The sequence below is a fragment of the Dietzia cercidiphylli genome, assembly GCF_039531545.1.
Taxonomy (GTDB): Bacteria; Actinomycetota; Actinomycetes; order Mycobacteriales; family Mycobacteriaceae; genus Dietzia; species Dietzia natronolimnaea.
In genome coordinates, this window is record NZ_BAAAQG010000021.1 from 1 (window position 1) to 112,732 (window position 112,732).

Sequence of the window (112,732 nt, forward strand, 5' to 3'; positions counted from 1 at the left end):
ATATTCGCGCAAACAGCCGGTGGCCCCCAGAGGCAATAGCCCTGGCCCCCAGTGAGACGAATATTCAGGCCTGGGGCAAATATCTCGCGGACCCCGTCGGGGCCGGGAAGAAGTACGGGTACTCGCAGTACTGCGCCCTGTTCGGCGAGCACACACGGGTCAAGGACGTCGTGGCCACGCTGCATCACGAACCCGGTCGGACGATGCTGGTCGACTGGGCCGGCGACACCCTCGAGGTCCTCGACGCGGTCACCGGTGAGGTCACCAAGTTGTACCTGTTCGTGGCGGTGCTGCCGTACTCCGGTGCGGTGTTCTGTCGCGGTTTTACGGATATGAAGTCCCCGTCCTGGATCGACGCCCACGTCGCGGCGTTCGACTTTTTCGGCGGGGCGCCCCAGATGGTGGTGCCCGACAACCCGACCACCGCCACCCACCGACAGGCCAAGGGCGAAGCGGCCAGGGCAGTCAACGCCCGCTACCAGCAGCTGGCCGACCACTACGGCACCGCGATCGTGCCCGCTCGCGTGCGCAAACCCCGCGACAAGGCAGCCGTAGAGTCCGCGGTGGACGTGGTCAACAAGCGCGTCATCGGCTACCTCGCCGAGGAGGTCTGGACCACCGTCGAGGCCCTGAACGCCGCCATCGACGACCGTGTCGCGGAGATCAACACCGTCATCCGTCGGGCTGACGGCACGACCCGGTGGGAGCGGTTCGAATCCGACGAGGCGCCGCTGCTGGGCGTCCTGCCCGACGACGGGTTCGCCACGGTGGAGTGGAAGCAGCTCAAAGTCGGGCGGAACTATCACATCTCCTGCGATTCGCAGTACTACTCGGTGCCGTACACCTTCGCCGGTCAACTGCTGCGGGTCCGCCTGACCGCACAATCTGTGACGATCTTCGATGGCGACCAGGTCGTCTGCGTGCACCCCCGGCGCCATGGTCGTAAGGGCCAGTACTCCACGGTGCTCGCGCACGCCCCGAGAGAGCATCAGGGCATCGATGGTCTGTGGTCGAGGCAGTGGTTCACCGACCGTGCCCGCGGGTTCGGTCCTGCCACCGAGAAGGTGATCGCCCAGATCCTGGACCGTCACGTGATCGAGGCCCAGGGCTACCTGGACTGCCAGAACATCCTCGAGACCCTGGGCAAGCGCAGTCGGCAGCGGCTCGAGGCTGCCTGCCAAGTGCTGCTCAACCAGAACGGCGCCGGGAGCTACAGCGTGCTCAAACGCGTCATGGCCACCATCGACTCCGACGGCAAGGCGCCCCGGCCCGTGGTGCCGGCGGCGGCCACACGAAAGCCCCCACCCCCGGCCGGAACCCGAGACGACGGCGCGATTCAAGTCCGCTCGGCCGATCACTACTCGCGCGGGCGCAGCGGGGAGGGCGTGTGATGTTCACCGAGATCGATCATCAGAAGTTCCGCAATCTGCGCATCACCCACGTAGCGACCCGGTTCGAGGAGCTCATCAGCGATGAGGCCAATGACGAGCTCACCCCGGAGCAGATCTTCCTCACCGCCGTCGACGACGCCCTGGACCAGCGCCAAGCCCACCGGATCGACAAGCTCATCCGCGCCGCCAAGTTCCCCATCCCGCAGGCCTCGATCGCCGAGATCAACTACCAGGACGGACGCGGGATCACCCCGGTGCGGATGAAACGCTACGCCGGACACCACTGGAGGCAAGACCCCACCAACCTGCTGATCCTCTCACCGACCGGCGGCGGAAAAACCTACCTGGCCTGCGCGATCGGCATCGCCGCCTGCCAGAACGGGCACACCGTCACCTACGCCCGCATGGACGAACTCGCCCGGCGGCTGGTCATCGCCCGCGGCGACGGGATCCGCCACCAGAAAATGCTCAATGACCTCTCGGACGTGGAGCTGCTGATCATCGACGACTTCCTCACCGTGGGCATCGATCCCGAGGCCGCCAACGATTTGTTCGCCGTCCTGGCCAACCGGGAGCACAGGTTGCCGACGATGATCGCTTCACAGTCCCGGCCGGCGTACTGGCTCGAAGCCCTGCCCGACCGGGTCGCCGCTGACTCCATCGTCAACCGGCTGGCCAACAACGCCCGCGAGATCAACCTCGGCGAAGTCGACATGCGCCGCCAACGCGACGACCAAGCCCGCGCGACTACCGGCTACTGGGAGTAACCGACACGGCCACGGTTCCGGCCCGCCTCACCCACGGGCCGGTACCGGGTCGCCAGAACCGCGGTACCGGATCACCGGACCAGGCGTACCAAGTACGCCTAGTTGCCATCCAAAGCGCCGAAGGAGCTCGAGGAGCACTTCGGTCGCCGCGGCAACGCCATCAACGACGGCGAGACCGTTGAGCTGACCCGCCCGATGGGGCAAGGCCGCGACCGGCGCGACCGCAGAGTGGTCTGGCATTACAAGTGGGAGCGTGCCCAGCGGGACCGTCGCACGCTCAACGCCCAGATCGACCGTGCCCAGCGGGTGGCCGACCGAGCCGAACCTTTGAAAAAACAACGGTTCGTCAAGGTAACCGGCCAAAACGTCACCTTGGACGAGGCCTCGATCGAGCGGGCCCGCCAGTCCGCGGGCTACAAGGGGTACGTCACCAATATCGACCCGACGATCATGGATGGGCAGGCGATCGTAGCTGCGTACCACGACCTGTGGAAGGTCGAGCAATCGTTTCGGATGGCCAAGTCCGACCTCAAGGCAAGACCGATTTTCCACCGGACCAGGGATTCCATCGAGGCGCACTTGACCGTGGTGTTCGCCGCCCTGGCGGTAGCCCGATACCTGCAGAACATCACCGGCGTATCGATCAAGAAGATCATCGGCACCCTCGAACCCCTGCGCACGATCGTGGTCGCCATAGGCGACCACGAGATGGTCGTCGAGCCGACCATCAACGAGGACGCCCGCGGCCTCATCGACGCCATCAACGCGGGTCACTAAAAGTTGTGGAACTCAGGTAAGAGGCGACTGCGGCGCGCGTGCTATCCCGGAAAGCTGAAAATCGCCTCTGAGCAGGGGTGCCCTGAACGGTGCTTCCAGGGCACCCCTGGTCAGCGGCCTGGCGCTATACCGGCGACGGCGGCACAGGCGGTAGACCGAATAGGCCTTCCGTCAGTCTGTGCAGCCGATATCCTGAGGCTATGACGAGCGCCGCCCCGACTCCCGAATCGCTCGCCTTGCGTGAGCTCATCGAGGCGCGTCGAGACGAGTTCCGAGCCCTCCTTGCCAAGTACGCTGCGACGAATCCGATGCTGTTCGGATCACTCGCCCGCGGTACTGCGAATGGCGGAAGCGACGTGGACATCCTGGTGGATATGGACCCGGCCGACGGCAACCTCCTCATGCGAGCCTCCGGCTTGTTGGAGGAGGTTCGTACGCTCTTCGGTCGCGAGGACATCGACATTTTCCCCGAGCAGTTGCTCAAGCGACCTATTGCGGACGTGGGCCTGAGGCAGGCGTCGGCGTTGTGACGCTGCGCGCCCGGCGGGAATCTACGACCTGAGGACGACCAACTGTTGCGTCGCCCGCGTCATCGCCACATAGCGGTCAACTGCACCGATGACGCCCGAACCGAACGTCTCCGGGTCGACCAGAACCACCAGGTCGAACTCGAGGCCCTTGGCCTGCGCGGGGGTCAGCGAGCGGACGCGGTCGGAACCGTTGAAGTCGGGGCCGGCAGCGCCGGTCGTGCAGATGATGCCGACCATGCCCTCGGAGTGGGTGGCGAGCCACTCGTCGACCACGCCGTGAAGATCCTCGACTTGGCCGTACCGGACGGGTGCCCCGCTGCGGCGGACCGACTCGGGCACGTTGGCGTCGGGCCGCACCGACCGGATCACCGGAGCGGCGGCCTCCATGATCTCGGCGGGCGTGCGGTAGTTGATGCTCAGATGCACGGACGTGATGCGGGCAGGGGAGAGGCCGATGCGCTCGAGTCGCTCGGGCCAGGACTCGTCGAAGTCGCGACGGGACTGCGCGCGGTCGCCAACCACCGTGAGGCTGCCCGACGGGCAGCGGCGCAGGATCATCGCCCACTCCGAGTCGGTGAGTTCCTGCGCTTCGTCGACGATGATGTGGCTGAACGGGCCCGCCAGGCGGGCCGGGCCGATGGCCGGTTCTTCGTCCGCCGGGGAATCGAGCAGTGCCTCCTGCAGATCGGCGTGGCGGAGCATGGGGGAGACCCCCTCGGGATCGTCATCGGCGGCGATGAGGTCGTCGCTCACCCGCTGGCGCCTTGCGAGTTCTGCGGATCGCTCGGCCCGGTGACGCTGCGTTCTGCGCTTCCGGTCGGCATCACCCAGCCGGTGGTGGGCCGCGTCCAGGAGCGGCAGGTCCGCGGTCGTCCATGAGTCGGCCGCGGGTCGCTGAAGGAGTTGCAGCTGCTCGGTGGTCAGCCACGGTGCGCACAGGCGCAGGTACGCCGGGACGGTCCACAGGTCCCCGACAAGATCGGTGGCGTTGATCATCGGCCATGCCCGGTACAGGGCACGGTGCAGGTCCGGGTGTGCTGCGAGCTCTGCGCGGAGGATGTCCGCCGGCACGCCACCGCCTGCACTGTTATGGAGGGCCCGGTCAACGAGGATCTCGGCGAGCGTTTCGCGGATCTGCGGGTGAGCTTCGTTGTGTGGTGTGCCGTCCTCCACGGAGGCGAATGCCTCGGCCCAGTCGGCCGGCGTCAGGCGCAGGTCCAGCCACTCGGTCTGCATCACCATCGACTGCTCGGGCGGCTGCTCGTAGAAGCGCACCGCGGCCTCGATCGTCTCGACCATGCGGAGCTCTGACTTCAGTCGGGCGACCTCGGGATCGGGTTCGTCGGGCAGTCCGCCGGGCGGTGCCGCGATCGTCCCGCCGAGCGCGGCGACGCCGAGATCGGCCACGGTCGCCGTCTGCACGCTGTGCTCACCGAGGGAGGGGAGTACATCCGCCACGTAGTCCAGATACGGCCGGTGCGGCCCGACGAGGAGCAGGTTGCCGCGCCGCAGCCCGGTACGCGACTGTTCGTGGAGCAGGTATGCCGCCCGGTGCAGGGCCACGACGGTCTTGCCGGTGCCGGGTCCGCCGTCCACGATGAGGGCTCCCCGGGAGTCCGCGCGGATGATGGCGTCCTGATCGGCCTGGATCGTGGTGAGCACATCCCGCATTCGGCCGGTTCGCGCCTCGGACAAGCTCGAGATGAACGCCGAGAGGTCGTCGGGGCTGACGTGAGCGAAGACCTCGTCGTCGTCGCCAAAGACCTCATCCCAGTAGTCCACGATGCGCCCGCCCGACCACCGGTACCGACGGCGATACGTCACGCCCCTCGGATCGGCGAGCGTCGCGGCGAAGAACGGCTCGGCGGCCGGGGTGCGCCAATCCACGAGGAGGGGAGTGCCGGCCGCATCGGTGAGGCCGATGCGGCCCACGTACACCGGCGCGGTCGCGGGTGCTGTGGGGCTGGAGTCGAATTGAGGGGCGCGGGAGGCGGCGGCGGTGGCGTAGTGGCCGATGCACATGTCCAGCCCGAAGCGGCGCAGCGTGGCGAGCTCGGCGACGAGGCGGCGGATGTCGGCGTCGCGCTCGATGGTCTGCGCGCCGCGGCCTGCGGGGTCGCGGCGGCGGGCGTCCAGACGGGCGGACAGGGAGGCGACCTTCTGGTCGAGGGCGTGGGAGACGGTGGCGAGGTGGCGTTCGTCGGCGGCGATGTGCGCCGGGTCAGCCTTGTGGGCGAGGTGATCGGGGAGGGCGAAGATGCCGGGTGCCTCGGGGGACATGGCGACAGTGTGCGCCCCCACCGGGGTCTTGCCGCAAGGCCCCCTACCAGCTATAACGTGAGAAGGGGAGGGGTTTCCGGCAGGAATCTAGTTGCCTGGAGGCTGCCAGATCGACGCTGCGCCTCGCAGTGGCTCGCCCCCACGCTTGTCGTCAATGACGCTCTCGACATCGACCGGCCGGATGGTCACGGTCTCAGGGTGGTCACTGGGTCTATACTCGTATAGCGGCGGAAGGGGTGTCATGACGGCCAAACAGCTGAACACCAAGTTGGACGACGAGACCATCGCCCGTCTGGACCATCTGGCTCGAATCACCGGCAGGTCCAAGTCGTTCTACGCGAGCGAGTTCATCCGCAGCGGACTCGACAAGATGGAGGACTGGTACTTGGCCCGGCACCGTCTGGAGGAATTCAGGCAGTCAGACGATTCCGCGATCCCGTTGGACCAGGTGGACTGGTCCTGAGGTGGCGTATCTGGTCGAGGTCACGCCGCACGTCCAGAAGGTCATCAGCAAGCTCGGTCGTCAGGACAAGACTGCGCAGCAGAGAATCAGGGCATTCCTCGAGGAGCGAATACATGGGTGCGAAGACCCCAGGTACCTCGGTAAGGCACTTCGTGGCGACCAACACCTCTGGCGGTACCGCGTGGGCGACTACCGGATCATTTGCTCGATCGAGGATCAACGGGTAACAGTCCTCGTCGTTGATGTTGCGCATCGGCGTGAGGTCTACCGATAAAGATCGACTGCCCGTGACCGTCCGGGGGCAGAGCTGAGACACTGGACTCGGCCCGGATCACGGGTCACTTGCTCTCGCGCGGTCATTCCTCATCCTCGGGTCGAGCGCGCGACCGTCTGAAGGATTCACGTGTCTTCTCTTGTGCCGCACTCGGACCGCCCGTGAACACCGTCAGCTGGCGGGAGAGCGGTGTCGACCGCACCGCCGGGTGGCGCTCCGAGAACGCCGCACCTGTCCCGACTGGAATCGTCGTGATCACCGACGACATCTCCGCAGACAAGGCTCTCCGAATCGCCCAGAGAGGCTCAAGCCTACTGTGGCGGGGGGACTTCCAGAACGCTCGGCAGCTCATGCGCGCCCTCGACCGGCGCCTCGAGAAGAGGGCGTCCCGGTCAACGCAGAGCTCCGAACCCGGGGAAGTCTTCCTCGCCAACCGGAAAGCGCGAGCGCAGCGGGCAACGATCCTGGGCAAGATCCTGATCCCCCTGCAGCCCGATTACTCGATCAGCCTGCGCCGAGCGCCCGACGCGCGCGAGGCCTGCGGGCACGCTTACGGGCAGCCGGTCGACCAACCCACCGACGAGTCGAGCGTGTCTATCGGCGAGGAGACTCTCGTGTCGCTGCCCGAGCTCCTCGGCGTGATCAGCGCCTACGAGTGGCACCGCAAGGGCATCGAGGTCAGCGCCCTGGGGGCTCGCATCCATCCCGCCCACGGCGTCTTCGCCCCCACCCGCGACGAGTACATCGACCTGGTCGCCGATGCCCCCTGGCCGCGGGGCATCGACCATCCCGTCGTGTGGGACATCGGCACCGGGACAGGGGTGCTCGCCGCGGTGCTGGCCCGGCGTGGCGCCCGGGAGGTGGTCGCGACCGACATCAGTTCCCGCGCCGTGCAGTGCGCCCGGGACAACGTGGATCGGCTGGGGTTGGCGGACCGCGTTGCGGTGGTGCAGGCCGACCTGTGGCCCTATGACGACGACGGCGAGGCGGGCGACTCCGGGCGGGCCGATGTGGTGGTGTGCAATCCGCCGTGGATACCCGGCCGCCCGACCTCGGCCCTGGAGCAGGGGATCTATGACCCGGACTCCGACGTGCTCCATCGCTTCCTCAGCGGGCTCGCCCATCACCTCACGCCGCAGGGCGAAGGATGGCTGATTCTGTCCGATCTCGCCGAACACCTGGGGCTGCGCACCCGCGAGGACCTGCTCGGACGTATCGACGCGGCCGGGCTGACCGTGGTCGGGACCAGCGAGACCACGCCACGCCATTCCCGCGCCGCAGACAGTGCAGACCCGCTGCACGCGGCTCGCTCGAAGGAGCGCACCATCCTGTGGCGGGTGGGAGCGAGGCTGAGGACCTAGCGGAGGCGGGGCACCTGTTCGAGGCTGAGCACTTGGCGGAGGCTGAGCACCTACCGGGGCCGGCGCCCGCCGAATGCCCAGACGAGGGCATGCACCGCGAGCAGCGGGGCGATGAGCACCACCGCGCCCCAGCCCGTGGTGGCGACGGGCATCCAGTCGTCCCAGGATGCGCGCATGGCGCCGAGGAAGTCCCCTCGCTCGAACTCGGCAGGTTCAGGCGAGTCGTGCCCGGCGTCGGCGTCCCGGGAGTCGGCGAAGAGCCCCGCCACGTCCGCACCGTCCGCCGAGACGTGAAAATCGGCGGGGCGAGGGGACTGCGAAGCGGAGTGCATGCCCGGGATTCGACGCCGGGGCCGCGGCGGATTGGGCGCGGTGCCGGGCGGCATGGGAAGGCCTCGTCGTCGTCGCACCAACTGCGGCCACCACCGCATTTCCGGCACGTAGGCTGAACGGCGCCCCGCACTTCACCCGAGGCCGAGGATGCGATCCCATGGACAGCGTGACGGACAGGACGGTTCCCTCCGCGTCCGGGAGAAACCCAACCGGCGACGACCGCGCACCCCTGCTCCCGCCCGGGCCCCCGTTGCCCAGGTCGATCCAGGGCGTGGGCTTCGGCCTCGCCCGGCGCAGAGTGCTCCAGCGCCTGCAGGCGAGATACGGCGACGCCGTCACCGTGCACCTGCCCATCTACGGGCGCGCGGTGATCATCTCCGACCCCGCCCTGGCCAGAGAGCTGTTCACCGCCCCGCAGCAGTCGCTGACCAACGTCGACCCCAATCTGGGCCGGGTCCTGGGGGAGCAGTCGATGTTCGCGCTCGAGGGCACCGACCACCGTCGGCGCCGCAAGCTGCTCACCCCGCCTCTGCACGGCAGGCGCATCACGGGCTACGAGGCGGTCGTGGAGGAGGAGACCCGGCGCGAACTCGACTCGTGGGTCGTGGGCCGGCCGTTCGCCTCCATGCCATCGATGACCCGCATCACGCTGGACATCATCATCCGGACGGTGTTCGGCGCCCGGGACGATGAGCTCGTCACGCTGCGCCGCGTCATCCCGCCCATGGTGGAGGCCGGCTCGGCGGCGGTCATCACCCCGGAACTGCCGGTGCGCGTGGGCGCTGTGGGGGTGGGGTCGTTGGGCCCGCGCGGTCGGTTCGCCCGCTACAAGAAGGTGTACGACGACGCGATCACCGCGCTCATCGCCCGGGGTCGCCGCGACGACCGACTCGACGAGCGCGACGACATCCTGGCGATGATGCTGCAGAGTACCTACGACGACGGCTCGTCCATGACGGACGAGGAGATCCGCGACGAGCTCACCGCACTGCTCGTGGCAGGACACGAGACCACCGCGACGACGCTCGCCTGGGCGCTGGAACGGCTCAGCCGGAACCCCGCGGTGCTGGCCGAGCTGGTCGCCGAGGTCGACGCCGGGGGGACCGACTACAGGCACGCGACGATCCTGGAGGTGCAGCGCAGCCGGCCGGTCATCGACCTCGCCGGACGCAACGTGCAGGCGCCGCACCTCGACCTGGGACCGTGGCGCATCCCGCGCGGGTACAACGTGATGGTCGCGATCTCGCTGCTGCACGACGACAGCGTGCACTTCACCGACCCCGAGCGCTTCGACCCGACCCGCTTCCTCGACACCACGCCACCGCCGGCGTGGCTGCCCTTCGGCGGCGGGACCCGGCGATGCATCGGCGCGGCGTTCGCGACGATGGAGATGGACGTCGTGCTGCGCACCCTGCTGAGCATGTATGAGATCGTCCCGACCACCGAGCGGGACGAGAAGTGGCACTCCCGCGGCGTCGCGTTCGCACCCCACAGAGGAGGGCGGATCACCGTCCGGCGTCGGTGACCCGGCGGCATCGTCGGTGACCCGGTGGCATCGCTGGCGGCATCGTCGGTCTCCCGGTGGCATCGCCGGCGGCCACCGCATCACGTCGGATTCACGCACGTGACGTGCACCGGGTGCGCGATGATGGGAGCGGCGATCCGACCAGGGATGACCACCAGTGATGACGAGGTGTGGACATGGCCACGAACACTGCATCGACTGCCACAACCCGGGCCGCGGACGGAGATGAAGGCCCCGGCGAGCCCACGCTTGCCGCACTGGCCTTCCAGGACAGTGGGTTCGACGGCCAGTTCCTCCGAGTGCTGGACACCATCCCGACGGGCGGAGCCGACGTCGGGGAGGCGTTCATCACCGCGCGCAGGATCCCCGACGGGGACAGGGACGCCTGGAACGCCGAGTGGAACGCGCTCGGGGAACGGATTCTCGCGGATGCGGAGAAGAGTCTCGCCGCCGGTCACCGGGTGAGCGCGCGTGAGGGGTTCCTCCGCGCGACCACGTACTTCCGTATCTCCGGGGTCTTCATGTACGCCCCTCCGATGGATCCCCGGTTCGTCGCGGCGAACGCGCGTCAGAGGGACGCTTTCCGCAGAGCGGTCGAGTTGATGGACCATCCCTTCCAGCAGGTCACGGTCCCGTACGAGGGGACCGAGCTCGACGGCTACGTCGCGACCCCACCCGGCCCGGGACCGTTCCCCACGCTGATCCTGGTCGGCGGATACGACGGCACAATGGAGGAGACGTACGTCGCCGGCGGTGTCGCGGCGTTGCGGCGCGGTTACGCCGTCCTCATGATGGACGGCCCGGGCCAGGGCGCGGCGCTGGTCGAGCGCGACCTGCACTTCCGACACGACTGGGAGGCGGTCGTCACCGCTCAGGTCGACTGGCTGGTCGCCCGTCCGGAGGTCGACGCCTCCCGGATTGCAGCGATGGGCCGCAGCTGGGGCGGCCACCTCGCGCCCCGCGCCGCCACAGCCGAGCACCGCCTCGCCGCCGTGATCGCCGACGCCCCGCAATACGCCCCGGGAGCCAGCGCCTCGCTGCTCCTCCCGGAGGAGTACCGCGCCGACCTGGACACGGGGGACGCCGATGAGCTGCTCAACTCGGTGGTCCGCGCCGGGATGGAGCAGTCACCGGGGCTGAACTTCTCCGTGGGGAGAGGGATGCTCACGCACGGATGCGCGACCCCGGTCGACTACCTGCGCGAACTGAGGTCGTTCACGCTGGACGGCCTCGCCGACCGCATCGACTGCCCCGTCCTGCTGACCACCGGCCAGAACGACCCGCGCATCGTCGACGCGCAGAGTCTCTTCGACGCCCTCACAGCGCCCAAGACGATGATCGAGTTCACCAACGCCGAAGGTGCCGGTGAACACGACGAAGCGGGGGCGGCAGCGCTGTTCAGCCAGCGCGCGTTCGACTGGCTCGACACGGTGCTCGGCCGGTAGGGCCGCCGGTCGAAATCACCGATCCCGTACCTCGAAGTGGCGATCGCCGCAGCAAACAGGGTTGCCGGCTACGCCCCTGCGTCTGAGACGGGGTTCCTCGCCTCGCCTCGCCTCTGGTGCAGGGCGCGGTCTGTAGTCCGAGAGTTGGCAACGCCTGATCGGTCTACCCAACGTGATCTCACACGGCTCACTTGCATCCTTCGTTCTGGGGCCTTCAGTTCCCACGGGCGGCCGGTAACCTGTAGCTATGACGAGCACCGCCCCGACTCCCGAATCGCTCGCAATGCGCGAGCTGATCGAGGCGCGTGATGACGAGTTCCGTGCGCTCCTGGCGAAGTACGCGGCTACTAGACCAAGGCTGTTCGGTTCGGTCGCGCGTGGCACCGCGCAGGCGGGAAGCGACATCGACATCCTGGTGGAAATGGACCCGTCTGACGGCAATCTCTTGATGCGCGCCTCCGGTCTGTTAGAGGAAGTCCGTGCGCTATTCGGCCGCGACGATATCGACGTCTTCCCGTCGCAACTACTTAAGCGAGCGATCTCAGAGTCGGCGCTCCGGGACAGCGTCGCGTTATGAGTCGCGAGTCCGATCAGCGGATCGACGACATCCTGCGGGCCATCAATCGATGCCAGCGGTACGTACGCAGACTGGACAACCATGACATCGACCTCGTCCTCATGGCCGAGGATGCAATCGAACGGAACTTGCAGATCATCGGTGAGGCTGCGAACCATCTCTCGGCCGGGATCACAGATGCACACCCAGAGATCGCCTGGCCGCAGATCCGAGGGTTCCGCAACATCCTCGTTCACCAGTATTTCGGTGTTGAGGCTGACATTGTGCGAGACGTCGTGAAGACACACCTACCGCCTCTTGCCGAAGCGCTGAGTCAACACCAGCGTGGTCCTGAATCGAACTCTGAGGTGTGACCGGACGCCTCTCGCGGGGTGCTGCCCGCACCGACCGCCCAGACAGTTGTGTCCGGCCGCCCTCCTAGACTGGCTGCACGACCCCTGCCGACCGCTGACCCGAGGAGACCGTGTGGACTACGCGGCGATCGACGCGCTGCGCGAACGACATCCCGCGTGGCGGATGCTCCGCGCCACCCACGCGCCGCTGCTGCTGTCGTTTCTCGGCCGGTTCTTCGTGGAGGAGGGACACGGTGCCAGCCCGGAGGGGGAGATCATCGACGCCCTCGACGACGAGCTCTACAAGCTCAATGCGGAGAATCCCGAGAACCCGCGGTTCAAGCGGGACGCAGCCGACTATCTGGCCGAATGGGCGTCCACCGACTCAGGATTTCTCCGTCGCTTCTATCCGCTCGGTACCGATGAGATCCACTACGACGCGACACCCGCGTTGGAAAAGGCCTACTCGTGGGTCCAGAGCCTGCACGCGCGGCCCTTCGTCGGCACCGAGTCGCGACTGCAGACCGCGATCGAACTACTCCGCCAGATCGCCCAGGGCACCGAGGTCGACCCCGCGATACGGCTCGCCGAGTTGCAGCGGCGCAAGCAGGAGATCCAGCGGGAGATCGAGCAGATCGAGGCCGACCCGGAAGCCGGACTACTCGACATGACCGCCGTGCGCGACCGCTACCAGCAGTTCTCCTCCACCGCTCGCGAGCTCCTCGCCGACTTCCGCGAGGTCGAGGAGAACTTCCGCGCACTGGACCGCTCGGCTCGCGAACGCATAGCCACATGGGAGGGCAGCAAGGGGGACCTGCTGGAGGAGCTGGTCAGCGGGCGCAGTCGCATCGACTCCTCCGATCAGGGGCGCAGTTTTCAGGCGTTCTACGACATGCTCCTGTCCTCATCCGGCCAGGAGGAACTCTCCGCCCTGCTCGAGCGGCTCACCGCGATCGACGAACTGAAGGCGGACCGCAGCATCCGCACCGTCCACCACGGGTGGGCCGAGGCCGCCGAGCGCACCCAGCTGACCGTCCGTCAGATCTCCGAGCAGCTCCGCCGGTTCACCGACGACCAGATCTGGCTGGAGAACCGCCGCGTCCTCGACCTGGTCCGCGAGATCGAGGGGACCGCGTTGGCGCTGCGACAAGGCACACCCCCGGACTTCGGTCTCGAGTTGGAGCAGGCCGGCGTGGAGGTGTCGCTGCCCACCGAACGACCGCTGCACAGTGTGCGGCCCGCGTCCGAGGTGGACAGTCACCTGCCACCGTCCGAGCAGGAGCATGTCGACACCTCCGTGTTGGCCGAGCAGGTGATCGTGGACCCCGCCCGCCTCGCCGCCAGGTTGCGCAACCTCGTCCCCGAACGCGGTACGGCATTGCTCGAGGACGTCGTCACCATGTACCCCGTCGAGCACGGCGCCGCGGAACTCGTGGGCTACCTCGCCCTGGACACCGACGACATCGAGGTGACCACCGACCAGCAGGAGGAGACGGTGATCGAGTACGAGGAGGCCGGCCGGTCGATGCGGGCCCGGATGCCGCGCGTCGTGGTGAGGCGCCGGTGAGCCCGGAGGAGAGGGCGGTCGCGACCAGCGCCATCCGCCTCATGCAGGGCGTCGTCTATCAGGAGTCGGACGCGTGGGAGGACCTCCTCCGCCACCGTGGCGCCGTCCGCGACCACTTCGCCGTGATCGGGCTCGACGTGGTGATCGACGACGACGAGGGCTACGCCTACCTGCGCACCAGCGAGCCGGAGGACGGTGACGAACCGCTCCCGCGGGTGATCAGACGCCGCGCGCTCACCTACGCCGACAGTCTCCTGTTGGTGCTGCTGCGCAAGCGGATGGTGGAGTTCGAGTCCGCCGGCGACCAGGGCCAGCTGGTGCTCACCCAGGACGAGATCATCGAGATGGTTCAGCTCTTCCTCGCCCGCAGCACCGACGAGGCCCGAGTGCTCAAGCAGGTCGACACGTCCATCAACCGCCTGGTGTCCATGGGATTCCTGCGCCAGCTCAAGGGCCGGCGGGACACCTGGGAGGTGCGCCGGATCCTCAAGGCCTACGTGGACGGTCAGACCCTGTCCGACTTCTCCGCCAAGCTTGCCGAGTACGCCGACGGGGGTGCCGACGATGAGTGAGGGCCTGTTCTCCTCCGTCGACCTCGCGCCGCAGGGGCGTCCCGGTTTCCGGCTGGTCCGGCTCGAAGTGCTCAACTGGGGGACCTTCGACAAGCGCGTCTGGCAACTGGAATCGGATGGGGAGACCCTGCTGCTCACCGGCGACATCGGCAGCGGCAAATCCACTCTGGTCGACGCGGTGAGCACCCTCATGCTCCCCTCGCACCGGATCGACTACAACAAGGCGGCCGGCGCCGCACGCAAGGAACGCACTCTGCGCTCCTACGTGGAAGGCCACCACAGGACCGAGCGCAACGAGTCCACCGGCAGTGTCCGACCGGTGGGGCTGCGGGACCGACGGTCGTATTCGGTGATCCTCGGCGTCTTTGCCAACCAGGGATACGACGACGAGGTGACCCTCGCCCAGGTCTTCCAGCAACAGGACGCCACAGGACAACCCTGGCGACGCTTCGTGACCGCGGACCGGGCGATGTCGATCGAGTCCGACTTCACCGACTTCGGATCCGACCTGGGCGACCTGCTCAAGCGGCTCCGCCGAGACGGTGCCACGGTGGAGAAGGACTTCCCGCCCTACGGTCGTGCCATGCGGCGCCTGCTGGGCATCCGGTCCGAACAGGCCATGGAACTGTTCCACCAGACCGTCTCGATGAAGGCCGTGGGCGATCTCAACGAGTTCGTCCGCACGCACATGCTCGAACCCGCGGACGCCTCCGAGCGGATCGAGGGGATCATCCGGCACTTCGAGGACCTCACCCGGTCCTACGATGCCGTCCAACGGGCCCGAGCCCAACTCGAGGCACTGGAACCACTGGTCGCCTCGATCAGCCGGTACGAGAGCGCGGTCGAGCGCCTGGACCGTCTCCACGAGGAACGTGTGGCGATCCGCCCCTACTTCGCCGAACTGCGGATCGAGCTGCGCCAGGCGGAGATCGAGCGGGTCCGCGCCGAGGTCACCACCATCGCCGCCCAGTTGGAGCAGGTGCGCTCCGAGTCGCAGGCCCTCGGGGCGGAGCGGGACCAGCTCCTCGCGGCCCGGGCCGAGGCGGGCGGTAGCCGCATCGGCGAGCTGGAACGCGCAGCCCGCGACGCGGGCGCGCAGGCCGAGGAGCGGAGAACAAGGCGAGAGCGGTTCGAGGACGCCGTCGCGAGGGCCGGCCTCGACCCGGTCGGCGACGCCGCCGGATTCGCGGACCTCGCCGTCCAGGTCGGTCGGGCGCAGGCAGAGATCGAGACGCAGATCGCCGAGCTCAAGGAGCGGTACGACGCGCTGGTCCTCGGGCACGGTGAGGAGAAAGCGCAGCTCCGCGAGGTGCAGGAAGAGCTGGACAGCCTCGCGACCCGCCGCAGCAACCTGCCGACCGAACAACTCCAGGTGCGGTCCGCCCTCTGCGCGGAACTCGGAGTGTCGGAAGAGGAGCTCCCGTTCGCCGGCGAGCTTTTGGACGTGTCCGAAGAGCACGCGCAGTGGCGGGGAGCCGCCGAGCGCGTGCTGCGCGGATTCGCGGTGTCATTGCTGGTGCCACAGCGGTACTACGCGGATGTCGCCGAATGGGTCAACGCCCGCCGGCTGACCGCCCGGCGCTCCGACGGTCGCGAGATGGGGGTCCGCCTGACCTACGAGCGGGTTCCGGAGCGCCACCTGCCCTTGCAGCGCCCCCATTCCGACGGACTGCTGCTCGCCGACACGGTGGAGATCGCCGACACACCGCTGCGCGGGTACCTGAGCAAGGAGTTGTTCGCCCGGGCGGACCATCTCTGCGCCACCACGGTGGAGGAGTTCCGGCACGCCGAGCGGGCGGTGACTCGCGAGGGCCAGGTGCGGTCCAGAAATCATCACGTCAAGGACGACCGGCGGTCCGCGGCCGATCCCCGCGGCTGGGTGCTGGGCTGGCGCAACGAGCAGAAGATCGCCGCACTGCAGGAGCGGCGCGGCGACCTCACCCGATCAGTGGAGCGGCTCGCCGCCCAACTCGAATCGGTGTCGCGGGAGCAGAACGAGGTGGGGGAGCGGCGCACCGCGCTCTCGCGGGTGGCGGACTATCCCTCGTGGCGCGATCTCGACTGGGAGGACGCCCGATCGCGGGCGGACGCCGCCGATGCCGAGCGCCGTCGCCTGCTCGAGGGCAGTAGTGAACTGGCCGAGATCGACAGACGCGTGGCGGAGGTCGACACACGAGTGAACGAGCTCAGCCAGACCAAGGACACTCTCGGCGAGGCGAAGGGCAGTGGAGAAAGCCGCATCGCCCAGGAGAGCAGTCAGATCGACCGCGACCGGCGCAGCCTCGACGAGCTGACGGCGGACATCCGCGCAGCAGCGGCGGACATCTACCCCAGACTCCGGACACGACAGGGCCGCGCGGGGTCGACGACCGCGGATCAAGCCGAACTCCACGAACGACGACTGTCTGACGAAATCGACAAGGAGACCGGCCAGACCCAGCGCGAACTCAACGGCTACACCACCAGTCTGCAGCAGGGTATGGCGGAGATCCGGCGACGCTGGCCGGAGCAGACCACCGAGATGGACGCCTCGGTCGACGCGCGCGGGGAGTACATCCGCTTCCACGCGCAGGTGGCCCAGGACGATCTGCCGCGCTTCATCGCGGAGTTCGAGGAGCAGCTCAAGAAGAACGCCATCCGCGAACTCGCCGGCTTCCACAACTGGCTGCAGCGCCAGGCCGACGATATCCAACAGAAGATCGAGAAGATCAACGAGGCTCTCGGCGCGATCGACTTCAATCCGGGACGCTACGTGCGCCTGGATCGGGAGAACACGGTCAACCAGGATGTGCGGGAGTTCCGATCCGACCTGCGAGCGGTCACCGACGACACCCTCGGCGGCGACGACCGCTACTCCGAGCAGCGGTACCAGGAGGTGCGGGCGATCCTCGAGCGACTCCGCGGCCGGGAGGGCCACAGCGAGACCGACAAGACGTGGCGGGCGCGAGTCACGGACGTGCGCAACTGGTACACCTTCTCCGCCTCGGAGCGCGACCGCGAGACCGACGAGGAGTGGGAGCACTACCGCGATTCGGACGGCAAATCGGGCGGCCAGAAAGAGAAGCTCGCCTACACCATCCTCGCGGCGTCGCTGGCGTACCAGTTCGGCCTGGAGTGGGGCGCGGAGAAGGCCCGTGACTTCCGCTTCGCCGTGATCGACGAGGCGTTCGGCCGGGGCTCCGACGCCTCCACCCGGTACGCCCTCGAGCTGTTCGCCAAGCTCGGCATCCAGCTGCTGATCGTCACGCCCCTGCAGAAAGTGCACGTGATCGCACCGTACGTGCGCTCCATCGGGTATGTGGACAATGTCGAGGGCAGGTACTCGAGGCTCGTCATGATGTCCACAGAGGAGTACCACCGCCAGCGCGGCGGAGAGTGATGGTCGCCGGCGCGCGGAAGTGGGCCACGCCGGAGGCGGTCCGCGAGAAAGTGCACAGGCGGTGGGTCGACGGCACCTTGCTCCGGGGTTTCGCCCGCGGGGAGACGCTCACTCCACTCGAGATCCCACTCGGAGGTCCGAGAACGTCCGAGCTCGGTGAGCGCTTCGGCGAGGTGCAGGAGTGGATGGCCGCACTCGAGGCCGGCAGTCGCGACGGCAGCCGATACACGCTGCGGTACACGGCGGTAGGCGGCCGGAAATTCGGACGCAATCAGATTCCCACTCATGCCGTGGTGACCCGGTTCGACCAAGCATGGGCACTGCTCGGAGTCCGGACGCAGGTGGTGAGCTTCGAACAGATGCTGGCAGCGGCCCCGGATACGCCGGTGCGGGACTGGCTGCTCGCCAGACCCGTCGCCGCGCTCGACCATGCACAGGAGTGGCCGCAGATCCTCGCGGCGTACAGCTGGCTCGAAGACGCCCGCGGGACGGGCAGGTACCTGCGGCAGATCGATGCCCCGGGAGTGGACACCAAGGTCGTCGAGAGTCATCGGACAGTTCTCGCAGGGCTCCTCGGAGTCTCACGCAACGCCACCTCGTTTCTCCACGACCTTGGCCTGCGCACCAAGCCCGAGTACGTCCGGTTCCGTATGGCGGGCAGCGTCGCGCCGATGTCGGTCACCGAACTGTCCGTGCGACCGGAGGAACTCGACGGACTTGGCATGTCCTTCACCACGGCCGTGATCGTGGAGAACGAGATCACCTACCTCACGCTGCCCGTCCCGGACGACGGAGTGCTGATCTGGGGGAAGGGATTCGACGTGGCCCGCCTCGGCCGCTGGGACGCGCTTCGAGTGGCCGACGTGCACTACTGGGGCGACCTCGACACACACGGCTTCGCCATCCTCCACCGGCTGCGCACGCACCTTCCGCGGGTGCGGTCTTTCCTCATGGACCTCGAGACCCTCAACACACACCCTCAGCGATGGGGACAGGAGTCCTCACCCACCAGCGCGACACTCGATCAACTAACGGCGGCGGAGGCGGCGGTCTACGACGACCTGGTCTCCGACCGCTTCGCCGAGCGCGTCAGACTTGAGCAAGAGCGGATCGACTGGGCCTGGGTTCTGGACCGGTTGCCCTACCGGACAGGTGGCACATGAACGCCACTCGATCGTGTGCACCACTGGTCGAAAACCCAACACCTCGTCGTCACTAGACACTCGCCTTCCTGACCGGCACATACGCGCGGCGCCGGTCGTTCCCGCTGCCGGTCGGTCGGAACCGTCCCGGTGTGCGAGGTGCCGGTAGCCTAAAAGCTATGGGTGTCGCTGCCACGAACGCCACATACGACCTGCCGGAAGAGCAGGCCGTGCTCGACGTGCTGCGTTCTTTCGGCGTACGGCGGGCTCGGCTGTTCGGAAGTGCGGCCCGCCGCGAGTTGACGCCCACGAGCGACATCGACCTGCTCGTCGAGATGGACGGTCCGGTCGACTACGGGGCGATATTCCGGCTGTCCGAGGCTCTGGAGAGGGTCGCGGGCCGACCATTCGACGTCCTCACATCGATCAAAGTGCCGTTCCGGCCGTTCGTCGAGCCCGAACTGGTCGAGCTCGCGTTATGAAATCCCCGATCCCGTACCTCGACATGGCGGTCGCCGCAGCTACGAGGGCGGCCGGTTACGCCCCTGCGTCTGAGGTCGAGTTTCTCGCCTCGCCGATGGCTCAGGACGCGATCTGCATGCGGCTGCAAGAGGTGGGGGAGAACCTCTCCAAAAGCCGTCGGCACTGTCCGGACTTCTACTCAGCTCACCAGTCCGAGGGTTGGCATCGCCTGATCGGCCTGCGCAACGTGATCTCACTCGGCTACGCCGAAGTTGACATGCGCGTTGTGTGGACGATCATGCGATGCGCATCTGGGTCCCCTAGCCGAGGAGCTGAAGGCTCTGTTGGCCACGTCGTGACCCCGGGTCGCCGTAATGCCCCGCACGCGGTCGTTCCGCGCCCCGGTCAGGATTGATACGAAAGCCGAGTGATCCGCCAGGCTTACGAGAGTCGCCACCTCGTCGTCGTCATCTAGGACTTTGTTTCGGGAGTCCACATCTCGCCCGCTCGACCACCCATTTGAACGGCCTACGACACGCCCCTCCGGACGGCGAGCGTGGCGGCGAGGGTGGCTCGGCGGCTGGGGTGCAACAGTCTGTGGATGGGGAAGAATCGGTCTCATCTGTCAGGCCGGGACCACCGATGTGGATCGGATTGACCGGTCTCGTCAGCGCGACCGCCGATTGGGCCGTTGCTCAGATCGAGACAGAAGCGGCGCAGCGTCTCTCGCGCCTACTCGGCACCGCGCTCGGCCCGGACAACGCGTCGCGGCTGTGGCGCCGCACAGAACCAGTCCCGGTCGGGGTAGTCGTCCCAGTCAGGGGTGTCTTCCGTGCCGTGATCCGTGGTCCGCGAGCCGGTGATCCAGAACAGGAAGTGCGTCACAGTCAACGGCGTGATGACGAATAGCGCACCCCAGCCCGTCGCCGCCACCTGTACCCAGCCGTCCCACCGCGGAGGTAGTTCGGGCGGCGCGGGCGCTGTGACGAGAACATCCCCGGTGTTCGCCGCTGCGGGCGCTCAGGATGGGGGACCGGGTTCTGCCAGCACAACCCTCCGGGCTCTTGGGTAGGTTGGGTGGTCCACCCGCCCGCGCCCCAACCCAGGAGGCACTTGAGCGTGCAGATTTCCACAGCAGAATCGACCACCACCGACGCGGACAAGAGTTCGCTCGCGACACAGGACCCCAACGAGAAGCGGCGCAACCCCGACAAGGGCTATGTGGCACTGCTCGGCTGGGCGCCCAACGCGGTCGACGCCGTGGACCGGTTCGACCGCCGCTACGTCGTGGTGGCCCCGGACTGGGCCGAGGACTACTGCCGCCAGCACAGCATCCCGTTCGTCCCGTGGAACTTTGAGCGGCTCAACGACCGGTCCATGGAGATCGCCGAGACCCTCAAGGACATGGGTGTCGACGTGGCGATCCCGCTGTTCGAGGAGACCGTCGAGTGGGCGGGCGCCATCAACTCCATGCTCATGGACAACCCCACCCTGTACGGCCAGTCGCTGCTGCTGCGGGACAAGGCGCTGATGAAGCGCCGCGCCCAGCTCGGCGGGATCCGCGTGGGGATCTTCGAGGAGGCCCACGAGCGCGACGACGTGATCCGCTTTCTCAAGCGCGTCAACCAGACACTTCTCAAGCTCGACGGCGACCCCAACGACCCGATCCACCTCAAGGCCTTCGACAAGGCAGGCTGCCTGGGGCACCGCGTCATCCGCACCCCGGACGAGGTCGACACGATCCCCGACGAGGAGTTCCCGGTCCTTATGGAGTCCCACCTGGACGGCTGGGAATTCGCGGTCGAGGCCTGGGTGCACAACGGCAAGATCGTGTTCCTCAACATCTCCGAGTACGTGACACTCGGGTACTCGGTGTTCGTGCCGGCTTCGCCAGAACTCGAGAAGTACCGGCCGGAGATCACGCGGCAGATCGAGAAGCTCATCAAGACCTTCGACATCAAGTTCGGGTTCGTTCACCCCGAGTACTTCGTCACCAGCGACGGCGAGATGTACTTCGGCGAGGTGGCGTACCGCCCGCCGGGGTTCAAGGTCTTCGAGCTGCTCGAGCGCGCCTACGGGTTCAACGCCTACCAGGGGCTGGTTCTCGCGTTCGACCCCAAGACCACCGAGGAGGAGATCACGGCGTTCTTCCCGCGCGAGGTGGTCGACGCCACCGGTCACGCGGGCTGCTTCGGCGTCTACCCGCGGCGTCGCGTGGTCTCCACGCTCGCGATCCCGGAGGAGACCGAGGACCACGAGTACTTCGAGTCCCACGAGCTCACCGCACCCGTAGAGGAGACCGTCACCAAGCGGACCGCCTTCGGCACCCACTGGGGCCTGGTCTATTTCTTCGGCGACGACGCCTACGAGATGCGGACCCTCCTGGCGCGCCAGGAGGAGCTCGACTTCTACGTGTGACGGGCCATCCGCTGCGACGACGTGGGTACGGTACCGGGGGCGGGCACCCTCGCCCGGAGATCTGGAGAGTGAACCCAAGTGGCTAACGTTGAGCCCGACGCGACGCGAGTACTCGACAAGCGGGTGGCCTCTCTCGTCGACGCGACAAGGGCCCTCGCCGACGCCGGGGATGTGGGCAAGTCCACGCCGAAACGCCGCGTGCTCGACGGCCTGCGCCTGGTCCTGCTCCAGGACGGTGGCGCGCAGGCCGTGCAGTCGATGGCACAGGAGCTCGAGTCCGCCGGACTGTACGAGGGGACGGACTGGGCGTCACCGAGTTCACTGGTCCCGGCGCTGAGCACCGGGTCGCTGCGCAGCCCCAACGCGGACACGGCGGTGATGGAGATCGTCAGCGACCTCCGTCTGGTCGCCGTGGCCAAGGGGGAGTACGCGCACCCCGACGTGTCGGCGGAGGAGGCTCTGCAGCACCTCAAGGAGGTGCTGGCCACCAACGCCTCGATGCTGTTCACCGCGGCCACCGAGGCGGAGCGGGTGCAACAGGGCCGGATGGCCAAGGTGACCCGCACGTCGCTGACGCACATCGCCGAGTCGATCGGCTATGACACCGTCCTCGACCAGCTGGTCGAGGAGATCTGGCGGATCCTGCGGCAACGCCCGATCCAGGTCGACCACATCAAGGAGACCATCACCCAGATCGCGGTCGCGCGCCACGACCCCGAGGTGGACACCAGCACCGGCGGGTTCGGCGTCGACCGGCTAATCAGCAGCATCTACGGCACCACCGAGGCGAGCCGGGAAGACCCCGGGGTGGACATCTACCGCTCCCGCCTGGAGTCGATGGACGAGGGGGCCCTGCAGTACGAGGCCGCCGGGTTCGCGCGATCCATGCACGACACCGGCCTCGTCTCCGCCTACCACCCCGTCCTGCTGCGGTTCCTGCGTGAGAAAGGCAGCTTCCTGCTCAGCGAGGCGCTCGGCCTGTCGAGCACCGGCCGGGAGAGCCTGCTGTGCTTCCACGGCCTCGTCGATGCGCTGATCGACGCGGCTGTTCACCCCGAAACCGCGCAGTCGGTCTACGGACTGGCGTTATTGCTCGAGCGGGGGATCCTGTTCCAGCCGGCCGTCGCGCCCGCACTGTGGCGGCTGTTGGCCCTGCCCCTGTCGGACTACGCGAACGAGCGCCTCGCGCTGGCCTACGGCCCGGCCCACCCGGGGAGGATCTGGCTGCTGTCCGGGACGCTGTCCATGCTGGGCCAGCCGCTGGGCGTGGGGCAGGGCGACAACCCCACCTGCCAGTCCGCCCGCGCGCTGTCCATGTGGGCGTACAACGACCCCGACTACCTGCTGCAGACCATCGCCTGGGCGGCGCGGGACAACGAGGTGGTCATGCACTTCGAGGGCCGCCCACTGTCCTCCCGCGAGCTCGAGGCGGGCCTGGCGGAGACGCTCCCCCTCGACCTGGACCCGGTCTCCCTGCTCGTCGTGCCGCACCTGGACCGGATCTACGCCGAGATGGGCCGGCTCTGCGCCGACCGCGAAGGCGACCCCCACCGCTGGGTGAACCCCGAGTTCCACGGCTGGTGGGCCGCGCGGGGATTCCGCATCAACGTGGACGTGGAGTCCGGCAGGCTGACCGGGCTCGAGGACTTCCTGCGGCACTTCTACGGCAGCTACCACCCGTTCCACAACGGCAACCAGCCGCTGATCCACCCTCAGCCCGCCGGCGTGGCCGTGACCGACAGCTCCGCGCGGTTCGTGGGCTGGCACGCCATCACGATCCTGCGGGTGGCGCTGGATCCGGACGAGACCATGCGCGTCTACTTCTTCAACCCCAACAACGACAGTGGCCAGGACTGGGGCAACGGGGTGGTGGTGAGCACCGCCGGCCACGGGGAACGCTTCGGCGAGTCGTCGCTGCCGTTCGAGGAGTTCGCCTCGCGGCTCTACATCTTCCACTTCGACACCCTCGAGCCCGGCGAGACCGGGTCGGTGACGGCGGAGGAGATCGCCCGGGTGACCGACCTGATCCGCTTGAGCTGGGGCGCGGATCGGCTGCCGGAGCTCTGAGCCAGCCTCGGCTCTGACGCGAGCCCCCTGGCGTCGGCCCTCTCTTCGCGAGCCCCCCGCGACGTGTGCGGCGTCTTCAGTCCATTCCGGGCGCGCGAGTCGCGGGAGGGCGTGCACTCGGAATGCGTACTTAAGAGAGGCAGAGGATCTGCGCGGCTGAGGGCGGCTGTGGCCCATCGGTAATGATTAGAGTCAAGCCGAAGGTAAGAGAGCATGTTCCTGCGTCCTAATTTGTGATACGTTTTCGGATTGAAGGTCGTGATCTACGCCTCCGCGCGCCGACACGGCATCACAGACGCGGAGATCAGGGCCGTCCTCGAGCATCCGATCGTTCGATATCGACTAGCTCCACGCACGGGGCCTCAGGCGAAGTTGCTTCGTATGGTCGGAGACCCGGACGGCGGAGCTCTGATTGAGGTCGTGGTCGACCGGGTGGGCGGAGAGGAGCTACACGTGTTTCACGCGATGCTTCTGACCGCGGCAGTGGCGCGCGAAGTGCTCGAGGCCACCGGCGGGAACCTTGACTTGTCCGACGGCGTCAGCCGTAGTCAGAGGACGCAGCGGGAGAAACGATGAGCGAGACAGGTGATCGTGAAGCGCATTATGCGCGTCTCGCGGACGCCGTAGAGGCTGGCGAGTACGACGTGATCGATTCCCCGGCGGAAGTCCGCCCGGACTACCGTCACGGTCGGCCCCGGCGAGGGGATGCGGTCGAGGAGACCCGTCCGCTCGCTGTTCGACTCACTGAGTCCGATCGGCGCCGTCTGGCCGACTATGCCGACCGGACAGGGCAGCCGATGAGCGCCGTCATCCGAGCGGCCATCGATGAGTACCTCGGTAGGCACCCAGCCGCCTAGCGTGCTGCCGGAGATTTAAACCCGACGCGCCGCCCGCGGCGTACTCCGGCAGGGTGCGCGTCTCCACTTCGCCACGTCGGGCGGTGCCGATCCCGGTCATGCGTCGATTCTGCCCCACCGGCCCACCCGCCCCAGTAATGGTGGTCACATCAGCAAAGCCTGTCGAACTTCCTGCAGTACAGTGCGAGGGTTCCCGTGCGCGCCGTCAGGCCTCGCCGGGCTTCCCACTTTGTTTCGCCCCGTAATGCCTAAGGATTCCCGTGACGACTGAGTCATCCGCCGCTGCCTTCTCTCCAGCCCAGCCCGACCCCGCCCTCGGCTCCGCGCCACTGCCCGCCGCCACCAAGCGGCTAATCGCGCTGCTCGTGGCCGCGGCGTTCGTGGTGATCCTCAACGAGACCATCATGTCGGTCGCGATCCCCGAGCTGATGGGGGAGTTCGCCGTCACCGCCGCCACCGCGCAGTGGCTCACCACGGCGTTCATGCTCACCATGGCCGTGGTCATCCCGTTCACCGGGTGGATGCTCATGCGATTGCCGCTGCGGACGGTGTTCATCATCGCCATGACCACCTTCACCCTCGGCACCCTGCTGGCCTCGCTCGCGCCGGTGTTCGTAATCCTGGTCGCCGGCCGGGTGGTGCAGGCCGTGGGCACCGCGATCATGATCCCGCTGCTCATGACCACCGTGCTCAACGTGGTGCCCGCGGACCGTCGCGGCCGCACCATGGGTGTGATCTCCATCGTGATCGCCGTGGCCCCGGCCATCGGCCCCACCGTCGGCGGCCTGGTGCTCGACGTGCTGAGCTGGCGCTGGATGTTCTGGTTCGTCCTGCCCATCGGCGTGCTCGCGCTGGTGGCCGGCGCCACGCTGATCCGCAACGTCACCGCCACCCGCGCGATCCCGCTCGACATCCTCTCCGGCGTGCTCTCGGCCGTCGGCTTCGCGGGCCTGATCTTCGGCCTGAGCTCCTTCGGTGAGGCCGCCAACGACAACGCGCTGGTGTCCCCGTGGGTGCCCGTGCTCGTGGGCGTGGCCGCGCTGTCGGTGTTCGTGTGGCGTCAGCTCGCGCTGAAGGACTACGCGCTTCTCGACGTGCGGGCCTTCACCTTCCGCACCTTCACCGTCAGCCTCTCGCTGATGCTGCTGTCCATGATGGCGCTGTTCGGCACCCTGATCCTGCTGCCGCTGTACATGCAGCAGGTCCTGGGCACCACCACCCTCGAGTCCGGCCTGGCGTTGCTGCCCGGCGGTCTGCTCATGGGTGTGCTCGGGTGGTTCGTGGGTCGGCTCTTCGACCGCATCGGCCCGCGCCCGCTGATCATCCCGGGCTCGATCCTGGCCGCCGCCGGCTTGTGGGGCATGTACGTCTCCTTCTCCGCCGAGTCGTCGCTGGCGATCGTGGTGGTGTGGCACATGATCCTCAGCGTGGGCCTGGCGCTGCTGTTCTCGCCGCTGCTCACCTCGGCGCTCGGCTCGCTCCCGCCGCACCTGTACTCGCACGGCTCCGCGCTGCTCAACACGCTGCAGCAGGTCGCCGCGGCCGCCGGCACCGCCCTGTTCATCACGGTGATGACGCTGGGCATCGTGGCCGGGGCCGAGTCCGGTGAGGGTGACGTGGCCGCGCAGATGACCGGCGTCCACAACGCGCTGCTGGTGGGCGCGATCATCTCGCTGATCACCGTGGTGGGCGCGTGGTTCGTCCGCAACACCGCGCAGACCGAGGGGCCTGCGGTGGCGCCGATGGCCGAGGAGCCGGTCGCTTCGTAACCGTCCGGGCACCTCGGCAGCACCAGCCCGGGCGCCCCGGCCGGTCGACACCCTCGGCGGCGTCGAGTGCCCTATCGCGCGAGCACCATGAGCGCACTCCGTGTGCAGCAGGTACGCCGCCCGGTGCAGCGCGACGACCGTCTTGCCCGTCCCCGGGCCGCCGTCCACCACGAGTGCGCCCGAGGAGTCGGCGCGGATGATCGCGTCCTGGTCGGCCTGGATGGTGGCCAGCACGTCGTGCATCCGGCCGGTCCTCACCCGGCCGAGGCTCGCGACGAACGCCGATTGGTCGTCCGGGGCGGTGCGGGTGCCCACCTCGTCGTCGTCGAGAACCTCGTCCCAGTAGTCGACGACGCGCCCGCCCGACCACCTGTACCTCCGCCGGTACGCCACGCCCATCGGCCGGGCGAGCGTCGCGGCGAAGAACGGCTCGGCGGCCGGCGAGCGCCAGTCCACCAGCAGGGGGGTGCCGGTCGGGTCGATCAGCCCGATGCGGCCCACGTAGACCGGATCGGCGCCCCCGGTGAAGGCGACGTGCCCGATGCACAGGTCCAACCCGAAGCGCCGCAGGGTGGTGAGTTCGGCGACGAGGCGGCGGATGTCCGCATCGCGGTCGATGGTCTGGGCGCCGGTACCGGCCGGGTCGCGGCGACGGGCGCCCAGGCGGGCCGACAGGTCGGCGACCCGCTGCGCGAGGCAGTCCGCGATCGCCGAGAACTGCTGTTCGTCGGCGGCGATCAGGGCCGGATCGGCCTTGCTCCGAAGGTGGTCGGGGAGAGCGAAAATGCTGGTCGGCAGGGGTGGCATCGCGCTAGTGTGCGCCCCCACCGGGGTCTTGCGGCAAGACCCCCCACCAGCTATATCTTGAAAGGGGCACAGGGAACGTCGGCCCGACCCGAGGCTCCCGCCCTCGCGCCACAGTGACCCACGTCATATCCTCAGAGCGTGAAGGTTGATCTGACGGTCCTGGCCATCCCCGGTTTCATCGCGGCGATGGCGGCCGAATACGCATGGCAGTCCCGCAATCCGGCGGAAGGGGAGCGGGCCGGCGACTACGAGTTCGCCGACACCATGGCCAGCCTGTCGATGGGCGTGGGCAGTCTGGTGGCTCCGTACGTGGCGGACACGCTGCTCGCCCCCGTCACCCCGCGCACCGGCCGGTACGCCAAGGCGCTGATGGGCCTGTCCCTCGCGGCGGCGGCCGCAGCGACGGTGGGAGACGTGGTGCGGCGCACCCGGACCACCGGTCTGCTCAGGGCGGGCGCGTTGCCGTCGAGGGTGTCGTCATCCCTTTCGAGTCGAGCACCCCTGTCAAGCCAACCGCCCCTGTCAGGCCGGGCGAAGGGGAACGACGACGACGAGGTCCTCACCTCCGACCCGGATCCCGTCCCCGGGGCCGCCCAGGTGCTGCCCGCGCTGCGACGCATCACCGGAGGGTCGGCGGTGACGTCGCTCGCCTCGGCGGTGGTGACGGTCTCGACGTTGTGGAGTGCGCAGACGGCCGGCAAGAGGCTCTTCCGCCTCTCCCCGCTTGATCTGGGCACGGGTCCGCTCGCCTACGCGGTGGCGATCCTGGGGTGGGACTTCATCTACTACTGGAACCACCGCTTCGATCACGAGAGCCGCTGGCTGTGGGCCATGCACGTGGTGCACCACTCCAGCGAGCGCTACAACCTCTCCACCGCACTGCGGCAGCCGGTGGCCGAGGCGCTGACGATCTACGTGCCGTACGGGCTGCTCTCGCTGCTGGGCGTGCGGCCGGCGCTCGTGCAGGACGCCCGCGCGATCAACCTGATCTACCAGTTCTGGGTCCACACCGAGGTGATCCGGTCGATCGGGCCGTTCGAGCGGGTCTTCAACTCACCCGCCCACCACCGAGTGCACCACGGCAGCAACCGCGAGTACCTGGACCGGAATCACGGCAGCATCCTCATCCTGTGGGACCGCCTGTTCGGCACCTTCGAGCCCGAGGGGCAGAAGGTCGTCTACGGGCTGACCACCAACATCGATACGTTCAACCCGGCGCGGATCGCCTCGCACGAGTGGATCGCGATCGCCCGAGACGTGTTCCGATCCGAGACCTGGAAGGACCGGGTCGGCTACCTGGTGCGCGGGCCGGGGTGGGCCGGGGCGCGGCGGGCGTGACGCCGCTGACCTGGGGTGCCCTGCACGGGCGGTCCAGGGCATCGCAGGTCAGCGAGCGGTCAGCCTAGCCCGCCACCAGGAACCAGGTTCCTACTGCGCCCAAGGGTCACTGCCCGGTGATGACGACCCGGTTCCCGTCCGGATCGCTCAGTAGGAGGATCCGGCCGCCGCCACCCGGGACCGGGCCATCGTGGGCGATGCCGCTCGCGGTCAGCCGGGCCGCGGCGGCGTCGAGGTCGGTCTCGTCGAGGACGACGGTCGACTGGCCTGCGCGCTCGGGCTCGGACCACACCTGTAGTCCGAAGCTGTCGCCCGGGTGCCATTCGATGAGACCGGGCATGGGCCGCAGGTCGGGGGCGCGATCGAACAACAGGGAGTACCACTGCTCGGCGCGGGCGATATCGCTGACAGTGCACTGGGCGAGGATGCGACGGATCATGTGGCGCTCTTCCGACGGTGGAGTGCGCTCACCGTAGCAACTCGCGTCCCGTGCCAGCGTGAAGGCCGCCGCAGCGTAACGGGTCCCCGGTAGGGTTCGATTTCGCGTGTAAGGCACCGCACCCGCACTGGTAAGGAGCGACATCGTGTTTCCCTCTGGCTCGATCGAGAATCCGCTGCGCTATCTCTTCGGCCCCGGGCCGGGTGAGGCGTCCTGTCTGGCCCTGACGCCCGAGTGCATGGGACTGCTGCCGTATCTCGCGGCCCGGTTCGGCATGGGCTCCTGACGCACTGCGTCACGAGCGCGTCGCCCCGCCCGGCGATAACTAGAACCTGTTCTTGACACCCGTCAACCCCCGCGTATTCTCCTCAGGGTGACCACCCTCACCTCCTTCCCTCGTCTCCTGTCGCCCGGGCGTATCGGCCCCATGTCCACGGCCAACCGCATCGTGCTACCCGCCATGGACATGAACGTCTCGGAGGACGGTGAGATCGAGCAGCGGGAGATCGACCACTACGTCGCCCGCGCCGCCGGAGGTGCCGGGCTGATCATCACCGGCGCGTGCGCGATCGCCTTCCCGCACGGCGCGGCGTCAATGAAGGAACCGGGGCTCTCGGACGACAGGTTCCTCCCCGGGCTCACGGCCCTGGCGGACGCCGTCCACGCCGCGGGGTCGAAATTGTGTGTGCAGTCCACGCATCACGGCAAGGTCGCGCGGGTGGACATCGCGAACGACCGGCCGGTGATCGCCCCCAGCGCGCCCGATTACGACTACGACTACTCCGCGCTGGCCGACAGCACCCCCGACGAGCTCGGCAGGATGGGCGCCGCGACCGGTGGCAAGAAGACGGTCTACCGGGAGATGGACCACGCCGACATCGCCTGGCTCGTCTCCACCTGGGCCGATGCCGCCGACCGCATCGCCCGGTCCGGTGCGGACGCGATCGAGATCCACGTGGCCCACGGCTACATCCTCGGGGTGTTCCTCAACCGCCGCGACAACCAGCGCACCGATTCCTACGGCGGGTCGCTGACCAACCGGGCGCGGCTGGCGTGCGAGGTCATCGCCGCGGTCAAGGAGCGGGTGGGGGACACGCTCGCGGTGCTGGTGCGGGTGGCCGGCGAGGAGTACGGCCAGGACGGCGGGCTGACGCTCGAGGAGGCCATCGAGGCCTCACGCATGTTCGAGCGCGCGGGCGCCGACGCCATCCATGTGACCGGGTGGGGCCGCAACCCCTTCGACAACTTCACCGACGGCCCCCTGCCGGACACCGTCGGCGCGTACCTGGACAACGCGGCGGCCATCAAGCAGGCCGTGTCGGTGCCGGTGATCGCGGTGGGCCGCATGCTGCCGGAGGTCGCGGAGAAGGCGATCGACGACGACAAGGTGGACTTCGCCGCCATGGGCCGGCAGTTGCTCGCCGATCCGGAGCTGCCCAACAAACTGGCCGCCGGCACACCCGAGCTGGTGCGACCGTGCATCAACTGCTACCTGTGCGTGGCCGAGAACTTCTTCGACGACACCCCCTTCTGCGCGGTCAATCCGGCGCTGGGCAACGAGACGCTGCTGCCGCTGACTCCGGCGCCGGCCCGAACCCACGTCGTGGTGGTGGGCGCGGGTCCGGCCGGGCTGGAGGCCGCCCGCGTGTTGGCCGAACGCGGTCACCGCGTGACAGTGGTGGACAAGTCCGACCGGCTCGGCGGCACGATGTGGTTCTCCAGCCTCACGACTCCGGACAACGAGCCGCTCATCCGCTGGTTCGCCGCCGAGATCGATCGCCTGGGCATCGACGTCCGAACGAACACCGAGGCGATGCTGGACTCCCTCCGTTCCCTGCAGCCCGACTGGGTGGTGGTGGCCACCGGGGCCGTGCGGCCCGCGCCGCAGATCCCCGGCGGGGACCTGCCGCACGTGCACACCGGCGACTCGCTGCGGGCCACCATGCTGGGCACGGCCACCGCCGACGAGGCCGGGCTGGCGCTGCGGGTGATCGGGAGGCTCGGCCGCCTGTCGGGCATCACCAAGCGACCAGCGTGGATTCGTTGCCTGACCAGGATCGCGCTCCCGATGGGCAAGGACGTGGTGGTGATCGGCGGTTCGCTGGTCGGACTGGAACTGGCCGAGTTCTTGGCCGAGCGCGGTCGGCGCGTGACCCTGCTGCACGACGGTCAGCAGCTCGGACTGCCCCTGGCCATGCCGCGCCGGTGGACCGCCGTCCGCCACGCGCGCGAGCACGGGGTGGCGATCCACCGCCGCGTCACGGTCACCCGGATCACCGACTCCGACGTGCAGTGGACCGACCGCAAGGGCGCCGCCTCCTCGGCTCCGGCCGACATGGTGATCTATGCCGACGGCACCACTGCCTCCGCGCCCCTGGCCGACCAGCTGCGCGAGGCCGGCGTCGAAGTGGAGGTGATCGGCGACGCCGGAGAGGTGGGCTACATCCACGGCGCGATCCACTCGGCGTGGAAGGTCGCCACGGTCGGGTGAGCACGGTCGGGTGAGCACGGTCGGGTGACATCGCGTCGCGACGGTGGGGTGAGACGGCGAACCGCGGTTACCCGCCCAGCACCCGCCGCAGGAACCCCACGGTGATCTCCCCGGCCCGCCGGCTCTCCGGGGTCAGGGCGTCGAGCACCGGGAAGGCGTGCACGGCCGTGTGCCAGCGGTGCGTCTCGACGGTCCGGCCGGCGGCGTGGAGTCGCTCGGTCAGCGCGAGTGCGGCGGTCTCCACCAGCTCGCCCGCGGCCAGGGTGATCAGTGTCGGTGGGAACACGGCGGGGTCGCACTCGACCATCGACCTGCTGCCGGGCAGCTCGTACGGACGACTGGACCAGAACCGCTGCGCGCGCCGAAGGGTGCTGGCCGGCTGGTAGGCGTCCCGGGTGAACCACGAGCCGTCGCTCAGCTCCGCGTCGAGGTCGAACAGCGGCGAGTACCCGACCAGGGCGGCGGGAGGCCGGACGCCGTCGCGGGCCGCCAGCTCGCAGAGCTTGGCCGCCAGGAAGCCGCCGGCGGAATCCCCGGCCACCACGATCCGATGCTCCGCCGGCAACTGGGCGGACAGCGCGCGATAGGCGCAGTAGACGTCGTCCACCACGGCAGCGATGTCGACCTCCGGCAGCTTCCGGTACCTCACCGAGTGCACGGGAGCCCCGAGGCCCGTCGCCAGGCTGCCGCACAAGCGGCTGTGGGTGCTGGGTCCGCAGAAGACAAAGGCGCCTCCATGGAGGTAGAGCACGACCACATCCGCCATCGCGTCCGGGCCGGCGGCCTCTGGTGCGCCTGTGGCCGACCCGGGTGCGATCGGGGCGATCGTCAGCGCCGGAACGCCGCCCAACGTGGTGGGCTCCACGCGCACGCCGGCCGGGTGCGGGAGCCGGGTGAACCCGCGCTCCACGGCGGCGAGACCCCGGATCCCGACGTCGGTCAGCGGCCAGACCCGGTACACCTGTCGCAGGGTGGCGCGGGCGGCCCAGTACAGGGCGCGCGACTGCGGGCTGGGGTCGCGATGAGTGATGACGGCGTCGCTGGTGGTGACCGAATCCCTGGTGGTGACGGCCCCGTTCACGTGTGCGGTCATCGTCGTGCAGACTCCTGTGTCGCGAGGATCCGGCGTTGGGTCCGGCGCCCCTGCGCGGCCATGAGGGGCAGGCCCGCCACGGCCAGACGCGGGAAGGTCGCACCCAGGCGGGCGAGCGCCCCGCGCCAGGACGGCACGGCCGTGACCAGGCGAGGGGAGTCCAGCACCCTGCCCACCGCGCGCACCACGTCGCCCGGCTGGAGGAGGGAGCCGGAAAACGACAGGGCGGCCTGGGGATCGGTCAGCTTGTCGTGGATCATCGGGGTCCAGATCCCGTCCGGGCAGATGCAGGAGATCGCGATGTCGTCCACTCCCGCGAGCCTGAGGTCGATGGCGGTGCTGGTGCTGAACCCCATCACGGCGTGCTTGGAGGCGGCGTACACGGCCTCACCCGGCACGGCGGAGATCCCGGCCAGCGAGGCGATGGTGATGATGTGCCCGCCGCTGCTCGCCCCTCCGGGACCGCCCTCGGAGCCGGCGCTGCTCCCGGGGCCGTGGTCGCGCATCGCGTCGATCGCGGCGATGGTCCCGTTGATCGTGCCGAGGGCGTTGACCTCCATGAGCAGTCGCCGCTGGTCCTCGGTCTGCTCCCACGCCGGGCCGGTGAGCAGGACGCCGGCGTTGTTGACCCACACCTCGAGGCGCCCGCCCTGTGCGAGCAGCGCGTCCCGGGCCGCCTCGACCTGCGAGTGGTCGCGGACGTCGACGGCCGCCCAGGTGGCGCCCCCTCCGATCTCGGCGGCGGCCGCGGCGGCGCTGTCGGCGTCGATGTCGGTGACCATCACCCGGTATCCGCGGCCGGCGAGCATCCGGGCGATGTCCTTGCCCAGCCCGCGTCCGGCCCCGGTCACGAGGGCACTGCGTGACCTCGTCGTCGTCGTCACTTCTCGCTTCTCAGTCCGGACCGGATCCGACCGTAGGAGAGGCCGCCGTGGCAGTAGGTGGGCACCACGGGCCAGAAACGCTTCCACGAGACCAGTTCGGTGGAGGGCAGGATCTGCAACCAGCGCGGGTCACCGGGACACCGGTCCGCCATGGTCTTCTCCTTGATCATGGAGTCGTACTGGTCCAGCGAGTCCTCGAGGGTGTTGGCGTTGGGGCAGATCTCCCGGCCGAACTTCTCGTGGTAGCGCCGCACGCCCGGGATCCGGGACAGCTCCGGCTGCCAGTTGTCCAGGGAGATGCCGTTCTCCGAGGAGACCCAGACGCCGTCCGGGGTGTTGATGACCAGCGAGTGGTTGCCGTCGGTGTGGCCGGGGGTCCACATCAGCGCGATGCCGGGGCCGAGCTCGATGTCCCCGTCGAACACCGCGAACTTGGACCGGTCGACCCCGCCGAGCCCGCCGGCGACGTACCAGGCCCACTGCATGGGGTGCAGGTCCTCGAGGGTGGCCAGTTCGCGCCGGTGGACCAGCAGCTTGGCGTCGCCGAACAGTGGCGTGCGGGGCGCGGTGTCTCCGGGGATCACCTCGGTCGAACCGAGGATCACGCGTGGGTCCTGGACGTGGAGGTGGTCGAACGTGCAGAAGTCCACGTCCTGCGGCGTGAGCCCGACCTTGGCGAGCGCCTGGTTCGGCTCGTTGAAGTACTTGAGGAGCAGCTTGATGGCCAGGGTGCCGCCGGGGATCCGGTCGACGAGCGTCTGCAGGTTGTCGTAGAAGGGCGCCTCGGCGGACCCGGCGGGGACGGTCGGCTCGAACACCAGGGTGCGGGGGCGGCCGTTCCAGTCGTCGTACTGCACCACGATCATCCGGTTGATCATGGTGATCAGCGGCAGGCTGGGGACCGAGACCGCGTTGTTGAAGGCGTACTTGACCGGGTAGGGCGCCGCGGCCACGTCCACGGATTGCACGGCCCGCACCTGCCCCTGCTGCACGAAGCGCGTCTTGTACTCGGCGGCCGCCGCGCGCACGGCCCGGAGGCGCTCGCCGCGGGGCCACACGTCGTGGACGCCGTCGAACTCGGGGATCGACCGCGCGCCGATCTGCTCGAGCATCTGCTCGGACGACTGTTCCTGCAGCTTCTGGTCACTCAACTGGTGTTCGCGCAGCATCATCGCTCCTGTACTACTACGGGCGCCTACTACTACGGGCGCCGTGGTTCTCCGGGTGCCGTGGTTCTGGTGGCTACGTTCAGGATCCGGTGCCCGCGGGAGGAAAACTTGTCTCAGCGCGACAGTCTCGCCCGGCGCCGGAGGCCGCCGGGGGAGAGGCCGAACCACCGACGCACGGCGTGGCTGAGTGTGGACTGTTCGGTGAAGCCGACCAGGTCGGCGATCTGGGTGAACGACAGGTCGGTGGTCGTGATGAACCGGTGCGACCGGTCTCGTCGCAGGTCGTCGACGACCTGACCGTAGGTGGTGTCCTCGACGACGAGGTGGCGTTGCAGGGTCCGGGGGTGGATCGACAGCGAGGCCGCCACCTCGGCGAGGGACGGGACCGGCCCGGGCAGGCTCTCGGCCACCGCCCGGCGGACCCGTCCGGACATCGACTGGGTGGGGTCGGAGTACGACCCCGCCAGGTGTTCGAGGGCGGCCAGGCGGATCTCCTCGTCCGCGGTGTCGAACGAGGCGTCCAGGATGCGCCGTTCGACGCACAGCGCGGCCACGGGTCGGTCGAACTTGATGTCGGCGCCGAAGAACTCCAGGTAGCGGGCCACGGGCGACAGCGGACCGTGGGGCAGCTCCACCGACCGGAGACCCGGACTGCGCCCGAGCAGCTGAACGGCCATCCGGTGGAACAGGCCCAGGCCCAGCTCGATGGCCTGCGGGGAGTACGGCGATTCGGAGAGCCGCTTGCGGTAGGTCAGCGCGATCACGCCGCGCCTGCCCCACGGGTCGTCGTCGACGCCGATCGTCAGGGCGGGGCTGTGGACGAACAGGAACCGCGCCGCGCACTCGAGCGCCTCGGTGGCGGTGGAGCTGGAGCGGACCGCCCGGGCCACCGGACCGAGGATGGAGACGTCCTGGCGATCGGCCAGCCGCAGCCCGAAATCGGGGCAGCCCAGTTCCGCGGCGGCCGCGTCGAGCATCCGGTCGTGCGCGGTGATCGACACCAGCCCGTCGTCGTCATCGAGCACCTCGCGCGCGATGTCATACCGCTCGAGCAGGCGATCGGGGTCTCCGCCGAGTTCGCTGACCAGCGGACCGAAACCGCGCAGGCTGGCGGCGCGGATCAGCGGCTGCACACGATCTCCCCGGCCACCCGCCGACCCGACTCGACCGCCCCGTCCATGTAGCCGGCCCAGCGGGTGGCGGTCTCCGTGCCGGCCCAGTGGATCGGGCCGACGGGGCGGCGGAGGTGGGGGCCGAAGCGGGTCAGGGTCCCGGGCGCGGCGAACGCGCCGTAGCAGCCGCGGCTGTACTCCTCCTCGGCCCAGTCGCGCTCGATGTAGTCGACGGGACCGAGGTCCCGGGGGCCGAAGTATCCGGCGAGGTCCTCCAGTACCTGCGCGCGTCGGTCGGCGGCGGTCATGCGCGAGGCCCGGTCCGCGTGGCGGCCCTCGAGGAATCCGACGAGGACGCCGGGCACGGCGCCGTCCGACGTGCTGGCGTGGGGAGTGTTGTCGAAGACGGTGCCCAGCGGTCGGGTGTCGCTGTTCGCCTGACCGCTCCAGCCGTCGGCACGCCAGAACGGCTCGGGGTAGACGACGTTGATCTTGATCACCCGTCCCATGGGCATCCGCTGGATCAGCTGGTCGCGGTCGCCGGGCAGACCGGGGGAGTAGCGGATCCTCGACGCCAGCGGCGGTGGCACCGCGATCACCACGTGCCGCGCGCTGACCACGTGGTCGCCGGTGCGGACGCGGGCTCCCGCGGCGTCCCAGTCGACCGCGGTGACCGGGCTGTCCAGCATCACGCGGTCCCCGAGCTCCCGCGCCATCTCGATCGCGATCGTCTGCGCTCCGCCCACCACGCGGTCCTGCTGAGCACCACCCTCGGTATCGATCAGCGCGTCCAGTCCGCCGGCGGCCCCGATGTAGAACCCCGCCCACAGCGCGGACAGGTCCTCGGGTCCGGTCGAGAACACGGCCTCGGTGAGGAGACGGAAGAACGCGCGGCCCCGCGGGGTGCGGGCGGTGCGTCTGAGCCAGGTGTCGAACGTCTGCGAGTCCAGGCGCTCGGCGCCGGGCGCGCGCCACGGGTCCGCGAGCGGGACGCGGGCGGCCATGCGGTCGAGACGCCACTGTGTCTGCGCGATGTCGGCGAGGGTGACGGGATCGAGGCGGGGGATCCGGCCGGAGTAGTCCGACCTGGCCCCGCCCACCTCGGCGATGTGGCGACCCGCGACGTGGGTGGGGAAGGTCTGCAGTCCCAACTCGCCGATCAGCGCGAGAATGCGGTGTTGGGTGGGACCGACCCACTGCCCCCCGACCTCGATCGGAGCACCGCCGGGCAGAGTCGCGTTGAGGAGACGGCCCCCGACGCGGTCCCGGGCCTCGAACACCTGCACCTCGTGGCCCGTGCGGGTCAACTCGCGAGCGGCGACCAATCCGGCGATGCCTGCGCCGACGACCACCACGTCCACTGATGAGTCCACCCGTCGCCTCCCCACGGCCGACCGAATCGCAGGCGTGTTCACAGTATTCCTCGCCCCCGGTGGCCCGGGGCGGGACGGTGAACTCGGTGCCCCGGACTCCCGGGGTCTGTCACGCTTGTCGTCATGAACACGGACGGGCGTTCCCTGCCGCGCAACTCATGGCTCTCCAGGGGCGCGCCGCTGGAGCGGTCCGACGCGGCGAGCCGGATCAGCGCCTACATCTACGGCAACATCCTGGTCCTGGCTCGGAGTTCTCGAGCACCGCACCGCACTGCTGCTGGCAGAGCCCACCGTGCTGGTGCGGATCGGCGGCATCGTCTTCGTGATCGGCCGGCTCAACGGCGAGCGGCCCAGTCGGAACCGGCTCATCAGTGCTGCGGCACTCACGGTGGTCGCAGCGACCATCGTCGGGGTCAAGGTCGTTCTGACGCACTGATCCGCGCGCACTGATCCGCGCGCAGTGACCGGCTACCTGCCGAACATCTTCGCGAGGAACCCCTCCTTGGGCGCGGTGGCGTGTCCGGGGCACCGCTGGGACTTGGGCACGCCGGACATCACCTGGTCCACGTGCATTCCGCACCCGGCCCAGGTCGTCTTTCCACAGGTCTTGCAGGTTGCGGGTCGGCACATGGTCGTACTCCTCTGATCGTGGGATGGTCGCGAGGTCCGCGGTCGGTGTGTGGTGCCGTCCGAGCCTCGCTGCCGAGAATACATACCCCCTAGGGTATACGCAACGTGGTCGTCGTTGACTTCGCCGCGACCCGCGTTGACTTCGCCGCGTCGGAGTGTCACTGTATTAAGCACCTAATACAGCAACACGGAATGGGGCGGCGATGCAGTTCGACAACTCATCCCCGATCTGGGTGCAGCTCGTCGAGGAGTTCTCGCGGCGCATCGTGACGGGGGAGTGGCCGACGGGCGCGAAGATGCCCGGGGTCCGGGAGTTGGCGGCCGATCTGGGCGTCAACCCCAACACCGCGCAGCGCGCGCTGGCCGAGCTGGAACGGCTCGAGCTGTGCCGGTCCGAGCGGGCCAGCGGGAGGTTCGTCACCTCCGATGACGCCCGGATCGACGAGATCCGCGCCGACCTCGCCGCCGGGGCCGCCGACGAGTTCATCCGGCGGGTCCGCGGCCTGCGGATGACGCACGACAGGGCGCGAGCACTACTCGACACGAGATGGGATCACCATGACCACACCACTGCCCATGCACACGACGGAGGCGTCTGACGTGAGTACGACCGCCACCCCGGCCACTACACTCGTCGAGGCCTCGGGTCTCAGCATGAGTTACGCCTCCACCACCGCACTGGACGCCCTCGATCTCCAGCTCGCTCCGGGGCAGATCGTGGGACTGCTCGGCGAGAACGGGTGCGGCAAGACCACGCTCCTCAAGATCCTCGCCGGCGTGCTCTCGGGTTACTCCGGCACCGTGCGGATCGACGGCCACGCCCCGGGCCCCGAGTCCAAGGCGATCGTGTCCTTCCTGCCCGACACCAGCTTCCTGCCCGACTCCGCCCGCGTGAGCTACTGCCTGCGGCTCTACGCCGACTTCTTCGCCGACTTCCAGACCGAGAAAGCCCGCGACCTCATCGGGTTCTTCGGGCTGAGCGAGTCCGCGCGCCTCAAGGAGATGTCCAAGGGCATGCGCGAGAAGGTGCAGATCGCCCTGGCCATGTCCCGCGACGCGCGGGTGTTCCTGCTGGACGAACCCATCTCCGGCGTCGACCCGGCCGCGCGTCAGCTCATCCTCGACGGCATCGTCCGCAACCTGTCCGAGGAGTCCCTGCTCCTCATCTCCACGCACCTGGTGCACGACCTCGAGCCCATCCTCGACGCCGCGGTGATGATGCGCCACGGCCGGGTCCTGCTGCAGGGCCACGCCGACGACCTCCGCGGCCAGCACGCCGCCAGCCTCGACCAGATCTCCAAGGAGACCTACCGATGACGACGACACTGCTCACGCACGAGTGGCTGCGCACACGCGGGGCCCTCGGGACGACTCTCGGCGTGATCGCCCTGGTCGGAGTCCTGGGCGGCCTGCTCGGGGCCGCCGGGTGGCCGCTACTGTCCCAGCTCGGACTGGCCCTGGGCATGCTGGCCGCCGTTGTGGCGGTCCCGGCCGTCCAGTTGACCCTGGCCGCCGACTACTGGCGCACCGGCTACGGCCGGACCGGGTACTTCACCCACTCCATCCCGGTCCGCGGGGCGGTCATCTTCTGGGCCAAGCTGGTGTGGGCGATGGTCGCGTCCCTGGCCGCGCTCGTCCTCACCGCCGGGCTCGCAGTGCTCACGTGGTGGTCGGCCGCCCGCCAGTCGGGGCTCACCTCGCCGTCGTACTCCGTCCTGTCCGACGCGTGGACCACGGTGACCACTGCCGCACCGGCCTGGATGATCGCGGCCGGAGTGCTCGTGACACTCGGGTCGTTCCTGATCTGGCCCGTCTGCTACTACTTCTCGGTCTCGGTCGGGCACGAGCGACGGCTGGCCGCGCTGGGTGCCGGCGGGCCGGTCGTGGTGTTCGTCCTGGTCTACGTGGTCACACAGCTGCTCTCGCTGATGGCGATGATCGCTCTGCCGTTCGGCATCTCGATGGGCGCCGGGGGCTCGCTGGAGTTCGTGCGCTTCGACATGATCGGCGAGTTGGCCGCCGGCGCGGCCGCCAGCGACGACGTCATGCCCGTCGGCTTCCTGGCCGCGTCGGTGGTGTTGGTGGTGTTCTGCCTGTGGCGCACAGCGCGCTCGTGGAACCACAGGGTGGCCCTGGTCTGAGACGCACTCCGGCGAAGTATGAGAATAGCTTTGGCGTAGGACCGGGCCCGCGTACTGTTCACCTCATTCGACGGCGGGGTGGGGCACCGGACCCGGCGCCGTCGTCGTCCCTCTGGGGACCCCTCGCCTCCCGGAAAGACCGCCGCCCATGCCGATCGTCCTGCCGTCCACGTCGCATCCGACACTGGCCGAACCGACCTACCTCAGTCCCCCGGTGTGGAAGCCGGTGCTGGCCTGGGCGGGTGTGGGGGTGGGCGCGCTGGTCGTCCTGGGTGGGGCGGCCTCCCTGGCGGACGGCGCCGCCGCGGTCGCGGCGATGGTCGTGTTCGGACTGGCACTCGTCCTGCCGGGCGCATGGTGGTTGTACTGCGAGCACCGGGACAGGGCGCACGCCGATGAGGACCACCGGCTGGACTCGCAGGCCGCGCTGGCCCAGCAGGCGATGGCCGGGTACGTCGCTGCAGATGCGCTCGCCCCACTGACCTGGCACACGCCGCTGACGCCCGTCTCGCGCCGGTGGCCGGTGGTGGGGTCGACGGCGTTCGCGATGATCGCCGGATCCATGATCCTGATGCCCGCCGCGGAGGTCTCGCCCGCCCCCGCGGCGACTGCTGTTCCGGCCACCAGCACCGTGCTCACCACGGCGCCGGTCCGGGCCGCCGCGACCGCCACCCGGCCGCCGAGCAGTGCGCCGGTCCCGACCTCGTCGCCGGTCCCGACCACGCCGCTCGTGCCGGTCGCGCCTCCGCCGCCGCCGCCACCGCCGCCTCCGCCACCGCCCGAGCCCGTCGCCCCGCCGCCGCCCGCGCCGGTCTACTCACCCCCTCCGGCACCGGCCCCGCAGGCGACCTACTTCGCCAACTGCGACGCCGCGCGCGCGGCGGGCGCGGCCCCGATCATGCGCGGAGAGCCGGGGTACGCGCCGAAACTGGACAGGGACGACGACGGTGTCGCCTGTGAGTAGCGAGTGGTACTGGTGAGATTTCCGCGGGCGGAGTAAAGTCCGAGACATCTCAATATGAAGATCTGTTCATCTGGCTAAGGAAGCCGCCATGGGCCCACGACCGACGTCGGCACTGCCACTCGTCGCGGTGGTTCTCGCCATCTCGACGGCGTGCGTCCAGGGCGGTGGCGAGAACCCCGCGGCTCAGCAGAACGTCCCCGGGGTCATCGAATCCAACTCGCCTGACGCCGAGCCGTCCACGATGAACCCGCAGCGACTGGACGACTCCGTGGTGTTCCTCATGACCACGGTGTCCGGCTACGTCCTGGACCCGGGAAGCGGGGAGGGCGACGACGTCCGGTCCACCGAGGTGACGGCGGTCCGGACGTGCACCGGGTGGATGGCGGGCGAGAACGGCGAGATCATCACCGCCGGGCACTGCGTCGGTCGGGACGAGGGTCGTGGCGCCGTGATCGAGTCCTACCTCGACGATCACGACGTCGCCGACGAGGCCGCTCTGGACGCCGAGGTCGACATCCGGGTGATGGCGGGCCAGCCCGACGTCGACGGCGCCACCATCACCGATTGGGTGACGGTCCGGATCGCCGACGTGATGCCGACTGAGCGGGGCGATCTGGCGCTGTTGCGGATCGACGGGCCTGCTGCCGACCCTCGACCGCCCGCGCTGCCGATCGCCGATGACGACCCGCGACCCGGCGACAGGATCACCGCGATCGGGTTCCCCGGCGCCGGGGGAGACGTCGCGGAGGAGACGGCCATCCAGCCTCCGTCGTTCAAGTCCGGCTCGGTCTCCACCCGGCGGGCGTCACCGAGGGGGGTGGAGGGGTACGAGATCGACGCCGAACTCAGCCCCGGCATGGCCGGCGGTCCCACGGTCGACGAGCGGGGCCGGGTGGTCGGGGTGAACTCGTACGCCATCCGAGGGGGCTACCAGGCGTTCAACGTCATCACGGGGACCTCCGACCTGAGGCGGTTCCTGGCCGACAACGGGGTCTGGTGACCGGTCGCCGGTCAGTCGCCGGCGTCCGCCAGCAGGCCGTAGAGGCGTTTGCGCAGGGCGACCAGCTCCTCGGTCGCCGCGGCACCGGTGGCGGGGTCGCCTGTCTGGACGATGGCCCGCACCGCCATGGCGGCCTCGCCGAACGCCTTCCACAGGTCGGCGTCGCCGCCGAGGCGCGAGGCCGCCTCCTCGGTGGCGTCGTCCCATGGCGCGGGCCGGTCCGCGAGCTGCTCCACCTCGGCGCGCCCGGCGTCGGTGAGCTGGTAGTGCTTGGGTCCGGCGCCCTCCGCGGGCCCGATGAGACCCTCGTCCTCCAGCAGCGACAGGGCCGGGTAGACCGCCCCGGAGCTGGGGCGCCAGGTGCCGCCACTGCGCTCGGCGAGCTCGCGGATGATCCCGTATCCGTTCAGGGGTCCCTCCGCCAGCAGCAGGAGCGCGCCGTGCCGGACGTCCCCTCGTCGTCGTCGCCTCTGGTGGCCCCGCCGCATCCCACGTCCCTCGTCGAACGGGCCGAAGGGCCCACCGGGGCCGAACGGACCACCCGGACCGAATGGCCCGCCGGGACCGAACGGTCCACCGGGTCCGAAAGGTCCCGCGCCGGTCCCGTGCTCGTGGCGACGGTCCCTGTGGTGTCCGCGCTGAGGGCCGGGGCGGCCGCCACGCCGGGGGTGTCCGCCCCGGCTCCGTGCTCCCGGGGGACCGTAGTCGCCCGGTTCGTGTGCGTCGTCGATGTGCATCGCCGACTCCTTCCGTCCTGGGCGCCCTGTCGGCGCCCGTCTGTCGAAGAGTATTCGCGACACTCGATAGAATGTCAACGACATATCGCTAAAGGGTTGGTGCGCGGGACGTCCGACCGGTCGGGCAGGATGGGGGTCGACGCGGGGAACACTCAGGTGGGCCCGCGCGTTGACCAGTACGAGTGATTCGTCGGTGACCCGGCGGGGACTCTCGATCAACGACCTTCCCCGACAATCCGAAGGGACCTCGATGCGCACGAGCAGCAATCCGGTCTTCAGTTCCCTGTCCCAGGACAGCGCGCGTGGCGCCACCCACCTCGGTGGTGCCGGACGCGCGGGCTTCCAGCAGGGTCAGTACGGCCAGCAGGGTTTCGGTGCCCAGCCCGGGTACGGCGCCCCCCAGGCCCATCCGCAGTTCGACGCGGACACGCGGCCCATGACGATCGACGACGTCGTCACCAAGACCGCCACGACCCTGGGTCTGCTCAGCATCGTGGGCGTGATCGCGTTCTACATGATCAGCATCAACCCCGGCCTGCTGTTCCCGCTGCTGCTCATCGGCGGTATCGGCGGTCTCGTCGTGGTGCTCGTCGCCACGTTCGGCCGCAAGATGGATTCGGCCCCCGTGACCCTGACCTACGGCGCCCTCGAGGGACTGTTCGTCGGTGCGGCGACCTACCTGTTCACCGCCGACCTGCAGGGCGGTGGCGTGCTGGGTGCCGTCGGCGCGGCGATCCTCGGCACCATCGGTGTGTTCGTGGGCATGCTGTTCGTCTACAAGACCGGCGCCGTGCGCGTGACCCCCAAGTTCACGCGGTTCCTCACCGCCGCCATCGTGGGCGTGCTGTTCGCGGCGCTCGGTAGCATCCTGCTGAGCTTCTTCACCGGTGGCTCCAACCCGCTGTACGACGGCGGCCCGATCGCGATCGCCTTCTGCCTCCTGTGCATCGGCCTGGCCGCGTTCAGCTTCCTGCTGGACTTCGACAACGCCGATCGCCTCGTGCGCGCCGGTGCCCCCAACAAGATGGCGTGGGGCGTCGCGCTCGGCCTGACCGTCACCCTGGTCTGGCTGTACATCGAGATCCTGCGCCTGATGAGCTACTTCCGCGACTGATCAGCGCGAGCTGTAGCGCCGCCGTCGGTGGCCCTGGCTGCTGCGGCGAACCGGCGAGCCGGCCCGGCTGCCCCGACCCCAACCAGGGGTCGGGGCAGCCGCTATTTCGGGTGTGTCCGGTCGACCGCGCTCCCGAGCCCGGGTGGCAGGAGCGGCCTGGACGTGCCCGGCGAGATCAGCGGGCTCTGCCTCCCGCCGGCTGGTCAGACGTGCTCACGTTTACCCAGGATGAGCGCGCAGAAAAGCCGCATCTCTGACCACTCGGCGGGGCGAGCGGGTGGCGATCGATCTGACGGTCGAGGGCGCAACGAAAAGAGCGTTCCGAACACCGTCTCCTGGGGAAACGGGTTCGGAACGCTCTTTTCGACGCCGGGTCGACGCCGGGTCGACGCCGGACCGACGCCGGGACGCCGGGACGCCGGGGCGCGGGCGCCGGGGCGCGCGCGATCAGGCCGCGCGGGCGGGGATCAGCTCAGGCGCTCGAGCACCATCGCCATGCCCTGGCCACCGCCGACGCACATGGTCTCGACGCCGAACTGCTTGTCCGCGGCCTGCAGGTTGTTGATGAGCGACGCGGTGATGCGGGCGCCGGTCATGCCGAACGGGTGGCCGAGCGCGATGGCGCCACCGTTGATGTTGAGCTTGTCCTCCTCGATCCCGAGCTCACGGGCGGAGCCGAGGACCTGGACGGCGAACGCCTCGTTGATCTCGAACAGGTCGATGTCGGACACCGACTTGCCGGCGATCTTCAGGGCGTTCTTGACGGCCTGGATCGGGCCGAGGCCCATGATCTCGGGGGACAGGCCCGAGACGCCGGTGGACACCACGCGGGCGAGCGGCGTGAGGCCGAGCTCCTTGGCCTTGGTGTCGGACATGATCACCAGGGCGGCGGCGCCGTCGTTGAGCGGGCAGCAGTTGCCGGCCGCGATGGTGCCGTCGGGGCGGAAGACCGGCTTGAGCTGCGAGATCTTCTCGTAGGTGGTGCCGGGCCGCGGGCCGTCGTCGGTGGAGACCACGGTGCCGTCGGGCATGGTGACAGGGGTGATCTCGTTGGCGAAGTGGCCGTTCTCGACCGCGGCGACAGCGCGGTTCTGCGAGCGCACGCCCCAGTGATCCTGCTCCTCGCGGGTGATGCCGGTCATCTGCGCGACGTTCTCGGCGGTCTGGCCCATCGGGATGTAGACGTCCGGCAGCAGGCCGTTCTCGCGGGGGTCGGTCCACGTCTCGGCGCCACCCTCGGCGCGCGTGCCGGTGCGGGCCTCGGCGTCGGCGAAGAGCGGGTTGTGGGTGTCCGGCCAGTGGTCGGAGGTGCCCTTGGCGAAGTTGGTCACGGTCTCGACACCGGCGGAGATGAACACGTCACCCTCGCCGGCCTTGATCGCGTGCAGCGCCATGCGGGTGGTCTGCAGCGAGGAGGAGCAGTAGCGGTTGACCGTGGTGCCGGGGACGGTGTCCAGGCCGGCGAGCACGGAGACGACACGGCCCATGTTGAAGCCCTGCTCGCCGCCCGGCAGGCCGCAGCCCAGCATGAGGTCGTCGATCTGGGTGGGGTCGAGCGACGGGACCTTGGCGAGGGCCGCTGTCACCATCTGCGCGGCGAGGTCATCCGAGCGGATACCCACGAGGGATCCCTTGTTGGCGCGCCCGATGGGCGAGCGGGCGTACGAGACGATCACGGCTTCCGGCATGGAAGGCTCCTTCTTTGCGGGTGGATACTCGGTGCTAGGTGTGGTCGGGGGTGAGTTCCGGGGCGGACAGGTCCCGGGTGGGGCGGGTCAGGCGCAGGATGCGGCTCCGGCGGCGGAGGGTGTCCGCCGCCTCGCGGGCATCGCCCGTGCTCTCCGGATCGCCGTCCACGTCCTCATTATGCAGGTACGTGTTCTCGTCGAGGTCCTCCGCGTCCTCGTGGGTACGGACGAAGTCGGTCAGTCGCTTGGTCAGCCGGGCGACGACCGACTCGCGGTGCTCGTCGTCCGCGCCGTCCGCGGCCGCCTCGGCGGCGGTCTCCGCGTCCTCGGCGGCGCGCTCGGCGGCCTCGAGGGACGCGGCGGCCTCCTCCGCGTCGTGGGGCAGCTGGTCCTCGGGCACCTCGTCCCACACACCGAGCGCGACGCACACGGCGGGCAGCAGCAACCCGGCGGCGAGCTCGTACCCGGCGGAGTTGGGGTGGAAGCGGTCCGGGGAGAAGAGGTTCTCGCCGTGCTTGTGGAACTCCGGGGCCAGCGCCTCGGCGAGCGAGACCGGCACACCGCCCGCGCGGCGGACCTGCACGGCCTGGGCCGAGGCGAGACGGCGACTGAGGGTGGCCATGACCGATCGCAGCGGCTGCGGGACGGGCTTGATGGTCCCCAGATCGGGGCACGTGCCCACCACCACGAGGGAGCCGCCCTCGCGGAGCGCCTCGACGGCCTCGCCCACGCGGCGGGCCGACGGGCCGATCGCGTTGCGTGCGGTGATGTCGTTGCCGCCGATGAGGATCACCGAGATGTCGGGATCGCCGTGCGCGATCTGCATGGCCTCGACCTGACCGGCGAGCCCCTTGGAGGTGGCGCCGACGATCGCCTTGACGCTCAGCCGCACGTCCCACCCTGATTCCTCGGCGAGACCGCGCGCCAGGAGGACCCCGGGCAGTTCACCGGGGGAGTCGGCACCCAGGCCGGCGGCGAGCGAGTCGCCGAAGATCACCATGTGGACGTCGCACGTCATCCCGGGTCGCCACGGCTCCGCGGTCACGGCACCGGGCCGGTAGAGGCCGTCGCCGTGGAAGGGTCGCGAGGTGGGCTTGGGGATCACCCGTCGGGCGATCCTGGCCTGCTGGGCGAGGAGTTCGTACGCACCCCGGTAGGCGCCGACGGTCCCCACCGCGACCAGCGCGAGGTTGACGACGACCTTCCGTGCCGGATCATCTGCGTGACTCATCTGGCGTGGCGTCTCCCTCCGGTGCGGTGGCGTGCGGGGCTCGGCACCGCGAGCTCGCGGGCCTGCTGTGACAACTCGACGATAGTCCTGCGGCTCTCCAGGGGCCCCATCGAGAGATCCACCGGGTACTCGACGATCGAGATGTCGGTGTGCACGATCCGCCGCGGCTGCGGGGTGTCGTCGCGACGCTGGGCCGGATACACGAGGTACGCGCGGTCCACGCCGAGCGCGGTGCAGGCCGCCAGCAGCCTGTAGTGCTCGGCGGCGCGGGCGCGGCGGTCCGTGGGATAGGTGGGAACGAAGGTCGTGACCGGTTCGCCGTCGACCTCGTACACGAGGCCGGTGGGCACGGAGATGTGGTCGCCCTCGGTGTCGGGAGCGCTGTGGCGACCGGCCCTGCCGCCGGAGGCACTGGTCGACCCGGCGTCCCCGGCGTCTCCCTGCTCGATACCCGTGTCCAGATGGACGACGGGGTTCTGCAGCACCCGTCCACCACAGCCGTCGAGGGCGGCGGTCAGTTCGGCCTCCACGAAGCGCTCGAACAGCGCCGGCATCTCGGTGACGAAGGCCGCCGACGCCGCGTGGCCGTCCTCCACCTCCACCGAGATGCGGCGCACGATCCGGTCGGCCAGGGCGAGCGCGTTCTGGAACCGGGCGTTGAGCCGGGTCCGCGTCCAGGCGGGGACCGGGGCGCCCTGGCCGATGAGCGTGGCGTCCGCCAGCCGGGCGTCCACCATCGCCAGCCGCCGCCGGGTGGCGTCCGGCAGGTCGGGCAGGAACTGCAGGCGGTGCGCGGCGGTGCGCAGGATGCGGTTCTCCGCGATGTCGGGGGTGAACTCCGAGTAGGTGACCTCCAGGGGGATGGTCATTCCCGGGTGGCGGCGGATCTGGTCGCCCAGACGGATCCGGCCGCGCACGGTGGTCAGCGCCTCGTCGACCCTGCGGTACCCGCGCAGCAGCCCGGACGACAGGGCCTGGTGCGCCAACGCGGCCATGGATTCGGCCACGGAGACCCAGAGCTCGTCGTCGTCCCTCGCCTGGACGGCCGACGGGAGGAACGCGGTGTCGGCCGCGTGGTCGAGCAGGAAGAACAACTGCGTCAGGCCCAGGTTGGCCGCGGGCAGGACCCGCACGGACAGACCCTCGACGCGGACCGAGCCGACGCTCCCGGACGGGATCAACCGCCACGTGTCGCGGCCGGCGGGCAACACCTCGACCAGCCCGGTCTGGGACAGGTGCTGCGCGCCCTCCCAGCTCAGGGTGACGAGCCGGCCACGGCGGTCGAACTCGTCGAACTCGATGGTCTCCGACGCCGCAGAGCCCGCCGAGGCGGGGATCACGCCCGGCCGATCTTCCGACGCAGTGTCGCGAGCCCGAAGCGTTCGTGGACCTCGGCGCGGGACAGGCGTCCGTAGTAGTGCTCCTCGAGCAGCGGGAGGAGGTCGTACCGCCAGATCGCCTCGAGCCCGCCGGGTTCGGTGGCCCGGTCCTTCATGAAGTACGACGGCCCGATCCGCAGGTCGCGGTCCGAGTCGTCGATCTCCGAGTTCAGCGCCTCCAGCAGGTCCGCGGGCTCGGTGGTCACGCCGCGGGCCTCGAGGTGACGTCGCAGCACGCCCGCCACCGGCGGGGTGTCCGGGTGGAGTTCCATGAACGCGAACCGACGCCGGATGGCCGCGTCGACCATGGCGATCGACCGGTCGGCGGTGTTCATGGTGCCGATGATGAACAGGTTGCGCGGCAACCGGAACGAGGTGTCGGGGCTGTACTGGGGCAGGACCGTGCGGTCGCGGTACTCGAGCAGGAAGTACATCTCGCCGAACACGCGGGCCAGGTCGGCGCGGTTCATCTCGTCGATGATGAGGAAGCTCGGGTGCTCGCGCCCCGAGTCGGACGTGGCGCGTGCGGCCTGGCGGCGCAGCGGCCCGGCCTGTAGGGCGAAGCCGGGTTGGCCGGACTCGGTGAGCGTCGGCCGGTAGCCCTCGAAGAAGTCCTCGTAGGCGTAGCTGGGGTGGAACTGGACCAGCTGCACCCGGCTCGGGTCGTCGGCGCCGGCGAGGAAGCGTGCGAGCTCCTGCGCGAGGTAGGTCTTACCGGTGCCGGGCGGGCCGTAGAACACGATCTGCTGCCGCTCCTGCAGGGTGTCCACGATCTCCTGCAGTTCCTTGCGCGGCATGTGGAGGCTGTCGGCGAGCTCGTCGGAGATGTCGGGCAGGGTGGGCACCGTCCCGGCGCCCGGGGCCTCGGCCACCTGCGACTCGGCGGAGTGGCGGCCGGGGTGCATGGCGGCGAGCAGGGCGTCGAGGCCGTCGGTGAGGTCCACGACGGTGCCGGGCTCCCCGATCAGCTCCGAGAGCGGGCTGGGGAGGGTGTCCAGGTCGAGCGTGACCGAGTGCCACCGCACCGAGCGCTCGAGCTGCTGGCCGCCGTCCTCCACGTAACCCAGGTCGTCGGTGAGGGTGCCCAGGTGCAGTTTGGCATCGGCGACCGTGGCCACCACGTCCTGGGGGCTCATCCGGGACAGGAAGGTGTGCAGCTCCGCGGTGAGCTGGAACCGTGCCTGGTAGTCCAGGTGCGGGTACCCCTGCTCGACGGCCTGGGACACCTCGAGCCGGCTGGCGTGGGCGGGGATGCGCGGAAGGTGGGAGGCGGGCAGCGCGATCCGGTTCTGCGCGACCCACTGACCGGCCTGACCGACGCCGCCGCGCCCGGGTCGGACCAGCCACGCTCGGCGGGAGTGGTCGTCGCGGTGGCGCTGCCACTGGTTGGCGATCGCACCCCGGTACCAGTCGACGGGCTGGCCGAGCTGGGCGGAGAGCGTCTCGGCGATCCGGTGGAGGTCCTGGTCGATGTCCAGCTCGTCGATCCCGGACGGCCCGCCGATGAGGTCGGCGAAGGCGTCGCGGATCCGGGTCTTGTGCTCGTGCTTGACGATCGGCTGGAAGTACCCGGGCCAGGCCAGGTACTGCAGGCTGTAGCGGATGGCCCGCCAGTCGCCGGGGGTCGAGCGGGCGGCCCGCTGGAACTCCCACGGGTCGGTCAGCGCCGCGTCGCGTTCGGCGGACTCCAGCTCCGCCCAGTGGATGACGAACGTGCACAGCCACCGCAGGTGCTCGCGCATCTGGACGTTGAACCCGAGCCCGCCGGTGAGCGGGCCCTTCTCTCCGAGCGCGTCGTCGAGGACCTCGGGGATCTCCGGGGCGTCGTCGATCCAGGACAGGACGTCCCTGATCCGTCCCCGCTTGAGGCGGGCGGTCACCGTGGACAGGGGCAGCTGCTGGATGTAGAGCAACTCGGCGGCCAGGAGCACCACCGGCCGCGGGGCGCCCTCCAGCTGGTCGTGGAGCGCCTGCATCACGGGGGAGCGGGTGGAGTCCGCGGAGTGCTCGCCCGTGTGCTCCTCGGCGTCCCCGTCCAGGCGGCGGATGAGCTCCTCCGCGACCTCGGGGGTCCAGGTGTAGAGCTCGTCGTCAAACGGTGACTGCCCTGTACGCAGCGCCGGTCCCAGGACCTGCTCGGCCGCCGATTCGATCTTCGGTGCCGGGCCGAATGGCCTGTCGTGGGAACCGTCTGTCACGTGGGACTCCTGGAAACGCCGGCGCGGGATCGGGCTGGTCGAACCGGGCCCGATAGTCGTGAAGAACCTACCACCGGGCCCGTCGTGGCCGGTCAGCTCTGGTACGGCTCCGCGGTCACGATCGTCACCGAGACGGACTTGCCGTTCGGGGTGGTGTACTCGCGGCTCTCGCCGACCTTGGCGCCCAGGATCGCGCGGCCCAGCGGGGAGTCGGGGGAGTAGATCTCGAGGTCGTCCTTGCCGGAGCCCTCACCGCGGGTGCCCACCAGGAAGGTCTCCTTGGTGTCCTCGTCGCCGTTGTAGTAGGCGCGGACCACGGAGCCCACCAGGGCGACGCCGGTCTCGGTGGGCGTCTCGCCGACCTGGGCGGTGGCCAGCAGGTCGTCGAGCTGACGGATGCGCGCCTCCTCCTGGCCCTGCTGCTCACGCGCGGCGTGGTACCCGGCGTTCTCCTTGAGGTCGCCCTCCTCGCGCCGCTCGTTGATCTCGGCGGCGATGACCGGACGGTTGGCGATCAGCGCCTCCTTCTCGGCCATGAGGCGGTCGTACGAATCCTGGGTCAACCAGTAGCCCTGGGTGTCGTTCGCCATGAGAGCGCACTCCAATCTGTTCGTGTGTGTGCTGCTGTACGAAAAACACGGCCCCGCGAAAGGAGCCGTGCTGATGGGACGATGCTAACACAGCGGTGACCTGGTTCGGGGCCCGAGAACCCCTACCTGCGCAGGTAGTCGGGGACGTCGTCGCCGCAGCCGTAGACGTCGGCCACGAACGCGCGGGCCGAGGTGGCGATGGACATGTCGACCTGGATCGCGCTGTTCTCGGACGGGGGCACGTACACCTCGCGGCGGCCGACCTCGCCCTTGGTCTGGTCCTGCGCGCGGACGATGCAGTAGGCGGCGGTCCCGGGATCGTCCCGGGTGACGGTCATCACCACGTCGGCCCGCTCGTCGTCGACGACGGTCACCCCGATCACCTCGCCGGAGATGGTGGGGGTGGCGCTGAGCCGGTAGCCGGCGACGGCGCCGGCCACCACGAGGGCGCCGACGAGCAGGACCAGGAAGCCGGCGACCACCTTGCCGGTCACGCCCGACCCGGAGTCGTCGTACCGCCCGGCCGGCGGGGTCCCTGCGGCCTGCGACGCGGCGTCCGGCCTCGGCTCACTCATGATCCCCAGGGTATCCGGGGGCCCCGGGCGGACCGCCCCGGGGGCACCGGTGGCCGGTGAGTCCATAGAATGGGTCATCCCGATCCCCGAGCTCTGATGAACGGCAGGTGCGACGATGGCCGGTCTCCGGCTGATGGCGGTGCACGCCCACCCCGACGACGAGGCGTCCAAGGGCTCCGCGACCATGGCCAAGTACGTGGCCCGGGGAGTGAACGTGCTGGTGGAGACCTGCACCGGTGGCGAGCGCGGCAGCATCCTCAACCCTGCGATGGACCGGCCCGACGTCGTGGCCGATCTCGTGGGCGTACGACGCCGCGAGATGGCGCGCGCGGCGGACATCCTCGGCGTCGACCACCACTGGCTGGGCTACGAGGACTCGGGTCTGCCCGAGGGGGACCCGTTGCCGCCGTTGCCTCCCGGATGTTTCGCCCTGGTCGACGACGACGAGGTCACCCGCTCCCTGGTCGCCAGGATCCGGGAGTTCCGTCCGCACGTGATCATCACCTACGACGAGAACGGTGGGTACCCGCACCCGGATCACCTGAAGGTGCACTCGGCGTCGATGGCCGCCTACGAGGCCGCCGCGGACCCCGATCGCTACCCCGGCACCGGCGAGCCGTGGGCCGTGGCCAAGGTCTACTACACGCACGGCTTCCCCAAGAGCCGTCTGGAGCTGCTCGACGAGGAGCTGTTCGCCCGCGACGGCGTCCGCCACTTCGCCGAGTTCCTGTCCCGCTGGGGGGATCGCCCCGACATCATGGAGCGGGTGACCACCAGGGTGGAGTGCGCGGACTACTTCGAGCAACGCAACTCCGCACTGCTGGCCCACGCCACGCAGATCGACCCCAACGGCTGGTTCTTCGCCGCCCCGGTGGAGATGCAGCAGCGGGTGTGGCCCACCGAGGAGTTCGAACTCGCGGCAAGCCGGGTGGCCGTACCCGAGCGGGCTGAGGGAGAATACGAGTCAGACCTGTTCGAGGGCGTAGACCCGTACGTCGCGCTCCCGTTCGGACCGAGCACGAGTGAGGACCCGAGATGATCACCCTGGGACCGGACGTCCAGATCCTGGCGTATCAGACCTCGATGGTCTTCGCGCAGAACCAGTCGCCGGGCACGCCCGGGTACAACGACCACCCGATGGGCCCGGAGTTCGGCAAGGCCTCACCGATCGGGATCCCCGTGGTCCTGCTCCTGCTGGTCGCGACAGTCCTCTTGATCCGCAACATGAACAAGCACATCAAGAACCTGCCCGAGACCTTCGACACCGACCACCCCGAGCCGGATCAACTGGCCGACGAGGGCACGGACCGAGCAGGTGTCGAGGGCGGGACCCCGGGCGCGCCCGTCGATCCACGCTGAGCCCCTCCGACATCGGCTGCGCCCCACCGCATCCGGTGGAGGTGCTCCGCGAGTGGGCAGATGAGGTCGGACAGGTGACCCGGCAGCTCGACCCGGGCCGACTGATCACTGCCGGCCTCCTGGGAGGCGACCAGTGCGGCCGGGTTGCCGACGGCTACAGGCTCATCGCCGAGTCGCCGTATGTCGACGAGCTTCAGTACCACGAGTTTGGCTACACCGGAATCCTCCCTCTACGCCTCGCGCAGACCGATTGATCCCGGGGTTAGCTCGCACCACCGAGCAGGTCGCCCATCGGGACGAAGTCGCCGAACTCGTCGTCGTCGCTCCTCCGGCCCCGTCCCTCGTCCGCCCGGGTCGGCGCCACCGCACCCCCGGTCACCCCGGCGAACCGCAGCATGAAGTCCGCTAGTTCCGTGCCCACGCGGTCGGCGCGCGAGGCCAGCGAGTCTCCGTCGCCGCCGGTGGCGACGGCCCCGAAATCCTCGGAGGCCGCGAACACCGAGGTCGGCACCACGTCCGCCTTGAGGTAGGCGAACATCGGGCGCAGCGCGAAGTCGATCGACAGCGAGTGCCGGACGGTGCCACCCGTCGCACCCAGTGCCACCGGGACGCCGGTCAGCGTGCCGGGGTCGATCACGTCGAAGAACGACTTGAAGAGGCCCGAGAATGACTGGTTGTACGTGGGCGTCACCGCGATGACCCCGTCCGCGCGCGCGATCTCCTCGAGGGCGGCGCGCAGTTTGTCGCCGGGGAACCGGGTGAAGGTGGCGTCCACGACCTCATGGGCGAGCCCGCGGACCTCGAGGACCGTCACGTCGACGTCCTGCCCGTGGCGCTTGAGGGCCTCACGGGTCGCCGAGGTGAGACGGTCGGCCAACATCCTGGTGCTCGACGGCACCGAGGTGCCCGCCGAGATCACCACCAGCCGCAGCGGCCGTGCGTCGGGTGCGTGGGTGGCGGTCACTTGTCGCCCCGTCCCGCCGGTGCCTGCGCGAGCCGGGACTCGGTGCGGCGGGCACGGGCCAATGATTGCTCCTGGGCGCGCTGTCCGCCCTCGACGGTCAGTCCGGTCCAGTTGTCGCCGGTGCCGAACCGGTAGGCGTCCGAGTACGCGGGCGCCCCCTCGGCGGCCAGCGCGGCGTCACGTGCCGCGACACGTGCCGCGTGGGTGGGCCCGTCAGGCACGTGCGCCGGCCGCAGCGCGTCGAGTTCGCGACGCAGGACCGGGACGATCTCGGTGCCGAGGATCTCGATCTGCTCGAGCACCGTCTTACGCGGCAGCCCGGCGTGATCGATGAGGAACATCTGGCGTTGGTAGTCGCCCACGTGCTCGCGCATGGTCATGTAGCGGTCGATGACCTGTTGCGGGGACCCCACCGTCAGCGGGGTCTGGGCGGTGAAGTCCTCGAGCGACGGGCCGTGGCCGTAGACCGGGGCGTTGTCGAAGTAGGGGCGGAACTCGTTGACCGCGTCCTGGCTGTTGGGGCGCGCGAAGAACTGACCGCCCAGCCCCACGATCGCCTGATCCGCGGACCCGTGACCGTAGTGCTCGTAGCGCCGTCGGTACAGCTCGACCATCTGCTTGGTGTGGCTGATCGGCCAGAAGATGTTGTTGTGGAAGAACCCGTCCCCGTAGTAGGCGGCCTGCTCGGCGATCTGCGGCGATCGGATCGAGCCGTGCCAGACGAAGGGCGCGACCCCGTCGAGCGGGCGCGGCGTGGAGGTGAACTGCTGGAGGGCGGTGCGGAACTTCCCCTCCCACTCCACCACGTCCTCATGCCACAGGCGGTGGAGCAACTCGTAGTTCTCGATCGCCAACGGCAGCCCCTGTCGGATGTCCTGTCCGAACCACGGGTACACCGGGCCGGTGTTGCCGCGTCCCATGGTCAGGTCGACCCGGCCCCCGGCCAGGTGCTGCAGCATGGCGTAGTCCTCGGCGATCTTCACCGGGTCGTTGGTGGTGATGAGCGTGGTGGCGGTGGACAGGATGATGTCCGAGGTCCTCCCGGCGATGTAGCCCAGGGTGGTGGTGGGGGAGGACGTGACGAAGGGCGGGTTGTGGTGCTCGCCCAGGGCGAAGACGTCGAGGCCCACCTGCTCGGCCTGGACCGCGTACTCGACGACGGCCTCGAGGCGCTCGTGCTCGGTGGATACCTGCCCGGTGTGGGGGTCAGGTGTGATGTCGGCGATGGAGAAGATCCCGAACTGCATGATGGCGAGCCTTTCAGTCTGTTGGTGCGTTCCATCCTAACTTGCTGACATGTCAAACAAAAGGGGGTCGGGGAGTATTCCGCATCACCCGTGTCAACTCCTGGATCGCGCGTTCTCCCACGCGCCGTGGCGTCGGGATGTGAGGATTCGGCGACTGTCACGGCGACTGCAGTGGCTACTGCCGCATGGAGGCCCGGTGACCGAGTGGATCGTCCGTAGGTGGGCCCGTTTCGGCCACGACCGGCTCTATGCCGCGACTCCCCGCGGAACCGACCTGGGTTACCTCGACCTGGCGACCGGCCGCTACCACTCCGACGACCTCGCCAACCTTCCGCTGTTGCGCAAGGCGATCGAGGACCACCCGGACGCCCGACGGCACCGGGAGTCGGCGCGGGAGTCGAGCCGGGAAGGGCAAGGAGTCCGTGAGCCGTCGCCAACTCCCTCGATCGCGGACACCACGCTGCACGGCACCCCGCAGACCACGCCGAACGGCACCCCGCACATCACCCCGCGGACAGCCGTGCCACCCACCGCCCACGTCACCGCACCCGGGCCGAGGTGGCACGATCTCTCCGACGCTCGTGCTGGGCCGGCCGCCCGCGAGCGGGCAGTGGCCGAACGGGAGTCGCAGGGGATGGTTCGTCACGTCCTTGCCCGGTTGGTCGACGCGAAGACCGACGAACGGGCCTGGCGAATCGGCGCGGACGGCGAGCAGGCGGTCGGTGACCAACTAGCGGGATTGGACGCTCGGTGGAGGATCCTGCACGCCGTACGCGTGGGGGAGCGGGGTGCCGATATCGACCACGTGGTGATAGGCCCCGGCGGCGTGTTCACCGTGAACTCCAAGAATCACCCCAAGGCGGCGATCTGGGTGGGCGGGGACACCTTCATGGTCAACAGCAGTCGGGTTCCGTACATCCGCAACAGTCGGCACGAGGCGAGGCGGGCATCCCGTCTGCTCGAGGAGCAGGTCGGCTTCCCGGTCCCTGTCGCCGGGGTGATCGCGGTGGTGGGCGCACAGCGGGGATTCACCGTGAAGACCCAGCCTGCAGGCGGCGCCGTGAGGGTGATTCCCCGGCGCCGCATCAGGCGATTCCTCACGTCGCGGCCGCAGCGACTGGGATTACGCGAGACCGACGCGATCCACGAGGTCGCCAGGCGATCCACGACGTGGCACCGCTGAACCGAGCCGTGCAGGGGTCAGGCGGGGCGGGGGCGGTGGGCTCCTGGTGGGTTGGTGAGGTGGCCGTCGTCGGTGATGAGGCGGTCGAGGTGTTGGTGCCATCGGTGGTCGAGGATCCGGTCGCGGGCCTGGGCCAGGGGGCCGTGGGGGGTGGTGCGGTGTTCGTGTCCGGTCTCGGTGATGATGGTCAGCTCACCCAGGGGCCCGGGCCGGTAGGCGCAGTGACCGAAGGTCTTCTCTCGGTGGTGCTTGCGGCACAGGCAGATCAGGTTCCACTCGGCGGTGGGTCCGCCCATCTCGGGGCGCTGGTGGTCGAAGGCGATGATGTGGTCGATCTCGCAGTCGTGGGCCTCGACGGTGCATCCGGGGTGGCGGCAGGTCCCGTCCCGTAGCCGGATCCGCTCGGCCAACGCCGGGGTGATGAAGTACTTGAGCACCGCGTCCGGGGTGTCCTGGACTCCCGGTTGCGGGTCGATGAGGTCGAACCGCACCCTCGCCTCGCCGCCGGAGAGCAACTCCTCGCACAGCCAGTCGAAGCTGGCGTAGGCGCCGTTGACGAACTGGACGCGGTTGGGCAGACCCTGGGCGATGCCGTCGATGATCGAGATCCGGACCGGCTTGTCGGTGCCCCACGACGCACCCGGCCGCGGCGTGTCCGCGCCGGCAGCGCCAGCTGCGCCTTCGGTGCCGTCCGCGCCGGCGGCGCTGTCGGTGTGGTGGGTGGTGTCCTCGGGGTCGTGCAGGGCTGAGCCGATGTCGTCGGTGTTCGGGTCCCCGAGGGCGCACAGGGCGTCGGCGCGCAGTTGGTTGCGGGTGCGCGGGTGACCGCGGTCGTGGGCGGCGCGGGCAGCGGCCTCGATGCGCCGGCGCAGCTTCTCGGCATCCGAGCTGGGCAGGTGGGCCCACATGCTGGTCATGCCGTCGCGGCCGGGGCGGAACCGGACGGTGCGCTGCTCCACGGCCGCGCCCACCGCGTCCTCGGCGGCCCGGGGGTCGTGGCGCTCCCTGGCCGCGTCGACCGCGGTGTCCAGGGCTGTGCGGCTGGGCCGGTGGCCCCCGTCCAGGTCCCGGCCCAGGGCGCCGATGACCTCTGATTCCACCGCCGCGATGATCGCGTCCGGGATGTCGGCCAACCGGCAGGCGGTGTCGATGGCCAGCTGCTCGGGGAACAGGCCCCGATCGACGGCCTTGCGCAGAAGAGGAAGGCGGGTGTGGATCTGCACCCCGGCGGTCACCAGACGCCCGGCGTGCCACCCGGTCAGGGACATCGCCGCCGCCAGGTGGTCACGGGCCCGATCGGCCGGGTCCAGACGGGCGAACACCGGCCGCGGGCACGCCCCGTCATCATGGGTGGCCTCATCGAGCCGCCCCATCGCCTGCACGAGGTGATACGCGGCCTGAAGCCGGGTGGCCGCGGCGAGATTCTGCGCCAGCGTGGCCGACCGCGCCACCTCACTCAACGCCTCGGCGCCCAACGTGTCGAGAGGATCCGGCACCGCGCGCAGCGCCCCGAACGCCGCCGAGCTCGTCGTCGTCACACTCACCACCGACCCACCTCCCACGTTGCGCTTGACTCGAACATGTGTACTATCCTACCCATGTTCGCATCATCGTTCAAGTGTTCGAATGAAGTCCGCGGCGGCGGCGTCGACGTCAGGAGTGCAGCGCCTCCGGCGCGAGTGCGCGGGAGCGTGCTCGCGCTCGCCAGTGGAGGAAGGCCAGGCCCGCCCATGAGACGAGCACGGCGGCCGCAACGGCGAGTTGCGCCGTCAGAAGATGTTCCGCGGGATAGATGACGCCGGTGAGGTAGTGGTCGATGAACCCCGTCGACGGCAGCGTCTCCTGGCCGGCGCGGGCGCGTCCCCAGTTCTCCACGTAGGTGAGCGGACAGTCCCACCCCACCGTCGCGATCCCGAGTCCGTACGCCGCCGTCGCCAGATGTGGCCAGAATGTCCAACGCCATTTCCACGCGAGGAAGCCGCCTACCACCATGTACACGAGGAAGGCCGCGTGGAGCACCATCGCAGCGTCAGCGACGAGTCGGTATCCCATGACTCCAGGGTGCCAGCCGGGGCGGGAGGTGCAAGTGGCCCGACGGGCGCGGCCTCTGCTACGGTGACCGGCATGTCGATCGCTCGCGCTTATTGGCGCTTTATGTGGGCTCCGGGTGGAGCCCGCGCCGCGAGCGCACGCGTCCGCTAGTCGGACGTCCGACACCCGGAGCCCAGAGGCGGTGACCACCACGGTCACCGCCTCCCGCCATTTCCAGCGGCGGATCCGGGTGCGACACAGGGCACCGAACAGGATCACGGCACCCGGCCCGCCACGACCCCCGCATCAGGAGCGCACGCCGTGACCATCACCGCCGAGAACCCCACCCAGACCGCCGACCGGCGCGTCCTGTCCTACTCCCCGTTGCCGACGCCGATCGAGATCCTCGGCGAGCTCCCGCTGGGGGAGGCCCGCGAGGCGCTGGTCGAGCGCAGCCGAAGCGAGATCGCCGATGTCCTGGCCGGGCGAGACGACCGGCTGCTCGTGGTGGTGGGGCCCTGTTCGGTCCACGATCCCGCGGCCGCTCTCGACTACGCGGGGCGTCTCGCGGCCCTGGCCCGGGAAGTCTCGGAGGACCTGCTGATCGTCATGCGCGTCTACTTCGAGAAGCCGCGGACGACCGTCGGGTGGAAGGGCCTGATCAACGACCCGGCGCTGGACGGGAGCTACGACATCCCGCGGGGTCTGCGCACGGCCCGCAGACTCCTCCTGGATGTGTTGGACCTCGGCCTGCCCGTCGGCTGCGAGTTCCTCGAACCGACCAGTCCGCAGTACATCGCCGACGCCGTCTCCTGGGGTGCCATCGGAGCGCGGACCACCGAGAGCCAGGTGCACCGCCAGTTGGTCTCCGGGCTGTCCATGCCGGTGGGGTTCAAGAACGGGACCGACGGCGAGGTCCAGGTCGCGGTGGACGGGTGCAGGTCCTCGGCGTCGCGCCACGTGTTCTTCGGCACTGACGCCGAGGGCCGGGCCGCCGTGGTGGAGACGGCCGGGAACACCGACTGCCACGTGATCCTCCGGGGAGGCACGGGCGGCCCCAACCACGACGCGGCATCGGTGGCGTCCGCGGTGGCGTCGGTCGCGAAGGTGGGGCTGCCCGGTTTGGTGATGGTAGATGCGAGCCACGCCAACTCCGGCAAGTCGCACGAGCGCCAGGCCGAGGTCGTGGCCGAGCTCGCCGAGCGGATCGGGGCGGGGGAGGACGGGATCTCCGGCGTGATGGTCGAGAGCTTCCTCGAGGCCGGCGCCCAGTCCGTCGACGCCGCCGAGCTGGTCTACGGGAAGTCGGTCACTGACGCCTGTATCGGTTGGGATACCACCGAGGAGGGCGTGCGCGCGCTGGCCGCGGGGGTTCGCGCGGGCCGACGGGGCTGAGCCCCCGCGGGTCAGGGGGACCCCTGTGGAGGGGGCGTCGCGCGGTAACCTCTACCGAGTGGATGCCTCCTCCCCCCTGTACTCGCTGTACGAGTCGCGACTCCGGTCGTCACTCGAGGGTGCTCGGCTCCCACGACACATCGCGGTGATGGCCGACGGCAACCGCCGCTGGGCCAAGGAGGCCGGGTTCGCGGATGTCGCGCACGGACACCGGGCCGGGGCGGTCAAGATCGCCGAGATGCTGGGCTGGTGCGACGAGCTGGGCGTGGACGTGGCCACCATCTACCTGCTGAGCACCGAGAACCTGGGTCGCGATGCCGAGGAGCTCGACGAGCTGCTGCAGATCATCGCCGACGTGGTGGACGAGATCACCGGTCCGGACAAGAACTGGGACGTCCGGATCGTCGGGCGGCTCGAGGTGCTGCCGGACTGGCTGGCCGAGCGGCTGCGTCACGCCGAGCGCGCGAGCACCGGGCGTCGGGGGGTCAAGGTCAACGTCGCCGTGGGGTACGGCGGCCGTCAGGAGATCGCCGACGCGACCCGCGAGCTCGTCGCCCAGTTGATCGACGAGGGCCGGACCGGGCGGGACCTGGTCGACGGCATCACCGTGGAGGCCATCGGCGAGCACCTCTACACCTCCGGCCAGCCCGATCCCGATCTGGTGATCCGTACGTCCGGCGAGCAGCGGCTCTCCGGATTCCTGCTGTGGCAGAGCGCCTACTCGGAGATCTGGTTCACCGAGGCCTACTGGCCCGCGTTCCGCCGCGTGGACTTCCTCCGCGCCCTGCGCGACTACGGTGCCCGCAACCGCAGGTTCGGCCACTGATGCCGGCCTCGAACAGTCCCGCGTCCGGGGAGACGGTGCCGGAGTCGTTCACCGTGCAGGCCGTCTGCGTGGTGGACCAGCTCCTCACCGTTCCCGGCCGCGTCGGCGTGACGGCGATCGACAAGCGCCCCGTCGAGGGCCCGGTGCAGGTCCGTGAGTACGGCCTCCACGGCGACGTCCAGGCCGACCGCGAGCATCACGGCGGCGTGTGGAAGGCCGTCTACCTGCTCTCCGACTCCGATGTCGAGCCGTGGGAGCCCGAGTTCGGTGGGCCGATCCCGCCCGGGTACTTCGGCGAGAACCTGCGAGTGACCGGCGTCGACACCTCGCAGCTGCAGATCGGCACCGTCCTGGAGGTGGGCCGGGGCAGCGGTCGTCGGGGTCCGTTGCGCCTGGAGATCACCACCCCGCGCATCCCGTGCCAGACGTTCGGCGATCGCGTCGGCAAGCCCAGGTGGGTGCGCCGGTTCACCGAGGCGGGGCGGCCCGGAGCGTACGCGCGCGTGCTGCGGCCGGGGTCGGTCGAGGTGGGCGACGAGATCCGGGTGGTCGCCGTGCCCACGCACGGCGTCACCATCGGGCGGGTGTTCGCGGGGGTCGACGACGACGAGGCCGGCCGCCTGCTGTCCGAGTACACGCTCTCCGACCTCGCGCCGAGCCTCGTGCGCAAGCTCGACCCCGCCACGGACGTCCGGCCCGCCGACGTCGACTCCGACTGAGGCGACCCCTCAGAGAGAGCGATCCCGTCGCGGTCTTGCCGAGAGATTCAGCCGCGAGGTCGATTCCGCTCACGTTTTCCCAGGTCGCGTGTCGCTTTTCGCGGCATTCGTGACCACTCGGCGAGAGCCCGGAGGCTCGGCGAGGTGGTCCCAGACCGGTCCGGCGGTGCGCCACAACGCGGGCGCCTGCTCGCGGCCCACGTCGGGCAGCCGGAACGCGCCGCTGCCACCGGCGGTGGTGGCCACGAGCGTCGCCAGTCCGGCGCGCCGCTGCAGGGGGGAGCGACGGATGTTCCAGCCGAGAATGCCGTCCCGCCCGAGGACGTCGGTACGCCGCATCAGCGAACCCTTGCGCAGCGCCACCACCCCGCCGGTGATCTCGTGTCCGAGACCACGGGCGTTGTCGAGCGAGGCCCAGATCGCGCTGGCCGCGGAGAGCACCAGCGCGACCGCCGGGACCCACCAGAGCCACGGCCAGATCACGGCCGGCACGAGTGAGGCGCCCGTGACGGCGACGACGACCGCGCCCGCCCGCACCAGTCTGCGCCTCCGCGCGGCGGGCGGATGCGCTCGGAGCACCGGGGGTACGGGCTCGCCGAGGATCGTCCCGGCCGCGCCGGCGGACACGGCCCGGGGTGAGGCGGGCACCAGCGCCGGGCTCTGCTTCTTCTTCCCCTCGTCGTCCTTCCCGGTCCCGACCCCCGAGGCCACCACGTCGAGCCGCGCGGCGCCGAGGAGTCTGAATCCCGGGGGTTCGTGCAGTGTGACCCCGCGAATGCGGCGACCGTCGAAGGAGGTGTGCCGACCCACGAGCAGGCCACGGTGGAGCTCGAGCGAACCGTCCTCGTGGTGCTCGAGCCGGAGGTTCCACCAGTTCTCCACGAAGAGCGCGACCGACGCGATGGTGCCCACCACCAGGGCGAGCACCAGCACCCCGGCGGCGATCACGGGGATCGGCAGGTCACCGATCCGGTCCCAGATCCACTCGAGCATCTCGGGAACGGCCCCGAACCAGTCCGCGACCTGGAACACGATGCCGATCCCCAGGAGACCGAACAGAGGGGTCATGACGCTGGCGGGGGCGTAGCGCACCCACCCTGGGTCGAGACGCACGAGTTCGGAGGCGTCGGTGGCGGCCCGCTCGGCGACCAGGTGGCGGCGCAGCTCCTCGGCCACCTCGCGGTCGAGGGCGCCGAGAATGAGCCTGGACCCGTCGGTCTCCCCGCTGGCCAGTCTCACGGTGGCGATGCCCATCCGACGCTGCACCAGGTCCGCCGAGATCTCCACATTGCGCACCCGGCCGGTCGACAGACTGGTGGTGGAGCTGGAGAGGAAGCGGACGCGGCGCTCGATCCGGTGGGCGTCCACGCGGTACCTGGTCACGGCGAGCCGGGCGGTCTCGATGACGGCGGTGGCCGCGGCGCCGAGGATCGTGCCACCGATGGTCCACAGCAGGACCCACGCCAGGCCCACCCCGCCGAGGAGGAGACCGGACCCGGCGGGGACGGCGGTGGCCGCCAGGGCCCCCGCGGCCACGACGGTGCTCGCGGCGATGGTCCGCCGGTCGAGCGGCAGCCATTCGGGGGCGGGCTCCGCGGGGTCGGGCCGCGATGCCGCGAAGTGCTGCGACCCGGGCGTGGTCACGTCGCGTCCCGCTGGTCGTCCTCGGCCAGGAGCGTCAACCTGTCGACCATCTCCTCGGCCTGCGCGGCGTCGAGGGCGCTGATGCGGACCGCGCCCGAGGAGGAGGCGGTGGTGACGACGACGGTGGCCAACCCGAACTGACGCTGCAGTGGACCGCGGGTCTTGTCGACGGTCTGCACCCGGGAGAGCGGCGCGGCCCTCCATTCCTCCCAGAACAGGCCACTACGGCTGTAGATCGCCGTGTCGGTCGCTTCCCACCGGTGGATGGCCCAGCGCACCCGGGGTACCGCGACCAGTGCCACGGCGGTCGCGGCCGCCCACCCCGCCGCCACGAGCAGGACCCAGGGGAACAGGACCAGGCCCAGGGCCACGGCCACCACCAGCGGCCCCGCCATCCACAGTGCGACCTGCGCCGTCCACCAGCGCCGACACCGCGGGTCGACGCGGTGACGTGGTGGCCTGAGTCCGATCGATGACGAGTTCACGGTGTCCAACATAGGGCCCTGTGGAACGCTGGCGTGCATGACACTTCACCGGCGCTACCGGGCCACCGGCGCAGACCTGCCCTTCGGCGATCCGCTCCGCGCACACGGGGTGGCCATGGAGGGATACTTCCTCCGCGTGACCGACCGCGCCCACGGCCGCGCCCTGATCGCGCTCATCGGGATCAACCGGGGGCCGGACGGGCACTGGGCGACGCTCGGCCTGGCGTCCGACGAGGTGCCTCCCCGGTCAGGGGCGACCGGGTCCCCCCGGCCGGGCGGCGGCTCGACCTCGTCGTCGTCCTCAATCGGTTCGGGTACTCCACCAGCGCGGTCGGGCACGTCGTCTTCTCTCCGCCTGGCCGCCGCGCCCGAGGGGTGGGCCGATCCCGACCGCCTGGGGGCCCGCTCCGGAGACCTTTTCGAGTACCGGCCGGACGGGGTCACCGTGGACATGGGCGAGGGGGCGCGCCTCCACGTGGAGGTCACCGACCCCGTGGAGTGGCCACACCGTGCGGTCGGCGGGTCGAGCATCTTCCAGTCCGTGCCCGCCCTCAACCAGTACTGGCACCCGTGGCTGCTCGGCGGTCGGGCGCGGGGCTGGGCGGAGCTGGACGGTCGGCGCTGGGAGTTCGACGGCGCCGACGTCTACGGCGAGAAGAACTGGGGCGCCGAGGGCTTTCCCGACTCCTGGTGGTGGGGGCAGGCGCAGGGCTTCTCCGAGCCTGGCACCTGCGTGGCGTTCGCCGGCGGGCAGATCCATTCGGGCCCGCTGCGCACCGAGGTCACCGCGCTGGTCGTGCGACTGCCGGATGGCCGGGTGATCCGGTTGGGCAACCCCGTGGTCTCCCCGGTCCGGGCGGAGGTCGGTGATGACGTCTGGGCACTCGAGGGGCGCGGTTACGGTTGGCGGATCCGCGTGACCGGGCGGGCGCCCCTGGGTCGGGCGCACGTGCTGCCCGTGCCGTTGCCGTCGGAGAAGCGGAACTCGGCGGGCGCGATCGAGCACCTGTCCGGTGAGCTCGAGGTGGAGGTGAGCCGGTTCGGGCGCCATGTCTGGAGCGATCACAGTCCACAGGCCGCACTCGAGCACGGGGGGCTGGACCGCGCCGAGGCCGAGTTGCGGCGGCGTGGCGTACCCGTGGGGGAGACGGGCGCCGCGCCGGAGTGAACGAACCCGGGAGCGCGTCAGATCTTGCGCAGGCGCAGCCGCTGGATGGAGTGGTCCGAGTTCTTGCGCAGCACCAGCGTCGCGCGCGGCCGGGTCGGCAGGATGTTCTCCACCAGGTTCGGCCGGTTGATCGAGGTCCAGATCTCGCGCGCCGCCAACCGTGCCGCTTGGTCGGACAGGTCTGCGTAGTGCGCGAAGTGGGAGTTGGGGTTGGAGAACGACGTGCTGCGCAGTTCCAGGAACCGCTCGACGTACCACTTCTCGATGTCCTCGATCTTCGCGTCCACGTAGAGCGAGAAGTCGAACAGGTCCGAGACCATCAGTCGGGGGCCCGTCTGCAGGACGTTCAGGCCCTCGACGATGAGGATGTCCGGGCGCTGGACCTCGATGAACTCGTCGGGGACGATGTCGTACTTGGTGTGCGAGTACACGGGCGCGCGGACGACCGGGGCACCGGACTTGACCTCGGTGACGAACCTCAACAGCGCACGCCGGTCGTAGGACTCGGGGTAGCCCTTGCGGTGCATGAGCTGGCGCCGCTGGAGTTCGCGGTTGGGGTAGAGGAAGCCGTCGGTGGTGATCAGGTCCACCCGGGGGTGGGAGTCCCAGCGGGTCAGCAGCGCGCGCAACACACGCGCGGAGGTGGACTTGCCCACCGCCACCGAGCCGGCCACCCCGATCACGAACGGCATGGGGGCGTCCACGGTCTCACCGAGGAACAGGTTGGTGGACTGGAACAGGCGCTGGCGGGCCGATACCTGGAGGTGGATGAGCCGGCTGAGCGGCAGGTAGATCTCCGCGATCTCGTCCAGGTCCAGGTGTTCGCCCAGACCGCGCAGTCCCTCGAGGTCCTGTTCGGTGAGCACCATCGGCATGGCTCGCCGCAACCGACGCCAACTCCGGCGGTCGAACTCCACGTACGGCGTGTAGTCGCCGGCATGTCTGCTCACGATTGCTGATTGTGTCAGGTGCCCACGGGGGAGAGGCCTCCAGGTGCCCTGGCACTAGACTGACGACGACGACGAGACGAGCCGTGGCCCCGACACGATTCGTACGAAGTGAGAAGCCCACGCGCGAGGAGCAACGATGACCGACCCGAACACCGATGTGTTCACCGCCTCCCTGTCCGAGTTGGACCCGGAGGTCGCCGAGGCGATGGCCGGCGAGCTGGCGCGTCAGCGCGACACGTTGGAGATGATCGCGTCCGAGAACTTCGTGCCGCGCTCGGTGTTGCAGGCGCAGGGATCGGTGCTCACCAACAAGTACGCCGAGGGCTACCCGGGTCGGCGCTACTACGGCGGGTGCGAGCACGTCGACGTGGTGGAGAACCTGGCACGGGACCGCGCCAAGGAGGTGTTCGGCGCCAAGTACGCGAACGTGCAGCCGCACGCCGGTGCCCAGGCCAACGCCGCCGTGCTCATGGCGCTCGCGAAGCCGGGTTCGAAGATCATGGGCCTGTCCCTGGCCCACGGTGGTCACCTCACCCACGGGATGAAGCTCAACTTCTCAGGCCAGCTGTACGAGGTCGCCGCCTACGAGGTGGACCCGGAGACCATGCAGGTCAACATGGACACCGTCCGCGAGATGGCCCTCGCGGAGAAGCCGGATGTCATCATCGCCGGCTGGTCGGCCTACCCGCGGACCCTGGATTTCGCGAAGTTCCGCGAGATCGCCGACGAGGTGGGGGCCAAGCTCTGGGTGGACATGGCGCACTTCGCCGGCCTGGTGGCCGCGGGCCTGCACCCGAGCCCCGTTCCGCACGCCGACGTCGTCTCCACCACGGTCCACAAGACCCTGGGCGGGCCGCGCTCGGGCATGATCCTCACCAACGACCTCGAGCTGTTCAAGAAGCTCAACTCGTCGGTGTTCCCCGGTCAACAGGGCGGGCCGCTCATGCACGCGATCGCGGCCAAGGCCACGGCCATGAAGATCGCCGGCACGGAGCAGTTCCGCGAGCGTCAGCAGCGCACGATCGAGGGCGCCAAGATCCTCGCCGAGCGTCTGACCGAGCAGGACTGCCAGGACGCCGGGGTCTCCGTTCTCACGGGCGGCACGGACGTCCACCTGGTGCTGGTGGACCTCCGCGAGTCCGAACTCGACGGCCAGCAGGCCGAGGACCTCCTCCACGAGGTCGGCATCACCGTCAACCGCAACGCCGTGCCGTTCGACCCCCGTCCGCCGATGGTGACCTCCGGCCTGCGGATCGGCACGCCCGCGCTGGCCACCCGCGGCTTCGGAGCCGAGGACTTCCGCGAGGTCGCGGACATCATCGGCACCGCCCTCGCGGCGGGTACGGACGCCGACATCACCGCCCTGCGTGGACGCGTGTCCGCGCTGGCCGCGGCCAAGCCGCTGTACGAGGGCCTCGAGGACTGGACGATCCTGGGCTGAGCGTAGGGGGCGGGCCAAGCGCAGGGGGCGCCGGAGTGGATGGTTCCGAGTCGGATGCGACGTACTCCGAACCGCGAGGTTCGAGGCCACGGTCAGGGGGATGAGGGATGGTGCAGCACGCCAGGATGGAGAGTTCCAGGTCCAAGAGGAAGGCGATTCTCCGGGTCGCGGTCGACCACTTCGGATCTGCTGGATACGAGCACACCAAGTGGGCGACGATCGCGCACGAGGTGGGAATCGGTCAGACAGCGCTATATCACTACTTTGAATCCAAAGCTCACTGCCTGCTCACGATCATGAGTACCGAGCTCGACCACTCTCATCGGCGCTTCTCTGAGGCCGTGAAGGACTCCGTGGATGCTGAATCGGCTCTGCGGGCCGCGGTGCGAGGTGTATACGACGTCACCGCCAGTGAGGCGCTTCAAGCCCGAATTCTGGTGCACCACGTCGGCATCCTGGAGACCACGCGTTCCACTGAGCGAGAAGAGGAAGAGCGCCAGACGGCGGTGGAGCACTCGCGCGCGGTGGAGCAGGACTGGATCTCGTTGCTGGCGCGCGGAATGGACTCCGGTGAGTTCCCACGGCGGGACGAGGAGGAGCTGGGACGGCTGATTCTGGGAATGGTCAGCTCCGTGTGGACCTGGTACCGGCCGGATGGGGTGCGGCCCCTCACCGCGATCGGCGATTCGGTGGCAGATGCCTGTTCACGGTTGGTGCACTGATCCGGGGTTCACGGAGCAGCGGCTACCGTTGAGGGGTGAACGAGGATACCGGTCCGGACCGGCGGAGCCTGGCCATCGGCTACGTCCCGGGCGTGCAGCCCGACAAGTGGCTCACCCGGTGGCGCGAGCGCAATCCCGAGGTGCCGATCTCGGCGCGGCGCTCGGGGGATCCGCGCTCGGCGCTGGCCCGGGTCGCCGGGGACGTGGGGTTCGACGTGATCTTCCTCCGCGAACCCGACGCGGCCCCGCGATCCTCGCCGCCCGGCCTGCTCAGGGTGCCGCTGTACACCGAGACCATGGCGGTGCTGGCGGAGAAGGATCACGAGCTGGCCGCGTTCGACACGGTGGCCGTGGCGGACCTCGAGGGCGAGCAGTGGCTCGACCCCGTCGACGCGATCGCCGCGACCCCGGACGAGGTGTCGGCCGCGGTGGACCTGGTCGCGGCCGGGGTCGGGCTCCTTGTCTTGCCGCTGCCGTACGCGCGGTCGCTGAGCCGCCGCGACGTGGTGGTCCGCCCGATCGACGGCGTGCCCGCCACCCGCATGGGCGTGGCGTGGTCGCCGCGGCGCGAGGGGGACGAGCTGATCGACGAGTTCGTCGGGATCGTCCGCGGCCGGACCGCCGCGACCACGCGGGGCGGGGGCGAGCCCCCGAGGCAGAAGCTCAATGCCAAGCAGAAGACGGCCGCCAAGGCCGCGCGCGCCCGGGCTGGGCAGTCGCGGGGTGAGCAGCCACGTGGCCGGCAGCAGGCGCCGCGGGGGAAGGGCCGGTCAACTCGGGGACGGTGACGGGTCGGCGACGCCGCCGGCCCGGGCCGCGCCCACCATGCCGCGGGCGAAGTACAGGTGTCGTGCCACCACGTCGTCTCTCGTCAGCGGGCCGTCGGGGCGGTACCAGGAGGAGATCGACACGCACAGCGACGAGATCGCGCGGGCCGCGTCCTCGGGGTGCTCACAGGCGAAGTCCCCCGAGTCGACGCCGGCCCGGATGGCCTCCTCGAGCATCGCCTGCTGAGAGTCGCGTTGGGCGATGTGGTGGGCGCGGACGCCCGGGTCCATGCTCCGCATCTCCGTGGAGGCCACGAACGCCTGGTCCCGCCTGGCCATGTGGAAGCGGGCGAGGCACTCCACGAGGTTCTCGAAGCGGGCGACCGGGTGGCTCCCGGCGTCCTCCACGGCCGCGCCGGTGTGCTCGAGCATCTCCGCCATCGCCGTGTCCACCACGGCCGCGAGGATCGCCTGTTTCGAGCGATAGTGGTGGTAGAGGCCCGGAACGGACAGTCCGGCCTCTTCGGCGATCATCCTGATCGAGGCGCCGTGGTACCCGTGTCGCGCGAAGACGACCAACGCGGCACGTAACGGGGGCGACAGGGTGTCGGGCCCGAATTCTCGCCAGTCGCTCATCGGTGGACTCTCCTCGGTCATCGAAAAACCCTAGCTGTCGATCACTTGACACGTGATGTGGTGTGGGTAACACTACATCGGACCGAGCGATCGCTCGGTCGGGCCGACGGAGCGGAGGGCGATGATGAACGGACCGAACCCGCGCCCGTGGCGGGAGTTGTACCGTCCGGGTCTCGACGAGGGCCTCGCGGGGCGGCGGGCGACGCTGGTCGACGCCTGGCGCGACCGGGTCGCGACGAGTCCGGACCGGACCGCGGTCGCGTACTTCGACACCCTCCTCTCGGCGCGTGAGGTCGACCGCATGTCGGACGCCCTCGGCGCGGCGCTGCAGGATCGAGGGGTGCGGGGCGGCGACCGCGTCGGCATCCACCTGCAGAACATCCCGCAGTACGCGCTGGCGCTGCTCGCCCTGTGGAAGATCGGCGCCGCCGCCGTGGTCCTCAACCCGATGTACTTCGGTCGCGAGCTCCGGTTGCCCGTCGAGGACTCCGGCGCGGTGGGGATCATCGCCACCGACCGGGACGTCGCCGCGATCCGCGAGAGCGTGGAGGGCACCGACGCCCGGTGGATCCTGAGCACCAGCGAGCGGGACCTCCAGACCAGGAACGACCCCCGGGTATTCGGCGGAACGGACCCGGGAGCGCCGTCGGAGGACGGCGATCTCGTGCGGCTCATCTCCGACTTCTCGGGTCGGACCCCGGCTCCCGTCACGGTGTCACCGGACGACCTCGCGCTGCTGACCTACACCTCGGGGACCACCGGTCCCCCGAAGGGTGCGATGAACTCGCACGCGAACGTGGTGGCCGTGGCCCGGAGTTTCGCCGACTTCGTCGGCATCGTGCCGGGAGACGTGGTGTTGGCCATAGCGCCGCTGTTCCACATCACCGGTGCCGTCATCAACGCGACCCTCGGCCTGCTGGGGGACACCACCCTCGTCTTTGCCGGGCGCTTCCGGCCCGAGGTCGTCCTGGACGCCTTCCGCGAACACCGGGTCACCTACACGATCGGGTCCATCACGGCCTTCAACGCGCTCATGCGTCTGGACGAGGCCGGCCCGGAGCACTTCGGGTCCGTCAAGACGCTCTACAGCGGGGGAGCACCGATCCCGCCGTCGACGGTCGAGCGGTTCCGGGAGCGGTTCGGCCACTACATCCACAACGCCTACGGGATGACCGAGACGACCTCGGGGGTCGTCGCCGTCCCGCCCGGACTCCGCGCCCCCGTGGACGAGGCCAGCGGGACGCTCTCCGTCGGGGTCCCACTCCCGGGGGTCGACGCGAGCGTGGTGGGCGTCGACGATCGACCCGTCCCGCCGGGGCAGCAGGGCGAGCTGGTCCTGAGCGGACCCCAGATCGTGTCCGGGTACTGGCGCAACGCCGCGGCCACCGCCGGGGCGATGCCCGGCGGCCGGCTGCACACCGGTGATGTCGCCGTCATGGACTCCGCCGGCTGGGTCTACCTCGTCGACAGGCTCAAGGACCAGATCAACGCCTCCGGGTACAAGGTCTGGCCCCGCGAGGTCGAGGACGTCCTGTACGAGCACGACGCGGTCTTCGAGGCCGCGGTCGTGGGCCTGCCGGACGAGTACCGCGGCGAGAAGGTGGTCGCGTTCGTCTCCCTCAAGGCGGGCCGCACCGCCACCGGGGAGGAGTTGGTCGCCTTCGCCGCCTCCAGACTCGCCGCCTACAAGAGGCCCGCCGAGGTCCACGTGGTCGGCGAGCTGCCCAAGACCCAGACCGGCAAGATCCGTCGCCGCGAACTCCGCGACGAGCACACCCCCTCCTGATTCCCCAGACCCCTCACCCGACCCGAAGGAGATGACATGGCCGAGGCCAGCATCCGCCCCGACCTCCCCTCGGAGGTCACCCCGACGCAGTCCGCCGAGGGCAACAGGAACGCCAAGAGGTCGCTCGCGGCCAGCACCACCGGGCAGCTGTTCGAGTGGTACGAATGGACCGCTTACGCGGTGTTCGCCCCGTTCATCGCGGCGGCGATGTTCAACAACGAGAACCCGGTCTCGGCCCTGCTGGCGACCTTCGCCGTCTTCGCCGTGGGCTTCCTCGTCCGGCCGCTCGGCGGGATCGTCTTCGGCCGGATCGCCGACGTCAAGGGCCGCAAGTGGGTCCTCATCACCACCATGCTCATGATGGCGGGCGCGAGCCTGCTGATCGGACTGCTGCCGAGCTACGAGACCCTGGGTGTCTTCGCCTCCGTGCTGCTCCTGCTGTGCCGGATCGTCCAGGGCTTCGCGCACGGTGGTGAGTCCGCGACCGCGTACAGCTACGTCGCCGAGATCGCGCCGCCCCACCGTCGCGGGATGTGGGGGAGCCTGGTCTTCGTCGCCATCATGGGCGGCACCGTGATCGCCTACGGCGTGGGCGGCACCATCACCGCCGTGCTGTCCGAGTCCGCCGTCGGCGAGTGGGGCTGGCGCATCCCGTTCCTGCTCGGTGCCGTGTTCGCCCTGTTCGTGCTGTACCTGCGGGCCGGGATGGAGGAGTCCGACGTCTTCGACAAGGCCGCCGAGGCGGCCGCAGCCGACCCGACCTCCCCGGTGGTCACCTTCTCCAGGGGCCGTCTTGCCCGTGCCATCGCGCTGGTCGTGACCATGGTCTCCGGCGTCACCGTCGCCCACTACACCTGGAGCTCGTACGCCTCCACCTTCGCGATCACCCAACGCGACATGGATGCGGGCGCCGCCTTCTGGATGATCTTCGGCAGCCAGCTGGTCGCCCTGTGCACGCTCCCGCTGTGGGGCCTGCTGTCGGACAAGATCGGCCGGCGCCCGGTGATCTTCATCTTCGCTGTCGGCACCATCGTCACCACCCCGTTCCTGATGGGCATGATCGACGACCGACCGTGGACCCTGTTCCTCACCTCGCTGATCGCCATGACCCTGGTCGCCGCCGCCGGTTCCATCCTGTCGTCGTTCATGTCCGAGGCGTTCCCCACCAAGATGCGCACGGCGGGCATCGGTTTCGCCTACTCCCTGTCCGTCGCGGTCTTCGGCGGCAGCGCACCGTACCTCAACGCGCAGTTCATCGAGTGGGACGTGTACTGGATGATCAGCGCCTACATCATCGTGCTCTGCGTCTGCACCATCATCGCGACGGCGATCATGAAGGAGACCCGCGGCAACGACCTGCACACGGTCGGCCACGACTAGTCCGTGCCCGTTCCGGTCATCCGGCCGCCCATCAACCGCGAGGATCACCCCATGACCACTCCACCAGAATCGTCCGCCGGCCCGGCGGTCGACCGACTCCTCCGCCCCGACGTCGTGGGCCCCAAGATCGCCGAGGCCACGGGCGAGGCGGCCTGGACGGACTTCTCCGCCGAGCTGATCGCGGGGGGCAAGTCCAACCTCACGTTCACGCTCCGCTCGGACGCCGGCGAGCTCATCCTGCGTCGGCCGCCCACGGGTGAGCTCCTCCCGAGCGCCCACGACATGGGGCGCGAGGCGCGCATCCAGCTGGGGCTGGCGTCGACGGACGTCCCGGTGGCCGGGATCGTGCTCAACGAGACCACCGGCGAGGACCTCGGTGTCCCGTACTACGTGATGGAGAAGGTCGTCGGTCACGTGATCCGCGACGAACTGCCGCCGGGCTACGCCGAGTCCGACGACGACAAGGCGGCCATGGCGGACGCGCAGATCGACGCGATGGTCGCTCTCCACGCAGTGGATCAGGACGCCGTCGGCCTGGGGGATCTGGGGCGGCCGGAGGGTTATCTGGAGCGCCAGCTACGCCGGTGGCTGGGACAGTCCGAGAAGGCGAGCGCGAGCGTCCGCGCGGACCGCCTCCCCGAGCTGGCCGCGCGACTCGGCCGGGACCTGCCCACCTCGCCGTCGTCGCGGATCATCCACGGTGACTACCGCATGGACAACTGTGTGGTCGACGCCGACGATCCGGGACGGATCAAGGCGATCCTCGACTGGGAACTGTCGACCCTCGGCGATCCGGTGGCCGACCTCGCCCAGACCGTTCTGTACTGGGGCGATCCCGACGGACCCGAGGTCCCGCTCATCCCGAGTCTGACCACGGGCCCCGGGTGGCCCGGTCCGCAGCGGTTGCTGGACAGGTACTGCTCCGCGACCGGCACGGATCCCGCACACATGCCCTGGTACCTGGCGTTCGCGACGTTCAAGTTCGCGGCGATCGCCCAGGGTGTGGCCACCCGCTCCGAGGCCGGGGACATGGCCGGACAGGACTTCGGTGACATCGGCCCGCAGATCCGCGAGCTGGTGGAGTACGGCCACTCGATCCTCGATTCCCGGAAAGGCGCCCGCTGATGGCTGATCCCGCTCCCGACGCCCCCGCTCCCGACGCCCCCGCTCCCGACGCCCCCGCCCGGGCCGTGCGCGGGCCGGTCGACCCCCGCACGGGTCCCCAGGCGGCGCTGCCCGTGCTCGACCGCTTCCGCCTGGACGGGCGCGTCGCGGTGATCACCGGCGCGTCGTCCGGCCTCGGCGCCGGGTTCGCCCGCGCCCTGTCCTCCGCCGGCGCGACGGTCGTCCTGGCCGCCCGCCGACGGGAGCGCCTCGACGCACTCGCCGAGGAGCTCCGCGCGGCCGGCGGAACGGCGTCGACGGTGGCCTGTGACGTCGCGGACCCCGAGGCGTGTGCGGCCATGGTCCGCTCGGCCATGGACTCCCACGGGCGGATCGACGTCCTGGTCAACAACGCCGGCATCGGCACCGCCGTGCCCGCGCTCAAGGAGACCCCGGAGCAGTTCCGGGGCGTGGTGGACGTCAACCTCCACGGCGCCTACTGGGCGGCCAAGGAGTGCGCGACCGTCATGGAGCCCGGCTCGAGCATCGTCAACGTGGCCAGCGTGCTCGGCCTGACCGCAGGATTCGCCCCGCAGGCCGCCTACTCCGCCTCCAAGGCGGCCGTCCTGGGACTGACCCGGGACCTGGCGGCCCAGTGGGGGAGCCGACGGGGCATCCGGGTCAATGCGCTCGCCCCCGGGTACTTCGCCTCGGAGATGACCGACGAGATCCCCGAGACGATGCTCGCCGACATCACCGGACGCACGATCTTCGGTCGGCTCGGTCTGCAACCGGAGCTCGACTCCGCCCTTCTCTTCCTCGCCTCCGACGCCTCGTCGTTCATCACCGGGTCGACCCTCACCGTCGACGGCGGCATGACCCTTCACTAGTCCTCGACCTCACCAGTTCTCGACCCAGGAGACATCACGATGGAATTCGCGCACAGTCAGCGCAGCGTCGAGCTGCAGGAGAACATGTGGGAGTTCATGCGCGAGCATGTGTTCCCCGCCGAGCCGGTGTGGGCCGAGTACCTGCGCACGCACGGTGACCACGAGCACCCGCCCGTCATGGAGGACCTCAAGGCGGAGGCGCGGCGTCGCGGGCTGTGGAACCTCTTCCTGCCGGAGTGGTCCGGCATCTCCAATCTCGAGTTCGCGGCGGTCTCGGAGATCTCCGGTTGGTCGCCGGTGATCGCCCCCGAGGCCATCAACTCGCAGGCGCCCGACACCGGGAACATGGAGACCTTCCACCTGTTCGGGACCGACGAGCAGAAGGCCGCGTACCTCGAGCCGCTCAAGGAGGGCAGGATCCGGTCGGCCTACGCCATGACCGAGCCCGACGTGGCCTCCTCCGATGCGACGAACATCCAGACCGTCATCCGCCGCGAGGGCGACGAGTACGTGATCAACGGCCGCAAGTGGTGGATCACGGGAGTGGCAGACGAGCGCTGCGAGATCTTCATCGTCATGGGCAAGACGGACGAGACCGCCGAGACGCACCGTCAGCAGTCGATGGTCCTGGTCCCGCGCGGTACCCCGGGGCTCACCATCGAGCGCAACCTCCCGCTGTTCGGCTACCAGGACCAGCACGGTCACTGCGAGCTCGTCTTCTCGGACGTCCGGGTGCCAGCGTCGAACCTGCTCGGCGAGGAGGGCGCCGGTTTCGCGATCGCGCAGGCGCGTCTCGGGCCGGGCCGCATCCACCACGCCATGCGCGCCATCGGGATGGCCGAGCGGGCCCTGGCCCTGATGGTCGACCGCGCCAAGTCGCGGCACGCCTTCGGCGGGTACCTGTCCGAGCAGGGCGTGGTGCAGGAGCACATCGCCAACTCCCGCATCGAGATCGACCAGGCACGCCTGCAGGTCCAGCACTGCGCGTGGATGATCGACACCGTCGGCGCCAAGGAGGCCCGGTTCGAGATCTCGGCCATCAAGGTGATCGCGCCGCAGGTCGCGTGCACCGTGATCGACCGGGCGATCGAGGTCTTCGGTGGGGCCGGTGTCTCGGACGACACCCCTCTCGCCTACTTCTACGCCTGGGCGCGGGCCCTGAGGATCGTCGACGGCCCGGACGCCGTGCATCGCCGCACCATCGCGCGTGGCGAGCTCAGGCGCACGCCGCCGTACGTCGGCTGAACGTGATGCGCAACACTGACAAGACCCGGTCGGACGAGACCGGATACTCACCGTTCGAGAGAGGGACACGCACATGGGTGCAGTGATCGTGGAGGCCGTGCGCAGCGCGGTGGGCAAGCGCAAGGGTGGACTGGCCGGGGTGCATCCGGCCGATCTGTCGGGCACGGTGCTGAACGCTCTGGTCGAGCGCGCCGGGGTCGACCCGGGGATCGTGGAGGACGTGATCTGGGGGTGCGTGACCCAGGCCGGCGAGCAGACCGGGGACATCGCGCGTACCGCGGTGCTCTCCGCCGGGTGGCCCGAGACCGTCACCGGCGTGACCATCGACCGCCAGTGCGGTTCCTCGCAGCAGGCGCTGAGCTTCGCCGTCGCGGTGGTCGAATCCGGTTACCACGACGTGGTGGTGGCCGGCGGCGTCGAGTCCATGACCCGTCAGCCGATGGGCAGCTCGATCACCGGCGAGGGCATCCCGTACGGGCAGGACTTCCTGGGCCGCTACGACGGCACCATGCCCAACCAGGGCGTCGGCGCCGAGATGATCGCCGAGCGGTGGGGGCTGTCCCGCACGCAGCTCGACGAGTTCGCCGTGGCCTCGCACGAGAAGGCCGCCGCCGCGCAGGACGCCGGGTTCTTCGCCGGGCACATCGTCCCGGTGACCACCCCGGACGGGGTCTTCGACGCCGACCAGGGCATCCGCCGGGGCAGCACCGTCGAGGGGCTGGCCGGGCTCAAGACCCCGTTCAAGTCCGACGGCGTGATCCACGCCGGCAACGCCTCGCAGATCTCGGACGGATCCGCCGCGATCCTGGTGATGAGCGAGGAGGCCGCCGCCAGGTACGGATGCACGCCGATCGCACGTGTCCACACCGCCACGCTCGCCGGCGACGATCCGGTCATCATGCTCACCGCCCCGATCCCGGCCACGGCCAAGGCTCTCGAGCGCTCCGGGTTGACGATCGACGACATCGGGGTGTTCGAGGTCAACGAGGCCTTCGCCTCGGTGCCGATGGCGTGGCTCGCCGAGACCGGCGCCGACCCGGCCAAGCTCAACCCCAACGGTGGCGCGATCGCCCTCGGCCACCCGCTCGGCGGCTCCGGGGCCCGCATCATGACGGACATGGTCCACCACATGAAGGCGAACGGCATCAGGTACGGCCTGCAGACGATGTGCGAGGGCGGCGGCCAGGCCAACGCCACCATCATCGAACTGCTCTGACGGCCTGGCATCGAACTGCTCTGACGGCCCAGCATCCCCAGCCGGCGTGCATCCGCGCGAGCGGCTGCCCGGTGACTCACAGCCGCCCCCCGCGATGAACTCCGGCCTGCGCATCTGCGCACGCCAGACGCCATCGTCGGGGGCGGCTGCGTTGTGGGCGTACGTGCGCGCGTGCGGATGCCCGGCGAGGGGGGTGTCCCGGCGAGGGGGGGGGCGTCGCGGCGGGGCTGTGCTGCGGCGGGGGCTGTGCTGCGGGTCAGGCCCCGGTGAGCACGACGGCCCGGCCCAGGACCTCACCGCGATCGAGGGCCTGGTAGGTCTCCGGTGCCTGCTCCAGTCCCACACGCCGGGAGATCACACTGCTCAGGTCGAGCCTCCCCGCGGCGAGCAGCCGGATCAGCGCGGGTACGTCCTGACGTGCGCGGGCGCCGTAGGAGCCCTTGATCTGGATCTTGCGGCGCACGACCCGCGCGAGGTCGACGTCCAGCACCGTCCCGGCCGGCGGGATGCCCACCACGACGACCCTGCCGCCCTCCCGCGTGAAGTCCGTGGCCTGGCGGGTGGTGGCGGCCGAGCCCAGCGCCTCGAAGGCGGCGTCGACGCCCCGGCCCCCGGTGATCTCCATGACCGCCTCGGTCGCATCGACCTCGCGCGAGTTGATCGTGTGGGTCGCACCCATGCGCCGCGCCAGGGCGAGCTTCTCCTCGTCCACGTCGACGGCGATGATGGATTCGGCGCCACTCACCGCGGCCAGCTGGACGATGTTCTGCCCGACGCCGCCCACGGCCACGACCGCGACCGACTCACCGGTCCGGACATCCCCGACGTTCCGCACGGCACCGTAGGCGGTGAACAGCGAGCACCCCAGGATCGCCGAATCCGCCAGATCCAGTTCCTCGGGGAGGGTGAACACCGCGGTGGCGGGCGTGACGCTGTACTCCGCCAGGCCGCCCATCGAGTACATGGACAGCGGCTCTCCGTTGGCGCGGTGAAGCCTGGTCTCGCCGTCGTACAGGGTCCCGCGCAGGCGGTTGTACTCGAAGAAGGTGGCGCAGAGGTCCTCCATCCCGCGGGCGCAGTTCTCGCACCACCCGCACGGCATGATGAAAGAGCCCACCACGCGGTCACCCGGGCGGACCGCCGTCACGCCACGGCCGACCTCGGCGACGACTCCGGAGACCTCGTGCCCCAGGACCCCGGGGAGCGGGAACCCCACCTCGCCCTTCATCACGTGGAGGTCGGTGTGGCACACCCCGCAGGCCGTGTTGTGGATCAGGACCTCGCCCTCCCGGGGTTCGGGGATCGGGATGTCCTCGAGCACCAGGGGGGATTCCGTGTCCACGCACACCGCAGCCTTCATGGTGGCGACTGTACTCAGTGGTCGCGGCCGAGGAGTTCATCCGAGATGATCCGCATCTGGATCTCGCTGGTGCCCTCGAAGATGCGCGTCAGCCGGGCGTCGCGCCAGTGCCGCTCCACCTGGAAGTCGGTCGTGTACCCGGCCCCGCCGTGGATCTGGACGCCCTGGGAGGTCACCCGCTCGGCCATCTCGGTGGCCACGAGCTTGCACATGGCGGCCTCGAGCGAGCAGCGACGCCCGGAGTCGATGGCCGTGGCCACCGAGAACATGAGCTGGCGCGCGGCCTCGATGTCGGCGGCCATCCGGGCGATCTCGAAGCGGAGGTACTGGAACTCGCCGATCGGTCGGCCGAACTGTTCGCGGGTGGCGACGTAGGCGATCGAGTCCTCCAGCGCGGCGCGGGCCAGGCCGATCGCGCGGGCGGCGGTGTGGGCGCGACCGACCTCCAGGCCGGAGACCGCCAGGTAGAAGCCCCTGCCCTCCCCGCCGAGCAGCGCAGAGGCGGGCAACCGGAAGTCGTCGAAGGACAGCTCCCAGGTCTGCCAGCCGAAGTATCCGATCTTGCGGACGGGGTTGCCGGTGATGCCCGCGGGGAACACGCCGCGATCCTTCTCCACCAGGAAGGCGGAGATCCCGCGGTGGGGCTTGGCCGGGTCCCGGACCGGGTCGGTACGGGCGAACAGCACGAGGTAGTCCGCCTGGTCGGCATAGGTGCACCACATCTTGGTGCCGTTCACCACCCACTCGTCGCCGTCGCGGACGGCTCGGCAGGAGATGTTGGCGACGTCGGAGCCCGCCTCGGCCTCCGACAACGCGTAGGCGCCCAGCCACTCGCCGCGGGCGACGCGGGGGAGCAGGCGCGCCTCCTGATCGGGGGTGAACCCGCCGCCCATCCCGTTGCCACGGGCGAGGAGACCGGAGACTGACAGCCACCCGCGGGCGAGCTCCTCGGCAACCAGGCAGTACTCGAACACGCCCAGGCCGAGCCCGCCGTGCTCCTCGCCGATCATGATGCCGAAGAAGCCGATATCGGCCATCTTCTGCCGGAGCTCGTCGGGGATGTCTCCCTTCTCCGGGTCGAGGCGGTTCGCGACCGGCAGGACCTCCCGGGCGGTGAAGTCGCGGGCCAGATCGCGGATCGCGAGCCGCTCCTCCGTGAGGTACACGGGGACACCGTCGCGGGCGGCGGGTTTGTGGGTCATGACTCAGGTCCCCGGGGTGGTGGGGCGATCGGCGGTGAGCCGGTCGGAGGGCGGGGGCGATCGGCGGTGAGGTGATCGGTGTCGGCGCCGAGGTCCGGCGCGGGACCGGTGGCCAGGTGCCGGCCGTCGAAGGTCGCGGGGTGCGCGGCCGCGAGGTACGAGCCGATCCCCGGCTGATCCAGTGCAGCGAACAGCGGGTTGGCCTCGAGATCGCCCTCCGCCACCACCTGGTCGAACGTGCGGTACCGCTCGTGCAGCACCACCGAGTCCTCCAGTGCCCGGGTGACCTCCGCCGTGGTGTGGGCGGAGAACCATCGGGCGAACAGTGCGGCCAGGACCTCCCGGTAGGAGTACCTGTCGGCCTCGGTACCGAAGTCGGCGCCGGTGGCCGACTCGAGGGCGTCGACGGCGTCCCGGGTCCCGGTCACCCGCGCCAGGTCGTGGAAATGCCTGGTGGTCAGGGCGACCACCATCACACGGCCCCCGTCGGCGGTGGTGAAGTCCCTCCCGAACGTGCCGTAGACGTAGTTGCCGACGGCGGGCCGGCTGGACCCGTCGAGCTGCGGCTCGGTGAGGTAGCCCAGCGCGCCGGCGGTGGCCAGGGCGACGTCGTCCAGCGGGAGCACGATGCGTCGGCCCCGGCCGGTCCTCTCCCGCTCGCGGACGGCGGAGACCACCGCCAGCGCCGCGTGGAGGCCCGCGGCGACGTCCCAGGCCGGCAGGGCGTGGTTGACCACCTGCCCGGCGCCCTGTCCACCGCCCTGTCCGCCGTCTTGTCCACCGCCCTGCCCGCCGTCCTGTCCGGTGATCGCGGGGAACCCGAGGGCGGCGTTGACGGTGTAGTCGACCCCGGGGCGGCCGTCGCGACGTCCGAGCAGTTCGAGGGTGATGACATCGGGTCGGACCGCGGCCAGACGCTCATGGCTCATCCACTCCCGGCCGGCGGAGTTGGTCACGAGGATCCCCGAGCCCTCCCCGGGCGCGGTGACGAGGTCCCGGAACGACTGCCGGCCCTCGTCGGAACGGAGGTCGAGGGTCACCGAGGACTTGCCCCTGTTGAGGCCGGTCCAGTAGATCGAGGTTCCGCCCGGGGCGAGCGGCCAGCGGTGCACGTCCGCCGCGCCGCCCACCGGGTCGACGCGGATGACCTCGGCGCCGAGCTGGGCGAGCGTGAGCCCGCACAGGGGAGAGGCCACGAAGCTGGAGAGTTCGACCACGCGGATGCCGCTGAGCGGTCGCGACTCGCTGGATTCGGCCATCGGTGGCTCCCGGGGGTCCGGCGGTGACTATTGCCCCGCTCCGTAATTGATGATAATAGTTTGAAGCATACTTCACCGGATCGTGGTTCCGCGAGGGCCATCACGGACGACAGAGGACACAGTCATGAGCGATCAGGCGGACTCGGTGGGGCCCGAGGTCGACGCGGAGGACTTCGCGGCCATCCTCGCCACGACCCGCGACTACATCCGGACCGTGGTGATGCCCCGGGAGCGGGAGATCGCCGACGCCGACGCCGTCCCCGACGACATCCGGGCCGGGCTGGCCGAGATGGGGATGTTCGGGTACGCGATCCCGCAGCAGTGGGGTGGCCTGGGGTTGGACCTGACCCAGGACGTCGAGCTGGCGATGGAATTCGGGTACACCAGCCTGGCCATGCGGTCGCTGTTCGGCACCAACAACGGGATCGCCGGGCAGGTCCTGGTGAACTTCGGCACCGACGAGCAGAAGGCGGAGTGGCTGGAGCGGATCGCGTCCGGCGAGGTGATCGCGTCCTTCGCGCTGACCGAGGACGGTGCGGGGTCCAATCCCGCCGGGCTGGCGACCAGGGCCGTCCGGGACGGCGACGACTGGGTCATCGACGGCACCAAGCGCTTCATCACCAACGCGCCGGTGGCGGATCTGTTCGTCGTGTTCGCCCGGACCCGCCCCGCGGACGCCGGTGGCCCGGGGATCGCGGTGTTCCTCGTCCCCGCCGACGCGGCCGGGGTCACGGTGGGACCGAAGGACCGCAAGATGGGCCAGGAGGGTGCCCCGACCTCAGAGGTGGACTTCAGTGGTGTCCGGGTCCCCGCCTCGTCGCTGGTGGGGGGAGACGAGGACGCCGGGTACCGCGCGGCGATGACGTCCCTGGCCCGCGGTCGCGTGCACATCGCCGCCGTCGCCGTGGGGTCGGCGAGAAGGGCGCTCGACGAGTCGCTGGCCCATGCGGCCACCACCACGCAGGGGGGCACGGCCGTCGGCGACTTCCAGCTGGTCCAGGCCATGATCGCCGACCAGCAGGTCGGGGTGATGGCCGGACAGGCGCTGGTCCGGGAGGTCGCGGCCAAGTACGTCTCGGGAGAGGACCGACGCATCGCCCCGTCCGTCGCCAAGCTCTTCTGCACGGAGATGGCGGGGAAGGTCGCCGACCTGGCCGTCCAGATCCACGGCGGCACCGGGTACATGCGGGGCGTGGTGGTCGAGCGGATCTACCGGGACATCCGCCTGCTGCGCCTCTACGAGGGGACCAGCGAGATCCAGAGGCTGATCATCGGCGGCGGCCTCATGCGCGGTGCGACACGCGAGGCCACCGCACGATGACGGGAGGCGGGCCGCTCCCTCTCGAGGGGATCACGGTCGTGGCGGTCGAACAGGCCGTCGCCGGCCCGTTGGCCACCCGTCACCTCGCGGACCTCGGCGCCCGCGTCATCAAGATCGAGCGGCCGGGGGAGGGTGACTTCGCCCGGTCCTACGACGACACCGTCCACGGCCTGGCCTCGCACTTCGTCTGGCTCAACAGGGGCAAGGAGTCGATCGAGCTCGACCTGGCCTCCGACGACGGGCGGCGGGTCGCGCTCGAGCTGGCCGACCGTGCGGACGTGGTCCTGAGCAACCTGGCACCCGGGGCGATGGACCGGTTGGGTCTGGGGGCCGCTGCGCTCCGGTCGAGGAAGGACGAGCTCGTCGTCGTCACCCTCTCCGGATACGGCGAGGCGGGGCCGTACTCGGGCCGCAAGGCCTACGACATGCTCGTCCAGGCCGAGTCGGGGTTGTGCTCGATCACCGGTACCCCCGAGACCGCCACCAAGACCGGCGTCCCGGTCTCCGACATCGCGACCGGGATGTATGCGCTCTCGGCGGTCCAGTCGGCGCTGTTCCGTCGGGAGCGGACCGGGCTCGGTGCCACGATCGAGGTGTCGATGTTCGAGGCGACAGCCGAGTGGATGGGCCACCCCATGTACATCCGGATGTACGCGGACCGGCAGGTCGGGCGCATGGGCCTGTCGCACGCCTCGATCTGCCCGTACGACGCCTTCCCCACCAGGGACGGACAGGTGCTCATCGGGGTGCAGAACGACCGGGGATGGGCGGCGCTGGTCCGCGACGTGTTGGACCGGCCGGATCTCGTCGACGACGAGCGGTACGCGACCAACATCGCCCGCGTGGCGCGCAGGGCCGAGGTGGACGCGCTGATCGGGTCCCTGACCAGGGAGTACGACTCGGAGGAGCTGGCCGCGCGACTCGACGACGCCGGTGTCCCGGCGGCCCGGCTCAACGACGTCGCCGGACTGGTCCACCACCCGCAGCTCGAGGCGCGGGACCGGTGGCGCGAGGTCGACACCCCGGCCGGATCCGTCCGCGGCCTGCTCCCGCCGATCACCTACGCGGACGTAGAGCTACCGATGGGGCCCGTGCCGTCACTGGGCCGACACACCGATGCGATCCTGGCCGAACTGGCCGGGCGGGCACGAGGAGAGGACACACGTCATGGGACTTCTTGAGGGTAGGACCGCGGTCGTCACCGGAGCCGCGCGCGGGATCGGGTTGGAGATCGCGCGGACGTTCATCGACAGCGGGGCGCGCGTCGTGATCGGGGACATCGACGACGAGGCGGGCGCGGCCGCGGTCACCGAGCTGGGCGGCGAGGACGCCGCACGGTACGTGAACTGCGACGTGCGTGACGGGGCGGCGATCGAGCACCTGATCGACGTGGCCGAGGAGGCGTTCGGGCCGCTCGGGGTGTTCGTGAACAACGCCGGTGTCACCCGCGACGCCACGATGCGCACGATGACCGAGGAGCAGTTCGATGACATCATCGCGATCCACCTCAAGGGAACGTGGAACGGCACCCGCGCGGCCGCCGGGCGGATGCGGGAGCACGGGGGAGGGGCGATCGTCAACGTCTCCTCCATCTCCGGCAAGGTCGGGCTGAAGGGTCAGACCAACTACTCCGCCGCCAAGGCGGGGATAATCGGATTGACCAAGGCCGCCGCCAAGGAGGTCGCGTTCAAGAACGTGCGCATCAACGCGATCCAGCCGGGGCTCATCCGCACCGCCATGACCCTGGCGATGCCGCAGCACGTCTGGGACGAGAAGATGGCCGAGATCCCCCTGGGCCGGGCCGGCGAGCCCTCCGAGGTCGCGCAGGTCGTGCTGTTCCTGGCCAGCGACATGTCGAGCTACATGACCGGTACGGTCCTCGAGATCACCGGCGGCCGCCACATCTGATCCGCCTCGGACGGGCACGGCCCGATGACCCGGGTCAACCGTCGAGGTCCCACCGGATCGGCCTCGCGAGCGCGCTGTGGAACCGCTTCTCCAGGTACGTGGTGTGCTCGTGGATGTGGACCGACATCAACCGGGACGCGGTGTCGCCGTCCCGGTCGGCGATCGCGGCGTAGATCTCCTCGTGGATGTCGCACGTCAACTCGCGCTGCCGCCTGGGGTAGGTGATGCCCATCGAGGCTCCGGCGATCAGGCCGCTCAGCGCATCGAAGAGGTAGCCGAAGAGCGCGTTCCCGGAGCTCCAGGCGATCAGCTCGTGGAATCGCTCGGAGTGGGCCGAGAACGCGGCCTGGTCGCCCATCTGCTCCCGCGTCTGGCGGAGGTTCTCGGCGAGTCCGGCCAGTCCGGCGTCGTCGATCCGCGAGGTGGCCAGACGGGAGATGGTGGGCTCCAACGCCGTGCGGGCCTCCATGATCGTGGAGAACGGGGCGTTCTCGAACTGCAGGAGCAGGCTCAACGTGGCGGCCAGCGTCCCCCCGTCCGGTTGCTGCACGATCGGCCCGCCACCGGGCCCGGGCTTGAGCATGAGCACGCCCTGCAGCTCCAGGTAGCGCAGCGACTCGCGGAGCGTCCCGCGACCGACCCCGTACTGCTCGAGCATGAGGTGTTCCGGGGGCAGCCGGTCGCCGACGGTGTTCCCGCGACGGGAGATGTCCTCGACGATCTGCTGGGCCACCAGGAGCGCCGTCTTCTTGGGACGGCCCACCCCCGGCCGCGTGCCGCCTTCTGAACTCATGACAACCATTATCCCCGATCCGGGCGTCCGGGCATGAGTACCGTGTACGACCAGTCCAGGACGGGAGCGTCACCGTCCGCCCGGTGGGCGGTGACGAGCGACCGCAGATCGAGCGCCGTCCCCCCGTCCGGGAGATCGACCGCGGCCCCGATCACGAGCTCGCTGCTCAGGGTGTCGCCCTCGCGGACCGGGCCCACGTGGTCGCAGGAGTGCCAGCCGAGCACGGTGAGCATCGTCGGCAGCGCCCGGGTGGCCTGCGACAGCGTGAGTCCGATGGTGTGGCCGCCGTAGACCAACCTGCCGGCGCCCGAGACGCGGGCGTCGTGGTGGGTCTGCGCGATGTTCAGGGTGAGCCGGGCCAGTTCCGGGGCGCTCGAGACCACGTCGGCGCCCGGGCGCAGGACGGTGCCCTCGGCGGGGAGGGGGTCACCCGCCCCGGGGACCGCGGCGCGGTAGGCGGCCAGGTCCCAGGCGTCGGGTGTCGCCCACGGCCGGGAGGTGGCGGTCCCGACCGCCGCCAGGTCGTCGGTGTGGGCGCACGAGTCCGGGTCGACGCCCGGAGCCAGGGGCAGCATGGCGCATCGGTGGAAGTCCAGGACGGTCCGTCCGTCCTGGTCGGTGGTGGTGATGCGGAGCGCGGCGAGCCCGGTGGGGGTGCGGCCCGGTGAGTGGCTGTTGGTCTTGAGTCCCACGACCTCCGTCCGGGTGGTCAGGGTGTCACCGATCCGGGGTGCGGTGAGCAGACGCAGGCCGCGGTAGAAGAGGTTGGCCCGCACGCGCTGGGTGACAAGGGTGGACTGGCCGATCGCGACGTCGACGACGAGGCCCGGGTGGGCCACCGTGCCGCCGGTGACGGCGTGGGCGAGACGACGGTCCAGGGGGAGCCGCAGCCGGTCGCCGAGGATCGCCTGGTGTGCGGCGGCGAGACCGTCGGTCAGGGTGACGGACGGGGCGTCGACGACGACCTGACCCACCGCCAGCTGGTCGAAGTAGGGTCCGCCGACGGGCCGGGCGTCGCGAGTGTCCATGACCGGCATCCTAACCAAACCATGCGCATGATTATTGACTATCGGATGGAGGGTTGCGATGATGTCCGGACCCCGCCCGACGGGCGGATCGAGACGACGACGAGGTGTCACCGGTGCCGGACCTGAACCAGGACGAGGCCGACCTCGTCGCGACCGTGCGCCGGTTCATCGACCGCGAGGTCAGGCCGTCCGTGCGCGAGATGGAGCACGCGGACTCCTACCCGGAACGCTGGATCGAGCAGATGAAGCAGATCGGGATCTACGGCCTGGCCGTCCCCGAGGAGTACGGCGGGATGCCGGTCTCGATGCCCTGCTTCGTGCGCGTCACCGAGGAACTCGCCCGCGGTTGGATGTCCCTGGCGGGCGCCATGGGCGGGCACACGGTGGTGGCGAAGCTCCTCACCGAGTTCGGCACCGAGGAGCAGAAGTCCACCCACCTCCCGACGATGGCCACGGGTGAGGTGCGGGCGACCATGGCCCTCACGGAGCCCGGCGGGGGGTCGGACCTCCAGGCCATGGGCACCGTCGCGACACCCGACGGAGACGACCTGGTGATCACCGGGGCCAAGACGTGGATCTCGAACGCGCGCCGCTCCGGCCTGATCGCCCTGCTCTGCAAGACTGACCCGTCGGCGACGCCCGCGCACAGGGGGATCTCGATCGTCCTGGTCGGGCACGGTCCCGGGCTGACCGTCTCGAGGGACCTGTCCAAGCTCGGGTACAAGGGCGTCGAGACGTGTGAGCTGGCCTTCGACGGCTATCGCACGCCCGCCACGCAGGTGCTCGGCGGCGAGCCCGGACGTGGCTTCGCCCAGATGATGAAGGGCCTGGAGACCGGACGGATCCAGGTGGCCGGCCGTGCCCTCGGGGTGGCGGCCGCCGCCCTCGAGGATTCTCTCGCCTACGCGCAGCAGCGGGAGTCGTTCGGGCAGCCCATCTGGAAGCACCAGGCGGTCGGTCACCGTCTGGCCGACATGGCCACCAAGCTGTCCGCCGCGCGCCAGCTCACGCTCCACGCCGCCGAGCGTTCCGAGGCCGGCGAGCGCTGCGACATGGAGGCCGGGATGGCCAAGCTGTTCGCCTCCGAGGTCGGCATGGAGATCGCGCTCGACGCGGTCCGGATCCACGGCGGGTACGGCTACTCCACGGAGTACGACGTGGAGCGGTACTTCCGCGACGCCCCGCTCATGATCGTGGGCGAGGGGACCAACGAGATCCAACGCAACGTCATCGCATCGCAACTGGTGCAGCGAGGAGGACTGTCATGAGGGTGTTCGAGGGACTGGAGCAGCTCGAGGCCGAACTCGGGCGACACGTGGGGTACAGCGACTGGATGGAGATCACCCAGGACCGCATCGACGCGTTCGCCGACGCGACCGGGGACCACCAGTGGATCCACGTCGACCCGGTCCGGGCGGCGCAGGGGCCCTACGGAGCCACCATCGCCCACGGCTACCTGACCCTCTCCCTGCTGCCCGTGCTGGGCGCGGAGGTCATGGAGATCCGGGGGTTCCGGATGATGATCAACTACGGCGTCGACAAGGTCCGGTTCCCGGCACCGGTCCCGGTGGGATCGCGCATCCGGGCGGGGATCGAGCTCACCTCGCTCCAGCGCAGGGCCTCCGGGGTCCAGTTGGGCAGTCTGGTGACCGTGGAGGTCGAGGGCTCCGACCGTCCGGCGGTCGTCGCCGAGACCGTCCGGATGATGGTGGAATGAGTCGGTGAGTTCCCGCATGTCGCGGGCCCTCGCCGACGTCGTGGTCTGCGAACCCGTGCGCACCGCGGTGGGTCGCCGCCACGGCGCCCTCGCCCCGCTCGCGGCCGCCGATCTGGCCGCGGCCGCGATCTCCGGTCTGGTCGACCGCACCGGTCTGTCCGCCACGGATGTCGACGACGTGATCCTCGGGCAGTGTTACCCGAACGGGGAGGCTCCGGCGATCGGGCGCGTCGCGGCACTGGACGCCGGCCTGGACATCCGCACCCCCGGGATCCAGATCGACCGCCGGTGCGGATCCGGACTGCAGGCCGTGCTCAACGCCGCGATGCAGGTGGCGGTGGGCGCGAGCGAGGTGGTGATCGCGGGCGGGGCGGAGTCGATGTCGAACAGCGAGTTCTACTCGCTCGGCCTGCGCGGCGGTGTCCGCGGTGACCGCGTGGAGTTCGTCGACCGCATCGCGCGGGGCCGGGTGACGTCGGGCGGCCGTGACCACCCGATCCCCGGAGGCATGCTCGAGACCGCCGAGAACCTCCGCGCCGAGTACTCGATCTCCCGAGCCGAGCAGGACGAGCTGGCGGCCGAGAGCCAGCGGCGCGCCGTCGCGGCGCAGGACGGGCGGGTGTTCGACGAGGAGATCGTGCCGGTGCGGGTCCCCCGGGGCGGGGGAGACGACGTCGTCGTCGTCGACACCGACGAGCACCCCCGCCGCGGTGTCACCGCGGCATCACTCGCCGCGCTGCGCCCCGTGCGCTCCCGGCTCGACCCCGACGCGACCGTGACCGCCGGCAACGCCAGCGGGGAGAACGACGGCGCCGCGGTGTGCGTCGTGACCACCCGCGATCGCGCGGAGAGCCTCGGGCTGCGCGCGTACGTCAGGCCCCTCGGGTGGTCGGTGACCGGGGTCCATCCCGCCTGGATGGGGATCGGTCCCGTCTCCGCCACCGCCGGGCTCCTGGGCGATCTCGGGCTGCGTCTCGCCGACTTCGACCTGATCGAACTCAACGAGGCCTTCGCCGCCCAGGTCCTGGCGTGCCTGCGGGAGTGGGAGGGCGGGTTCGGCTTCACGGCGGCCGACCGCGAGCGGCTCAACGTGCACGGCTCGGGGATCTCGCTCGGCCACCCCGTCGGGGCCACGGGGACCCGCATCCTCACCACGATGGCCCGCGAGCTCGCCCGCCGGCAGGGCCGGCTCGCCCTGGAGACGATGTGCCTGGGCGGCGGACAGGGCCTGGCCGCCGCGTTCGAGAGGGTGCCGTGACCCGGTGTGCGTCACGGACCCCGGCGAGACCGACGAATTCACGATGAGTTAACTCACACTCGTGTGATTCGGGCGTAGCGTGGGTCACAACGGTCGGTGGGGAAGCCGACCGTCGGGAGGTCCCAGCCGATGATCGATCCACTCGATCGGGAGGGGGCCGGCACCCGGCCCCGTCACCACCAGGTGACCTGGGCCGACCGGTCCACCCCCAGCTCGCCCGCGGGTGCCGCGGGCCAGGAGTCCGCCGTGACCGACACCGTACGCACCTACGTCCTCGACACCTCGGTTCTGCTCTCTGACCCGTGGGCCGTCACCCGCTTCGCCGAGCACCGCGTGGTGCTGCCCATCGCGGTGATCGGGGAGTTGGAGGGCAAGCGACACCACCCCGAGCTGGGCTACTTCGCCCGCGAGGCGCTCCGACTCCTCGAGGATCTGCGCCTCCGCCACGGACGGCTCGACGGCGACCTGCCCATCACCGACCAGGGGGGAACCCTGCGGGTCGAGCTCAACCACACCGACCAGGCGATCCTGCCCGCCGGGTTCCGGAACACGGGGGAGGACTCCCGGATCCTCGCGTGCGCGCTCAACCTCCGCGCCGAGGGCCTCGACACCGTCCTGGTCTCCAAGGACGTGCCGCTGCGGGTCAAGGCGGGCTCCGTGGGACTGCCCGCCGACGAGTACCACGCCCAGGACGTGGTGCTGACCGGCTACAGCGGGGTCGCGAACCTGCCCGCCACCCAGGACCTCGTGGACACCCTGTTCTCCGACGGCGGGGCCTCGCCCCTCGCGGCCCGGGCGGCCGGCCTGGACGTGGAGACGCCGGTGCACTGCGGGATCCGGGTCCAGACCGAGTCGTCCTCGGCGCTGGCCCGCGTCACCGACGGCGGCGGCCTCAAGCTCGTCCGCGGCGACATCGAGGTGTTCGGACTGCGCGGTCGCTCCGCCGAGCAGCGCATCGCCATCGACTGCCTGCTGGACGAGTCGATCGGGATCGTCTCCCTCGGAGGCCGGGCGGGGACGGGCAAGTCCGCGCTCGCCCTGTGCGCGGGGCTCGAGTCGGTACTGGAGCGTCGCCGCCACCGCAAGATCGTGGTGTTCCGGCCCCTCTACGCCGTGGGCGGACAGGAGCTCGGGTACCTGCCTGGGAGCGAGACGGAGAAGATGTCGCCGTGGTCCCAGGCGGTGTTCGACACCCTCGAGGGCCTGGTCAGCGAGAACGTGATCGACGAGGTGATGGACCGGGAGATCCTGGAGGTGCTGCCGCTGACCCACATCCGCGGCCGGAGCCTGCACGACTCGTTCGTGATCGTCGACGAGGCGCAGTCACTCGAGCGCAACGTCCTGCTCACGGTGCTCTCCAGGCTGGGGACGGGATCGCGCGTGGTGCTCACCCACGACGTGGCCCAGCGGGACAACCTGCGGGTCGGCCGTCACGACGGGATCCAGGCCGTGGTGGAGAAGCTCAAGGGGCATCCGTTGTTCGCACACGTCACCCTCAACCGCTCGGAGCGCTCGGCGATCGCCGAGCTGGTCACCACGATGCTCGAGGAGTTCCACCCGGACGCCGAGCCGGGGGAGCTGCGCCGGATCCACGCGGCATGACCGACGGGTGAGCAGAACCTGCGCTGCGTGCCCGGACCGGGCACGCAGCGCAGGTCCCACCCGGGTCTCGTCAGTCCTGTGAGGGAGCCCGCGTCCGGGGTCAGCGCTCGCGGTCGAGGCCCGTCATCCCCAACACGTCGAGGCGGCGGTCCAGCTCGTCCTCGCTCAGCGGGTCGGGGACGAAGCCCAGGGCGATGACGGCCTCGCGGATCGTCAACCCTTCCGCCAGGGCGTGCTTGGCCACCCGGGCGGCCTCCTCGTAGCCGATCGCCGAGTTGAGCGGGGTGACGATCGAGGGCGAGGACTCGGCGTACCGGCGCATCCGCTCGACGTCGGGCTCGATCCCGTCGATGCAGCGTTCGGCGAACAGGGTCGTGGACGTGGTGAGGATCCGGGCGGACTCCAGGACGTTGCGGGCCATCACCGGGATCGCCGTGTTGAGTTCGAAGGCCCCGGTGGCGCCGGCCCAGGCCACGGCCGCGTCGTTGCCCACGACCTGGGCGGCGACCTGGGAGATGGTCTCGCACAGTACGGGGTTGACCTTGCCGGGCATGATCGACGACCCGGGCTGCAGGTCCGGCAGGTGGATCTCGGACAACCCCGTCATGGGACCGGACCCCATCCACCGGACGTCGTTGGCGATCTTGGTGAGCGAGACGGCGATCGTGCGCAGCGCACCGGAGAGCTCCACGAGACCGTCGCGGGCGGACTGCGCCTCGAACGGGTCCTCCGCCAGGCGCAGCTCCTCGAGCCCCGTGAGTGAGCGCAGTTCCTCGACCACCGCGGAGCCGAAACCGTCCGGCGCGTTGAGTCCGGTGCCGGCCGCGGTGCCACCGATCGGGAGCTCGCCCACCCGGGGCAGGGTGGCGCACACGCGCTCGGCCCCGGCCCGGATCTGGCGCGCGTACCCCCCGAACTCCTGGCCGAGGGTCACGGGCACCGCGTCCATGAGATGGGTGCGGCCGGACTTGACCACCTCCCGCCACTCGACGGACTTGCGCTCGAACGACCCGGCCAGCCCACCCAGCGCGGGGACGAGCTCGGTCAGCGCCAACTCCGTCGCGGCGACATGCGTGGCGGTGGGGAAGGTGTCGTTGGAGGACTGCGACATGTTGACGTCGTCGTTCGGGTGGACCGTGACGCCCTCGGCCGCGCACATCGAGGCGATGACCTCGTTGGCGTTCATGTTCGAGCTGGTTCCGGAGCCGGTCTGGAACACGTCGACGGGGAAGTGGTCGTCGACCTCACCCTCCGCGATCCGTCCGGCCGCGGACACGATGGCGTCGACCTTGGTCTTCTCGAGGAGACCGAGACGGCCGTTGACGGTCGCGCAGGCGGACTTGAGTAGGCCGAGGGCGCGAATCTGTGCTCGCTCGAGACCGCTGCCCGAGACCGGGAAGTTCTCCACCGCCCGCTGGGTCTGGGCCCGCCAGAGCGCGTCGACGGGTACCCGGACCTCACCCATGGTGTCGTGCTCGATACGGAATCCACTCTGGTCAGCCATACGGTCAGAGTAGGCGGGCACGCCGCACCGTGCAGGCGCTCTCGGCGCGGCGGGCCCGGGTGGGGTCAGCTGTCGCGCGTCCCCTGGCCGTAGTCGACCGCCGAGAACTCGCGGAGCTTCTCCATGCGGTGGCGGGCCTCGACGTGCCGGACCGTGCCCGACTTCGATCGCATGACCAGCGACCTGGTGACGGCGCCGTTCGAGCGGTAGCTGACGCCACGGACCATGTCGCCGTTGGTGATACCGGTCGCCGCGAAGAAGCAGTTGTCACCCTTGACCAGGTCGTCGGTGCCGAGGAACGCATCCACGTCGAGGCCGGCGTCCACGGCCTTCTGGCGTTCGGCGTCGTCCTGCGGCCAGAGCTGCCCCTGGATCTCCCCGCCCATGCACTTCATGGCGCAGGCGGTGATGATCCCCTCCGGGGTGCCGCCGATGCCCATGAGGATGTCCACCGAGCTGTCGTCCGAGGCGGCGGCGACGCCGCCGGCCACGTCCCCGTCCATGATCAGCCGGACCTTGGCGCCGGCCGCGCGGATCTCCGCGATGAGTTCGGCGTGCCGGGGGCGGTCGAGGACGCAGACCGTCATGTCCCCGACGTCGATGTTCTTGGCCTTGGCCACGGACAGGATGTTCCATTCGGTGGACTTGGACAGGTCGATGTGACCGACCGCGTCCGGCCCCACGGCGATCTTGCGCATGTAGAACACCGCGGAGGGGTCGAACATCGCGCCACGCTCGGCGACCGCGATGACGGCGATCGAGTTGGGCCGGCCCTCGGCCATGAGGCGCGTCCCGTCGATCGGGTCCACGGCCACGTCGACCGCGGGACCGTGCCCGGTGCCGACCTTCTCGCCGTTGAACAGCATCGGCGCCTCGTCCTTCTCGCCCTCGCCGATCACCACGACGCCGTCCATGTCGACGGTGCCGATGAGCTCGCGCATGGCGTCCACGGCCGCGCCGTCACCCCCGAGCTTGTCGCCCCGGCCCACCCACCGGCCGGCCGCGAGCGCGGCGGCCTCGGTGACTCGGACGAGCTCCATGGCGAGGTTACGGTCGGGGCGTAGGGCGTCTGACATGTGGCGTCGGGCTCCTCGGATAGCTGCGCGCGAACAGACGTGGCCACTCGCCGCACGATGGGGTGTCGGCGCTCATTGTTGCACCTCCCGACGCCCGCCGGGGGCCAGGCGCCCGACATGCCCCGGGTGGGTGGGATACTGGACGCCGTGGCCGAGCCGAAACCGAGAATCCTGCAGGGCAACCGCGACATGTTCTGGTCGGTGGTGGTGCTCATGGCGATCGTCGGCATCTTCGCCGGTGTCGCGGGCCAGTGCACCTTCAGCCCGTCCGGACCACAGCAGGGCGCGATCCCGGAGTTCGACGCCGAGGCCTCCCTGCGCCAGGACGCCCGCAGCCTGGACTTCCCGGTGCGGTCCCCGGTCGTCCCGGAGGGGTGGACCTCGAACTCGGGTCGGGTCGAGAGCTTCGTCGGCACCACCTCGAGCCACGTCGGCTGGGTGACGGGGGAGCGGAGCTTCGTCGAGCTGGTCCAGTCCGACGCCCCCGAGGAGGCGTTCCGGTCGCTGAACGGCGGACCGCGACCGAGCCGGACGATCGTGCCGGTGACCGGGCGGGAGTGGACCGTGTTCACCGGTGACGACGTCCGTCCGGTGTGGGTGCTGGACCTGGACGACGTCAGGGTGGCGGTGACCGGGTCGGCCACCACCTCGGACTTCGAGGAGCTGGCCGCGGCTGTCCAGGACGCCGAACCGCTCCCGGACACCCGGTAGTCAGCGGGTCGACCGTCGCCGGGCCGGCGCAAGGGCTGTGCCTCCTAGCTGCAGTGCCTCCTAGCTGCAGTGCCTCCTAGCTGCGGCCGCCCTCGTCGTCGTCGCCCAACACCGCGTCGATCCGGTCGCGCGCGCCGTCCAGGTGCTCCGTGCACCGCGCGGCGAGTTCCTCGCCCCGCTCCCAGAGCGCCAAGGATGCGTCCAGGTCCTGGCCGCCTGCCTCGAGGATGCGGACCACCTCGATCAGCTCGTCGCGGGCCTCCTCGTAGCCGAGCTGGGAGACGGGGGTCTGCTCGTCGGACATCAGGACTGCTCCTCGGGTGTGGCTGGCTCGGGTGTGGCTGGCTTGGATGTGGTGTGCTCGGGTGTGGATGGCCCGGGCGGTGCGGTGGTGGTGGCCGTCCGTCCCGCGGCGGGGGTGGAGCCGAGGACGGCGGCGGACAGCGCGCCGTCCGACACCCGGATGCGCAGCTGCGACCCTGGCGGGGCGTGGGCGATCGAGGAGACCACCCGGCCGTCGTGGTCCCCGGCGACGGACTGGACCACCGCGTACCCGCGCGCCAGGGTGGCTGCCGGTCCGAGGGTGGTCAGCCGCGCCGCGAGATGGCCGAGCGACGTGGACTCGGTCTGGATGATCCGCGTGATGTCCCGCCGGGCCGCCCGGAGCGCCTCGGCCACCACCTCGGCCCGTGAGTCCACGAGCCCGTAGGGGTTCGCCATCACCGGGCGGGAACGGATCGCCGTGAGCTGGCCGCGCTCCCGCTCCACCCATCCCCGCAGGGCGCGGGCGGTCCGGGCGCGGGCCTCGACGATCCGGCGACGCTCCTCGGCGACGTCCGGGACCACCCGCTTGGCGGCGTCGGTGGGGGTGGCCGCGCGCAGGTCGGCGACCAGATCGGAGAGCGGCGAGTCCGGCTCGTGTCCGATCGCGCTGACCACGGGCGTGCGACACCGCGAGATCGCCCGCACCAGGGCCTCGTCGGAGAACGGGAGCAGATCCTCGACCGAGCCCCCGCCGCGGGCCAGGATGATCACGTCGACGACCGGGTCGGCGTCGAGGTCCGCCAACGCCTCCAGGATCTGCGGTACGGCCGACGGTCCCTGGACCGCGGTGTTGCGGACGGCGAACCGCACGTCGGGCCACCGACCCCGGGACACCTCGACCACGTCGCGCTCGGCCGCACTCGCGCGGCCGGTCACCAGCCCGACACAGGTCGGCAGGAACGGCAGCGGGCGCTTGAGACGAGGGTCGAACAGCCCCTCGGCGGCCAGGGCCTGCTTGAGCCTCTCGATGCGGGCGAGGAGTTCGCCGATGCCCACCGGGCGGATCTCGGAGACCTGGAGCGAGAACGATCCACGACCGGTGTAGAAGCGGGGCGTTCCCCGGACCACGACCCGGCTGCCCTCGGTGACCGGTACCGGCGCCTCGGAGATGAGGCGGGGCGGGCAGGTGAGGGTCAGCGAATTGTCCACCGAGGGGTCGCGCAGGGTGAGGAACGCCGTCCGGGTGCCCGGGCGCAGGCTGAGCTGGGTGATCTGCCCCTCGACCCAGACGGCGCCGAGACGGTGGATCCAGTTGGCGATCTGGTCCGAGACCACCCGGACCGGCCACGGCTGTTCGGGGCTGCTGGGGGACCTCGTCGCTCCGGCGGTCACGTGGTGCGTGGGGCGACGCGGCCGGTCGGAACGTCGGGCTCGTCGCCGCCGGGACCGCGGTCCCCGCCCGGGCCCACGGCGGTGTCAGCCCCGCCCCCGGCCCCGTCGTCGTCGAGGTCCTCGTCGAAGGTCGCCCACTCCGGCTTGTCCGACCGGGAGGGGAACACCGTCGCGATCACCCGATCGCCCTTGACCGCGAGACCGGCGACGGTCTGGCCGGCGTGCAGGTACGACTGCACCAGGCTGCCGGCGACCTTCACGGGGACCGCGGGCAGCGAGACCGCCGCCTGGAGCGCGCGACCGGGGAGCTCCACGGCGAGCTCCACCGCGGAGGCGGCGACCCCGATGGAGACACGGGTGAGGAAGAACGGACGGAGCATGGGAACCTCTCTGCCGGGGGGCGTCCGGGAGGCGTGATGGTCGGAATCCAGTATGAACCGTACCCTGGTGACATGACCGAGCAGACCGACATGATCGCCGAACCGGCAACCAAGCGAGTGCTCCTCGCGGAACCGCGCGGCTATTGCGCCGGCGTCGACCGGGCAGTCGAGACGGTCGAGAAGGCCCTGGCCAAGCATGGTGCCCCGCTGTACGTCCGCAAGGAGATCGTCCACAACAAGCACGTCGTGGAGTCCTTCACCGACCAGGGCGTGATCTTCGTCGACGAGACCGACGAGGTCCCGCACGGGTCGAACCTGGTGTTCTCCGCCCACGGCGTCTCGCCGGCCGTCCGCGAGAGCGCCCTGCAGCTGGAGCTGAACACCTTCGACGCCACCTGCCCGCTCGTGACCAAGGTCCACACCGAGGTCAAGCGCTTCGCCCGGGAGGGGTACCTGATCCTCCTGGTCGGCCACGAGGGCCACGAGGAGGTCGAGGGGACCGCGGGCGAGGCCCCCGATGTGGTGACCCTGGTCGACGGCCCGGAGTCCGTCGACGCCCTCGACATCCCCGTCGACACCGAGAAGCTGATCTGGCTCTCGCAGACCACGCTCAGCGTGGACGAGACGATGGAGACGGTGCGGCGGCTCAAGGAGAAGTACCCGACGCTGATCGATCCGCCGTCGGACGACATCTGTTACGCCACCCAGAACCGGCAGGTCGCGGTCAAGACGATGGCGCCGCAGTGCGACCTGGTGATCGTGGTGGGCTCCCAGAACTCGTCCAACTCTGTCCGCCTGGTCGAGGTGGCCCTGCAGGCCGGTGCGCGCGACGCACATCTGGTGGACTACGCCAAGGAGATCGACACGTCCTGGTTCGAGGGCGTCACCACGGTGGGGGTGACCTCGGGCGCCTCGGTGCCGGAGTTGCTGGTCCGAGGTGTGGTGGACCTGCTGGCCGACCACGGCTTCAACGACGTCTCCTCGGTGCGGACCGCCCAGGAGACCATCACGTTCTCGCTGCCCCGCGAGCTGCGGGTTCCCAAGAAGGTCTGATCCGCGGGAGCCCCGGGATCCGCGGGAGCCTCAGCGGCGGGCGTGCGCCGGGGCCGCCCGCTGGCGGCGGACGGCCACCGGTCGCGGGCTGCGGGGTTCGAGGACGAACGCCCTGATCAGCGCGATCGCCACCACGACCAGGGTGGTCGTGAGCATCAGCGGGAACCTGGTCGCCAGCGGCAGCACCAGCGAGATCATCTGGGAACGGGAGAAGGCCGCCGCGGTCAGCCCCGCTCCGGCGATCACCGAGGCCATCGGGACGAGCACCGACATGATGAGCGGCGGTTGGATGCCGGCGACGAACAGCGCCCGGCGGGACACCGCCAGCACCGCGACCAGACACCCGAGGAAGTAGCCCACGGTGAAGCCGGTGCCGAGGCCCCCGGAGAACGAGTCGATCGCCACCCCGGTGAGGGTGACGGCCACCGCGAGCAGGACCGCGGACCAGGCCGGCAGGCCCCGAACGGTCGAGACGACGGACCTCTCGTCCGCCGGGACCCGTCCGCTCCTCCGTGTGCTCACAGGATGAGACTCTAACTCTCGAGTCGGCGAGCGAGGAATCTGCCGAAGCGCCGCAGCGCGTTGGGCTTGCTCTCCGAGGGCGAGGGTCGGTTACCGTACACGGCCTTCGGGTCGACGGGCCCCGTGGGAGGATTCGCCTGGTCGGCGGACGGATCGTCGGCATCCGGATCCGGCGGGACCACCTCGTCGTCGTCGAGTTCGAGGGTTCCCACGACCGAATCGCCCGGCCCGGTCGCACCGACGGACCCGCTGTCCGGGGCCCCGTGGACCGGTCCCGGTCGGGTGTCCTTGATCCCCGCCATGATGGCGCTGCTGCTCTTGCGCAGCGGCGCGAACCGCGAGCTCGACATCTCGCCGAGCCAGGCCGTCAGACGTCCCTCGTCGGTGGCGGACACGAGGTCCGACGCGGTGACGTCCCCGGTCCGGAGGTCGATCTGCTCGCCGAGGTACCGGAGCATCACGGCGGCCACCGCCAGGATCGGCACCGCGAGGAATGCCCCGATGATCCCGAACAGGGTGCCACCCGCGGCCACCCCGAGCAGGATGACGACGGGATGCAGGTTCATCGCCCGGGACTGGAGAATGGGCTGGAGGATGTTGCTCTCGAGCTGCTGCACCGCGATGATCACGACCAGCACGATGATCGCGGTGGTCAGGCCGTTGGCCACCAGCGCGATGAGCACCGCCAGCGCACCGGCGGTGAACGCACCGACGATGGGGATGAACCCGGCCAGGAAGGTGATGACCGCCAGCGCCCACGCCAGCGGCACGCCCAGGATGACGAGCGCCAGGCCGATGAAGAAGGCGTCCACGAACGAGACGATCGCCTGGGCGCGGATGTAGCCGCCGAGGGTGTTCCAGCTGCGGGTCAGGACCTCGGTGAGGTGGCGACCGGCATTGCGGCCGGCGATCCGACGCACGAACGGCAGGAACCGGGGGCCGTCCTTGATGAAGAAGAACGTGAGCACCAGGACCAGGACGAAGGTGATGAGCAGCGACCCCACCGCGGTCACGCCGGTGAACACGCCGTTCGCGATCTGGTCACCGCGGTCCTGCAGAGTCGAGCTGAGCTGGCCCAGCACGCTGTCGAGCTGCTCGTCCCGGATGTTCAGCGGCGGACCCCGGAGCCAGTCCTGGACCTCTCCGATCGCCTCCGAGGTCTGGTCCGCGAGCTGGACGCTCTGCTCGATGATCGACGGGGCGATCAGCGCCAGGATCCCCGCGACGGCGGCGAGTGATCCGAGGAGCGAGATGAGTGCGGCCAGGGCTTTGGGGACGCCGTGGCGGGTCATCCATCCCGTGGGGGGCCAGAGGACCGTGGCCACGATGAGCGCGAGCAGGATCGGCAGGATGCCCACCCACAGCGCGCCACCGATCTGGCTCAGCAGCCACCCCGCGATGAGCAGGATGGCCAGGCGTAGCGCCCAGTCGGTGACCCACCGTCCGCCGAGACCGATGAGGACGGAGCGGTCGACGTGCTCCTCGTCTGACCCGACTGGAGGAGGCGGTTTCGGCTCGTCACTCATGCCACACATCTTGTCAGAGGTCACGCGGGCGCGCTCCCCGTGACCGGCCGGGGTGGCGGGCAGGGGGCACGGAGGGGGCGGGACGTAGACTCGGGCCTCGTGAGCCTCACCCTCGGAATCGTCGGACTGCCCAACGTCGGTAAGTCGACCCTGTTCAACGCCCTGACGAACAACGACGCGCTAGCCGCCAACTATCCGTTCGCCACGATCGAGCCGAACATCGGTGTCGTGGATCTGCCGGATCCCCGCCTGGCCCGACTGGCCGAGATCTTCGGCTCCGAGCGGATCCTGCCGGCGGTCGTGTCGTTCGTGGACATCGCCGGCATCGTCAAGGGCGCCAGCACCGGCGAGGGCATGGGCAACAAGTTCCTCGCCAACATCCGCGAGGCCGAGGCCATCTGCCAGGTCGTGCGGGTGTTCGACGACCCGGATGTGATCCACGTGGACGGCAGGGTCGACCCGATGGCCGACATCGAGGTGATCGCCACCGAGCTGATCCTGGCGGACATGGAGACCCTCGAGAAGGCCGTCCCGCGACTCGAGAAGGAGTCCCGCAAGGACAAGTCGCTGCTGCCGCAGCTCGAGGAGATCCGCAAGGCGCAGGCCGTGCTCGAGGACGGCCGGACGCTGTTCAAGGCCCAGGACGAGGTGGACCGCACCCTGCTGCGTGACCTGCACCTGATGACCGCGAAGCCCTTCCTCTACGTCTTCAACGCGGACGAGGCCGTGCTGACCGACGCCGAGCGTCAGGCCGAGCTGCGCGCGGCCGTGGCTCCCGCCGACTGTGTGTTCCTCGACGCCAAGGTCGAGTCCGAACTCCGCGAGTTGGAGGAAGAGGACGCCATGGAGCTGCTCGAGTCGATCGGCCAGGACGAGCCGGGCCTGAACGCGCTCGCCCGCGCCGGCTTCCACACCCTCGGGCTGCAGACCTACCTCACCGCCGGGCCCAAGGAGTCGCGCGCCTGGACGATCCGCAAGGGCGACACCGCCCCCAAGGCCGCCGGCGTGATCCATACCGACTTCGAGAAGGGCTTCATCAAGGCCGAGATCGTGTCGTTCGCCGACCTCGATGCTGCCGGTTCCATGGCCGCCGCCAAGGCCGCCGGCAAGGTGCGCATGGAGGGCAAGGACTACGTGATGGCCGACGGCGACGTGGTGGAGTTCCGCTTCAACGTGTGATCCTCGGCGCTTCAGCGAGGGCCCCGTCTGCCTTGGCAGGCGGGGCCGCCGGCGTTCTCAGACCGATAGGTCAGGCCTTGGCGGCCGATAGCTCCTCACGAACGATGCGAGCACCCGCGCTGAGCGAGCTCAACTTCGCCAGTGCGATGTCCCGGGATAAGGGCGCCATGCCGCAGTTGGAGCTCGGCAGGAGTCTGTCCTCGTCGACGAACTGCAGGGCGTTGCGGAGCGTGGCCGCGACCTCCTCCGGAGTCTCGACCTTCTCGTTGGCCACGTCGATCGCCCCGAGCATGACCTTCTTGCCGCGGACCAGTTCGACGAGGTCGATCGGGACACGGGAGTTGTGGCACTCCAGGGAGATGATGTCGATGCTGGACTGCTGCAGGAGGGGGAACGACTCCTCGTACTGGCGCCATTCCGAACCGAGGGTGGCCTTCCAGTCGGTGTTCGCCTTGATCCCGTAGCCGTAGCAGATGTGCACCGCGGTCTCCGCGCGTAATCCCTCCGCCGCCCTTTCCAGCGTCGCCACGCCCCAGTCCTTCACTTCATCGGAGTAGACGTTGAACGCGGGCTCGTCGAACTGGATGATGTCGACCCCCGCAGCCTCCAGGTCTCGTGCCTCCTGGTTGAGGATAGTCGCGAACTCCCACGCCAACTTCTCGCGACTGGAGTAGTGGCCGTCGTAGAGCGTGTCGATCATCGTCATGGGGCCGGGGAGTGCCCACTTGATCGGCCGATCGGTCTGCTGTCGTAGGAATTTCGCGTCGTCGACGAAGACCGGCGTGGAGCGGCGCACGTCACCGACGACGGTAGGCACACTCGCGTCATAGCGATTGCGGATCCGAACCGTCTCGCGCTGCTCGAAGTCGACCCCGTCGAGATGCTCGATGAACGTCGTGACGAAGTGCTGACGGGTCTGCTCGCCGTCACTGACGATGTCGATTCCGCGATCGCTCTGCTCCTTCACGGCAATACGCAGAGCGTCCTGCTTACCCTCGACCAACTCATCGCCCTGCAACCTCCAGGGCGCCCAGAGGGTTTCAGGCTGGGCGAGCCACGAGGGCTTGGGCAGGCTGCCGACGGTGGACGTGGGCAGGATCTGGTTCATGGTCGACTTTCCTCCGGTGGTCATCCGACGAGGACGGGGTGGTGGGCGGCCCACTGCTCGAGGAGTTCGCGGTGGGGCTCCACAAGGTGGTCTTCGGTGTACTTGCCCTGCTTCTTCGCGAGCTGACTGCGCTCGACACGGTCGTAGATGATCGGGGTGGGCGAGTAGTCCTTCTGTTCCAGGGTCGGTCGGTAGATCTCTGCGGCGGGGGAGGTCGCGTTGTAGATCTCCGGCCGATAGATCCGCTGGAAGGTCTCCATGACGCTCACCGTGCCTATGAGCTGCAGGTCGGTGTAGTCGCTGAGCAGATCGCCTCGGAAGTAGAACGCGAGCGGGGCGACTCCGCCGGGCGGCAGGAAATACCTGACCTGGAGCCCCATCTTGTGGAAGTACTCGTCGGTCAACGAATAGTCGTCCTGCTGGTACTCGACACCGAGGGTCGGATGGTGGTGTCCGGTCCGGCGGTAGGTCCGGCTCGTGGACACACTGATGCAGATCACGGGATCCACCTCGAAGCGCTCCCGGTAGGCCTCGGAGTCGAGGAAGTGCTGGAACAACTTGCCGTGCAGGTCGCCGAAGTCGCCGGGCACGGTGAACTCGGAGCTTCCCTCGTTGACGGCTGGCAGCCGAACGCTGAAGTCGAAATCGCGGACGTAGGACGAGAAGTTGTTCCCGACGATCCCGGGGATGCGGGCTCCGGTGTCCCGGTCGACGATCTGCATGTCCAGTACCTCGAGCAGGGGGAACCGGTGTTCCGCGCCCTTCGAGTGGAACTGCAGCTCGGCGGAGACGATCTCGAGCTCGACGGAGTAGCGGTCCCCGGTCGGATTGTCCCGGCGTGCGAGGTCATTGAACCGATGGTTGATCATCGACAGGGTTCGGCGGAGGTTCTGCTGACGGTGCTCGCCTCGGGCCAGGTTCGCGAAGTTCGTGGTGGTTCGGGAGTTCTCCGACGGTGAGTAGTTCTCGTCGAAGCTGGTGGTGGTGATGCGATATGTGAATTCGTTCGACATGTGCGTCCCGTTCGGGTCGTGATCGGCCGGGCTCGGCGCGGCGGAAAGTCTGTGCCTCCATCCTGCAGTCCCAGTTCAGGTATCGGGTAACTACCATTTGGTATGGGTTTGTATAGCCTTGAGCTATGCGTCGAGAATCCAGGGGAATCACCCTCCAGCAGCTGCACTACTTCATCGAGGTCGCGGCGGAAGGCTCGATCACCGGCGCTGCGGAGCTGCTCTATGTCGCCCAGCCGACCATGTCCGCCTCCATGAAGGACCTGGAGAACAGAGTGGGGCGCACCCTCCTCGTCCGATCCGCCCGAGGAGTGACGCTGACCGGCGAGGGAGCGGAGTTCCTCGGCTACGCCAGGCAGGTGGTCGAGCAGATGTCCCTACTGGAGCAGCGCTACCTCGGTCAGCCGCCGTCCCGCCGACTGCTCGGGGTGTCGGCGCAGCACTACTCGTTCGTGGTCGAGGCGTTCATCCGGATGGTGCGATCAGGCGAGGCGGAACAGTACGAGTTCTCGCTTCGTGAGACGCGAACCTGGGACATCATCGAGGATGTCCGGACCCTCCGCAGCGAGGTGGGTGTGCTCTACCGGAACGACTTCAACCGGAAGGTCATCGACAAGCTCCTCCGCGATTCCGGCCTGGTCTTCCACCCACTCTTCGCAGCGCTGCCGCACATCTTCATCTCCAGGCAGAACCCGTTGGCATCCCGGGAACGCGTCACCCTCGACGATCTCGCGGACCTGCCCAGGCTCACTTTTGACCAGGGCGCGAACAATTCGTTCTACTTCGCTGAGGAGATCCTCTCCACCCGGTCGAGTAAGAGAGAGATCAGGGTCTCCGACCGCGCGACCATCTTCAACCTCATGATCGGTCTCGACGGGTACACGATCTCCACCGGAATCATCAGCGACGACCTCGATCCGGAGATCGTCGCCATCCCGCTCGACGTAGACGAGAGCATCGAGATCGGCTGGATCAGCCATTCCGGGATCCCGCTCACTGCGCAGGCGCAGCGCTACCTCGCCGAGGTGCGGGCCGTTGTCGCCGACTACGGGATCGAGCTGCTCGACTCCCCGTGAATCCGGCTGACGCTATGCCTCTACACCGTCGCCGAGAAACTTCGGAGGTTTTTCACAGGCGAAGATCATCCGCGATTGTTGTCCACAGATCGATGTGGAGGGCTTACCGGATCCCTGGTGGCGGTTGGATGCTGGACACATGGGAATCCGCTATTACGCATACGCCTTCGACGCCGAGATCACGCAGGCGGTGCTCTCCGACCCACGGGCTCACATCAGTCCGGACCCGTTCGCGGACGCCGTCGGTCTGCCCCACGGCTTCACCATGGGTACGACCGACTTTCAGCAGGGGCCTGCGGAGGAAGACATGCTCTACCTCGACAAGGCGTGGAGAAATCTCCAGAGGATGTCGGAGCCGTCCGACCCAGCCGAAGAGCCCAGGCCGGCATACCGGATGTTCGAAGGAGAGGTGACACCTCTAGACGGCTGGGAGGCGTGGCTGCCGTGGGTGAGAGCGATCCCGCCCGGAGACGTCGCCCGGATAGCCGACGATCTGGACGCGATCACCCGCGCGGACTTTGTCCCCTGGTTCACCCGCCACAACAGCGACTCGGTCGGAGAAGTGGAATCGGAAGCGCAGTACGTGAAGTTCCACCTGGGCCGGGCGAGACGTTTCCTCCGCGCACTAGAGAAATCGGGCCGGGGTTTCGCCTACATGATCGGCTAGCGAGAGCTCGAGCGTCATCGGCTGCAACCGTCGGCCGGCCCCGAACACTGGGAGTGGAGATCCTCCCAGGTCCTTGCGGAGAGGGATCGCGTCCCGTGCGCGGGGCGTCTCGCCGTGGCGACTGCCGCCCTCGTCGTCGTCACATCATGTCGCGTGGGGGACCTGATCACGGTGACGTGAGCCGGGAGATCAGCCGTCCGACCTGTCGCTCGAGGGTGGCGTCGTCCCGGGCGATCAGGAGTGGGTGGATCGCGCTGTAGCGCTCGGCGCGGGTGAGTCGGGCGAAGGCGGCCCCGGCGGCCGGCGTCGCCTCGAGCGCGGTCACGAGGACCTCGGGGAGCTGTGCTGACGCGGCGCCGGCGTAGGCGCGGTCCCAGCGGCCGTCGGACCTCGCCCGCTCGATCTCGGCGACGCCTCGCGCCCGGAGCCTCTGTTCCTCGGAGAGGCGGGTGACGATCTCGACGTTCCGCAGTGACCAGATGGAACGCGCGCGGCGGGGGGTGAACCGTTGCACGAACGTCTTCTCGTCGTGCGACCTGCGCTGCCCGTCGATCCACCCGCTGCACAGCGCCTCCTCGAGCGCCTCCTGATAGGAGAGCGAGGTGGGGGAGGTGACCCCCTTCTTGGCGAGCATCAGCCAGGTCCCGTCGCAGCTCTCGTCGTTCGTGATCAGCCACTCGCGCCACCGGTCGACGTTCGCCACGATCAACGGTGCGTCAGGGCTGTCCGTCGGGCTCATGGTCCCAGCCTGTCAGGTGAAGAGGCCTGAGTGTGTCCTCTATGCGTCGCGCCCGCCCGGTCAGGTGCCGCGCTAACCTCGCACCATGGCTGAGATCGTCGTGACCGGCATCCCGCGGCGTCCCTCTCCGTCGGGCGGGCGCCGCCCGAAGCGCGACGAGCTCGCCCGGTTCGCCACTGAGGATCCGCACGGGGTCGACGATGTCCTGCCCACTGACGACGAGAGCCTGCGGTTGCTCATCGTCGGGGTGAACCCGGGCTTGTGGACGGCGGCCGTCAACGCGCCGTTCGCGAGACCCGGGAACCGGTTCTGGCCGTCACTGCACCGGGCGGGGTTGACCGACCACGTCATCGATGCCGCCACCGGGTTCTCGGCCGCGGACGAACAGCAGTTGCTCTCGCGGGGCATCGGGATGACGAACCTCGTCGGCCGCGCGACCGCCCGAGCCGACGAGCTCACCCGTGAGGAGCTGCGTGCGGGTGCGGTGCGCGTGGCCACGCTCGCCGGGGAGCTGCGCCCGGCGGTCGTCGCCGTCGCGGGGATCACCGCCTTCCGAACTGCTTTCGCGCGACCGAAGGCCGGCTACGGGGAGCAGGACACCTCGGAGGTACCGGGGTGGCCCGGTGGCGTGGTGCTGTGGGTGCTGCCGCAACCCAGCGGGTTGAACGCGCACGAGACCCTCGACTCCCTGGCCGCGCACTGGCGGGAGGTCTGGGGTGCGGTGGAGAGGACCGGGGACCCCGGTGCACGCTGAACCGGCCCGTCGTCACCCGACTTCCGGCGACGTCATCCGTCGTTACTCCGTCGACCGGCCCGGAAGGACCTCTCGACCAGCACTCTGATCTCCTCCGCCAGCGCGGGGACCGGACCGGAAACGGGGAGTCCCGGGACCACGTCGGTGATCCCGAGCGGGGCGAGCGGCCCGGGTGCCACGCCGAGATCGGCTTTCCAGCCCGCGTACTGGGCCCCGCTGGAGGCGAAGACGATGCGCCCGAGGCCCACGAACGCGTGGGCGGCGCTGCACATCGCGCAGTGCTCGCCCGAGGTGTACACGACACTGGACGCCCGCTCCTCGGGCTGCATGTTCTCCGCCGCCCAGCGGGCGATCGTGAACTCCGGATGTCTGGTGGCGTCCCTACTCGATTCGCGGTTACGGTCCGCGAACCGCACCTCGCCGGCCTCGTCGACCAGCACAGAGGGGAACAGTTTGTCCCCCGCCGCCAGCGCCTGCCCCGCGAGGTCCACACAGGTGCGGAGATGGACGAGGTCGTCGGCCCCGACGGGGCGGGGGTCGGACGTGGTGGTCACGGTGCCTCCTGGAAGAGTCTGCTCCCCGCGGGGTTACGAGCTGCCGCCGACGCGCGCGTGCGGGAAGTCGGCGGCACGCCCCTGGAACGCCAGGATATGCGGGTTCTCGATGACTCCCTCGCGGATCTCAATGGCGCGGGAGATGGTGAGGTCCTCATCCCATGCGGCCGGCCCCTCCATGACCGTCCGCAGGAAGGGCAGGAGCGCCTCGCTGATCTCCCACGTCGCCGAGTTCCACAGGTAGGACGGACTGTGGTCGACGGCGTAGTAGTGCACACCCTGCCCGACGGTGAACATCGGGTCCTCGAACCCCGTGGGCACGGCCCACTCGAAGCCCATGCCGGCGTCGCACGAGACGTCGATGATGAGGCTGCCGGCAGCGAACTCCTCGAGATCCACGGTCCGCAGGTAGGTCAACGGGGCTGTGACGTCCTGGAGAGTGCAGTTCACCACGATGTCGTGCGAGGCGAGGAACGTGGGGAGCAGGACGTCGCCGTCCTCGGTGGGAACCGTGCTGAGGTGGGTCGCGCCCTCGTCGGTGTTGAGCTGGGTGATGTGGGCGCTGTGGATCGGCGACCCCACCGCCGTTGCCCCCCGCTGGGTGAGGACCTGGATGTCGTGGATCCCGTGGGCGTTCAGGGCGGTGACGGCCCCGCGCGCTGTGGCGCCGAACCCGATCACCACCGCGCTCAGCCGGGGCCCGTAGTTGCCGGTGGACCCCGTGAGGCTCAGGGCGTGAAGGACCGAGCAGTACCCGGCGAGCTCGTTGTTCTTGTGGAGCACGTGCAGACTGAAGTCGCCCTGCCGGGTCCAGTGGTTCATCGACTCGAAGGCGATGAGGGTGAGCCGACGGTCGATCGCGGTCTGCGTCAACCCGGTGTCCTGCACACAGTGCGGCCAGCCCCACAGGACGCGACCCTCCGGGATCTCGGCCATCTCTCCCAGCTGGGGTTTCGGGAGCAGCAGCACGTCAGCGGAGTCGATCACCTCGGCGCGCTCCGCCACCCTCCCCACGCGCGACTCGACAAAGCCGGGATCGAGTTGGAAGTCGGCGGCGTAGCCGCGTTCGACGATCATGCGTGCGCGGAGGTCCGGCTCGATCCGGTCCAGGTGCCGGGGATGTATCGGGAGTCGACGCTCGTTCTCCATGGTGGAGCTCGCGAGCAGACCGAGGCTGAGGAGTTCGCCTCCCGGGGAGGCACCATCGCCAGTGGCGGCGGAGGTGGTGGCGGGCGGGTGAGCGGTTCCGGTCATCCGGACTCCCATCATCAGGGAACCGAATCCAGCTCCTGGTCCGACTATATGCGGCCGGACACGGGAGCGGCCCGGCGCCGAGCGGGAGCGGCCCGCGGGATAGGTCCGATGACGCTCAGGACTCGTGCCGGAACCCGACCTTGATGGTCACCTGCCAGTGGGCCACCCGGTCGCCGTCCAGCTTCCCGCGGACGGACTGCACCTCGAACCACTCGAGGTTGCGGAGAGTCTTGGAGGCCTCGGCGACCGCGTTGGCGATCGCGGCATCCGTTCCTTCGGGGGAGGAGCCGACGATCTCGGTGACGCTGTAGACGTGGTTCATGGTGCCCTCCAGGTTGTGTGACCTGGCTCACTCTATCGCGGCGCGTGCCCTCACCGGGCCGAATGACACCGGACCCGACGACACCGGGCCGAATGACACCGCACCCACCGGCGCGCGGCCGATGGGTGCGGTGAGGCGGGCGGGTCGGATCAGTTGCCGAGGCTCGCGAGCGCGGAGTTGAACGTCTCGCTCGGGCGCATGGCCTCCCGCAGCTTGTCGACGGAGGGCTGGAAGTAGCCTCCCAGCTCGACCTTGGAGCCCTGGACCGACAGCAGCTCCTCGAGGATGGTGTCCTTGTCCGCGGTCAGCTTCTCCGCCAGCGGAGCGAAGTGCGCCGCCAGGTCCCGGTCCTCGGTCTGCGCGGCCAGCTCCTGGGCCCAGTACAGCGCGAGCCAGAACTGGCTGCCCCGGTTGTCGAGCTCACCGGTGACGCGGGACGGTCCCTTCCGGTTCTCCAGCAGCTTGCCGGTCGCCGTGTCGAGCGTCTTGGCCAGGATCGTGGCCTTGGGGTTGTCGTCCTTCCGGCCGAGGTCGTCCAGGCTGGCCCCCAGCGCGAGGAACTCGCCGAGCGAGTCCCAACGCAGGTGGTTCTCCTCCACCAGCTGCTGGACGTGCTTCGGCGCCGATCCGCCCGCGCCGGTCTCGTACAGTCCACCGCCCGCCATCAGGGGCACGATCGACAGCATCTTGGCGCTGGTACCGAGCTCGAGGATCGGGAACAGGTCGGTGAGGTAGTCGCGCAGGATGTTGCCGGTCACCGAGATGGTGTCCAGGCCCCTCCACGCGCGCTCGAGGGTGTAGCGCATGGCACGCACCTGGGACATGATCTGGATGTCCAGGCCCTCGGTGTCGTGGTCGGCGAGGTACTTCTTCACCAGGGTGATCAGGTTGTTCTCGTGCGGGCGGTACGGGTCGAGCCAGAAGACGGCCGGCATCTCCGAGGCGCGCGCACGGTCCACGGCGAGCTTCACCCAGTCGCGGATCGGCGCGTCCTTGACGGTGCACATGCGCCAGATGTCGCCGGCCTCGACGTCCTGGGAGAGCAGGACCTCGCCGGTGGCGGCGTCGACGATGTTGGCGACGCCGTCGTACTGGACCTCGAAGGTCTTGTCGTGGCTGCCGTACTCCTCGGCCTTCTGCGCCATGAGACCGACGTTCGGCACGGTGCCCATCGTGGTGGGATCGAACGCCCCGTTGGTCTTGCAGAAGTTGATGATCTCCTGGTAGATCCGCGCGAACGTGGACTCCGGGATGACCGCCTTGGTGTCCTTCTTGCGGCCGTCGGCGCCGTACATCTTCCCGCCGATGCGGATCATCGCGGGCATCGACGCGTCGACGATGATGTCCGAGGGCGAGTGGAAGTTGGTGATGCCGCGGGCGGAGTCGACCATCGCCAGTTCCGGCCGGTGCTCGTGGCACCGGTGCAGATCCTCGATGATCTCCTCCTTCTTGGAGGACGGGAGCGTCTCGATCTTGTCGTACAGGTCGACCATGCCGTTGTTGACGTTGATCCCGAGCTCGTCGAACAGGTCGTGGTGCTTGTCGAAGGCCTCCTTGTAGAAGACCCTCACCGCGTGGCCGAACACGATGGGGTGGCTGACCTTCATCATGGTCGCCTTGACGTGGAGCGAGAACATGACGCCGGTCTCCTTGGCGTCGTTCAGCTGCTCCTCGTAGAACTCCAGGAGCGCCTTCTTGCTCATGAACATGGAGTCGACGACCTCGCCGGCCTCGAGGGGCACCGTCTTGAGGACGTGGGTCTCGCCGTCCGGCGTCACCACCTCCATGCGCGCATCGCAGGCGCGATCGAGGATGATCGACTTCTCGCCGGCGTAGAAGTCGCCGTGCGTCATGTGTGCGACGTGGGTCTGCGACGCCATCGACCACTTGCCCATCGAATGCGGGTTGGCCCGGGCGTACTCCTTGACCGCCTTCGGGGCGCGGCGGTCCGAGTTGCCCTGGCGGAGCACCGGGTTCACGGCGCTGCCCAGACACGCGGAGAGTCGCTCGGCGACCTCGATCTCCTCGGGGGTCTGCGGGTCGTACGGGTACTTGGGGATGTCGTAGCCCTTGGCCTGGAGTTCCGCGATGGCGGTGTTCAGCTGGGGGACCGAGGCGCTGATGTTGGGAAGCTTGATGATGTTGGTGCCCGGTTCCTGGGTCATCTGTCCCAGTTCGGCCAGGTTGTCGGGAACCTTCTGTTCGTCGGTCAACCGATCCGGGAAGGCGGCCAGGATGCGGGCGGCCACCGAGATGTCGCTCGTCGTGACATCGATGTCGGCGGCGTCGGTAAAGGTGCGGACGACCGGGAGGAACGCCTCCGTCGCCAGTCGTGGGGCCTCATCGGTGAGGGTGTAGATGATCGTCGTTCTGCCTGGGGTCATGTCGGCTCTTTTCTTTTCAGGCTGATCGTGTTCTTGTGGAACGGCATCAGCACGCCTGCACCATCATCACCCGAGTCGGGCCGGCGTGGCCAGAACCCCCCGGTGTGGTCGATCGGTGCACGTGCGCGGTTGTGTGATCGTCTCGGCGTCACCCTGCACTGTGGCCCACGACGCACGCGTCCGCGGCGTTTTCCGGCGGCGGGGACCCCGACCGGGGCGTCCCGGGCCGGGCCGTCCCCGCGGGGCGGGCGCGTTCCGGCGGTGTCGCGTCCGTCCCATCAGGCCTAGTGTCGAGGGACGACCGCTACTGCCGAGGAGGCGTCGACGATGACCGATGTGGGTGCACGGGCACAGGAACTGGCCGCTCTACACGACTCGGGTGACCTGGTGGTCCTCCCGACCGTCTGGGACACCTGGAGTGCCCGGACCGCCGCGGACGTGGGGTTCCACGGACTCACCGTGGGAAGTCACCCGGTCGCCGACGCCATCGGGAGCGCCGACGGTGAGCGGATGGACTTCGGCGAGTACCTCGGGGTGGTGCGCAGGATCGCCGAGTCGGTCGACATCCCCGTGAGCGCGGACGTGGAGTCCGGGTACGGGCTCGGTCCGGACGAGTTGATCTCGCGGTTGCTCGAGGCAGGGGCGGTGGGGGCCAACATCGAGGATGTGGTCCACGGCGAGGGCGACCGGGTCCGGGACAAGCACGAGCACGCCGACTACATCGCCGGCGCCCGCCGCGCGGCGGATGACGCCGGTGTGCCCTTCGTGATCAACGGCCGCACCGACGCGGTCAAGCTGGGCGGAGAGGTCTTCTCCGATCCGCTCGCCGAGGCGGCCGAGCGCATCGTGCTGATGGAGCAGGCCGGCGCGCGCTCGGTCTACCCGGTGGGGCTGACGTCCGCCGACCAGGTGACCAGACTCGTCGGGGCGGTCTCGATCCCGGTCAACGTGACCGCTCATCCCGTGAAGGGCCACGGCGCAGGGGACCTGGCCGTCCTCAGGAACCTGGGGGTGCGGCGGGTGTCCTTCGGACCGCTGTGGCAGATGTGGCTCACCAAGGTCTCCACCGAGCAGCTGTCCCACTGGATGACCCCCGACCAGTAGGTCGCAGCGGAGCGACCGCCCCGGCAGGCGGTGCGTCGGACGTTCAGTCCGAGGCGCTCGGGCGCCTGCGGCCGGCCTTGGCCTGCGAGCGCCGGCTCTTGGCGTCGAGGCGCCGCAGCCTCGATCCGTAGGTGGGCCGTGTCGGCCGCCGGACGACCTCCGGCGCCAGTGCGTCACGGAGCAGGGTCGCGAGCCGGTCCCGGGCGGCCCGACGGTTCTGCCGCTGGGACCGGTGCTCCGACGCCGCGATGGTGAGCACGGTGCCGGCGAGTGACGGGGCGAGTCGGCCGAGCGCACGGGTGCGTTGGACGTCGCTCAGCGCCGTGGTGCTGGCCAGGTCCAGGCTCAACTGCACGCGGGAGTCCGCGGTGTTGACGCCCTGCCCGCCAGGCCCCGAGGAGCGCGAGAACTGCTCGAGGAGTTCTCCCGCGGGCACGCGGAGGCCGTCGGGGATGCCCGGGCCGGGCGCCACTCTCAGGTCGTCCACGGCGCCCAGTCTGCCCCCGCGGCCCCACGCCGGTCCGCTCCACCGCACGGGTGGGGTCGTCCGAGGAGTGTCAGCCGGTTCCGGCAGGACGGGCCGGGATAACGGATATCTTCACTCGGGGGCGGTCCGCGCCGTCGGTGCGACGACCTGAGCCCACCGCGAGGGGATGACGATGAGCGAGATGGGTGACGATCGGTCCGGTCGGACCAGGCGGGTCGTCGGGATCGTCCTGGCGATGGTGTCGATCGCCGCGGGTTCGGTGTTGATCCTCGCCCACCTCGCCCTCCCGGAGATCGTCAGGCTGGCGGGTGCCGGCCTCGTCGTCGTCGGACTGGCGACGGTGCTCGGCGTCGACGGCGCCGGACACTCGCGGTGGTGGGCGCGGATCCTCACCGGAGTCGCCACGGCTGCGGCCGGGATCGTGGTGCTCGTCTGGCAGTCGGCGAGTATCCGCAGCCTGCTGTGGGTCATGGTCACCGCGCTGATCGTGCACGGTGTCCACACGATCGTCGCGGCGATCCGCAGCGAGACCGACCGCCGGGTGGCGGGGGTGTTCAGTGGCGCCGCCGCGGTGCTGTTGGGTGTGCTCTGCCTGGTCTGGCCGGTGCTGGCCATCGAGCTGATCGCGTTCGGCGTGGGTGCGTGGTTGGTGTTCGTGGGGCTCCGCGGCCTCCTGGACCCGTTGCTCCACCGCCGCCGGGAACGCGCCGCCGCGCGGGCCGGATCGGGCCGTCTCCGCAGGTGGGGGCGGACCATCCTCGCGGTGACGGTGTTCCTGCTGGTGGCCGCGCTCGCCGTCGGCAGCGCCCTGCTGCTGCGCGGTGACGACCGCCCGGCGCCCGATGACTTCTACACCTCCACCGAACCGCTGCCCGCCGAGCCCGGTGTGCTGCTGCGGGCCGAGACGCTCGGCGTCGGGGTCCCCGCCGGAGCCGACGCCTGGCGCATCCTCTACACCAGCACAGCGCCGGACGAGACCGTGGTGGCCGTCAGCGGCACGGTCATCGCGCCGGCCGACCGGGGCACGGACGCGCTCCCGCTGCTCAGTGTGGCGCACGGGACCACCGGGATCGTCCCGCGCTGCGCGCCGTCCCTCAGCCCCACCCCGTTCTCCGACGGTGCGGGCGCCGCGCTCACGGAGATGGTGACCGAGCACGGGTGGGCGGGGGTGATCTCGGACTACGTGGGTCTGGGCACCCCGGGGATGCACCCGTACCTGGTGGGACAGGTGGAGGCGCGCAACGTCCTCGACGCCTCCCGTGCGGCACAGCAGCTCGACGGGGTGACCCTGAGCAGCGACACCGTTGTCTGGGGGCACTCGCAGGGCGGGCACGGTGCGCTGTGGACCGGTCAGATCGCCCAGGACTACGCTCCCGAGCTGACCCTGCTGGGCATCGCCGGGATGGCTCCCGCCACGGACCTCTACACGCTCGCCGAGCTGAGCAAGGACGAGGTGGGGGGCAAGACGGTCTCCGCCTACATCGCGCAGTCGTGGAACGAGGTCTACCCGGAGCTGGATCTGGCCGGGCACCTCAACCCGGGCACCGCGCACGGCGTGGAGAGGATCGGCGACCTGTGCTTCAACGAGAAGGACGCGATCGCCGCCCTCGTGCGGGGCACCCAGATCCCTGAGCAGGTGTTCCCCGACGCGGTCCTCGACGGCGACCTGGGGGCGACGTTGAAGGAGAACTCGCCGACCGGGCCGTGGCCCGCGCCGGTGCTGATCGCCCAGGGGCTGGCCGACCCGTTGGTCAAGCCGGCGATGCAGCAGGACTGGGTGGACGCCCGGTGCGCGGACGGCGAGCCGCTCGACTACCGG

Annotated in this window: 107 protein-coding genes and 2 pseudogenes (1 of these 109 cut by a window edge); 65 read left to right on the plus strand and 44 right to left on the minus strand. The window is 69.8% G+C overall.

Annotated elements, in window-relative coordinates; translation table 11 throughout:
• From istA to ABD250_RS15530, 4 genes and pseudogenes are all read left to right on the plus strand, one after another.
• Window positions 1–1,391 (plus strand): IS21 family transposase (gene istA / locus ABD250_RS15515; protein ID WP_344393184.1); only part of this gene is annotated, 1,391 nt, incomplete at its 5' end.
• Complete coding sequence (locus tag ABD250_RS15520; protein WP_061917862.1) at window positions 1,391–2,158, plus strand: ATP-binding protein; 768 nt, start codon at window positions 1,391–1,393, stop codon at window positions 2,156–2,158. The genes istA and ABD250_RS15520, both read left to right, overlap by 1 nt.
• Window positions 2,159–2,266: 108 nt before the next feature.
• Window positions 2,267–2,935, plus strand: a pseudogene (locus ABD250_RS15525) (IS1634 family transposase); the annotation flags it as partial.
• A gap of 200 nt (window positions 2,936–3,135) precedes the next feature.
• A complete protein-coding gene (locus ABD250_RS15530; protein WP_182658151.1) occupies window positions 3,136–3,465 on the plus strand; it encodes a nucleotidyltransferase family protein in 330 nt (109 codons plus the stop codon).
• 21 nt (window positions 3,466–3,486) lie between these two features.
• Here ABD250_RS15530 and helR read toward each other — a convergent pair whose 3' ends face one another.
• Window positions 3,487–5,745, minus strand: coding sequence for an RNA polymerase recycling motor ATPase HelR (gene helR / locus ABD250_RS15535; RefSeq protein WP_182658152.1), 2,259 nt, complete (start codon window positions 5,743–5,745; stop codon window positions 3,487–3,489).
• Window positions 5,746–5,986: 241 nt separating this feature from the next.
• On the opposite strand from helR, the gene relB reads away from it, so the two are divergent.
• The 3 genes from relB to ABD250_RS15550 all read left to right on the plus strand — a co-directional run bounded on the left by relB (window position 5,987) and on the right by ABD250_RS15550 (window position 7,843).
• Window positions 5,987–6,208, plus strand: a complete 222-nt coding sequence (gene relB, locus ABD250_RS15540) for a type II toxin-antitoxin system RelB family antitoxin (RefSeq protein WP_182658153.1) — start codon at window positions 5,987–5,989, stop codon at window positions 6,206–6,208.
• A 1-nt stretch (window position 6,209) separates the two neighbouring features.
• Window positions 6,210–6,482: a type II toxin-antitoxin system RelE/ParE family toxin gene (locus tag ABD250_RS15545; RefSeq protein ID WP_182658154.1), complete on the plus strand. Its 273-nt coding sequence runs from the start codon at window positions 6,210–6,212 to the stop codon at window positions 6,480–6,482.
• 161 nt (window positions 6,483–6,643) lie between these two features.
• Entirely contained in the window at window positions 6,644–7,843 is a 1,200-nt protein-coding gene (locus tag ABD250_RS15550; protein ID WP_182658155.1) for a methyltransferase, read from the plus strand.
• A 50-nt stretch (window positions 7,844–7,893) separates the two neighbouring features.
• Here the strand turns inward: ABD250_RS15550 and ABD250_RS15555 are convergent, their stop codons facing one another.
• Complete coding sequence (locus tag ABD250_RS15555; protein WP_182658156.1) at window positions 7,894–8,175, minus strand: hypothetical protein; 282 nt, start codon at window positions 8,173–8,175, stop codon at window positions 7,894–7,896.
• A gap of 158 nt (window positions 8,176–8,333) precedes the next feature.
• On the opposite strand from ABD250_RS15555, the gene ABD250_RS15560 reads away from it, so the two are divergent.
• The 17 genes from ABD250_RS15560 (at window position 8,334) to ABD250_RS15630 (ending at window position 28,433) form a co-directional block, all read left to right on the plus strand.
• Entirely contained in the window at window positions 8,334–9,701 is a 1,368-nt protein-coding gene (locus tag ABD250_RS15560; RefSeq protein WP_241730534.1) for a cytochrome P450, read from the plus strand.
• A 176-nt stretch (window positions 9,702–9,877) separates the two neighbouring features.
• Window positions 9,878–11,146: an alpha/beta hydrolase family protein gene (locus tag ABD250_RS15565; RefSeq protein ID WP_182641745.1), complete on the plus strand. Its 1,269-nt coding sequence runs from the start codon at window positions 9,878–9,880 to the stop codon at window positions 11,144–11,146.
• Between the two features lie 247 nt (window positions 11,147–11,393).
• The gene (locus tag ABD250_RS15570; RefSeq protein WP_179525747.1) at window positions 11,394–11,723 is read left to right on the plus strand and encodes a nucleotidyltransferase family protein; all 330 of its coding nucleotides are present in this window, start codon (window positions 11,394–11,396) and stop codon (window positions 11,721–11,723) included.
• Window positions 11,720–12,076: a HepT-like ribonuclease domain-containing protein gene (locus tag ABD250_RS15575; protein ID WP_182658157.1), complete on the plus strand. Its 357-nt coding sequence runs from the start codon at window positions 11,720–11,722 to the stop codon at window positions 12,074–12,076. Before ABD250_RS15570 ends, ABD250_RS15575 begins: the two co-directional genes overlap by 4 nt.
• A 112-nt stretch (window positions 12,077–12,188) precedes the next feature.
• The gene (locus ABD250_RS15580) at window positions 12,189–13,622 is read left to right on the plus strand and encodes a DUF3375 family protein (protein ID WP_182658158.1); all 1,434 of its coding nucleotides are present in this window, start codon (window positions 12,189–12,191) and stop codon (window positions 13,620–13,622) included.
• The gene (locus tag ABD250_RS15585) at window positions 13,619–14,194 is read left to right on the plus strand and encodes a DUF4194 domain-containing protein (RefSeq protein WP_338404145.1); all 576 of its coding nucleotides are present in this window, start codon (window positions 13,619–13,621) and stop codon (window positions 14,192–14,194) included. The genes ABD250_RS15580 and ABD250_RS15585 overlap by 4 nt, the downstream gene beginning before the upstream one ends.
• The gene (locus ABD250_RS15590; RefSeq protein WP_182658159.1) at window positions 14,187–17,573 is read left to right on the plus strand and encodes an ATP-binding protein; all 3,387 of its coding nucleotides are present in this window, start codon (window positions 14,187–14,189) and stop codon (window positions 17,571–17,573) included. Before ABD250_RS15585 ends, ABD250_RS15590 begins: the two co-directional genes overlap by 8 nt.
• Window positions 17,573–18,736, plus strand: coding sequence for a Wadjet anti-phage system protein JetD domain-containing protein (locus ABD250_RS15595; protein ID WP_182658160.1), 1,164 nt, complete (start codon window positions 17,573–17,575; stop codon window positions 18,734–18,736). The genes ABD250_RS15590 and ABD250_RS15595 overlap by 1 nt, the downstream gene beginning before the upstream one ends.
• A gap of 158 nt (window positions 18,737–18,894) precedes the next feature.
• On the plus strand, window positions 18,895–19,197 hold the full coding sequence (locus ABD250_RS15600; protein WP_182658161.1) for a nucleotidyltransferase family protein: 303 nt from the start codon (window positions 18,895–18,897) through the stop codon (window positions 19,195–19,197).
• Window positions 19,198–19,220: 23 nt separating this feature from the next.
• Window positions 19,221–19,592: a HepT-like ribonuclease domain-containing protein gene (locus ABD250_RS18110; protein ID WP_422110519.1), complete on the plus strand. Its 372-nt coding sequence runs from the start codon at window positions 19,221–19,223 to the stop codon at window positions 19,590–19,592.
• A gap of 704 nt (window positions 19,593–20,296) precedes the next feature.
• Window positions 20,297–21,595 (plus strand): ATP-grasp domain-containing protein, encoded by a 1,299-nt coding sequence (locus ABD250_RS15605; protein ID WP_338404146.1) that lies wholly within the window; start codon window positions 20,297–20,299, stop codon window positions 21,593–21,595.
• A 78-nt stretch (window positions 21,596–21,673) separates the two neighbouring features.
• Entirely contained in the window at window positions 21,674–23,662 is a 1,989-nt protein-coding gene (locus ABD250_RS15610) for a hypothetical protein (RefSeq protein WP_182658162.1), read from the plus strand.
• Between the two features lie 258 nt (window positions 23,663–23,920).
• Window positions 23,921–24,238: a hypothetical protein gene (locus ABD250_RS15615; RefSeq protein WP_182658163.1), complete on the plus strand. Its 318-nt coding sequence runs from the start codon at window positions 23,921–23,923 to the stop codon at window positions 24,236–24,238.
• Complete coding sequence (locus ABD250_RS18115; protein ID WP_182615700.1) at window positions 24,235–24,519, plus strand: ribbon-helix-helix protein, CopG family; 285 nt, start codon at window positions 24,235–24,237, stop codon at window positions 24,517–24,519. The genes ABD250_RS15615 and ABD250_RS18115 overlap by 4 nt, the downstream gene beginning before the upstream one ends.
• Window positions 24,520–24,779: 260 nt before the next feature.
• On the plus strand, window positions 24,780–26,288 hold the full coding sequence (locus tag ABD250_RS15620) for a DHA2 family efflux MFS transporter permease subunit (RefSeq protein ID WP_182610916.1): 1,509 nt from the start codon (window positions 24,780–24,782) through the stop codon (window positions 26,286–26,288).
• Window positions 26,289–26,375: 87 nt separating this feature from the next.
• On the plus strand, window positions 26,376–27,212 hold the full coding sequence (locus ABD250_RS18120; RefSeq protein WP_425551925.1) for a hypothetical protein: 837 nt from the start codon (window positions 26,376–26,378) through the stop codon (window positions 27,210–27,212).
• 21 nt (window positions 27,213–27,233) lie between these two features.
• Window positions 27,234–28,433, plus strand: coding sequence for a sterol desaturase family protein (locus ABD250_RS15630; protein WP_182658167.1), 1,200 nt, complete (start codon window positions 27,234–27,236; stop codon window positions 28,431–28,433).
• 106 nt (window positions 28,434–28,539) lie between these two features.
• Here the strand turns inward: ABD250_RS15630 and ABD250_RS15635 are convergent, their stop codons facing one another.
• Window positions 28,540–28,872: a VOC family protein gene (locus tag ABD250_RS15635; protein WP_182658168.1), complete on the minus strand. Its 333-nt coding sequence runs from the start codon at window positions 28,870–28,872 to the stop codon at window positions 28,540–28,542.
• A gap of 145 nt (window positions 28,873–29,017) precedes the next feature.
• Here ABD250_RS15635 and ABD250_RS15640 point away from each other — a divergent pair, with 145 nt between their 5' ends.
• Both ABD250_RS15640 and ABD250_RS15645 read left to right on the plus strand, forming a co-directional pair.
• Window positions 29,018–29,158, plus strand: a complete 141-nt coding sequence (locus ABD250_RS15640) for a hypothetical protein (RefSeq protein WP_179525730.1) — start codon at window positions 29,018–29,020, stop codon at window positions 29,156–29,158.
• An 87-nt stretch (window positions 29,159–29,245) separates the two neighbouring features.
• Complete coding sequence (locus tag ABD250_RS15645; protein WP_344393202.1) at window positions 29,246–31,363, plus strand: FAD-dependent oxidoreductase; 2,118 nt, start codon at window positions 29,246–29,248, stop codon at window positions 31,361–31,363.
• Between the two features lie 67 nt (window positions 31,364–31,430).
• Here ABD250_RS15645 and ABD250_RS15650 read toward each other — a convergent pair whose 3' ends face one another.
• From ABD250_RS15650 to ABD250_RS15670, 5 genes are all read right to left on the minus strand, one after another.
• The gene (locus tag ABD250_RS15650; protein WP_344393204.1) at window positions 31,431–32,456 is read right to left on the minus strand and encodes an alpha/beta hydrolase; all 1,026 of its coding nucleotides are present in this window, start codon (window positions 32,454–32,456) and stop codon (window positions 31,431–31,433) included.
• Complete coding sequence (locus tag ABD250_RS15655) at window positions 32,453–33,340, minus strand: SDR family oxidoreductase (protein WP_344393206.1); 888 nt, start codon at window positions 33,338–33,340, stop codon at window positions 32,453–32,455. The genes ABD250_RS15650 and ABD250_RS15655 overlap by 4 nt, the downstream gene beginning before the upstream one ends.
• A complete protein-coding gene (locus ABD250_RS15660; RefSeq protein WP_344393208.1) occupies window positions 33,337–34,512 on the minus strand; it encodes an MBL fold metallo-hydrolase in 1,176 nt (391 codons plus the stop codon). Before ABD250_RS15660 ends, ABD250_RS15655 begins: the two co-directional genes overlap by 4 nt.
• 110 nt (window positions 34,513–34,622) lie before the next feature.
• Window positions 34,623–35,642: an AraC family transcriptional regulator ligand-binding domain-containing protein gene (locus tag ABD250_RS15665; protein ID WP_182658510.1), complete on the minus strand. Its 1,020-nt coding sequence runs from the start codon at window positions 35,640–35,642 to the stop codon at window positions 34,623–34,625.
• Window positions 35,630–37,036, minus strand: a complete 1,407-nt coding sequence (locus ABD250_RS15670) for a flavin monoamine oxidase family protein (RefSeq protein ID WP_182658511.1) — start codon at window positions 37,034–37,036, stop codon at window positions 35,630–35,632. Before ABD250_RS15670 ends, ABD250_RS15665 begins: the two co-directional genes overlap by 13 nt.
• 81 nt (window positions 37,037–37,117) lie before the next feature.
• On the opposite strand from ABD250_RS15670, the pseudogene ABD250_RS15675 reads away from it, so the two are divergent.
• Window positions 37,118–37,430 (plus strand): annotated as a pseudogene (locus tag ABD250_RS15675) (hypothetical protein).
• A gap of 32 nt (window positions 37,431–37,462) precedes the next feature.
• Here the strand turns inward: ABD250_RS15675 and ABD250_RS15680 are convergent.
• Window positions 37,463–37,624 (minus strand): hypothetical protein, encoded by a 162-nt coding sequence (locus tag ABD250_RS15680; protein WP_179525725.1) that lies wholly within the window; start codon window positions 37,622–37,624, stop codon window positions 37,463–37,465.
• Window positions 37,625–37,827: 203 nt separating this feature from the next.
• Between ABD250_RS15680 and ABD250_RS15685 the strand changes: the two genes are divergently transcribed.
• From ABD250_RS15685 to ABD250_RS15705, 5 genes are all read left to right on the plus strand, one after another.
• Complete coding sequence (locus tag ABD250_RS15685) at window positions 37,828–38,223, plus strand: GntR family transcriptional regulator (RefSeq protein WP_182641199.1); 396 nt, start codon at window positions 37,828–37,830, stop codon at window positions 38,221–38,223.
• Between the two features lies 1 nt (window position 38,224).
• Complete coding sequence (locus tag ABD250_RS15690; protein WP_338404173.1) at window positions 38,225–38,941, plus strand: ABC transporter ATP-binding protein; 717 nt, start codon at window positions 38,225–38,227, stop codon at window positions 38,939–38,941.
• Complete coding sequence (locus ABD250_RS15695; protein ID WP_182658512.1) at window positions 38,938–39,765, plus strand: hypothetical protein; 828 nt, start codon at window positions 38,938–38,940, stop codon at window positions 39,763–39,765. The genes ABD250_RS15690 and ABD250_RS15695 overlap by 4 nt, the downstream gene beginning before the upstream one ends.
• A gap of 148 nt (window positions 39,766–39,913) precedes the next feature.
• Window positions 39,914–40,729: an excalibur calcium-binding domain-containing protein gene (locus tag ABD250_RS15700; protein WP_344393214.1), complete on the plus strand. Its 816-nt coding sequence runs from the start codon at window positions 39,914–39,916 to the stop codon at window positions 40,727–40,729.
• Window positions 40,730–40,817: 88 nt separating this feature from the next.
• Window positions 40,818–41,729 carry a S1 family peptidase gene (locus ABD250_RS15705; protein ID WP_344393217.1) on the plus strand — a complete coding sequence of 304 codons (912 nt, stop codon included), beginning with the start codon at window positions 40,818–40,820 and terminating at the stop codon, window positions 41,727–41,729.
• An 11-nt stretch (window positions 41,730–41,740) separates the two neighbouring features.
• On the opposite strand, the gene ABD250_RS15710 is transcribed toward ABD250_RS15705, so the two are convergent.
• A complete protein-coding gene (locus ABD250_RS15710; protein WP_344393220.1) occupies window positions 41,741–42,217 on the minus strand; it encodes a PadR family transcriptional regulator in 477 nt (158 codons plus the stop codon).
• 499 nt (window positions 42,218–42,716) lie between these two features.
• Between ABD250_RS15710 and ABD250_RS15715 the strand changes: the two genes are divergently transcribed.
• Window positions 42,717–43,580: a Bax inhibitor-1/YccA family protein gene (locus tag ABD250_RS15715; protein ID WP_182658403.1), complete on the plus strand. Its 864-nt coding sequence runs from the start codon at window positions 42,717–42,719 to the stop codon at window positions 43,578–43,580.
• Between the two features lie 467 nt (window positions 43,581–44,047).
• Here ABD250_RS15715 and ABD250_RS15720 read toward each other — a convergent pair whose 3' ends face one another.
• From ABD250_RS15720 to ABD250_RS15745, 6 genes are all read right to left on the minus strand, one after another.
• Window positions 44,048–45,268 carry an acetyl-CoA C-acetyltransferase gene (locus ABD250_RS15720; RefSeq protein WP_182610247.1) on the minus strand — a complete coding sequence of 407 codons (1,221 nt, stop codon included), beginning with the start codon at window positions 45,266–45,268 and terminating at the stop codon, window positions 44,048–44,050.
• A 34-nt stretch (window positions 45,269–45,302) separates the two neighbouring features.
• Entirely contained in the window at window positions 45,303–46,499 is a 1,197-nt protein-coding gene (locus ABD250_RS15725; protein ID WP_179525718.1) for an SGNH/GDSL hydrolase family protein, read from the minus strand.
• Window positions 46,496–47,839 (minus strand): 5-methylcytosine restriction system specificity protein McrC, encoded by a 1,344-nt coding sequence (locus tag ABD250_RS15730; RefSeq protein ID WP_182659514.1) that lies wholly within the window; start codon window positions 47,837–47,839, stop codon window positions 46,496–46,498. Before ABD250_RS15730 ends, ABD250_RS15725 begins: the two co-directional genes overlap by 4 nt.
• The gene (locus ABD250_RS15735; protein ID WP_259845084.1) at window positions 47,836–50,076 is read right to left on the minus strand and encodes an AAA family ATPase; all 2,241 of its coding nucleotides are present in this window, start codon (window positions 50,074–50,076) and stop codon (window positions 47,836–47,838) included. The genes ABD250_RS15730 and ABD250_RS15735 overlap by 4 nt, the downstream gene beginning before the upstream one ends.
• Window positions 50,077–50,168: 92 nt before the next feature.
• Complete coding sequence (gene greA, locus ABD250_RS15740) at window positions 50,169–50,666, minus strand: transcription elongation factor GreA (protein WP_017835774.1); 498 nt, start codon at window positions 50,664–50,666, stop codon at window positions 50,169–50,171.
• A 122-nt stretch (window positions 50,667–50,788) separates the two neighbouring features.
• The gene (locus tag ABD250_RS15745) at window positions 50,789–51,241 is read right to left on the minus strand and encodes a DUF4307 domain-containing protein (protein ID WP_182611252.1); all 453 of its coding nucleotides are present in this window, start codon (window positions 51,239–51,241) and stop codon (window positions 50,789–50,791) included.
• A gap of 115 nt (window positions 51,242–51,356) precedes the next feature.
• Between ABD250_RS15745 and mca the strand changes: the two genes are divergently transcribed.
• From mca to ABD250_RS15760, 3 genes are all read left to right on the plus strand, one after another.
• Window positions 51,357–52,280, plus strand: coding sequence for a mycothiol conjugate amidase Mca (mca, locus tag ABD250_RS15750; protein ID WP_182659511.1), 924 nt, complete (start codon window positions 51,357–51,359; stop codon window positions 52,278–52,280).
• A 44-nt stretch (window positions 52,281–52,324) separates the two neighbouring features.
• Window positions 52,325–52,600, plus strand: a complete 276-nt coding sequence (locus ABD250_RS15755; protein ID WP_182611255.1) for a hypothetical protein — start codon at window positions 52,325–52,327, stop codon at window positions 52,598–52,600.
• 74 nt (window positions 52,601–52,674) lie between these two features.
• Window positions 52,675–52,854: a hypothetical protein gene (locus tag ABD250_RS15760; protein ID WP_182659510.1), complete on the plus strand. Its 180-nt coding sequence runs from the start codon at window positions 52,675–52,677 to the stop codon at window positions 52,852–52,854.
• A gap of 8 nt (window positions 52,855–52,862) precedes the next feature.
• Here the strand turns inward: ABD250_RS15760 and ABD250_RS15765 are convergent, their stop codons facing one another.
• Both ABD250_RS15765 and ABD250_RS15770 read right to left on the minus strand, forming a co-directional pair.
• Complete coding sequence (locus ABD250_RS15765) at window positions 52,863–53,564, minus strand: CE1759 family FMN reductase (protein ID WP_182659509.1); 702 nt, start codon at window positions 53,562–53,564, stop codon at window positions 52,863–52,865.
• On the minus strand, window positions 53,561–54,811 hold the full coding sequence (locus ABD250_RS15770) for an LLM class flavin-dependent oxidoreductase (protein ID WP_182659508.1): 1,251 nt from the start codon (window positions 54,809–54,811) through the stop codon (window positions 53,561–53,563). The genes ABD250_RS15765 and ABD250_RS15770 overlap by 4 nt, the downstream gene beginning before the upstream one ends.
• Before the next feature lie 196 nt (window positions 54,812–55,007).
• Here ABD250_RS15770 and ABD250_RS15775 point away from each other — a divergent pair, with 196 nt between their 5' ends.
• Window positions 55,008–55,994 (plus strand): nuclease-related domain-containing protein, encoded by a 987-nt coding sequence (locus ABD250_RS15775; protein ID WP_338404261.1) that lies wholly within the window; start codon window positions 55,008–55,010, stop codon window positions 55,992–55,994.
• A 17-nt stretch (window positions 55,995–56,011) separates the two neighbouring features.
• Here the strand turns inward: ABD250_RS15775 and ABD250_RS15780 are convergent, their stop codons facing one another.
• Together ABD250_RS15780 and ABD250_RS15785 are read right to left on the minus strand one after the other, a co-directional pair.
• Window positions 56,012–57,532, minus strand: coding sequence for an HNH endonuclease signature motif containing protein (locus ABD250_RS15780; protein ID WP_344393231.1), 1,521 nt, complete (start codon window positions 57,530–57,532; stop codon window positions 56,012–56,014).
• Between the two features lie 115 nt (window positions 57,533–57,647).
• Window positions 57,648–58,046 (minus strand): DUF2784 domain-containing protein, encoded by a 399-nt coding sequence (locus ABD250_RS15785; protein ID WP_182658644.1) that lies wholly within the window; start codon window positions 58,044–58,046, stop codon window positions 57,648–57,650.
• Window positions 58,047–58,346: 300 nt separating this feature from the next.
• Between ABD250_RS15785 and ABD250_RS15790 the strand changes: the two genes are divergently transcribed.
• Genes ABD250_RS15790 through ABD250_RS15800 form a run of 3 tightly spaced genes read left to right on the plus strand, consistent with a single transcriptional unit; the run spans window position 58,347 to window position 60,965 of the window.
• Window positions 58,347–59,420 carry a 3-deoxy-7-phosphoheptulonate synthase gene (locus ABD250_RS15790; RefSeq protein ID WP_182658645.1) on the plus strand — a complete coding sequence of 358 codons (1,074 nt, stop codon included), beginning with the start codon at window positions 58,347–58,349 and terminating at the stop codon, window positions 59,418–59,420.
• A 58-nt stretch (window positions 59,421–59,478) separates the two neighbouring features.
• Window positions 59,479–60,246, plus strand: a complete 768-nt coding sequence (locus ABD250_RS15795) for an isoprenyl transferase (RefSeq protein ID WP_182610033.1) — start codon at window positions 59,479–59,481, stop codon at window positions 60,244–60,246.
• The gene (locus tag ABD250_RS15800; protein WP_194306920.1) at window positions 60,246–60,965 is read left to right on the plus strand and encodes an MOSC domain-containing protein; all 720 of its coding nucleotides are present in this window, start codon (window positions 60,246–60,248) and stop codon (window positions 60,963–60,965) included. Before ABD250_RS15795 ends, ABD250_RS15800 begins: the two co-directional genes overlap by 1 nt.
• A 69-nt stretch (window positions 60,966–61,034) precedes the next feature.
• Here ABD250_RS15800 and ABD250_RS15805 read toward each other — a convergent pair whose 3' ends face one another.
• Both ABD250_RS15805 and ABD250_RS15810 read right to left on the minus strand, forming a co-directional pair.
• Entirely contained in the window at window positions 61,035–62,609 is a 1,575-nt protein-coding gene (locus ABD250_RS15805; protein WP_344393237.1) for a PH domain-containing protein, read from the minus strand.
• Window positions 62,606–63,094 (minus strand): PH domain-containing protein, encoded by a 489-nt coding sequence (locus ABD250_RS15810; protein ID WP_182658287.1) that lies wholly within the window; start codon window positions 63,092–63,094, stop codon window positions 62,606–62,608. Before ABD250_RS15810 ends, ABD250_RS15805 begins: the two co-directional genes overlap by 4 nt.
• Window positions 63,095–63,131: 37 nt before the next feature.
• Here ABD250_RS15810 and ABD250_RS15815 point away from each other — a divergent pair, with 37 nt between their 5' ends.
• Window positions 63,132–64,262 carry a tocopherol cyclase family protein gene (locus tag ABD250_RS15815; protein ID WP_182658288.1) on the plus strand — a complete coding sequence of 377 codons (1,131 nt, stop codon included), beginning with the start codon at window positions 63,132–63,134 and terminating at the stop codon, window positions 64,260–64,262.
• Window positions 64,263–64,279: 17 nt separating this feature from the next.
• On the opposite strand, the gene coaA is transcribed toward ABD250_RS15815, so the two are convergent.
• Window positions 64,280–65,212, minus strand: a complete 933-nt coding sequence (gene coaA, locus ABD250_RS15820; protein ID WP_182643921.1) for a type I pantothenate kinase — start codon at window positions 65,210–65,212, stop codon at window positions 64,280–64,282.
• Between the two features lie 136 nt (window positions 65,213–65,348).
• On the opposite strand from coaA, the gene glyA reads away from it, so the two are divergent.
• The 3 genes from glyA to ABD250_RS15835 all read left to right on the plus strand — a co-directional run bounded on the left by glyA (window position 65,349) and on the right by ABD250_RS15835 (window position 68,163).
• On the plus strand, window positions 65,349–66,653 hold the full coding sequence (glyA, locus tag ABD250_RS15825; protein ID WP_182658289.1) for a serine hydroxymethyltransferase: 1,305 nt from the start codon (window positions 65,349–65,351) through the stop codon (window positions 66,651–66,653).
• Between the two features lie 107 nt (window positions 66,654–66,760).
• The gene (locus tag ABD250_RS15830; RefSeq protein WP_107749135.1) at window positions 66,761–67,375 is read left to right on the plus strand and encodes a TetR/AcrR family transcriptional regulator; all 615 of its coding nucleotides are present in this window, start codon (window positions 66,761–66,763) and stop codon (window positions 67,373–67,375) included.
• Between the two features lie 35 nt (window positions 67,376–67,410).
• The gene (locus ABD250_RS15835) at window positions 67,411–68,163 is read left to right on the plus strand and encodes a LysR family transcriptional regulator substrate-binding protein (RefSeq protein ID WP_344393243.1); all 753 of its coding nucleotides are present in this window, start codon (window positions 67,411–67,413) and stop codon (window positions 68,161–68,163) included.
• On the opposite strand, the gene ABD250_RS15840 is transcribed toward ABD250_RS15835, so the two are convergent.
• Window positions 68,146–68,799, minus strand: a complete 654-nt coding sequence (locus ABD250_RS15840) for a TetR/AcrR family transcriptional regulator (RefSeq protein ID WP_241730786.1) — start codon at window positions 68,797–68,799, stop codon at window positions 68,146–68,148. The two genes, ABD250_RS15835 and ABD250_RS15840, sit on opposite strands and share 18 nt — an antisense overlap.
• Before the next feature lie 103 nt (window positions 68,800–68,902).
• Here ABD250_RS15840 and ABD250_RS15845 point away from each other — a divergent pair, with 103 nt between their 5' ends.
• The 6 genes from ABD250_RS15845 (at window position 68,903) to ABD250_RS15870 (ending at window position 76,399) form a co-directional block, all read left to right on the plus strand.
• On the plus strand, window positions 68,903–70,564 hold the full coding sequence (locus ABD250_RS15845) for a class I adenylate-forming enzyme family protein (protein ID WP_182659299.1): 1,662 nt from the start codon (window positions 68,903–68,905) through the stop codon (window positions 70,562–70,564).
• A gap of 36 nt (window positions 70,565–70,600) precedes the next feature.
• A complete protein-coding gene (locus ABD250_RS15850) occupies window positions 70,601–71,944 on the plus strand; it encodes an MFS transporter (protein ID WP_179525669.1) in 1,344 nt (447 codons plus the stop codon).
• A gap of 51 nt (window positions 71,945–71,995) precedes the next feature.
• The gene (locus ABD250_RS15855; protein WP_182659300.1) at window positions 71,996–73,069 is read left to right on the plus strand and encodes a phosphotransferase family protein; all 1,074 of its coding nucleotides are present in this window, start codon (window positions 71,996–71,998) and stop codon (window positions 73,067–73,069) included.
• Window positions 73,070–73,176: 107 nt separating this feature from the next.
• Window positions 73,177–73,938 (plus strand): SDR family NAD(P)-dependent oxidoreductase, encoded by a 762-nt coding sequence (locus ABD250_RS15860; RefSeq protein ID WP_344393332.1) that lies wholly within the window; start codon window positions 73,177–73,179, stop codon window positions 73,936–73,938.
• A 39-nt stretch (window positions 73,939–73,977) separates the two neighbouring features.
• On the plus strand, window positions 73,978–75,183 hold the full coding sequence (locus tag ABD250_RS15865; RefSeq protein ID WP_182610103.1) for an acyl-CoA dehydrogenase family protein: 1,206 nt from the start codon (window positions 73,978–73,980) through the stop codon (window positions 75,181–75,183).
• A gap of 73 nt (window positions 75,184–75,256) precedes the next feature.
• Complete coding sequence (locus tag ABD250_RS15870; RefSeq protein ID WP_179525666.1) at window positions 75,257–76,399, plus strand: thiolase family protein; 1,143 nt, start codon at window positions 75,257–75,259, stop codon at window positions 76,397–76,399.
• A 256-nt stretch (window positions 76,400–76,655) separates the two neighbouring features.
• Here the strand turns inward: ABD250_RS15870 and ABD250_RS15875 are convergent, their stop codons facing one another.
• The 3 genes from ABD250_RS15875 to ABD250_RS15885 are packed head-to-tail and all read right to left on the minus strand — an operon-like array spanning window position 76,656 to window position 80,220.
• Window positions 76,656–77,759, minus strand: a complete 1,104-nt coding sequence (locus ABD250_RS15875; protein ID WP_344393245.1) for a zinc-binding dehydrogenase — start codon at window positions 77,757–77,759, stop codon at window positions 76,656–76,658.
• Window positions 77,760–77,773: 14 nt separating this feature from the next.
• The gene (locus ABD250_RS15880; protein ID WP_182616076.1) at window positions 77,774–78,961 is read right to left on the minus strand and encodes an acyl-CoA dehydrogenase family protein; all 1,188 of its coding nucleotides are present in this window, start codon (window positions 78,959–78,961) and stop codon (window positions 77,774–77,776) included.
• Complete coding sequence (locus tag ABD250_RS15885; RefSeq protein ID WP_182659146.1) at window positions 78,958–80,220, minus strand: CoA transferase; 1,263 nt, start codon at window positions 80,218–80,220, stop codon at window positions 78,958–78,960. The genes ABD250_RS15880 and ABD250_RS15885 overlap by 4 nt, the downstream gene beginning before the upstream one ends.
• Window positions 80,221–80,344: 124 nt before the next feature.
• On the opposite strand from ABD250_RS15885, the gene ABD250_RS15890 reads away from it, so the two are divergent.
• From ABD250_RS15890 to fabG, 3 genes are read left to right on the plus strand one after another with little or no spacing between them, the layout of a single operon-like run.
• A complete protein-coding gene (locus ABD250_RS15890; RefSeq protein ID WP_182652332.1) occupies window positions 80,345–81,541 on the plus strand; it encodes an acyl-CoA dehydrogenase family protein in 1,197 nt (398 codons plus the stop codon).
• A complete protein-coding gene (locus ABD250_RS15895) occupies window positions 81,538–82,722 on the plus strand; it encodes a CaiB/BaiF CoA transferase family protein (protein ID WP_182659145.1) in 1,185 nt (394 codons plus the stop codon). The genes ABD250_RS15890 and ABD250_RS15895 overlap by 4 nt, the downstream gene beginning before the upstream one ends.
• Window positions 82,709–83,449, plus strand: coding sequence for a 3-oxoacyl-ACP reductase FabG (gene fabG, locus ABD250_RS15900; protein WP_179525660.1), 741 nt, complete (start codon window positions 82,709–82,711; stop codon window positions 83,447–83,449). Before ABD250_RS15895 ends, fabG begins: the two co-directional genes overlap by 14 nt.
• 34 nt (window positions 83,450–83,483) lie before the next feature.
• Here fabG and ABD250_RS15905 read toward each other — a convergent pair whose 3' ends face one another.
• Together ABD250_RS15905 and ABD250_RS15910 are read right to left on the minus strand one after the other, a co-directional pair.
• Entirely contained in the window at window positions 83,484–84,242 is a 759-nt protein-coding gene (locus tag ABD250_RS15905) for a FadR/GntR family transcriptional regulator (protein WP_179525659.1), read from the minus strand.
• A gap of 8 nt (window positions 84,243–84,250) precedes the next feature.
• Entirely contained in the window at window positions 84,251–85,270 is a 1,020-nt protein-coding gene (locus tag ABD250_RS15910; RefSeq protein ID WP_344393253.1) for a hotdog family protein, read from the minus strand.
• A 113-nt stretch (window positions 85,271–85,383) separates the two neighbouring features.
• Here ABD250_RS15910 and ABD250_RS15915 point away from each other — a divergent pair, with 113 nt between their 5' ends.
• From ABD250_RS15915 to phoH2, 4 genes are all read left to right on the plus strand, one after another.
• Window positions 85,384–86,538, plus strand: a complete 1,155-nt coding sequence (locus ABD250_RS15915; RefSeq protein WP_182610333.1) for an acyl-CoA dehydrogenase family protein — start codon at window positions 85,384–85,386, stop codon at window positions 86,536–86,538.
• On the plus strand, window positions 86,535–86,987 hold the full coding sequence (locus ABD250_RS15920; protein WP_182610334.1) for a MaoC family dehydratase: 453 nt from the start codon (window positions 86,535–86,537) through the stop codon (window positions 86,985–86,987). The genes ABD250_RS15915 and ABD250_RS15920 overlap by 4 nt, the downstream gene beginning before the upstream one ends.
• A 16-nt stretch (window positions 86,988–87,003) precedes the next feature.
• On the plus strand, window positions 87,004–88,245 hold the full coding sequence (locus ABD250_RS15925) for an acetyl-CoA C-acetyltransferase (protein ID WP_182658643.1): 1,242 nt from the start codon (window positions 87,004–87,006) through the stop codon (window positions 88,243–88,245).
• 246 nt (window positions 88,246–88,491) lie between these two features.
• Window positions 88,492–89,847 (plus strand): RNA 5'-3' helicase PhoH2, encoded by a 1,356-nt coding sequence (phoH2, locus tag ABD250_RS15930; RefSeq protein WP_182610128.1) that lies wholly within the window; start codon window positions 88,492–88,494, stop codon window positions 89,845–89,847.
• Between the two features lie 100 nt (window positions 89,848–89,947).
• On the opposite strand, the gene ABD250_RS15935 is transcribed toward phoH2, so the two are convergent.
• Together ABD250_RS15935 and glpX are read right to left on the minus strand one after the other, a co-directional pair.
• Window positions 89,948–91,351: a class II fumarate hydratase gene (locus ABD250_RS15935; RefSeq protein ID WP_182610129.1), complete on the minus strand. Its 1,404-nt coding sequence runs from the start codon at window positions 91,349–91,351 to the stop codon at window positions 89,948–89,950.
• A gap of 65 nt (window positions 91,352–91,416) precedes the next feature.
• Window positions 91,417–92,427: a class II fructose-bisphosphatase gene (glpX, locus tag ABD250_RS15940; RefSeq protein WP_179525654.1), complete on the minus strand. Its 1,011-nt coding sequence runs from the start codon at window positions 92,425–92,427 to the stop codon at window positions 91,417–91,419.
• Window positions 92,428–92,574: 147 nt separating this feature from the next.
• Between glpX and ABD250_RS15945 the strand changes: the two genes are divergently transcribed.
• Window positions 92,575–93,138 (plus strand): DUF4245 family protein, encoded by a 564-nt coding sequence (locus tag ABD250_RS15945; protein WP_182658641.1) that lies wholly within the window; start codon window positions 92,575–92,577, stop codon window positions 93,136–93,138.
• Between the two features lie 76 nt (window positions 93,139–93,214).
• On the opposite strand, the gene ABD250_RS15950 is transcribed toward ABD250_RS15945, so the two are convergent.
• Genes ABD250_RS15950 through ABD250_RS15960 form a run of 3 tightly spaced genes read right to left on the minus strand, consistent with a single transcriptional unit; the run spans window position 93,215 to window position 95,174 of the window.
• Window positions 93,215–93,442, minus strand: a complete 228-nt coding sequence (locus ABD250_RS15950) for an exodeoxyribonuclease VII small subunit (RefSeq protein ID WP_182658642.1) — start codon at window positions 93,440–93,442, stop codon at window positions 93,215–93,217.
• Entirely contained in the window at window positions 93,442–94,794 is a 1,353-nt protein-coding gene (gene xseA, locus ABD250_RS15955) for an exodeoxyribonuclease VII large subunit (protein WP_344393261.1), read from the minus strand. Before xseA ends, ABD250_RS15950 begins: the two co-directional genes overlap by 1 nt.
• Window positions 94,791–95,174 (minus strand): hypothetical protein, encoded by a 384-nt coding sequence (locus ABD250_RS15960; protein ID WP_182639912.1) that lies wholly within the window; start codon window positions 95,172–95,174, stop codon window positions 94,791–94,793. Before ABD250_RS15960 ends, xseA begins: the two co-directional genes overlap by 4 nt.
• Before the next feature lie 72 nt (window positions 95,175–95,246).
• On the opposite strand from ABD250_RS15960, the gene ABD250_RS15965 reads away from it, so the two are divergent.
• Window positions 95,247–96,227, plus strand: a complete 981-nt coding sequence (locus tag ABD250_RS15965; protein ID WP_179525649.1) for a 4-hydroxy-3-methylbut-2-enyl diphosphate reductase — start codon at window positions 95,247–95,249, stop codon at window positions 96,225–96,227.
• Between the two features lie 30 nt (window positions 96,228–96,257).
• Here ABD250_RS15965 and ABD250_RS15970 read toward each other — a convergent pair whose 3' ends face one another.
• Entirely contained in the window at window positions 96,258–96,749 is a 492-nt protein-coding gene (locus ABD250_RS15970) for a DUF6542 domain-containing protein (RefSeq protein WP_182658064.1), read from the minus strand.
• A gap of 11 nt (window positions 96,750–96,760) precedes the next feature.
• Window positions 96,761–98,275: an AI-2E family transporter gene (locus ABD250_RS15975; RefSeq protein WP_182658063.1), complete on the minus strand. Its 1,515-nt coding sequence runs from the start codon at window positions 98,273–98,275 to the stop codon at window positions 96,761–96,763.
• Between the two features lie 99 nt (window positions 98,276–98,374).
• Here ABD250_RS15975 and ychF point away from each other — a divergent pair, with 99 nt between their 5' ends.
• Window positions 98,375–99,454 carry a redox-regulated ATPase YchF gene (gene ychF / locus ABD250_RS15980; protein ID WP_182658062.1) on the plus strand — a complete coding sequence of 360 codons (1,080 nt, stop codon included), beginning with the start codon at window positions 98,375–98,377 and terminating at the stop codon, window positions 99,452–99,454.
• 70 nt (window positions 99,455–99,524) lie between these two features.
• On the opposite strand, the gene ABD250_RS15985 is transcribed toward ychF, so the two are convergent.
• Window positions 99,525–100,562: a methionine synthase gene (locus tag ABD250_RS15985; protein ID WP_182658066.1), complete on the minus strand. Its 1,038-nt coding sequence runs from the start codon at window positions 100,560–100,562 to the stop codon at window positions 99,525–99,527.
• A gap of 20 nt (window positions 100,563–100,582) precedes the next feature.
• Window positions 100,583–101,575: a putative oxygenase MesX gene (locus tag ABD250_RS15990; RefSeq protein ID WP_182658061.1), complete on the minus strand. Its 993-nt coding sequence runs from the start codon at window positions 101,573–101,575 to the stop codon at window positions 100,583–100,585.
• A 125-nt stretch (window positions 101,576–101,700) separates the two neighbouring features.
• Between ABD250_RS15990 and ABD250_RS15995 the strand changes: the two genes are divergently transcribed.
• Window positions 101,701–102,648 carry a LysR family transcriptional regulator gene (locus tag ABD250_RS15995; RefSeq protein WP_182658060.1) on the plus strand — a complete coding sequence of 316 codons (948 nt, stop codon included), beginning with the start codon at window positions 101,701–101,703 and terminating at the stop codon, window positions 102,646–102,648.
• 139 nt (window positions 102,649–102,787) lie between these two features.
• Complete coding sequence (locus tag ABD250_RS16000; protein WP_182641053.1) at window positions 102,788–103,315, plus strand: DUF1877 family protein; 528 nt, start codon at window positions 102,788–102,790, stop codon at window positions 103,313–103,315.
• Window positions 103,316–103,481: 166 nt separating this feature from the next.
• On the opposite strand, the gene ABD250_RS16005 is transcribed toward ABD250_RS16000, so the two are convergent.
• A complete protein-coding gene (locus ABD250_RS16005; protein WP_182658059.1) occupies window positions 103,482–104,054 on the minus strand; it encodes a YdeI/OmpD-associated family protein in 573 nt (190 codons plus the stop codon).
• Between the two features lie 85 nt (window positions 104,055–104,139).
• On the opposite strand from ABD250_RS16005, the gene ABD250_RS16010 reads away from it, so the two are divergent.
• Window positions 104,140–104,808 (plus strand): mismatch-specific DNA-glycosylase, encoded by a 669-nt coding sequence (locus tag ABD250_RS16010; RefSeq protein WP_179525640.1) that lies wholly within the window; start codon window positions 104,140–104,142, stop codon window positions 104,806–104,808.
• 32 nt (window positions 104,809–104,840) lie between these two features.
• Here ABD250_RS16010 and ABD250_RS16015 read toward each other — a convergent pair whose 3' ends face one another.
• The 4 genes from ABD250_RS16015 to ABD250_RS16030 all read right to left on the minus strand — a co-directional run bounded on the left by ABD250_RS16015 (window position 104,841) and on the right by ABD250_RS16030 (window position 109,322).
• Entirely contained in the window at window positions 104,841–105,362 is a 522-nt protein-coding gene (locus tag ABD250_RS16015) for a nucleoside deaminase (protein WP_182658058.1), read from the minus strand.
• 33 nt (window positions 105,363–105,395) lie between these two features.
• Window positions 105,396–106,511 carry a Rossmann-fold NAD(P)-binding domain-containing protein gene (locus ABD250_RS16020; RefSeq protein ID WP_241730510.1) on the minus strand — a complete coding sequence of 372 codons (1,116 nt, stop codon included), beginning with the start codon at window positions 106,509–106,511 and terminating at the stop codon, window positions 105,396–105,398.
• Between the two features lie 220 nt (window positions 106,512–106,731).
• Window positions 106,732–106,938, minus strand: a complete 207-nt coding sequence (locus tag ABD250_RS16025) for a dodecin (RefSeq protein WP_182611284.1) — start codon at window positions 106,936–106,938, stop codon at window positions 106,732–106,734.
• 149 nt (window positions 106,939–107,087) lie between these two features.
• Complete coding sequence (locus tag ABD250_RS16030; RefSeq protein ID WP_179525636.1) at window positions 107,088–109,322, minus strand: NADP-dependent isocitrate dehydrogenase; 2,235 nt, start codon at window positions 109,320–109,322, stop codon at window positions 107,088–107,090.
• A gap of 327 nt (window positions 109,323–109,649) precedes the next feature.
• Between ABD250_RS16030 and ABD250_RS16035 the strand changes: the two genes are divergently transcribed.
• Window positions 109,650–110,426 carry an isocitrate lyase/PEP mutase family protein gene (locus ABD250_RS16035; protein ID WP_179525635.1) on the plus strand — a complete coding sequence of 259 codons (777 nt, stop codon included), beginning with the start codon at window positions 109,650–109,652 and terminating at the stop codon, window positions 110,424–110,426.
• A gap of 43 nt (window positions 110,427–110,469) precedes the next feature.
• Here the strand turns inward: ABD250_RS16035 and arfB are convergent, their stop codons facing one another.
• Window positions 110,470–110,913, minus strand: a complete 444-nt coding sequence (gene arfB / locus ABD250_RS16040) for an alternative ribosome rescue aminoacyl-tRNA hydrolase ArfB (protein WP_182690888.1) — start codon at window positions 110,911–110,913, stop codon at window positions 110,470–110,472.
• A 181-nt stretch (window positions 110,914–111,094) separates the two neighbouring features.
• On the opposite strand from arfB, the gene ABD250_RS16045 reads away from it, so the two are divergent.
• On the plus strand, window positions 111,095–112,732 hold the 5' portion of the coding sequence (locus ABD250_RS16045) for a lipase family protein (RefSeq protein ID WP_344393276.1). The gene runs 117 nt beyond the window's last position; the window shows 1,638 of its 1,755 coding nt (coding positions 1–1,638); the start codon lies at window positions 111,095–111,097; its stop codon lies beyond the right edge, outside the window.

Excerpts from the sequence above, each read along its gene's own strand:
- ABD250_RS15520 (WP_061917862.1), top strand. The coding sequence starts at position 1,391 with ATGTTCACCGAGATCGATCATCAGAAGTTCCGCAATCTGCGCATCACC.
- ABD250_RS15530 (WP_182658151.1), top strand. The coding sequence starts at position 3,136 with ATGACGAGCGCCGCCCCGACTCCCGAATCGCTCGCCTTGCGTGAGCTC.
- helR (WP_182658152.1), bottom strand. The coding sequence starts at position 5,745 with ATGTCCCCCGAGGCACCCGGCATCTTCGCCCTCCCCGATCACCTCGCC.
- relB (WP_182658153.1), top strand. The coding sequence starts at position 5,987 with ATGACGGCCAAACAGCTGAACACCAAGTTGGACGACGAGACCATCGCC.
- ABD250_RS15555 (WP_182658156.1), bottom strand. The coding sequence starts at position 8,175 with ATGCACTCCGCTTCGCAGTCCCCTCGCCCCGCCGATTTTCACGTCTCG.
- ABD250_RS15560 (WP_241730534.1), top strand. The coding sequence starts at position 8,334 with ATGGACAGCGTGACGGACAGGACGGTTCCCTCCGCGTCCGGGAGAAAC.
- ABD250_RS15565 (WP_182641745.1), top strand. The coding sequence starts at position 9,878 with ATGGCCACGAACACTGCATCGACTGCCACAACCCGGGCCGCGGACGGA.
- ABD250_RS15570 (WP_179525747.1), top strand. The coding sequence starts at position 11,394 with ATGACGAGCACCGCCCCGACTCCCGAATCGCTCGCAATGCGCGAGCTG.
- ABD250_RS15575 (WP_182658157.1), top strand. The coding sequence starts at position 11,720 with ATGAGTCGCGAGTCCGATCAGCGGATCGACGACATCCTGCGGGCCATC.
- ABD250_RS15590 (WP_182658159.1), top strand. The coding sequence starts at position 14,187 with ATGAGTGAGGGCCTGTTCTCCTCCGTCGACCTCGCGCCGCAGGGGCGT.
- ABD250_RS15595 (WP_182658160.1), top strand. The coding sequence starts at position 17,573 with ATGGTCGCCGGCGCGCGGAAGTGGGCCACGCCGGAGGCGGTCCGCGAG.
- ABD250_RS15600 (WP_182658161.1), top strand. The coding sequence starts at position 18,895 with ATGGGTGTCGCTGCCACGAACGCCACATACGACCTGCCGGAAGAGCAG.
- ABD250_RS18110 (WP_422110519.1), top strand. The coding sequence starts at position 19,221 with ATGGCGGTCGCCGCAGCTACGAGGGCGGCCGGTTACGCCCCTGCGTCT.
- ABD250_RS18115 (WP_182615700.1), top strand. The coding sequence starts at position 24,235 with ATGAGCGAGACAGGTGATCGTGAAGCGCATTATGCGCGTCTCGCGGAC.
- ABD250_RS18120 (WP_425551925.1), top strand. The coding sequence starts at position 26,376 with ATGAGCGCACTCCGTGTGCAGCAGGTACGCCGCCCGGTGCAGCGCGAC.
- ABD250_RS15635 (WP_182658168.1), bottom strand. The coding sequence starts at position 28,872 with ATGATCCGTCGCATCCTCGCCCAGTGCACTGTCAGCGATATCGCCCGC.
- ABD250_RS15650 (WP_344393204.1), bottom strand. The coding sequence starts at position 32,456 with ATGACCGCACACGTGAACGGGGCCGTCACCACCAGGGATTCGGTCACC.
- ABD250_RS15660 (WP_344393208.1), bottom strand. The coding sequence starts at position 34,512 with ATGATGCTGCGCGAACACCAGTTGAGTGACCAGAAGCTGCAGGAACAG.
- ABD250_RS15680 (WP_179525725.1), bottom strand. The coding sequence starts at position 37,624 with ATGTGCCGACCCGCAACCTGCAAGACCTGTGGAAAGACGACCTGGGCC.
- ABD250_RS15685 (WP_182641199.1), top strand. The coding sequence starts at position 37,828 with ATGCAGTTCGACAACTCATCCCCGATCTGGGTGCAGCTCGTCGAGGAG.
- ABD250_RS15695 (WP_182658512.1), top strand. The coding sequence starts at position 38,938 with ATGACGACGACACTGCTCACGCACGAGTGGCTGCGCACACGCGGGGCC.
- ABD250_RS15700 (WP_344393214.1), top strand. The coding sequence starts at position 39,914 with ATGCCGATCGTCCTGCCGTCCACGTCGCATCCGACACTGGCCGAACCG.
- ABD250_RS15705 (WP_344393217.1), top strand. The coding sequence starts at position 40,818 with ATGGGCCCACGACCGACGTCGGCACTGCCACTCGTCGCGGTGGTTCTC.
- ABD250_RS15710 (WP_344393220.1), bottom strand. The coding sequence starts at position 42,217 with ATGCGGCGGGGCCACCAGAGGCGACGACGACGAGGGGACGTCCGGCAC.
- ABD250_RS15715 (WP_182658403.1), top strand. The coding sequence starts at position 42,717 with ATGCGCACGAGCAGCAATCCGGTCTTCAGTTCCCTGTCCCAGGACAGC.
- ABD250_RS15720 (WP_182610247.1), bottom strand. The coding sequence starts at position 45,268 with ATGCCGGAAGCCGTGATCGTCTCGTACGCCCGCTCGCCCATCGGGCGC.
- ABD250_RS15725 (WP_179525718.1), bottom strand. The coding sequence starts at position 46,499 with ATGAGTCACGCAGATGATCCGGCACGGAAGGTCGTCGTCAACCTCGCG.
- greA (WP_017835774.1), bottom strand. The coding sequence starts at position 50,666 with ATGGCGAACGACACCCAGGGCTACTGGTTGACCCAGGATTCGTACGAC.
- ABD250_RS15745 (WP_182611252.1), bottom strand. The coding sequence starts at position 51,241 with ATGAGTGAGCCGAGGCCGGACGCCGCGTCGCAGGCCGCAGGGACCCCG.
- mca (WP_182659511.1), top strand. The coding sequence starts at position 51,357 with ATGGCCGGTCTCCGGCTGATGGCGGTGCACGCCCACCCCGACGACGAG.
- ABD250_RS15755 (WP_182611255.1), top strand. The coding sequence starts at position 52,325 with ATGGTCTTCGCGCAGAACCAGTCGCCGGGCACGCCCGGGTACAACGAC.
- ABD250_RS15770 (WP_182659508.1), bottom strand. The coding sequence starts at position 54,811 with ATGCAGTTCGGGATCTTCTCCATCGCCGACATCACACCTGACCCCCAC.
- ABD250_RS15785 (WP_182658644.1), bottom strand. The coding sequence starts at position 58,046 with ATGGGATACCGACTCGTCGCTGACGCTGCGATGGTGCTCCACGCGGCC.
- ABD250_RS15800 (WP_194306920.1), top strand. The coding sequence starts at position 60,246 with ATGCCGGCCTCGAACAGTCCCGCGTCCGGGGAGACGGTGCCGGAGTCG.
- ABD250_RS15815 (WP_182658288.1), top strand. The coding sequence starts at position 63,132 with ATGACACTTCACCGGCGCTACCGGGCCACCGGCGCAGACCTGCCCTTC.
- glyA (WP_182658289.1), top strand. The coding sequence starts at position 65,349 with ATGACCGACCCGAACACCGATGTGTTCACCGCCTCCCTGTCCGAGTTG.
- ABD250_RS15830 (WP_107749135.1), top strand. The coding sequence starts at position 66,761 with ATGGTGCAGCACGCCAGGATGGAGAGTTCCAGGTCCAAGAGGAAGGCG.
- ABD250_RS15840 (WP_241730786.1), bottom strand. The coding sequence starts at position 68,799 with ATGACCGAGGAGAGTCCACCGATGAGCGACTGGCGAGAATTCGGGCCC.
- ABD250_RS15845 (WP_182659299.1), top strand. The coding sequence starts at position 68,903 with ATGAACGGACCGAACCCGCGCCCGTGGCGGGAGTTGTACCGTCCGGGT.
- ABD250_RS15850 (WP_179525669.1), top strand. The coding sequence starts at position 70,601 with ATGGCCGAGGCCAGCATCCGCCCCGACCTCCCCTCGGAGGTCACCCCG.
- ABD250_RS15855 (WP_182659300.1), top strand. The coding sequence starts at position 71,996 with ATGACCACTCCACCAGAATCGTCCGCCGGCCCGGCGGTCGACCGACTC.
- ABD250_RS15865 (WP_182610103.1), top strand. The coding sequence starts at position 73,978 with ATGGAATTCGCGCACAGTCAGCGCAGCGTCGAGCTGCAGGAGAACATG.
- ABD250_RS15870 (WP_179525666.1), top strand. The coding sequence starts at position 75,257 with ATGGGTGCAGTGATCGTGGAGGCCGTGCGCAGCGCGGTGGGCAAGCGC.
- ABD250_RS15875 (WP_344393245.1), bottom strand. The coding sequence starts at position 77,759 with ATGAAGGCTGCGGTGTGCGTGGACACGGAATCCCCCCTGGTGCTCGAG.
- ABD250_RS15880 (WP_182616076.1), bottom strand. The coding sequence starts at position 78,961 with ATGACCCACAAACCCGCCGCCCGCGACGGTGTCCCCGTGTACCTCACG.
- ABD250_RS15885 (WP_182659146.1), bottom strand. The coding sequence starts at position 80,220 with ATGGCCGAATCCAGCGAGTCGCGACCGCTCAGCGGCATCCGCGTGGTC.
- ABD250_RS15890 (WP_182652332.1), top strand. The coding sequence starts at position 80,345 with ATGAGCGATCAGGCGGACTCGGTGGGGCCCGAGGTCGACGCGGAGGAC.
- ABD250_RS15895 (WP_182659145.1), top strand. The coding sequence starts at position 81,538 with ATGACGGGAGGCGGGCCGCTCCCTCTCGAGGGGATCACGGTCGTGGCG.
- fabG (WP_179525660.1), top strand. The coding sequence starts at position 82,709 with ATGGGACTTCTTGAGGGTAGGACCGCGGTCGTCACCGGAGCCGCGCGC.
- ABD250_RS15905 (WP_179525659.1), bottom strand. The coding sequence starts at position 84,242 with ATGAGTTCAGAAGGCGGCACGCGGCCGGGGGTGGGCCGTCCCAAGAAG.
- ABD250_RS15910 (WP_344393253.1), bottom strand. The coding sequence starts at position 85,270 with ATGGACACTCGCGACGCCCGGCCCGTCGGCGGACCCTACTTCGACCAG.
- ABD250_RS15920 (WP_182610334.1), top strand. The coding sequence starts at position 86,535 with ATGAGGGTGTTCGAGGGACTGGAGCAGCTCGAGGCCGAACTCGGGCGA.
- ABD250_RS15925 (WP_182658643.1), top strand. The coding sequence starts at position 87,004 with ATGTCGCGGGCCCTCGCCGACGTCGTGGTCTGCGAACCCGTGCGCACC.
- ABD250_RS15935 (WP_182610129.1), bottom strand. The coding sequence starts at position 91,351 with ATGGCTGACCAGAGTGGATTCCGTATCGAGCACGACACCATGGGTGAG.
- glpX (WP_179525654.1), bottom strand. The coding sequence starts at position 92,427 with ATGTCAGACGCCCTACGCCCCGACCGTAACCTCGCCATGGAGCTCGTC.
- ABD250_RS15950 (WP_182658642.1), bottom strand. The coding sequence starts at position 93,442 with ATGTCCGACGAGCAGACCCCCGTCTCCCAGCTCGGCTACGAGGAGGCC.
- ABD250_RS15960 (WP_182639912.1), bottom strand. The coding sequence starts at position 95,174 with ATGCTCCGTCCGTTCTTCCTCACCCGTGTCTCCATCGGGGTCGCCGCC.
- ABD250_RS15965 (WP_179525649.1), top strand. The coding sequence starts at position 95,247 with ATGACCGAGCAGACCGACATGATCGCCGAACCGGCAACCAAGCGAGTG.
- ABD250_RS15975 (WP_182658063.1), bottom strand. The coding sequence starts at position 98,275 with ATGAGTGACGAGCCGAAACCGCCTCCTCCAGTCGGGTCAGACGAGGAG.
- ABD250_RS15985 (WP_182658066.1), bottom strand. The coding sequence starts at position 100,562 with ATGAACCAGATCCTGCCCACGTCCACCGTCGGCAGCCTGCCCAAGCCC.
- ABD250_RS15990 (WP_182658061.1), bottom strand. The coding sequence starts at position 101,575 with ATGTCGAACGAATTCACATATCGCATCACCACCACCAGCTTCGACGAG.
- ABD250_RS15995 (WP_182658060.1), top strand. The coding sequence starts at position 101,701 with ATGCGTCGAGAATCCAGGGGAATCACCCTCCAGCAGCTGCACTACTTC.
- ABD250_RS16000 (WP_182641053.1), top strand. The coding sequence starts at position 102,788 with ATGGGAATCCGCTATTACGCATACGCCTTCGACGCCGAGATCACGCAG.
- ABD250_RS16005 (WP_182658059.1), bottom strand. The coding sequence starts at position 104,054 with ATGAGCCCGACGGACAGCCCTGACGCACCGTTGATCGTGGCGAACGTC.
- ABD250_RS16010 (WP_179525640.1), top strand. The coding sequence starts at position 104,140 with ATGGCTGAGATCGTCGTGACCGGCATCCCGCGGCGTCCCTCTCCGTCG.
- ABD250_RS16020 (WP_241730510.1), bottom strand. The coding sequence starts at position 106,511 with ATGGAGAACGAGCGTCGACTCCCGATACATCCCCGGCACCTGGACCGG.
- ABD250_RS16025 (WP_182611284.1), bottom strand. The coding sequence starts at position 106,938 with ATGAACCACGTCTACAGCGTCACCGAGATCGTCGGCTCCTCCCCCGAA.
- ABD250_RS16030 (WP_179525636.1), bottom strand. The coding sequence starts at position 109,322 with ATGACCCCAGGCAGAACGACGATCATCTACACCCTCACCGATGAGGCC.
- ABD250_RS16035 (WP_179525635.1), top strand. The coding sequence starts at position 109,650 with ATGACCGATGTGGGTGCACGGGCACAGGAACTGGCCGCTCTACACGAC.